Raw genomic sequence first — 83,450 nt, forward strand, 5'->3', positions numbered from 1 at the left:
AGCTTCCGCTATTAACGCTCTCTTAAAAGCTTCAGGAGGTTCAACAATCGGGTTGCCGAGTGAAAAATCAAATACCTGGTCTTCCCCGAACTCTTTCTTCAGCCTTGCACCTTCATCAAACAACTTGCGAATCCAAGATCCTTTATTTAAGTTTCCTTCAACTTCCCGGGATAACCCAGCCAATTTCATCTGTCCCTTCCGCATATAAAAATTTGAAAATTCTATCTTCCTATGTTACTTCAATCAGATCATGAATTCCACAACTTCCAATTCCCGTCTGGGAAAAAACAATAAACTTGTGCAAGACACCGTTCATATATTAAACTATTCTCATAACTATAACGTGATGGTTGGGAGGGATATAGATGGGGCTGAGACTTATCGCATCAGTGAACTAGCGGCGCTCGCCGGAGTAACGAAACGGACAGTTGATTATTATACGAATCTCGGTCTGCTTACGCCGGCCAGATCCTGTTCAAATTACCGTTACTACGACGAAAATGCACTCAAACGGCTTATATTTATTGTAGATTGCAAGAAGCAGCGATTGGCCCTGTCCGATATTAAAGATCGACTGGAGAACCAGTTTCCCTCTTCAGCTAAACTTAATGATGAAATTGGAAATCTGGCATTAGAAATTGATCATATGAATCAAAACATCTCCGGAATCTTGCATCGGTTTGAACGGCTGAAGCCTGAGGATCGTGACAAGCTGAAAAGCAAGCTCCCGCCTGAAAAGCTCGCCGTGTTCCAATCATTAATGCTGCTGTTAAGTTAAAACCATTTTATCTAACAGGAGGTGTTACCTTCATTCTCATTGCTAGAGTGAAGGTTCTAATTGGACATAGTGAATTTGATTTTAGTTGCTGTTTTAATCGCCCTGACGGCATTTTTCGTGGCATCTGAGTTTGCCATTATCAGAATCAGAGGCTCACGGATCGATCAGCTGATCGCGGAAGGAAATAAAGCAGCAATAGCCGTAAAAAAAGTGACCACGCATCTTGATGAATATTTATCTGCGTGTCAGCTCGGAATTACACTGACTTCCATCGGATTAGGGGTCTTAGGTGAATCAACGATTGAAAGGCTGCTTCACCCGCTTTTCGTAAAATTGAACGTTCCAGGTTCCCTTTCACATGTCATATCGTTTATTTTTGCGTATGCCATTATCACGTTCCTGCACGTTGTTGTCGGAGAACTTGCACCTAAGACAGTCGCTATCCAAAAGGCGGAAGCAGTGTCTATGCTGTTTGCGAAACCGCTGATTTGGTTTTACCGCATTATGTTCCCGTTCATTTGGCTTTTGAACAATTCCGCACGGTTATTGACAAAAGCATTTGGCCTGGAGACCGTTTCAGAAAACGAACTGGCTCACTCTGAAGAAGAGCTGCGAATCATTTTGTCTGAAAGCTATAAAAGCGGTGAAATCAACCAGTCAGAGTTTAAATATGTGAATAAAATCTTTGAATTTGACGACAGGCTCGCGAAAGAAATTATGATTCCGCGGACCGAAATTGTCAGCCTTCCGCATGATATCAAGATTTCTGAAATGATGGACATCATTCAGATCGAAAAATATACCCGCTACCCTGTGGAAGAGGGCGATAAAGATAACATTATCGGGGTTATTAACATAAAAGAAGTGCTGACCGCCTGCATCAGCGGCGAGGTATCTGTTGATTCGACCATTTCTGAATTCGTCAATCCGATCATTCATGTCATCGAATCTGCGCCGATCCAAGACCTGCTTGTCAAAATGCAAAAAGAGAGGGTCCACATGGCCATCTTGTCTGATGAATACGGCGGCACTGCCGGGCTTGTAACGGTTGAGGACATCATCGAGGAAATTGTCGGTGAAATTCGCGATGAATTTGATATTGATGAAATTAGCGAAATCCGCAAAATCGGCGAAGGCCATTATATTCTTGACGGAAAAGTGCTAATTGACCAAGTAAACGACCTGCTCGGCATTCATTTAGAGAACGAAGAAGTCGATACAATCGGCGGCTGGTTCCTTACTCAAAAATACGATGTTGAAAAAGATGATTCTATCATCGAAGAAGGCTGCGAATTCATCATTAATGAAATTGACGGCCACCACGTCGCATATATTGAAGTGAAAAAGCTTCAAGAAGAAGAACTTCTCGAGACTGCTAACCAGCAGGAAGCATAATAAGAAAAGCACCTTATACAAGGTGCTTTTCTTATTTTCACAGTTTCAGGCTAACGCCTTATAGCTGATCAAGTTTGTTCTCTAATTCTTTAATCCGCTGATTCAAAGCCTCTGTCATTGCTGCAAGTCTTTCCTTTGACGGCAGGTGGGCAAAATCAGCCTGGTGAAGAGGCTCACCGATAATCAGCTTCATTTTTCCTTTTTTGAACAATTCTTTTCCGCTTGAAGGGCCCTGATATGCAGCAGGAACAAGCGGAGCTTTCCCCATTTGCGCAATTGTCACCGCACCTCTTTTCAAAGGCACGTCCTCAGAGGTTCTTGTTCCGCTTGGGAAGATACCGACAATCTCTCCTTCTTTCAGCAGCTTAATCGGTGTTTTAATACTGCTTGGCCCGGGATTTTCCCGATCTACCGGAAAGGCATGAATTTTCTGCAGAAACGAACCGATCCATTTATTTTGAAAAAGCTCTTTTTTCGCCATGTAGTGTATTTGATAAGGAAGAATCCCGACTCCGAGTGTAATCACATCAACCCAGCCGGAATGTGTACACGCGATGACAAAACCTGAATCGGCCGGAAGGTTTTCTTTGTTATACACCTTCACTCCTCCGCGAAGAGAAAGAATAACTTTTAAAGCATTTGCACAAAACTTATACATATCGCACTTCCTTTGTCGTAATCAATGATTCTTTCTGTCATCTATTATAACAATATTTTTTATTACCTGGTACTAATTTTTAAGATTTCTCCCGTTAAAACGCCAAAAAGCTGAGAATTCGCCCTCAGCTTTTGTTATATTTCCTCTCTGGTCGGCGGGGCCATAAACTCCGGTCCGACTGGGTCTGAAATTGTGTTTTCCAATATGGTATTGATATCTTTCTGATCTTCACTATTCAGTGTCCAGCCTGTAATCTCAGATAGCGCCTCAAGCTGCTCAGGCTTCCTTGCCCCCCATAGAGCGACATCCGCTCCCGGCTGGTCTAAGATCCATCTGACAGCCAAGTGAATCACTGATTTTCCATAACGAGTCTTCGCCAGCTTATCCAATTGATTCACAGCAGAAAGATACTCTTTAAAGCGGGGCTTCTGGAATTTTGGATCGTGATTACGCAGATCATCGCCCTCAAATGTATATTCTTCGGTCATTTTGCCTGTTAACAGCCCTCTGCATAAACTGCCGTATAATAATGTTGTCACCTTGTGATCTCTCGCATACGGAAGAACATTCTCTTCCATTTCTCTTTCAAACAAATTATAAGGAGGCTGAATCGTATGGAGTGGTGAAACAGCGCGAAATGTATCCATTTGCTCAATCGAAAAATTGCTTACGCCAATCGCCCGGATTTTTCCCGCATCATATAATTCCTTCATGACTTCCGCTGTTTCTTCAATTGGCACAAGCGGATCAGGCCAATGCACCTGATAAAGGTCAATATAATCTGTTTGAAGCCGTTTTAAAGAATCCTCAACTTCCTCTACAATTCTCGCTCTGTTCGCATGGCGGAACAGTTGGTTGTTCCTCCAGTCCAAAGCCGTTTTCGTTGCGAGAATTACCTTTTCTCTTTTGCCGTACTCCTTGATTGCCTTTCCGACGATTTCCTCGGACTGCCCGAAGCCGTAAGCCGGCGCGGTGTCAATCAGTGTAATCCCCTGATCAAGAGCGGCGCGGATGGTTTTAATCGATGTTTTTTCGTCAGTGCCTCCCCACATCGTTCCTCCAATGGCCCATGTGCCGAGGCCGATTCTGGAGGCTTCTATTCCTGTATCTGCTATACTGGTATATTCCATTGTGCCACTCCTTCACTTTTTCACTATCTTTTCCCCTCTGGAAAAAATGTTAAACATTTCTCCGCACTATCTTTTGCGGCCATTTTTGGGTACTATATAGGAATGGTGTTTGATTAGGTATAAAAAAGCCGTTTGCATGTAATGTGCAACTTTAAACCTTTCTTATGCGTGTATAACATAGAGGGGAGAAAAGGCAGTGACGATCGATGAAATTTACCAAATGTACATGAATGATGTTTACAGGTTCCTGCTCTCCATGACAAAAGACAAGCATCTTGCTGAAGACTTGCTGCAGGAAACCTTTATGCGGGCATACATACACATTCACTCCTATGATCACAGCAAAGTAAAGCCCTGGCTTTTTCAAGTGGCGCGAAACGCCTTCATTGATTACGTCAGAAAGCATAAGAAAGAAGTAACCATTTCTGATGACTTAATCGGAAGCCTCTTTCAAAATGCTGTTCAGAGCCCTGCCCATCAGGTAGAGATAAAGGAAGTGCTGACTGGTTATATGTCCGAGCTCCCCGATAATTATCGGGAGGCCTTAACGTTATATTATTTAAAAGAGTTAAATTACAAAGAAGCATCCCATATTATGAATATTTCAGAGGCGAATTTTAAAAGTGTTTTATTTCGTGCCAGACAGCGGCTGAAAGCACTTTATAATAGAGGTGTTAATGATGAATGAAGAATTTAAAAAGCGTTTTGATCAATATAAAAATGGGGAAATGAGCGACCAGGAAATGACCGCATTTGAGGAAGAACTTGAGAAGCTCGAAGTATATCAGGAATTGATTGACAGCGAGCTAGAGGACGATAACGATTGGGATATCAGCATCAGTCCTGAAAAACAAAAAGCGATTTTAGCCTACGGCAAACGCAAATCTTATTTGCGAATTTCTGTACTTGCCGTCATTTCGACATTGATGATTTTGCCGCTTTGCACGCTGGGAAGCTACCTCTATTACGGGATGGGCGGAAAACACAGCACCGGCAATGAGTTTATGGAAACCGCCGCCGTCACTGTAGCCCTGACCATGCCGAATGTTCTTGTTGATACTTCCGGGCTGAAAAGCCAAGTGAAGCTGTTTGGCATGAATACGGAATTCCCGCTGCAAAAGCAGATTGGCACGAAGACGGCTGCCGTAGGGAATGAACGGGTTGAAATGTTTTATAACAAAGTAAAAGCGCCGGCTGTAAACTACTATGACTTAGAAGCGAATAAAACCGGCCATTACTTCACACACCCTTCAAACACGTCTGAACAAACAACCGCAAAAGCAGAAAAAACATTAAAGACATTGCCTGAAGGAACGGTATCCGAGGTCTACCTTTCATATGACCGCGCATATCCGACAAAAGACGTGTATAACAAATTCAAAGGCTATGATGTGAGCTTTTTGTGGAACGCAATCGAAACAGAGAAAAACACAAATAAGACAGCTTCAACAGAACCTCTTGGCTATCCTGGAAAGGATTCAAAGTTCTTGGCTGCCCTTAATACAAAAGGCAAGTCGAATGGCGATCAGTTTATCAACGCCCTGAAATTTATGTCCAAACACGAAAAATGGGCTCAGGTCATTTCAAAACGAAAAGACCTGAATGTAGATAACCGATTAGATTATGTAGAGAAAAACGGTGTCAATGTTTACGGTTCGGTCGTTACAGGACCAACCAAGGAAATCCAGCGGATGCTGAAAAACAAATCTGTAAAATCAGCGAATGTCGGCGAGGTGGAATTATGGAACTGGTAAGAATTTTTAAAGAACACAATGTATTCGGCTGGATCTCTGTCGGGACAGCGGTTCTGTCCCTGCTCTTGCTGAATTTGGCGATTATCAGCAATGTCACGTTTTATTCCTATCAAATGCTTCCGTTCGCCATGGCTGCCGTTCCGTTCGGCGTTGTTGAACTCTTCATCAAGAGAGGACGCACAGGCCCCGGCCTGCTCGGCGTCATCCTTAATCTCTTTGTGATTATTTGTGTGTATACCATTGTATCTGTAGATACAAATTTACAGTTTGGCTTTTAAAAAAAGACGCCTTTTCAGGCGTCTTTTTTCATTTACACCGGTTTTCGGAACAAATAGCTTTCTATAGCAAAACCCATTTTTTCTGTATAAAATCGATGTGCGTCTTTACGCTGAAGGCCAGATGAAAGACTGACAAAGCCAAGTCTGGCTTTACTCGCCCAGTCTGCGGCATAATCCAAAAGCATTTTGCCGTATCCCTTTGATCGGCTAGGTGCCGTTGTAACTAGATCCGCAACCCACAAGTGCTCTCCTTTATGAATGGAAACCCTCGGCTGAGCGCCGCACAGCGCTCTGATCTCTGTATCTTCATATAAGGCAAAAAGCATATACGATTCTTTCTGCACACAGGCTTCAAGCCTTTGTAGATACGTCTCGATATCTAGTTCTGTTCTCAATTCACCCATGACCGGATATGACTCAGCCCATTCTTCTTTCGTGGTTAATTGTTTGATATGAATCATCTTCTCAATCCCCTTTCCTTTCGTTACAATGATCATAGCTAATAAATGGCATTTGCCAAATAGCCACTATCAGAAAAAATGACCATGCCAGATAAAAAGGGGATACGAGATGGATATCACGCCGTTTCTTGATAAAAAGAGCAAAATACCGCTGTATGAGCAGCTCTATACCTTTTTCAAACAAGAGATTTCACATGCGCGAATCACAAAGGGAACAAAACTTCCTTCAAAACGCAGGCTCTCCAGCTTGCTCGATGTCAGCACGGCAACAATAGAACGAGCTTACGAGCAATTAACTGCTGAGGGCTATGTCAAAAGCAAGCCGAAAATCGGCTGGTTCGCCGCGGAAGTAGAACCAGATTTTCCGTCAGCTCCTGACCATTTTCAGCAGTCTGCACAGCCTGGCTCACATAAAAAGAACGCACCTGCTATTGACTTTCATCAAGGCAATGTTGATCCGGCCCTCTTTCCCTTTAATGCATGGAGAAAAAGCATAGTAAAAAGTCTGGATCGCTATTCCAATTCGTTTCACACCTCTGGCGACCCTCAAGGAGAATACGAACTCAGACACACGATTGCCCGATTCGTCAGGCTGTCTCGGGGAGTAAATTGCGATCCCGGCCAGATTATCATTGGTGCAGGAACCACCGTGCTTCTGCAAATTCTTTGCCTTATGCTAAAACCAGGGACAAAAATCGGCTTTGAAGAACCGGGCTTTCACCGTTCAAGAAAGATATTTGAAGCAAATCGCATGAATGTCATTCCGATTTGTACTGATGCAGAAGGCGTCCTGCCGGATGAGCTCTACCGCCGGAATCCTTATTTCATGTATACGACTCCTTCGCATCAGTTTCCGCTTGGGACCATCATGACGATAACCCGCAGACAGGAGCTGCTTGCATGGGCAACAAAATCAAATTCATTCATTATAGAGGATGATTATGACGGGGAATTTCGCTACAGCGGCCATCCCATTCCGTCTTTACAGGGTCTAGATCCGAATGGCAGAGTCATATATCTTGGCACTTTTTCAAAGTCACTTCTGCCTTCCTTGCGGCTTAGCTTCATGATTGTGCCCCCTGAACTAATGAGAGGCCTATACCGAAAAAAACACGCTGTCCTGTTAGAAGCCATCCGCTCTGAACTAGGAAACACCGTTGAGATTCTCGGTAAAAACTCAGGGCTTCACATTCTGCTGCGTCTTTTGTTTCCAGCAAGTGAGGAAGAAGCAATAATAACAGCAGCAAACAACGGTGTAACCATCTATCCCGTCTCCCCTTCATATAAAGAACGAACGCCTTTTGCTTCTGTCTTAATCGGTTATGGCGGTTTGTCAGAAGAGGACATCAGGCTCGGCATCCAAAAACTGAAAACGGCATGGGCGCCGTTGATATCATCTTATTAAATAAAAAACAGGCTCCATTCCCGGAGCCTGTTTTTTTAAAATGATAAAATTCCGATTAAATTTAAGAACACGATAATAATGGCAAGCGGCACGATAAAGCGAAGCAAATAAAACCATGTGTAAAAGAATGCTTTACCTGCATTTGATCCATTTCTCATTTCTGCCAAGAGCTCGCTCTTCGAAATTTTAAGCGGGATAAACAGAGAAATTAACAGAGCGCCTGAAGGCATTAAAACATTGCTGACGGTAAAATCGGCAATATCAAAAAACGTTTTGCCAAATAGGTGCACATCACTCAATACGCCATAAGACAAGCAGCATGGGATTCCGACCAAAAAGATCAAAAGCCCGCTCGTCCATGACAGTTTTTTTCTCTTCTTTTCGTCCCCTTTTCCGATTGTGGCGACAATAATTTCAACCATCGAAAACGCTGAGGTTAAGGCCGCAAATAAAAATGCAACGAGAAAACCGATAAAAAACAACGTGCCAAACGGCAGCTGTTCAAAAACGGCTGGAAGCACTGTAAACAACAGTGTCGGTCCTTCATTCGGCTGAAAACCGAATGAGAAAACCGCCGGAAAAATAGCTAGACCTGCCAAGAGTGTCACAATGATATTCATCAAGACAATGGAGGCTGCCGAACGAGGGATATTTTGTGTTTTCGGCAAATAGGAGCTATAGGTCACCATCACCGATACCCCCAATGTTAACGTAAAGAAAGCCTGTCCCAGAGCGAATAATATAGATTCCGGAGTCAGATCGCTGAAATGTGGCACAAGCAGAAACTTTACGCCTTCCATTCCACCGTTAAGCGTAAGAGACCGGAGAACAAGCAGAATAAACAACAAAAACAAAATCGGCATCATCACCGCGCTGACCCGTTCAATTCCTTTTTGAACCCCTCTGGCGACAACGATGACAGTCAGTACCATAAAAACAAGCTGAGCCGTGAGCGTCTGCACCGGATTATGGATAATAGAAGCAAAAAGAGCGCCATACTGTGCTTGGGAAAGCCCGGACAGTGAGCCTGACGCCGTTTTTACGATATACAGCAAGATCCATCCTCCGATTACACTGTAAAACGACAGCACTAAGAAACACGCGGCTACACCGATCCACCCGGTAAGAAACCAAGCTGATCGCGGCGCTTCTTTTTTATATGCATCAATGGCATTCGTCTGGTTCCGTCTTCCAAAAATAAATTCCCCCACCAAAAGCGGATAGCCTAAGAGGATGGTAAATAACACGAAGATAAGAAAAAAGGCTCCTCCCCCATTGGTCCCCGCTACGTAAGGGAACTTCCAAATCGCGCCCAATCCGATAGCCGAACCGGCCGCTGCCATGACGAAACCAATTTTCGAAGCCCATTGGACTGGTTTTTGCTCAGACAATAAACGTCACTTCCTTTCCAGCCTATATTATCTCTTATTTTTGTCTTCATTTCTATAGATTCATTTGCCAAGAACAGAAAAGAGAGCGGCCTGTATGGGCGCTCTCTTTATCAAAGGTTATTTATTGATTTAATTTTGAATGCTTTCTTGAATACAGGAAATAGATGACCAAGCCGATTAACAGCCACACCAGGAAGCGGACAATCGTCACCCATCCCAAATTTAAAATCAAGAACAGGCAGAACAGAATCGCCAGGCCTGGGATCACGGGAACTCCCGGGCATTTAAAAGCTCTCGGAAGATCAGGCTGTTTCTTTCTCAAAACGATAACTGCCACAGAAATCAGGACAAATGCCGACAACGTCCCGATGTTTACCAGCTTTGCAAGTTCATCCAGCGGAACAAGTGAGCCGAGAAGCGCCGACATCGTTCCGAAAAACCAAGTGGCTACATAAGGTGTTTTGTGCTTTGGATGCACTTTAGAAAGTGAGCCCGGCACAAGCCCGTCACGCGACATGGCAAACATGACGCGGGTCTGCCCGTAAAGCATCACGAGCATAACTGTTGTCATTCCCAGCACGGCGCCAATATCAATGATGCCAGCCACCCAGTTTTGCCCTGCGCTTTGAAGAACAAGAGAAACCGGATGATCCACACCCGCAAATTGAGCAAACGGGATAACCCCAGTCATGATTGCTGATACGGTGACATATAAAATCGTGCAAACCAATAAAGAGAAAATAATGCCTTTTGGCAGATCCTTCGCGGGATTTTTCGTCTCTTCCGCAGCAGAGGATACAGCATCAAATCCGATAAAAGCAAAGAATACGAGCGCCGCTGCACTGAATACGCCGCCAAAGCCCATTGGCATAAACGGCTGCCAGTTGTGCGGCTTCACGTAAACGGCTGCCACCGCGATAAACAGCAGAACAACCAGTATCTTCAAGATAACCATGATATTGTTGACTCTTTTTGATTCTTTGATGCCTAAATATAGCAAATATGTGATCGCCATTACAATGACGAATGCAGGAAGATTAAACAGAGTAAAGGTGCCTTTCACTGCGCCCGGTGCCGCTGTTAAAGCAACCGGAAGATGAATGCCGAGCCCTGATAAAAATGATTGGAAATAACCAGACCAGCCGACCGACACTGCACTTACCGCCAGCATGTATTCTAAAATTAAATCCCACCCGATAATAAAGGCCATAAGCTCTCCCAATGTCGCATAAGTGAATGTATACACCGAACCTGAAACAGGCACACTTGACGCAAACTCCGCGTAAGACAGGGCGGCGAATAAACAAGCCAGCGCCGCCACAACAAATGAAATGGTCAGTCCGGGACCTGCCGTGACTGCGCCTGTTCCCGTCAGAACAAAAATTCCTGTACCAATAATGGCGCCGATTCCAAGCAACGTTAAATCGAACGCCCCTAATTCTCTTTTTAAAGACTTTTCACCGCTCGTCGCAGCGATTAAATCCTGAATGCTTTTCTTCCTAAAAACGCTCCCTTTCATTCCCCTTCAACTCCCGATCATCTATTTTTATATATTTTATTTGAATTTTCTGAATTCATGAGCGACAATGGTCATTTTTCTGTTTTTCTACTATATTTGTACTGGTCGCGAATCATTCCTTTCTCCTACTCAATATTATATATAAAATTGCAAAAATGAAAACAAAATTGTTAGAAAAATCGACAAATTTTTTATTTTCCAATTTCTAACCGCACAAAAAAACCAGCTATCAAGCTGGTTTTTTCGTTGATTACGTTGAAATAAAACGGCCGCCATTCACATGAATGGTCTGCCCTGTCATATAGGAAGATTCATCAGACGCCAGCAGAACATAGGCGCCCGCATGCTCAACCGGCTGTCCCGGTCTTCCCATTGGGGTATCCAAGCCATGCTGTTTCACTTTTTCCTCAGGGAATGTCGCCGGAATAAGCGGTGTCCAAATCGGGCCGGGCGCCACCGCATTCACTCTGATGCCTTTATCCGCAAGCGACATCGCCATGGACCGCGTAAAGGAGACAATCGCACCTTTTGTGCTGGAATAATCAATTAACGCCGTATCTCCTTCATAAGCGGTAATCGACGTCGTATTAATAATGGCACTCCCCTCTCGCAAGTGAGGCAAAGCTTTCTTCGTCATATGAAACATGGAAAAAATATTTGTGCGAAAGGTTTTTTCCAGCTGTTCTGTTGAAATATTGAGAATGCTGTCCTGGGGATGCTGTTCAGCGGCGTTGTTCACCAAGATATCTAGTTTGCCAAAATGGTCCACTGTTTGCTGCACAGCTTGTTCACAATGGTTCTCGTCCCCGACATCTCCCGGGATAAGCAGGCAGCGGACATTTTCCTTTTCGATCCGTTTACGTGTTTCCTCTGCGTCCGAATGCTCATCTAAGTAAAGAATGGAGATATCAGCGCCCTCTTTAGCAAACGCAATGGCTGCTGCTCTCCCTATCCCGCTGTCGCCTCCGGTAATGATCGCGACTTTTCCTTTCAATTTTCCGCTTCCTCGATAATCCTCGTCATCTGACAGGGGCAGCGGATTCATTTCTGATTCAATGCCCGGCTGTCTGTCCTGATGCTGGGGTTCTTGTCCTTCTGTTTGTCTGTCCATTGGGTTCACATTCATCACTCCTAGACATGTGGTTGATACTGAACGTTACCACACGACAGAAGTGAATAAACGCCAAAATATGCTATGAAAGAACTTCCTCAGGAATGGCACCTGTATATTTCGCTGACGGGCGGAAAATCATGTTGTTTTCTGCCTGTTCCAGCACATGGGCGCACCATCCCACCATTCGGCTTGCTGAAAAGGTCGGTGTAAACAATTCATCGTCAAAATCGATGGCCTTCATCACAGCAGCCGCATAAAATTCAACATTTGTGTACAGCTTTCGTCCCGGTTTGTAGATTTCAAGCAAACGAATCGCTTCTGCTTCTACATGGAGAGCGAGAGCGAGATCGCGGTCATTGCCGGCCACCTCTTCTGCTTTCTGTCTCAAAGCTTCTGCCCGCGGGTCTTTTGTTTTGTACACCCTGTGGCCGAATCCCATCAAGCGCTCTCCTTTTTCGAGTTTTTCTTTCAGATATGCTTCAGCATGTTCTTTTTCTCCAATGTCTTCAAGCATTTTTGTCACAGCAGAAGGGGCGCCTCCGTGGAGCGGGCCTTTCATCGTGCCAAGAGCAGCCGTGACGGCTGACACTAAATCACTTTCTGTAGATAAGGTAACCCGTGCCGAAAAAGTGGATGCGTTCATGCCGTGCTCCATGGCCAGAATCATATAGGTTTCAAGCGCTTTCTTTTTTGCCTCTGAAGGCTGTTCACCTGTGAGCATATAATAATAGTTTTCGACATGTCCGTACTGGGAAGAAGGTGTTATAGCTTGTTCACCGCGCGTCCATCTTTTTCTGTAGGCAATGATGGAGGGCGTGATTGCAATCAGCCGGATTGCTTCTTCTGTTTTCGGATGGAATGTGTACGTATTTTCCCCCAATGCTGACACAACCGTTCTCAGCACCGACATATCGTCCATGTTGTTTGGCAATGACTGAACCAAGCGCTCAATGTGTTCCGGAAGGTGCCGGTCCGCAGCCAGCTTATCTTTAAATACCTGCAATTCTTCAGCTGAAGGCAGTTTCCCAAATAAAATCAAATAAGCCGCTTCTTCAAAGCTATGATTCAGTGCGATGTCTTTTGCATGATGGCCTCTGTAAATCAGACGTCCTTTTTCACCATCAATATGGCTGATGGATGTTTCCACACATGTAATTCCCTTTAATCCGTAATGTACCATTTGTATTCCCCCTATCCTTTTCTGTTATTATAGTAAATATAATATTTAAAAAATAATGAATATTTTAAAGGAAATTAATTAAAAATATTAATCAGAGGGAGAATAGAAATGGATTTCAAATGGCTTCATACCTTTGTGACCGCTGCGAAATATGAAAACTTCCGAAAAACAGCTGAAACGCTTTTCTTATCTCAGCCCACTGTGACTGTGCATATCAAGCAATTAGAAAAAGAAATCAGCTGCAAGCTGTTTGAGCGAAAAGGCAGACAGATCCAGCTGACTGATGAAGGCAGGGCTTATTTACCGTATGCGCTCAGGCTTCTTGATGATTATGAAAACAGCATGGCAGAGCTTCACAGAGTGCGGCAAGGCTACTCTCAAACCTTACAGCTCGCGGTTTCTCCGCTTATTGCAGATACTGTGCTTCCTTCTGTCATGAAGCGGTACACAGCAATGAACACGGAAACAGAAATGGCGGTGACGATTTTCGAATCAGCGGAAATCGCGTCACTGATAAAAGCCGGGGAAGCTGATATCGGATTGAGCTGTCTAAAGGTACAGTCTTCCTCTTTAAGCTGCCACTGCCTTTATAAAGACCCTGTCGTCCTTGTTGCCCCGCCCGATCAGCGTTTCATAGAAGACAAAGAAATTGATGCCAAAGAGGTGCTCGAGCAATACCTGCTTTTGACCCACAATCATCCTGATTACTGGGACGACTTGCTCCGTCAAGTCAGAGTGACATTTCCATTTGTGAGGACAATGAAGGTCACACAAACACATATAACGAAACGGTTTATCAAGGAAGGACTTGGGGTTTCATTTCTGCCTTTATCTACAGTAAAGCGGGAGTTAGCAGAAAAACAGATGATCAGAATCCCTTATCAGTCTGCTCAGCTGCCCTATGCCGGCGCTTATGCAATCGCCCTTTATGAAAATAAGAAAGAAAAAAAATTCTTGGATTTTTTATCACATTTTCATTTTTAGGAGCAACCAAAATGGATGTGCTCCGTCTAATGAAAAAAACCCGTTCCAATGAACGGGTTTCCTCTAAAATTAGAATCTTTTCGCACCGAGGTAACGAGGCTTCCAGTAGCTGTTGTCCAGGCTGCTGATTTGTACGCCGTCAGATCCTGCATGAATGAAGCTGTTGTTTCCAATGTAAATCCCCATGTGAGAAGGGCCGGATTTATATGTTGTGAAGAAGACGAAGTCACCAACAGACGGGCTGGCAATGCTTTTCATAGAACTCCAGTATCCCGCAGTGCTTGTTCTGCCCACACTTGTTTGTTTATTCAGTACATACCAAATGAATCCGCTGCAGTCAAAGCCAGAAGTTGTCGTTCCGCCCCATTTATATGGCGTTCCAACTAACGCTTTCGCATCAGAAACCAGCTTGCTCACATTCAGTGATGTAGTAGATGATGCTTTGCTGCTAGAAGATGATGAAGAAGAAGCAGGTTTGGAGCTACTAGTGCTTGTTCCTTTCACCTTCAATACTTGGTTGACATAGATTACATCTGATTTTAAGCCGTTTAAGCTTTTTAATTTGCTAACCGTAGTGCCGTATTGTTTTGCGATTTTAGACAGACTGTCCCCGCGCTTCACTTTATAAGTGGAAGTTGAAGACGTTGATACGCTCGATGAGCTGGAGCTGCTTGAACTTGATGAGCCTTTCAGTTTCAGGACTTGTCCAACACGAAGCAAGTCTGATTTTAAGCCATTCAGTTTTTTCAGTTCATTGACTGTCATGCCGTATTTTTTTGAAATTTTCCACAGGCTGTCTCCGCTCTTTACTTTGTATGTAGAAGAAGAGGAAGAAGAAGAACTGCTGTTTTTTGAACTTGTAGATTTGCCGTTAATCGATAAAGTCTGTCCCACATAAATAAAGTCCGAACGAAGGTGGTTCTCTGATTTAATTTTACTGATCGTTGTGTCGTATTTTCTTGAAAGATCCCATAACGTGTCGCCTTTTTTCACCTTAATGCTTTGTGCAGACGCCGCTCCTGCAAATAATGTCGATCCTAAAACAACTGCTGTCGTAGCTGTAATGATTTGCTTTTTCATATTTTCCTCCCCAAATGTTAACTCTCTATATATGTATCTCTTTTTTTTAAATTAATCTTATTGGTTTCTATTATAAGGATAGATTCCCATCAGAAATAGTCTTGACTTCATGTGACAAATTTCTTAATTATTCGTTCTAAAAAAAAGTTTTTAAGGGTATTAAATATTTCATTTTCGTTGCAAAGGTGACAAAAAACGAGTGCTTTTGTCATGTTTTATGGGATGTTTTTCAACATAAAGGAAATAAATGAAAACTTTCGGGAGTCCACTCACTTATGGAAGAATGTGTGATAAAGAATATACGAGGAAAGCTGCGGTTATCCGCAGTTTTTTTATTTAAACAAACATATCATGCAAAGACAGAGAGGTAAAGATTTTTCTGAAAAATGAATGCTTTGAACCAACTAAGGCAAAATAACGAAACGACGTTTTTCATTTCCTTACAATGCTTTACTTAATGTTTACACGATCAACAGATTCATTTAACAAAATTTCCCTAACATGACAAACATAACACATTAAAGGAGGCATGCTAAAAATGAATTTGTTTCAAAATATGAAATCAAAACTTCTGCCAATCGCCGCTGTTTCTGTCCTTACAGCTGGAATCTTTGCCGGAGCCGAACTCCAGCAAACAGAAAAGGCCAGCGCCAAAAAACAAGACAAAGCTGAGATCAGAAATGTCATTGTGATGATAGGCGACGGCATGGGGACGTCTTACATAAACGCCTACCGTTCCCTGAAAAATAACGGTGTAACACCGAATAACCCCAAATTGACTGAATTCGACCGGAATTTGACAGGCATGATGATGACGCATCCGGATGACCCTGATTATAATATTACAGATTCAGCAGCTGCCGGAACAGCATTAGCGACAGGCGTTAAGACATATAACAATGCAATTGGCGTCGATAAAAACGGGAAAAAAGTGAAATCTGTGCTTGAAGAGGCCAAACAGCAAGGCAAGTCAACAGGGCTTGTTGCAACGTCTGAAATTAACCACGCCACCCCTGCCGCATATGGGGCCCACAATAAATCTCGGAAAAACATGGACCAAATCGCCAATAGCTATATGGATGACAAAATAAAAGGCAAACAAAAAATAGACGTTTTGCTTGGCGGCGGAAAATCGTATTTTAACCGCAAGGACAGAAACTTGACAAAGGAATTCAAACAAGCCGGCTACAGCTATGTGACAACTAAAGAAGCATTGAAGAAAAATAAGGATCAGCAGGTGCTCGGGCTTTTCGCGGATGGAGGGCTTGCTAAAGCGCTTGATCGCGACAGCAAAACACCGTCTCTCAAAGACATGACGGTTTCAGCAATTGAACGCTTGAACCAAAATAAAAAAGGATTTTTCTTGATGGTCGAAGGCAGCCAAATTGACTGGGCGGCCCATGACAATGATACAGTAGGAGCCATGAGCGAGGTTAAAGACTTTGAACAGGCCTATAAAGCCGCGATTGAATTTGCGAAAAAAGACAAACATACACTTGTGATTGCAGCTGCAGACCATACAACCGGCGGCTTTACCATTGGCGCAAACGGCGAAAAGAATTGGCATGCAGAGCCGATTCTCTCCGCAAAGAAAACGCCTGAATTTATGGCCAAAAAAATCAGTGAGGGCAAGCCGGTCAAAGATGTGCTCGCCCGCTATACAAATCTGAAATTTACATCAGAAGAAATCAAAAGTGTTGTAGCTGCTGCACAGGCTGACAAAAGCAAAGGCGCCTACAAAGCCATCATCAAGATTTTTAATACTCGCTCTAACAGCGGATGGACGAGTACCGATCACACCGGCGAACAAGTGCCGGTATACGCGTACGGTCCCGGAAAAGAAAAATTCCGCGGATTGATTAACAATACCGATCAGGCAAATATCATATTTAAGATTTTAAAAGCTGGAAAATAAAAAGGATGCAGAACGCTGCATCCTTTTTTTTATAAATACCTGCGGTGAACACCTTTTCCATCATACGAAAACATGACTTCCTTATCCTCAAGCACAGACTCAATGTGCACGCTTCTTCCCCAAAGCTGGAATAAATAAGGGAGCACTTTCTCCAAGTATTTCAAATCCAGCTCTATGCCCTCATACCAATGCTTAATATAGAGTTCGTTATTTTTCATATAATCGCCGTCGTTTACCGTCAAATATGGAAAGCCGCCATTTACCCGCATGCTTACGAGCTGGTCACGCACCGACTTCCACTCTTTATCAATGATCTTATAATCTCTGCCCTGTTTTTGAAACAAATAAAGATCTTCGCGCATGACTAAGTCTTTGGTTAAATAATTGCGGATGAAAGAGATATCGGATTCAATCTCCCTGACCTCAAACATTTTCTCCCGGCCGGAGTCAGGCTGCACGCCCATTTTCTTCATTTCCTCCGTCGGGTTGTTGTACCGCTCCTCAATGTCTTCAAATATTTTCAGCCCTAAATAATAAGGATTAATGCCTGTTTTGGACGGCTGAACGACACCTGCATTCAGCTTGGCGAACTCGATCGCTTCATCAGAGGTTAAATCAAGCTCACGTATAATTCGCTGGTGCCAATAGGAAGCCCAGCCCTCATTCATAATCTTTGTTTCCAGCTGAGGCCAGAAATAAAGCATTTCCTCTCTCATCATCGTTAATATATCACGCTGCCATGGCTCCAGCTCCCGGGAATGCTCCTCGATAAAAAGCAGGATATCTTTTTCCGGCCGCGGCGGGAACGGTTTTTTCGATTTTTTCACTTGTTTTTTCGGTTTCTTTTCATCCAAAGACCATAAATCATCGTAAGGTGTGGCTGCCTCTTCAATCTCCTCTTCCTCATCATCCACACTCCATTGGAGCTTTGGGCGGACCAACGACGGATCGATATGCTCCTGAATCGCAAGGATCGCATCTAAAAATGACTCTACTTCTTTTATCCCGTGAACCTGTTCATAGTGTTTTATCCGTTCAGCCGTTGCCGCCATGCTTTCCACCATATCGCGCTTCGTGTTTTGGAAACGGCAGTTGTTTTTGAAGAAATCGCAATGGGCAAGAACGTGAGCGACAATCAATTTATTTTGGATCAGTGAGTTGCTGTCCAGCAAAAAAGCGTAGCATGGATCTGAGTTAATAACCAGCTCATAAATCTTGCTTAATCCCAGATCATAATGCAGCTTCATTTTGTGAAACTGCTTGCCAAAGCTCCAGTGGCTGAATCTTGTCGGCATCCCGTACGCGCCAAATGTATAAATAATTTCAGCCGGGCAGATTTCATATCTCATCGGGTAGAAATCAAGGCCGAATCCTTTTGCAATTTCGGTAATTTCCTCAATTGCCCGCTGTAATTCTTTCTTCTCCTCCGCGTTCAACCGAATCCCCCCTACTTGGACTTATCTATAATGTATGAGCCCGCCAGACAAAAGATGATAGCCTCACTCTGGCTAGAAAAAAATTCCCCGGCACATTCAGTAGTTTGCTTATTGGATCAGTGGGTAAACACACACCATACTACGAAAAAAAGGAGCGATACCAATTGAATGTAGCAGACGTGCTTTCTTCTTATCTCAGTAAGCTGCCAAACGTAATTATTGCTTTACTTGTCTTATTAATCGGATGGGCTATCGCTAAAATCATTGAAAAAGCGGTATACAAAGGACTCAGCAAAACAAAAATCGATGACAAGCTCTTTGCTGGGAAAAAGCCTTCACGCTATTCCTCGGAAAAAGTCATAAGCAAAGTCGTTTATTTTATCGCATTGATCATCGTCTTTATTTTATTCTTTAACATTTTGCACCTGACAACAGTGGCATCACCATTTGTCAGTATGCTGTCGGCGATTGCAGCGGCGATCCCAAGCGTGCTGAAAGCCGGACTCATTTTGCTGTTAGGATGGGCTGCAGCCTCTGTTTTGAGCTTCCTTGTCAAAAAAATCGGGATGAAGCTGAACACGAGTGACAAACTGCGCAAGTGGAATTTGGTGTCTGAAGGAAAAGATATTCATCAGGCTGTCAATGCCGCTTCACAAATTGTCTTTTATCTCGTGCTGCTTGTTTTCCTGCCAGGGGTCTTATCTTCTTTGAAAATCAGCGGCATTTCAGGTCCTTTTACAAATATGATGGAAAGCGTGCTCGCTTTTCTGCCGAAATTATTTGCAGCGGCGCTTATCGTATTAATCGGCTGGCTTGTTGCCCGCCTTGTACGTGATATCGTTACGAATTTCCTTGCAAGCATCGGCACGGAAAGATTCGCGGCACGTATGGGTTTATCTATTTACTTAAAAGATACAAGCCTTTCTGCAGTCATCGGAACAATCGCTTATGTGCTGATTATGATTCCGGTGGTCATTTCGGCGCTGGATCAGCTGGATGTCGCCGGCATTTCAAAACCGGCTGTCTCTATGCTGAATACGATTTTAAACATGCTTCCGAACATCATGATGGCCATCGTGCTTGTTTTAGCGGGTATGTGGGCAGGAAAATGGGTGAAATCCATGGTGTCCGGACTGCTCCATCGCGCAGGCTTTGATTCTGTCTTAGGGAAAATGGGCATGGAAGCCGGAACGCCTGCAAAGCTGTCCTTGTCTCAAGTTGTCGGTTTGATTGCGCAAATTATTGTCATTCTGCTGTTTACAGCCGAGGCGCTTCAAATTGTTCGGCTGCACTTCCTCGTAGAAATTGCGACTGGCATCATCGCGTATCTGCCGAATGTCCTTGTCGCCGTATTCATTCTCGGAATCGGCCTTTACGCCGGGGAATTGGTGCGGAAAGTGCTCGCAAGCATGATAAAAGGCAAGGAATTCAAATCTTTAGCGGCCATCGCTAAATACACCATTATCGCACTTGCTTTCTTTATGGCCCTGGATCAGCTTGGTGTCGCTGCGACAATTGTCAATTCCGCGTTCATCATCGTTCTTAGCGGCTTCGCACTCGCTTTTGGTTTATCCTTCGGCCTTGGCGGAAAAGATTTTGCATCACGTTATCTGTCTACATTTGAACGCAAAATGCAAAACACCGAAATTGAAAAAAACGGCCAAAACCAAAATCCGCCAAATGACATGTAAACAAAAGAACATGCACCCAGCAGGGTGCATGTTTTTTAATTCCTTTTTTTTCATTTTTCAATCGATTATGATAAGATATAGAAAATGTCTTATTCTGAGGTCTTATTATGAAGTTAACCAATTATACAGATTATTCATTAAGAGTGTTGATTTTTCTGGCTGCAGAGCGTCCCGGAGAACTTTCAAATATAAAGCAGATTGCTGAAACGTATTCTATTTCAAAAAATCATCTTATGAAAGTCATTTACAGGCTCGGCCAGCTCGGCTACGTAGAAACGATACGCGGACGAGGCGGCGGCATACGATTAGGCATGTCCCCTGAAGACATCAACATCGGTGAGGTTGTCAGAAAAACGGAGGACGATTTTAATATTGTTGAATGTTTTGATGCGAACAAGAATCTCTGCATTATTTCCCCGGTGTGCGGCTTAAAACATGTGCTTAATGAAGCGCTTTTGGCCTATCTTGCGGTTTTAGACAAATATACACTGCGCGACCTCGTCAAAAACAAAGAAGATATCATGAAGCTTTTAAAAATGAAGGAATAGATCCATGATTCCTTCTTTTTTTGTGCCCTTTTGCCCCTTTTGTATTAAGATAATATAGCTATTTTTTAAAAAAGGCAAAACGATAAGAAAAATGTGCCGATATAAAAAAGAAACAGCAAATTCAAAATCATTGGGGGAAAAAGGAGAGCTAAGATGAAAAAGAAATTAGCAGCAGGGCTGACAGCATCTGCGATTGTCGGCACAACTTTAGCAGTAACACCAGCTGAAGCAGCAACGATTAAGGTCAAAAGCGGAGATTCTTTATGGAAACTGGCCCAAACCTACAACACAAGTGTGGCGGCCCTCACATCCGCCAATCATCTTTCGACTACTGTTCTGTCGATCGGCCAGACGCTTACCATTCCTGGCAGCAATTCCGGCACTTCATCTACTTCAAGCTCAACAACCAAGAAGAGCGGAAGTTCTGTTTACACTGTGAAAAGCGGCGATTCACTTTGGCTGATCGCAAATGAGTATAAAATGACGGTGCAGGAACTGAAGAAATTAAACGGACTAAGCAGCGATTTGATTCGTGCGGGGCAGAAATTAAAGGTGTCCGGCACAGTTTCTTCAAGCTCTAGTTCCAGTACAAAAAGCAACTCTAATAAAAGCTCAAGCTCCAGTTCAAAAAGCAGTTCTAATAAGAGCTCAAGTTCTTCATCTGCTACGGGAACATATAAGGTGCAGCTTGGAGATTCACTTTGGAAAATTGCAAACAAAGTCAATATGTCCATTGCTGAATTGAAGGTCTTGAACAACTTAAAATCAGACACCATTTACGTGAATCAGGTGTTGAAAACAAAATCAAGCGGCTCTGATACGTCTTCCAAAGACACTTCATCCAAACCGAACCAAAATTCGGCAACAACGAAATATACTGTAAAAAGCGGTGATTCACTTTGGAAAATCGCAAACAACTATAACCTGACTGTACAGCAAATCCGAAATGTCAACAATCTGAAATCAGATGTGCTTTATGTTGGACAAGTACTGAAGCTGACAGGTAAAGCATCTTCAGGCACTTCATCATCGTCGTCTTCTTCGTCAAATGCAAGCTCAGGCACGACGACTACATACACGGTGAAAAGCGGTGATTCCTTGTGGGTGATTGCTCAGAAATTTAATGTAACAGCTCAGCAGATCCGGGAGAAAAACAATTTAAAAACGGATGTCTTGCAGGTTGGCCAAAAGCTGGTCATTACCGGAAAAGCATCATCGTCGTCTTCATCCGGTTCTTCAAACACCACCATCTCAACGAGCGCGAAGATTAACACAATGATTGCCGCCGCTAAAGAGCAGATTGGGGTTCCGTATCGATGGGGAGGCACGACACCATCCGGGTTTGACTGCAGCGGATTCATTTACTATGTACTGAACAAAGTCACATCCGTATCTAGATTAACGGCAGCTGGATATTGGAACACAATGAAGCCCGTCAGCCAGCCTGCTGTCGGAGATTTCGTTTTCTTTACAACATATAAAGCCGGCCCTTCCCACGTTGGAGTTTACCTAGGAAACGGGGAATTCATAAATGCCAACGATTCCGGAGTTGTCATTTCCAATATGAACAACTCTTACTGGAAACAGCGCTATCTCGGTGCAAAACGATATTTCTAAAAACAGAAACTGTGCGGCCTTAACGGCTGTACAGTTTTTTATTAGAGCCTAAAGACGTTGATGCTGATCATATGATTTGTCACCGGGTGAAAATAGACTTCGGCCCGAACAGAAAAAGTGTCATCTTTCTGTCTGACTGTCACCCGAAAGACATCTTTCGTCTGCTGATCATTCACCTCGGTCCGCCCCATATAAGCATAGTCAGAAAATGAAGCCCCCTTGTATTCATCCTGAATTTTGCTCCAGGCAAGCTGTTCCCACTTTTGAACGGACTCGTTTGTGTCCGTTGAATGACCTTTTGCAGCCATTGACACGATGATCAACCCACAAAAAAGAAGCGCGATGGTATACGGCAGAGATTTCATATTTTCAGTCTCCTGTACCAAGAATATGTTCCCTCATAGGTTTACCAAAAGCGATATCTTCATTCAGGCATTTTGATTTTATGTCTCCCTCATATTGCTACCCCTTTACTGCCGCAGACGCCAAGTTTTGCCCCGTCAATAACAGAGGATGCGGCATAAACTAATCATGAACTTCTCACCCAAGAAAGGAGAAGCGATTCATGGATTATGCCGATTATGATAAAGCGCTTTATTACACCCATCGTTCTCAATGGGATAATTTATTAATTTTAATGGTGCGTACAGAGGATGATTTGTTGTCAAAACGAATCGAGCATTTTCTGCATGCGTATCATTTTGAACAGGATTACGCCGTTTTAGAAAAGATGCTGTATTCCCTTCTCCGTTATATTGATCATGCCACAGAGCTGACTTATGAAGATCAATTAGCCCTGCTCACATAAACAAATCCCGGCGGTTTAGACGCCGGGATTTCCTGCTTTTGCGAACATGCTGAGTTCTTCGACAAGCTCTTTTAAGCTTTCCTTAATATTTTCAGCCACTGTAGCATGTTCAACATCAATATGCACCGGATCAAGCACCAGCTGCTTCGGAATGACATTGGCATAGACACCCCGCATCACAGTTCTCATATTGTTCAGCGCATTGATGCCGCCTTTTCCGCCTCCCGCTACTGCCAATAATGCGACGGGCTTATATTTGAATTGTTCGCTGCTTAAAAAATCCAAGGCGTTTTTTAAGGCGCCGCTCATGCCGCTGTGATATTCAGGAGATAATAATACAATCGCATCCGCTTTAGTAACGCGTTGCTTAAGCTCCTGTACCTGCAACAGTTCAGACTGATCCGCTTCACCATTAAAAATCGGCAATACAAACTCGCTAAGATCAATCAAATCCGTGTGATACAGTGCTGAAATATAAGATGCGGCAATTCTTGTTCTGCCATGTTTTCTTGGCGTGCCATTTATGACTAACATGTTCATTTCGAGATCTCTCCATTCAGGTTATATTTCACTGCGAAAAGCGCTGCTTGCGTACGGTCGGCCACTTCAAGTTTTGCTAACAGATTCGATACATGGGTTTTCACTGTTTTTTCTGAAATAAACAAGGCTGCTGCGATTTCTTTATTGCTTTTCCCGTTCGCGATTTCAGTCAGAACGTCTTTTTCCCTTCTTGTTAATTGATAATATTTTTCTTTTTCCGGGTCGTGCTGATTTTTCATATGTGTCAGCACATGGGGCATAATAGCTGAAGAAAGCTTGTATTCGCCGGCATGCACTTGCCTTAATGTTTTCACCAATTCCTCGGGCTCCGTATCCTTTAATTGATACGCCTTCGCACCTGCCTGAAGAGCCGGGATCACGTGCTCCTGATCAGAGTAGCTCGTTAGCACAATAATTTTAATCTCCGGAAATTGCTGTATTGCTTTTTTAATGGCTTGAATGCCATCCATCTTGGGCATGGACAGATCTATTAAAACAAGATCCGGCTTTGTCTCTTCGATGACGCGGAGAGCTTCTATTCCAGTTGCGGCTTCCCCGGCCACTTCAATATCATCCTGGGTGGCAAAGAAAAAACGCAGACCCTTTCTGACAACATGGTGGTCATCAGCAATGACAATTTTCATTCCGCCCCTCCTTTTTGGCTTTTTAGCGGAAGCCTGATGGACAGCTTTGTTCCCGCTCCAAGCGCTGAATCAATCCGAAACTTCGCGCCGGCTTTTTCCGCTCGTTCTTTCATGCCTTTGATGCCAAGTGAAGGCAGACCGGCATGCGCTTCATAACAAAACCCCGCCCCATGATCGATAATATCCAGCTCCGCATGGCCCAAAGCAGCAGTCAGACTGACATACGCCGTATCTGTTCCGGCATGCTTTTTGCAGTTATTTAATGCTTCCTGTACGACACGCCATAGCATATGCTCCTGTTCATCAGTCAGAACAGGACAGCCTTTTTGGGTAAACATGACCTTCAATCCAATAAGTGCGCCATAGCTTTTGATGGCTTCAGCCAGCCCTTTCTCCAACCCTCCGGGGCGAAGCTGCCAAATTAACGCTTTCATTTCCGCGAGGGCGTCCTGTGATAGGTTTTGAATGAAATCAATCATCTGCTGCAAATGCTCGTCTTTTGTTAGTGTCTTTGCAGCTTTGGCAGTTAAACTGACGGAAAACAGCATTTGATTGACAGAATCGTGAAGCTCCTGAGCGAGGCGGTTACGCTCCATTAAAAGAGCATTTTTTTGTTTATATTCGGAAAGCCTCATACGCTGGATTGCCGTTCCGATCTGAAAGGCGACAGACTCGAGTAAATGCAGCTCTTCCTCATCAAACATGGTTTTTCCGGCCGCCGCTACATTTAACAATCCGAATCTCCTGTCCCCATCTTCTAAAGGCACAGTTACATGATGCGTAATCCCTTCTGTGTCAAAACAATGCAGTTCTTCGGCTGATTCGATGCGTTTGCAGTTCATGATATTAGCAGCCCTTCTAAGCCCTCCGTTATTGAATTTTGTCAGGCAGTAACACTCCCCTTCGCACATCAGCACTTTTTCCTTGCGGCTTAAAGCGGGAGGCAGAAAAGCGTCGGCCGCTAACGTATAGGATCCATCTTCTTCGATCAGAAAAATCCATCCGGATTGAAGATTTGTCAGACTCAGCAATTCCTTTAGAACCTCATCTAGTGTTGCATTGATATCGTGTCCTTGATTTAAGGTTTCCGCAATCGTTTTCAGCGTTTTTAATTTCTCCATCCTCGTTTTGCTCACGTTTCTCACTCCGGCATTAATCTTGTATTTAAGATTATACCAGTTTTTTGTATTTCATTACTTCATATGTGGAATGATTTTCTTTCAGACTTTTGGATGAGAAAAAGAAAAAACCGGATCATTTACAATGATCCGGCTGATAGTTAAATTATTTTTTCGTTGACTCAACAATTTCATCTACCGTTTTCATTACATCCTCAGAAAGGGCGGCAAGACGCTTTTCACTGTCTTCTAAAGATGATCCTTTTACGGCGAAATAAAATTTCACTTTCGGCTCTGTTCCAGAAGGACGAAGACAGAACCAAGACCCGTCTTCCAGGAAGTATTTCAGCACATTTGATTTTGGCAAGTCGATGGATTCTTCTTTGTTTTCAGTCAGAAGCGTCCGTTTGCTCACAGCGTAATCTTCTGCTGTAACAACCTGTTTGCCGGCCATTTTCTGCGGCGGATTTTTTCTGAAGGAGGCAAGAATCGCTTCAATTTGCTCTGCTCCTTGTTTTCCTTTCAGTGTCAGAGATTTCAGCCCTTCACGATAAAAACCATACTCGTTAAAGAGATTGATAAGGGCTTCATATAATGACATTCCCTGCTTTTTATAAAAAGCGCAAACTTCAACAGCCAAAAGCGCAGCCTGAATGGCGTCCTTATCGCGGGCAAAATCCCCGATTAAATAACCGTAGCTCTCTTCATAACCAAATTGGAAGGTATACTGGCCTGATGCTTCGTATTCCTTAATCTTTTCACCGATAAACTTAAAGCCTGTCAGCGTATCAATCGTATCAAGGCCGAATGATGAAGCTACGGCACGGCCGATTTCGCTTGTGACAATCGTTTTGAGAACAACACCGTTATTTGGCAGGATGCCTTGTTTTTTCTTCTCAGAAAGCAGGTAATGAAGCAGCAGCGCTCCGGTTTGGTTTCCTGTCAGCACTGTATATTTGCCTTGATCGTCTTTCACCGCGATGCCGAGGCGGTCAGCATCAGGGTCTGTCGCGATGAGAATATCTGCATGCTGCTCCTCCCCAAGCTTAATGGCATATTCGAATGCCGCATGCTCTTCCGGGTTTGGCGATGTAACAGTGGAAAAGTTTGAATCCGGCAGTTCCTGTTCTTTGACAACCGTTACATTTTTGTAGCCGAGCGCTTCAAGGCCGCGTCTGACCGGTTTATTCGCAGTTCCGTGCAACGGTGTGAAAACAACCTTTACATCTACTTCTTTTGATAATTCAGGATGGACAGAAATGGACGTCAGTTTTTCTGTATAAACTTTATCAATGTCTTCACCGATGATCTTGATTAAGCCTTTTTCTTTTAACGCATTTTCTTCGTCCACTGTGATTGTCAGCTCATTTTCAATCGCGTTTACCTGTTCAATGACGATGTCCGCTTCCTTCGGAGGCAGCTGGCCGCCATCATCACCGTATACTTTGTAGCCGTTATATTCAGGCGGGTTATGGCTTGCTGTTACCACAATCCCTCCATAAGCGTTTAGCTGTCTGACAGCGAATGACAGCTCTGGCGTCGGGCGAAGCTCATCAAACACGTATGTTTGGATGCCTTGTGTCGCAAGTGTTTTTGCTGCTTCCATCGCAAATTCCGGCGATTTATGGCGAGAATCATAAGCAATGACAACTCCCCGTTTTTTTGCTTCCTCACCCTGCTTCGAGATGTATGCCGCGAACCCGGCTGATGCTTTGCGCACAGTGTAAATATTCATCCGATTCGTCCCAGCGCCGATTTCTCCGCGCATTCCGCCGGTACCGAATTCAAGGTCTTTATAGAAACAGTCCTCAAGAGCCTGTTCATTCCCCTCTAATTCAGTGAGGCGCTCTTTTAATTCCGGATCTAAATGTTCTGTTTGTTTCCAGCGTTCATAGCTCTTTCTCCAAGTCATGTTCGTCCTCCTATGTATCAGCATATGCCATTATTTTATATGAAGCGGGTGCCTCTGTCACTTGATAACCTGAGATCTGGCACTTTCGGCATCTAAAAAGAAATAACGGGCTGCAGACAGCCCGTTATGATTTATTGTTCAAGCGGCACAACCGCATCGTGTAAAAGTATGTTGAGGTTTTCTGTATGTTTGTTTTTCGTCTGCTCATCCCATTGGAATCGCTCGCTCATAAAATCAATAACGGTATCTTTATATGTTCTTACCCAATTGATATCAAAGAATAAACGTCCCGTTCTGCGGACAAAGAAGTCTGCAGGGGTTGCAGTCATCTCTTCTTCTATACTGTATTCTGCCTCAGCAAGAATATGAACCGGAATGTTGCGTTTCGCGGCCTCATCTTTCAGCGCTTCTATCCGGTCAAAGACGCGATCTACGTTAGAGCCGTATCTGATCGCCAGCTGTTTTGCGTCTTTTTCTGATAAACCTGCTGCAATTCCTTCTTTTGTTTTCGCGGTAACGAAGGACATGAGATTTTTCGAACCTCCGACGTGCCCGCCTGAGATTGGCATGTTTTTCGTTTTACACGGGCCAAAATCCTTTGCGCCTTCTTCTTTTAAGCGATCACGCACAAGATCAACGATGTGCTCCGCCATTTTTCTGTATCCAGTCAGTTTTCCGCCGGCAATGGTGATCAAGCCTGAGTCAGATGTCCAAATCTCGTCTTTCCGTGAAATTTCAGAAGGATCTTTGCCTTCTTCATGAATCAGCGGACGCAGCCCTGCCCAGCTGGATTCGATGTCATTCGCAGTGATATTCAGTTCCGGGAACATATAATTGATTGAATTGATGACATAATCACGATCCTCCGTTGTCATCCGCGGATGCTCCAGCGCCTCTTTGTAAACAGTGTCTGTTGTTCCCACGTATGTTTTGCCTTCACGAGGAATCGCAAATACCATCCGGCCATCAGGTGTATCAAAATATACAGCCTGTTTGAGTGGAAAGACAGACTGGTCAAATACAAGGTGAATGCCTTTTGTATGCTGCAAATGCTTTCCGTTTTTCGAATGGTCTTTTTCTCTGAGCTGATCGACCCAAGGACCTGTCGCATTGACAATTTTTTTCGCATACACTTTATATTCTTTCTTTGTCAGCACATCTTCAATTAATACGCCGACGGCTTTGCCTTTTTCGTAAAGAAGCTCCTTCACTTTGGAGTAATTCACTGGCTCTGCCCCGAATTTCACCGCTTCCTTCATGACTTCGATTGTCAGTCTCGCGTCGTCAGTGCGGTATTCCACATAGTACCCGCCGCCTTTTAAGCCGTCTTTTTTCACCAAAGGCTCTTTTTGCAGCGTTTCTTTTGCTGAAAGCATGCTTCTTCGTTCTGACTTTTTCACACCTGCAAGGAAGTCATACACTCGTAACCCGATGGATGTTGTAAATGAACCGAATGTGCCGCCTTTATGAAACGGAAGCAGCATCCATTCCGGTGTTGTGACATGCGGACCGTTTTCATACACAATCGCCCGCTCTTTCCCTACCTCAGCGACCATTTTCACTTCAAATTGTTTTAAATAGCGCAAGCCGCCATGTACCAGCTTCGTTGATCGGCTTGATGTCCCCGCCGCAAAGTCCTGCATTTCGCTTAGTGCGACCTTCATACCCCTTGATGCCGCGTCAAGAGCTGTTCCCGCTCCTGTAATTCCTCCTCCGATAATAAATAGATCATATGTTTTTTTCGTCATGTCTGTCAGCATGCGATCTCTTTCAAGACTTGAAAATTGATGTTTCATCATTACGTTTCCTCCTTGTTGTCACGGTAAATAGAAAAAGAGACCACAACAGCCAAAGTGCATGCTTACACTTTGGTGCTGTGGTCTCTCCTCGTCTCAGGACCGTTCTTATTAACTTGTAACCATTATACCATAGTATTGCATTATTTAAAAGCCATAGCTGCTTTCACGGCTTTTTGCCAGCCTTTATACAGCTCATTTCGTTTTTCTTCTTCTAATTCAGGTTCAAACCGTTTATCCAGATTCCACTGGTTCGCGATTTCAGAACGGTCCTTCCAGAATCCCACAGCGATACCTGCCAAATAAGCCGCGCCAAGTGCAGTCGTTTCATTAATTTCCGGACGCTCCACAGGAACATTCAGCAGATCTCCCTGGAACTGCATCAGGAAATTGTTTTTCACAGCTCCTCCGTCTACACGAAGCGTCTTTAATGAAATGTTTGAATCTGCTTCCATTGCGTCAAGCACATCTTTTGTCTGATAAGCCAATGACTCCAGTGTCGCACGGATAAAGTGCTCTTTTGTTGTCCCTCTTGTCAGGCCGAAAACCGAACCGCGCACATCGCTGTCCCAGTAAGGCGTTCCCAGTCCGACAAATGCCGGAACGACATACACGCCGTCAGTTGAATCTACTTTTTCTGCATAAGATTCGCTTAGCGATGAATCCTGGAACATTCTCAATCCGTCTCTAAGCCACTGGATGGCAGAGCCTGCGACAAAAATGCTTCCTTCTAACGCATAGTTCACTTTTCCGTCAATGCCCCAAGCGATTGTCGTCAAAAGCCCGTGTTCGGACTTAATTGCTTTTTCCCCGGTATTCATCAGCATGAAACATCCAGTGCCGTATGTGTTTTTTCCCATGCCTTCTTCAAAGCACGCTTGGCCGAACAATGCTGACTGCTGGTCGCCTGCCGCTCCCGCAATCGGGATATTTTTTCCGAAGAAATGATAATCAACAGTCTCCGCATACACATGGGAAGACGGCTTCACTTCAGGGAGCATGGATTTCGGTATGCCTAAAATGTCGAGCAGTTCATCGTCCCATTTTAAATCGTAAATATTAAACATCAGCGTTCTGGAGGCATTGGAGTAATCGGTCACATGCGCTTTTCCGCCTGACATTTTCCAAATGAGCCATGTATCAATCGTTCCGAACAGCAGCTCGCCTTTTTCCGCTTTTTCTCTTGCGCCTTCCACATTATCTAAAATCCACTTCACCTTCGTGCCGGAGAAGTATGGATCGATTAAAAGCCCAGTTTTTTCTCTGAATTTATCATTATATCCTTTTTCACGAAGTTCCTCACAAATGCCGGACGTCTGTCTGGACTGCCAAACAATTGCATTATAGACAGGACTTCCTGTATCTTTATCCCACACAACCGTCGTCTCGCGCTGGTTCGTGATGCCTATGCCGGCAATTTGAGAAGCGCTGATTCCTGATTCAGAGATGACTGACGCGATAACCGCGAGCACAGAGCCCCAAATTTCATTGGCATTATGCTCAACCCAGCCAGGATTCGGGAAGTATTGTGTAAATTCCTTTTGAGCGGAGTGAACGATTTTGCCTTCTTTATTAAACAGAATCGCTCTTGAACTTGTTGTCCCCTGATCTAAGGATAAAATGTACGTTTCCATAAGATGTCTCCCCTTTGATTAAATATATTTTGAATTTGATAATGTTTTAGCAGAATGTGATTTCGTATAGACATAGAGTCCTAACAATACCACAACCAATATAACGCTTACAATCCAGAAGCTGCTTGTGATGTGCCCCTTAAATGCAGCGTTGTAAAATACGCCTCCGAACGATCCGCCTAAAATCGGGCCGACTACCGGAACCCATGCGTATTTCCAGTTTGATGAGCCCTTTCCCGGAATCGGAAGAAATGCGTGGGCGATCCGCGGACCTAAGTCACGCGCAGGATTAATGGCATAGCCGGTGGTGCCCCCTAGAGAAATACCGATCGCTACAATGAGGAAACCAACGATTAAAGGATTAAGTCCTTCTGTAAATTGATTTGCCCCAATGGCCAAGATTCCAAGCACAAGGACAAATGTCCCAATCACTTCGCTTAAAACGTTTGCAAATGTATGCGGAATGCTTGGTCCTGTTGAGAAAACACCCAGCTTGGCAGCGGGATCATCTGTTGACTTCCAATGCGGCAGGTAATGCAGATAAATAATCACCGCACCGATGATCGCTCCGATCATTTGCGCCGCAATATAAACCGGAACCTCTTTCCATGGAAAATCCCCAACAAATGCAAGCGCTATCGTTAGCGCCGGATTCAAATGGGCGCCGCTGATACCGCCTACCGCGTAAGCCGCCATGGCAACACCCAATCCCCATCCAAATACAACAACAATCCAGCCAGACTGGAATGAAAGCGATTTCTTTAAATTGACACCTGCACAAACACCTGCACCAAAAATAATAAGCAGCATCGTACCGATGACTTCTCCCCAAAATGCTGTCATAGCACATTCCTCCTAAAGTCACGATTAAAAAGCATGATAGAGAAGAAGAGAATAAAAAAACCACAACAAACCGCTTTACGGGTGTATAAACATTTGCCGTAAAGAGCTGCTGTGGTCTCCGAGTTCTCCATCACAATGTATTAACCTAGTGCAATTGTATCAGTGTATGAAAGCGGTGTCAATCACTTTCTGTCAAAAAGTTTTCATATTTTTTCCACAATTTGGTATTAGATGTTGTGACAGCTACAGCCCCCGCTTTCAATGCCTGCTCTACATCCTCTTCCGTACGGATGAAGCCGCCGGCAAAGATGGGAATCCCCGTTTTCTCCTTTATTTCCTGAATGAGTGACGGAACGATGCCGGGAAGCACTTCGATGAAGTCAGGCTTATGTTTGCCGATAAACTCCATACTTTTCTCCATCGCGCTTGTATCAAGCAAAAACAGGCGCTGAATGGCATAAATTTTCTTCTGCTTCGCTTTGGCAATCACGTTCGATCTTGTTGAAATAATCCCAGCGGGCTTGATATCCTGACATATAAATTCCGCTCCGTATTCGTCATGCTTAATCCCTTGAATGAGATCGACGTGCACCATCATGTTCTTTCCATGCTTTTGCGCTTCTCTGATCACGCCCTTCAGCTGGCCGAGATGGATATCAAGAATAACACCGTAAGAGAATGAACTGTTCAAAAACTCATCAAATTGCTTCATATTGCGAATAGCCGGTAAGATCGGCTGGTTGTGAAAACTCATCATGTGCTCCTTTAATCAATCACTTTTATATTATATCGTTTGAAAGCTTTCTTTCACCGTTTTCACGATAAAGGAAAGGTCCTCTTCTGTCAGGCAAAATGGCGGTGCGAGCTGGATGACGTTGTTGTAGCCGGCAACTGTATCTCCGTTTTTGCCGATAATCAGCCCTTTTTCTTTGCATGCCGCAACCACTTGATTTACTTTGTCAGCATCAGCCGGCTCTTTGGTTAATTTATCTTTGACGAGTTCGATTCCGATCAGCAGCCCTTTTCCTCTGACGTCTCCGACTGCCGGGTGTTCTCTCAGAGCTTGAAGCTCACCTAAAAGCTTTGCTCCAAGATCGCGTGAGCGCTGAATCAGCTGTTCGTCCTCCATAATTTGCAGGTTTTTCAATGCCAAGGCACAGGCAGCCGGGCTTCCGCCGAACGTGTTCACGTGGCGGAAACGGTCATAAGGAGCTTCTCCCTGATACGCTTCGAAAATGTCCCGTTTCACAGCAGTAGCTGACAATGGCAGGTACGCGCTTGTGATTCCCTTCGCCATCGTAATGATATCAGGCTTCACGCCGTAGTGCATAAACCCGAACGGCTCGCCTGTCCGTCCAAATCCGCAGATCACTTCATCGCAAATCAAAAGAGCTCCGTGGCGCCGGCAAATGTCCTCCACCTTCTTCATATATCCGTCAGGCGGCATTAGGATGCCTCCGCCTGTAATAATGGGCTCCATAATGACCCCGGCAATCGTTTCGCTTAATTCCCATGTCATGATGCGGTCGATTTCATTTGCGCTTTCAAGCGTATCAGCATCATCAGGATTCCGGTATATATCTGGCGGAGCTGCATGCAGGAACCCTTGGCTTAAAGGCTCGTATTTATATTTCCGCTGCGCCTGTCCGGTAGCTGAGAGCGCTCCCAATGTATTGCCGTGGTATGCCCGATATCTTGAGATGAATTTATAACGGCTGTGGTCGCCATTTTGCAGATGGTACTGGCGGGCAATTTTAAAAGCAGTTTCGTTAGCTTCCGATCCGCTGTTGGAAAAAAAGATCACATAATCGCCGCCAAGCCATTCATTCAGCTTTTCCGCCAGTTCAATTGCGGGTGCGTGACTTTGCGTTAACGGGTAATAAGGCAGCTCCTTTAATTGCTCATAGGCAGCCTCCGCAAGCTCCTTTCTGCCGTAACCAATATTGACGCACCACAAACCGGACATCGCATCCAAATAGCGTCGTCCGTCTATGTCGGTCACCCAGGCCCCTTCGGCCTTCTGGGCGATTAGGCTTTCCGCTTGATGCGCTCCCTTCATGGCATGCCACACAAATTGCTCATCTTTTTGCTTTAATCCCTGATTTTGCTGAATGTTTTCCATCCCCATCATCTCCATTTCATTAGCGTACCCTAAAATGCCAATTCATTGAAACAGACCTTCTCTTTATGTGATGTCTTGGTGATGATTTCCCTGCCTTCAATATAAAGCCAGACGGGGTCAGAGTCAATAAACCGTGTGAATAATAAAACGTCCTCTTTCCTCAAGAAGAAAGAAGATGCAGCCAGAACAGGCAAAGTGACAATCTCAGCATCGGACTGATAAAGGTCTCACACGAAACGACTTGGACAGCCCTTGCAATAGCAATGTGAAGCCTAGCCGTTTTCTGACGAAAATACAGAAACTTTATAAGACAATATATAATTTAAAGTAAACGTATCAATCCGCTTTTGTTTTAAAAAAACCCGCCAATTCAGGCGGGTTTCCGGATTATTTCTTATAGTGAATATGATAAATATCACGCCGTCTGTCTTTTAGCTGGCGCACTGTGCCGTTTTGGCGTTGTCTTCTGAGAATTTCCAAGTCAACATCACCGATGACGACCATTTCAATATTCGGGTTTGTTTCGCCGACAATACCGTCTCGGGCGAATTCAAAATCAGACGGGGCAAAGATGCCTGACTGGGCGTATTGGATATCCATGTTTTCCGTTTGCGGCAGGTTTCCAACCGTTCCCGAGATAACGGTATAAATTTGATTTTCAACCGCCCTAGCCTGCGAACAGTATCTGACACGCAAATAGCCTTGACGGTCTTCTGTACAAAATGGCGTAAAGATGATTTTGGCGCCTTTGTCAGCCGCAATCCGGGCAAGCTCAGGAAATTCAATGTCATAACAGATCTGGATCGCAATTTTTCCGCAGTCTGTATCAAACACGCGAACCTGGTCTCCGGCGCTGATTCCCCACCATTTGCGTTCATTCGGCGTAATATGGAGTTTATATTGCTTTTCGATCGTTCCGTCCCGTCTGAACAGGTAAGCGATGTTATAAATTTTGCCTTCCTCTTCGACGAAATGGGACCCGCCGATAATGTTGACGTTATACTTCACAGCCAAATCAGTAAAAAGGCTGATGTAATCTTCTGTATACTCGGTAATTCTCTGTACCGCCAAGCTCGGTGACCTTTCTTCAAGGAAAGACATGAGCTGGGTTGTGAAAATTTCCGGGAACACCGCAAAATCAGATCTTGCGTCAGAAGCAACATCGACATAGTATTCTACTTGATTCGCAAATTCCTCAAAGGAATAAATTTTCTTCATTTCGTATTGGATCACACAAATTCTCACAGGGAACGCTGACTTATAATAGCGCTTTGTCTGCTGCGGAAGATAATCGACATTATTCCATTCCATCAGCGTCGCATACTTGATCGAAGCTGTATCATCCGGGAGATAATTCGGGTTAATTCGCATAAGGGTAAAGCCGTTCATCAGCTGAAAAGAAAGGACCGGATCGTAAATTTGGTGGCGTGTCACCTGTTCAACATACTCTCTGGCCGTCATTTCCTCTGCATATTTGTGATAGTTCGGAATCCGTCCGCCTATGATGATGCTTTTTAGGTTTAAGCGTCTCGCTAAATCCTTTCTCGCCTCGTATAAACGATGGCCGATCTTCATCCGTCTGTATTTCGGATGCACCATGACCTCAATTCCGTACATATTCAAGCCGTCCGGATTATGGTTGGTGATATAACCGTCATCGGTAATGTCCTGCCACGTATGGCGGTCATCATATTCATCAAAGTTAATCAGGAGACTTGAGCAAGAACCGATAATTTCACCTTCGAATTCTGCACAAAACTGCCCGTCTGGAAAATGCTCCAAATGGCTGATTAAATGCTCTCGCTTCCAAGGCTCCATCCCCGGAAAGCAGTCCTTTTGAAGATCGATAATCTTGTCGATGTCTTTCTCTTCGATATTGCGGATAACCATTTTCTTTTCAAACCGGGTCAAATCTAATTTCTCAGACAACCTACTCGCTCCTTTCTAGTTTTGTGAGTTCAGATGATCAAGCAATAGGGCGAGCTCCATTTCCGCCATTGATTCAAGCCTGTGATCATAGTCTTCAAACATCAAGGTGCCCGTTACTTTATTCGGGACAATGACACACTTCATTCCTGCGCGTTTCGCAGCAATCGAACCATTGACAGAATCCTCAAACGCGAGACATTCCGCTGGCGATACCCCGAGATTCTTTGCCGCCAATAAATAGAGCTCAGGATTCGGCTTTACCTCTTCCACATCATCCGCCGTTTGAATAACCTCAAAATCATCAAACAGGCCGATTTGCTTCAAATGGCCCGACACCCATTTATAATCGGAGCTGGAAGCAAGGCCTACTTTTAAGCCTAAATCCTTTGCCGCATTCAAATACGCTTCGACACCAGGTCTCGCTTTTTCTGTTTCCATGCGTTTGGCAAACCGCTCTCTTCTCAATTTTGTGAGCTCTTCATGATTCAGCTTTTTCCCGATCTGCTCTTCTAAATATTCAAAAGGCCGGAATCCCGCTGCAGTTCCGATGACCTTCCCCCAGACAGATAGCGGCAGCACTGAGCCGTGCTCTTCAAATATTTCCTGAAGGACCTCATATTCGTGTGTTTCTGTATCTAGAATAAGTCCGTCAAAATCAAAAATTAACGCTTTAATCACTCGGTACAACTCCTTTAGTCCGAATTGAGACATATGTATACATTTACTATACCCCGAAACAAGTCTGCTTTCAAAAAGTAAGGTGTATGTGAAGAAAGAGCCTGCACACTGCAAGCTCTTTCTATTTAATGAATGTTTTGGTGAGAAATGTTTGTCAGCGCTGCTCCCGCAGACTCGTTCGACATCTGATTGACTGCCAGGTCTCCAAGCGCAACGATCCCGACTAGATTGTTTTGATCTACAATAGGAAGGCGGCGGATTTGGTGCTGGGCCATCAGCTGCGACGCGTCTTCCAGACTCATATTAGGGTTTCCTGATACGAGTTCTGTTGACATCACTTCTGAAACGGGTGTCTGGCCATCACGGCCCTGAGCTGTAGTTCTTAATGCAATGTCACGGTCAGTCAGCATTCCTTTTAAAACACCTTGCTCTGCAACGGGAATCGCCCCGACGTTATACTGTTTCATTAGAGAAGCCGCTTCCTGAATCGTTTGATTCGGAGAAACGGTTGCCACCTGCGTTGTCATTGTATCTTTAACTGAACTCATTGTCAGCACCCCTTTCAATCATTAGTATGTTCAGACACGAGCCGTTTAAAAAGGGAGTTAGAGGAAAGGTTTTATGATATGATTTCTCTGATACAAAAAAGAGCTTTTCTGAAAATAGAAAAGCTCTTGCCACCTGATTATATCAGCCTTCTGTGACCGAAAAAGGCTTTGTTTGCCTTCTTTTGAAAGTCAGAAAAAGCAAACGGAAAATAAATCCCAAAATCATTCAGCATCTTGCTGTTTTTTTCAAAAATCGCCTGATCACTCACATCAGAGTGCGGCGAAGGCTTTGTCAGGATAATATGTATCATTTGCAGACAAGCCATAATTTGAAATGCTTCTTTTAATGTTCCTTGGTAATAATGGTTATTTAAAGATAGAACGCCTTTCTTTTTAAAGCGCTGAATGTCCAGTTCGGAGAAATAAAGAGGAAATACATCATGGATCAGCTCCATAGACAGCTCCTTGATAAAGCTCTCCTGTTCTGCAGTTGCTGCGTTCACAATTCTCACGTCAATCACCTTTCTTGCCATCGAATATCCTAAGTCTTACTCAAGAATAGCACAGAAAAAAACGCGAAAGCTAAGGTAAGTGTTTCCTATGAGAAACAGCAGCCTTCCGCTTCGAAAAGGAGCCATTTGACATGAAACAAAAAGGCAGAGGGCTTGAGGTCCTCATCAATGAAAAACAGGACGGCCAATGGCTGTTTTCCATACTCAAAACAGGGCTCAAAGCTTCTAAACCTGTGATACAAGAATGGATGACGCATCATCAGATAAAGGTCAATCACGAATCCGTCTTAAACAATATGATTGTAAAAAAGGGAGACCGCGTGTTCATTGATCTTCAAGAAAATGAAGAATCTTCGGTCATTCCGGAGTATGGCGAGCTTGATATTTTATTTGAGGACAATCACATGCTCATCGTCAATAAACCAGCTGGCATAGCGACGCACCCGAATGAGGATGGGCAAACAGGCACACTGGCTAATTTGATCGCGTATCATTATCAGATAAATGGCGAAACATGTAAGGTGCGCCACGTCCACCGTCTGGATCAGGATACATCTGGCGCTATCGTCTTTGCCAAGCATCGTCTGGCACACGCCATCTTAGACCAGCAGCTAGAGAAAAAGATGCTGAAGCGTACGTATACCGCCATCGCTGAAGGAAAGCTACGGACGAAAAAAGGAACAATTGATTCACCGATCGGCAGAGACCGATCACACCCGACAAGGCGCCGGGTTTCATCAGGCGGGCAAACAGCCGTTACTCATTTCAAGGTAATGGCCAGCAATGTGAAAGAGCGTCTGTCGCTCGTTGAATTAGAGCTAGAAACAGGAAGAACACACCAAATTCGTGTTCATATGGCGAGCATCGGCCATCCACTGATAGGAGACTCGCTTTACGGAGGCGGGAACAAGCTGTTAAACAGACAGGCGCTGCATGCCAAAAAGGTACAGGCCGTTCACCCGATAACCGGCGAGCTGATTGTTGCCGAAGCGCCTTTCCCGGCTGATATAGAAATCCTGTGCTCTACATATTTTTCATGAAGAAAAGCCGCAGGCATTTCCTGCGGCTTTTTAAATGACTCGCTTTCCATATATAATATAGCGCTTCGGGGCGTTTCCCACGTATGAAAACGGATAACAGGTCGTCAGAATCAGCTCTTCCTTTTCATGCTGGAGCGTGATAATAGATGTGTCATCCTTATCAACAATTTTTGTTTTTACAATTTCATATGTGAATTCTCCATAAGACAGGAGAATTCGGAGCCGATCTCCCTTTTCCAGCTCTCCCGTCCGGCGAAACACGGTATCTCGATGCCCTGACAGCACAATTTGTCCGTTTTCATCAGGATAATAGCTATCCTTGTAATGCCCGACACCTTTTTCTAAATCATCAGCATCAGTGCCCTCCACAATCGGAAGCTCTGCATTGATTTTCGGTATTTCCAAAATGCCGCTCGCTTGGCCGGTTTCAGGCTTAAATGATGCTTTGTTCTTTGCCTGATCTGCGCTATTTTTCATTCCCGAAGGTTCCTGCGGCTTTTCCGCCGCAAGTTTTGCTTCTTTTAATGTCTGTTCCGTTTTCATATTCGTATCGATCAATTTAAAGCCTCCATAGCCTGCGATCACTAGGCCGGCCGCAATGATAAGTAGTGGAATAACTTTTTTCACGTTCTGGAGGCGCTCCTTTTTCTTCTGACATATAAATAAGTTCCGGATAATGTCACCGCCGCACCGATCACCATAAAGTTATAGTAGTTTGCTGATGTATCCGGAAGCGGATGCTCTGACCCGCTTTCCCCGCCCTCGTTTCGTAAAGGCAATGTGCTGATGCTATTGGCAGCGTTTTTTGTGTTGTTGATAGGTATTTCAACGAATCTCAAAATGGCTGAAGGTGGCAGCTGATGAACCGGTGCTGTGCCCGGAGTCTCTTTTATATCAGGCAAATCCACATCAGGCTCTGGAACCTCTTTCATTGGATGCTCCGTCCCCAGGTCATCTCCAGGCTCTTCCGTAACCGGGTCTTCTGTTACAGGGTCTTCAATATCACTGGCTGCAGCGAGCTTAATCCTTCCCTCTTTTGTATACGCAATTGGCTCATCAAAACTCTTCACGTACTCAACTGTCGCTTCCAAATCCTCTGGCCCTGTCACCGGATTTTTCCCGAGCAATCCGATCGGCTGGTATTTGGTGCCTGTCGCCGTCGCCATAAAGTTGTTGACGGTTAATGTATATGTGGCATCAGGCTGGATCTCGGTGCCATCTGCCATTTTCATATCGACTGCTTTTCCAGTTTCTTTATCCCACGTGTACGTAAACCCGCTGATGCTGTAGTCAGGCCCAAAAACCGGCGAGATTTGCGCATTGATAATCTCTCTTAAATCTTTTCCTTTAATCTCAAGCTTCGTTAACACATTTCCAAACGGCTGAATATTGTAAAGGTCTCCCCACGTAATCGGGCCCTTTTTCAGCGTTTCACGTATGCCTCCGCCATTCATAAGAGCGAAATCCGTTTTCATGGCAGTTCTCATTCCATCCGCAATCAGGTTTCCAAGTGGTGTATCGCCGTCATTTGAATACCCTCCTTCCATATCAACAGCTGCTTCGCCGACTACTTCGCTGATAATCGGTTCAGCAATAGTTTCGTATTTCTTTAAAATGGCTGAAGCGCTGGCATCCGGTTCGATTTTACTTTGATCCACATATACGATTTCCGCTGACTTTTTGACAATGTCTTTTGTCGTTTTATCGATCTCTACATCAACGACACCTATCGCTTTTCCATATTCATACGCTTGAACAATCAGTTTTCCATTCACTTCGCCGTTAACAACCTTATGATTATGCGCGGCAAAAATCACGTCAATTTCAGAATCTGTTTTGTTTGCAAGATCAGCAGACTCTCCGGTAATGGCGTTGCCGTTTTGTTCAGCTGACATATGTGCGAGAACTGCGATGGCCTTTACGCCTTTTTTCTTCAGCTCTTTGGCCGCCTCATTCACCGCTGTCGCTTCATCTGTAAACTCGATATTTTTTATTCCTTCAGGCATAACCATACCAGCTGCCGACTGTGTGACAACTCCGATAAAAGCCACGGGTACGCCCTCCACATTTATGATGTCGTAAGCCGGCAAAAAGGGCTCTCCAGTTGATTTCACTTTACAATTGGCACATACAAGGGGAAAGTTCTGTCCATCATATCCGCTTGTGCCTTTCGGGTGATCACCGCCATTTAAAATTCTCAGCAGTTCATCGGTGCCTTCATCGAATTCGTGGTTTCCCACAGTTCCGACATCAAATCCGATGTCCTCCATTAATTCTACAGTGGGCTCATCCTGAAGAAGAGATGAAACTGGAGAGCTGCCTCCGATCATATCTCCCGCGTGCACCATTAGCGTGTTTTTCTTTTCAGCCTTTTTTTCTTTTAAATATGCGGCGGCATAGTCCATGCGTCCAAATGTGCCGTCTGCAGTTCCGTTCCCATCAAGATCAAGCTCATATTGCTGATCGATCTTGCCATGCAAATCATTCATGCTGAGAATTCTTAGCGGCACATTTTTTTCAGGTGCCGTTTGCCTCATTTTATATCCTGCGTTCTCCGCTTCCTTTGCTGATGCAAAGAAAATTCTGTTTTCCACCGCGACCCTCTTCCAGTCAGCCGGCTGCACATATGTTTGATTCGACGAATCCCCTACATATCTTGTCAAGCCTTTCCCTTGCTCTCTGGCTCTGAATTCAAACGGCATTTCCATGAGCGGATCGTTTTCATTCCAAATTCCTTTTTGTTCTTTTTTCGCAGCAGCTACTGCGGACTGAAACTGCTGATAATCCTCTTCATTGTCAACCGGCCAAATAAAATACGTCGGAGCATAGCCATTTTTCACAAGCTCTAAGTTCACGTTGGAACCTGATTCGGTTATGACTTGTCCGAGCAGCCTGCCATAGCTGTCCTTGGCTTCACTCCCGACCTTAACAGTGATTTTATCACCTGGGGACAGAACCGTTTTTAGATAGTCAGATGCTTTTTTGCCAAATCTTAATTGATTTTCGTCTGCGTCATTTTTTGGTGTGTGGTATGTTTCAGGTGTATCTACATTTACAAACCGGATTTTGGTCGTTCCAAGAACCGGAGATTTGAGATGAATGGTATCGCCGTCAACAACCCGGTCAACAACCCCTTCATATTCTCCCTCAGCAGACGGAGGTGCGGGCTGCTCTTCAAGCAGCTTCAGGTCAGACGATTTTCGCGGAAGCAGCTGAAAGGATTGGTATCTGCTTAACACCCCAGTAAATTCATACCACTTGCCCTCATTAAGTTCGTCTATCACCCCTGTTTCATTCATAACCCGGAGCGTCATTGCATGATGGTCGTCATCAATCATCGTTACATTGTAACCGCCGCCTGAAGGAGAACTTGGAATTGAGGAGACAAATGCAGTTAGTTTCACAAGGCGGCCTTCATACTGATCACCCAGGCTGCCATTAATGAGTTCATTGATTGTTAATTGTTTAGGGGCGGGGAGAGGCTGGTTTGACTGATTGATTTTAATCCCTGATAAGATTGGAACGATTTCTTTCAGTCCCTGGTAAGTCGTGATTCTACCTGTCACCGTGACATCCATGCCCTCTTTTAATTCAGGAAATTGTTCGGGGGAAGGCGAAGACATGTTAATGCCTCCGGTTTCATCTTGCAAAAAGGTCGACAGCTTCCCGCCTCCGATTGCGTTTTGATCAGCTGTGACGATCCCTTTTATCGTTACTTCTTCATTCAGCCTTCCCCGCGCTTCATTTATGGTCATTGGGTGTTCAGCCGGCGGAGTTTTCGTGTCATCGGTTAGGTTCATCGACTGAACGTTTTTAAGTCCCGTCGTGTTAAAGTAATTTTCAAGCTTGCCTTGAACCGTTATCTTTTTTCCAAGAAGAAACGGATTGGTTTGCAGCCCGAACTGGTTTCTGAAAGCTGAAGGGATTTGCACAGGAAGGATATGATCGGGCGATATCTCATTTTTTTTGCGGTCTGCCAGCGCGACATTATAATCATTTGAAAATGGGCTTGTCAGCTTGTAATGCTGCGGGGAAACAGCCTGGCCGACTGCATATCCTTCGACAAGCGCCTGTCCTTCTTTTTGCTGTTTTGCCTTCTCAACTGATATAGCCTGCTGCGGTTCAGCTGCAGTTACCGCTTCGCACGTGTACATGACATTTAAGAATATCAATGCCATGATCAATACCATATGCATCATACGCCTCATCATATTTCCTCCCTTAATATACACATAATGACAATGACTTTGTCTGCTTACCATTTCGACAGACAGCATATAATTCCTTTCAGGCTTCTGCATAATACGCGGCGGACTGGCACAAAATACAGCTGATCTGAAAAACAAGGAGGAATTCGGTTTGGATCAGTTAAATCAGCAGCAGCAATCCCAAATGAACAAAGGTATTCCTGGAAAACCGCATAAAAACCACGGCGGACATGAAATGTTTGATATGCACGAGGTGCTGTCCGGAACACTTACTGTGCTTGATCAGTTTATGATGCTGAAACAATTCTGTAAGGATCAAGAATTATTAAATATCCTTGATCGTCAATATCAATTCATTTCTTCTCAATACAATATAACTGCAGAATGTTTCAAAACAGGAAGCGAACCTTCACAAAAAACAGCAACTTATATGATGAAGGAAGACAACCAGACTGTTTATGGCATGCAGGCGTCACAGCCTAAAAAGCCTGTTCAATCCATGAATGATATTGATGACAGCATCATCAGCAGACAAATGCTTTGCGCGATTAAAGCACAAGCTTCTATGCTGACGATGGCTTCTCTGGAAATGACAAATCCGGCCGTAAGACGCGTACTGTCTGCGCAAATTCAGGAGTATGTTGAAATGGCATTTGAAATTTTCCTATATCAAAACAAACACGGCTATTACCAAGTTCCTCAGCTTGATGCGCAGGATATGGAACAGCTGAGAAATTCATTCGCCCCTGCACAAGGACAAATGCCTCCGACACAAGGCGGTATGGGCCAGCAAGGGCTTCATTAATACAAAGGCATTGGATAGTTACTATCCAATGCCTCACTTTTTTCAAATTTTTTCTTAAAGTCTTTTTCAAATTGATCAAGACTTTCCTTTGTTGCTGATTTAAACCCTTTTTTAAAGTCCCCTTTTTTTGCCGTTTCCTTTATCAGTTCAGATATAATGTCTTTCCCGTATTTACCCGTCAGCTCATCGATCATATAAAAGCTTTGCAAATAGACATCAGTTTCATATTCGGCTCTGGCTTCCTGCCAGTCTCGGTCTGACTGCAAACGGTCAAAAGGGACAACAGAAAACGTGATCGGATCGATAAGCAATTCATAGTTCGCAATCCACTCGCTTAACCCTTCATGAAACCATAACGGAAACTCATCGGGGTCCGCCTCAAGCTCCTTCAGTTTCTGGTGAAACGCATGATGTGTGTATTCATGAATCAACAATCTCTGGTACAAATAAACCGCTACCTCGTCCCCTTCTAAAAGTTTCTTTTTCTCTTCAGGCAACAATCCGATCAGCTGCTCCCGCTCAGAATAAAAACCAACGACATCCAATAAACCGGAGTAATCCTCCATCTGTTTTTCATTAGAAAAAAAAATAATATCAATAGGCTTTTGATTCGAATATCCAATCATAAATTGATTAATACTGACCGCATATTCAAGCGTTTCTTTCGTCAATGGCAGTAAGGACTTTTCCTTAGAAGTGTAATAAATATCGGCCTGTTTAAATGACTCTTTCTTCATGTGCTTCGTCACTTGTTCTTTTGTGATTCCAGATGCCTGCCCTGGAAAAGACAGGATATACATCGTGCTTGATACGATGGCTGAGCTTACAGCCAGCATCACAAGGACTCCGCACAGGAATAGAGCGGATGCCGCACGCTTTCCTATGCCACCCCGCAAACGTCTCCCTCCCTGAGCCGGTCCGTCTTGTACCTTTTTATTTTTACTCTATGCAGCCTGAGTTCACAGTGTGTCATCAACGCATAGAAAAAGCCGCACAATTTGTGCGGCTTTTTTCATTTATTCAGCGTTAGGGAATACGCGCTGTACAGTTTGTGTAAATTCATCAAATAACCCGGCGATTGGATCACCATTTTGAATACGCTTTCCATATCCTTGCATACGCTCTACAAAATCAGGGTTAGCTGAAACGTAAACATTATCAATGTTTTTGTCAGTAGATCTTACCTTTTTGGCTATTTTTTTCTTCAGATTGTTTTCTACTGCACCTTTATTTCCATTGGTTAAAACGACTGCAACGTAAGCTTGATTTCCAGCAACAATGACATCGGCATGCTTTACTTCTTTTAGATCTGTTACTTTATCAGCTGCTTCATCAGCAACCTCGAGTTTCCGGTCGTTGTTATTATCGTCATTTACACGATTGTTATTGTTATTGACATTATCAGTAACATTGTTGTCAACGTTATCCCGGTTGTTCACATTGCGCATATCGTCATTGGCCGGATTTCGATAATTTACATTTCTTACATCATTATTGTCACGTCTGCCCTCACCTTGGTCGGCCATACTGCAGCCAGTCATAAGCAAAGGGATAAGAAGCACAGACGCAAGGACTTGTTTTTTTCCAAGCATGTGAATTCCTCCTTTATCACTTTACTTATAGGTTTTTCTAACTGGCTTTAATTATGCATGAAAATCTGAAGGAAATGCTTTCCCGGGAAATATAACGGTTAATTTGTCTAATGAGGGGGAAAATATGAATACATTGCAAAGGAGGGATCATGTTGTTCAACCAGCGAAGAGGAATCAGCCCCGCAGCATTGATCATCGGATCAACTATGCTTATTGCTGCATTATCACCTCAGATCCGCCAAAGAATCAGCGGGTTTATCACAGGACAAATGAACAGACGACATTCAGGAAATAACACATTTGATGCTTCTAATGTAGGAAACATGGTCAAACAAGCATTAGGCGGCGGTAGCGGTGATAACCATGACCGTTCACAACATCAAAGCCAGCGGCAAAACGGCCGTCAGCACCAGAATGCCGGACAACAGCAAACACAGCATCAGCATACACAGACACAATCGAGGCAAACTGAAACAGCCCCGAAAAAAAGACAACCTCATTATGCTGAACCCATTCATTTTGAGCAAAGCGCAATGAATGTCATGGACGACAACACGATGATGGAAATGCTGGAGGACTTAGAACCCGGCCGTTAAAAAACGTGTAACCTGGCTCAACATTGGCCTCTAGGTGTTTTTTTCTTTTAAACTTCTTGTTTTCTATATTTTTTCGCCTATTTTGGAGTACAATTGGCGAGCTAAAAAAATCCTTCTTTCGTTCAATTAGAACGTTTGAAGGATTTTTTGTTTATGCTGCCGCTCTATCCGAAGCAATCTTTATCGATTCATTATTAATCAAAAGGCTGAAAAGGACAGAACACTATTCATTTTGTTTCTTGCTTCAAAACTCAACATTTAGAATTTACTCGAACGTTGGAAAATGCTGTTGACTATTCAGTTGAACTGTATTACATTATTATTAAGTTGAACTATATAGTCAAACTGAATAGAGGGTGCGGATATGAAACACAAATTATTACCGTTGTCTGAAACCATGCATTATATTTTATTAGCTCTGCGTGAGCCGCTCCATGGCTATGCCGTAATGCAGAAGATAGAAAAGATAAGTAACGGTACTGTTATTTTAGCAGCGGGTACATTATACGGTGCGATTGAAAACTTGAATAAGCATGGTTGGATTGAACCTGTTGGAGAGTCAGGCCGGAGAAAAGTTTACATGATAACTGAAGAAGGAAGCGCCATTTTAAAAATGGAACAAAACAGGTTATTGCATATTTTATCCTTGTACGAAGGAAGTGAATCGAATGAAGAAATTTAAGATGTTTTTTGATATTGAAAAAGAGGAACAATGGCTGAACGAGCAATTACAAAAAGGCTATCGGTGTACAAATATTAGTGGATTAGGAATATACACTTTTGAAAAAACCGACAAGAGATATGTGATCCGACTGGATTACCAAGATATTTTACCAAAGAAAAAGCTCAAAGATTACAAAGGGATATATGAAGACTTCGGTTGGATTTATATAAATGGCCCCTGGCTTAGTGGAATTCGATATTGGCAAAAAGAAAATGATGGTCAAAATGAAATCTTCTCGGATCGCCAATCAAAGAGTAATTATTATAAAAGATTGATGAATTATTCTTCTGGTTTAGGTTTCATGTGTTTGTTTTTTTCTTATATGATCTATAAGGACTCAGGTTTATATTTAACTGAAGGTCTTTGGAGTATGAAAGGTGAATGGTTTTGGAAAGCATTTTTATTTGAAACCCCATTTGTTCTTTTGAGGTCGCTTCCCGCCCTTATGGTTGTTTTCTTTGCCGCCAGTTTCTATAAAGTGTATCGAAAGTATTCAATGTTAATGGAAAAATAATGCGAAGAGGTTCATTATGAACTTTTTTAATTCAATGAAGGAATTGAAGGGAATGCATCTACCACAGGCGAGCGCTTTTCTTTTATTCGTTTGCGAAATTTAGAAATCAAAGCATATATATACTTGCGTTGCTACACATGTATTTCGCTTATTGACAGGTGTAAAATGATATTCAAAAATCACTTTACATCTATAACTTTTATCCAACGTTCCCTAATAATTATAACAAAGGATGTCTTTAATCGCCTTTTTATGTTCAGGCACGATTGAATTAGATTATTAGCCAACTCACCTTCTAAGAAGGAATCTATTATGTGTGTGTGCCTCAGATAAGTTAGCGTCTTCAAGATACCATGAATATAATTTTCATTTCAATTAGATCAATCCATTGATCAGTAATGCCGGCTTGATCTTCCCAAAAAAACAAAAAAAGAAACCCATGAAACCTTTATATTGCAAGGTTCATGGGTCTTATTAATGTGTAATCCCTGACGATTACACGTTTTTCATATGTTACGCTTCTTCAGCTTCAATCACTCTGGATTGATCATGAAATGTACCTCGATCAATTTCCTTCGTGACCTTACTTGTAATAAGGCCGGATGTCATACTTCCGCTGACATTCAAAGCAGTACGCCCCATATCAATTAACGGTTCAATTGAGATTAATAAACCGGCGAGCGCTACAGGCATGTTTAATGATGATAATACAAGAAGCGCTGCGAAAGTCGCTCCGCCGCCGACTCCGGCAACACCGAAGGAGCTGATGGCAACGACTGCGATAACAGTGATAATAAACACCGGGTCGAATGGATTTTGGCCGACAGTCGGGGCAATCATCATCGCCAGCATTGCAGGATAAATGCCCGCACATCCATTTTGGCCTATCGAAAGGCCGAACGAACCGGCAAAGTTTGCAATCCCTTCGGGCACACCCATGCTTCTCTGTGTTTTAATATTCAGTGGCAAAGCACCTGCGCTTGACCTTGACGTAAATGCAAATACAAGTACAGGCAGCGCTTTTTTCAAATAAATCACAGGATTCAAGCCGCTGAACGTCAGCAGCAGCAAATGAATGATAAACATAGTGATTAACGCGGCATATGAAGCAATCACGAACATGCCCAGTTTTAGAATGCTGTCAAGATCACTCGTTGCAATCGTTTTTGTCATGATAGCCAGCACCCCATAAGGCGTCAGTCTCAAAATGAGCGTGACAACACGCATGACAATGGCATAAACGGCATCAACCAGTTTTTTAAATGTTTCTGCCTGTTCCGGCTGTTTGTTTTTTACGCCGAGGAATGCCACTCCAAGGAAAGCGGCAAAAATAACGACAGCGATCGTTGAAGTCGGTCTAGCTCCCGTAAAATCTAAAAACGGGTTTCCAGGCAGCAGTTCAACAATCTGCTGCGGCAGCGTTTTCGCTGTCATATCCTCTGATTTCTGCTGAAGCTCCTGCCCCCGTGAAAGCTCTGTACTTCCTTGGTCAACCTGAATCGCCTGCAAATCAAATGAAAGTGCGGACACGATACCGACAGCTGCTGCAACAGCTGTTGTTGCTACTAAAATCCCGATAATCAAACCGCTGATTTTCCCGAGATTTTTTGTCAGTTTCAGCTTTGTAAATGCACCGAGAATCGAAATAAAGACAAGAGGCATGACAACCATTTGAAGCAATTTGACATATCCGCCCCCGGCAATATTAAACCAGTCAGCTGTTTGAATAACTATATTTGAAGTCGGGCCGTAAATCAGCTGAAGCGCAAATCCAAATACAATCCCCAGTCCCAGCGCAGTAAATACACGTTTAGAGAAGGAAACATGTTTTTTCTGCATAACAAAGAGCCCTAAGATAAGTAAAAATAAAATAAATACATGTAATACAACTAGTAAAGTCTCCAAAGCAGGTAAACTCTCCCTTCAAATTTTCTCATTTACTATATTACACTAATTCCGATGGGTCAAGTGCGAATTATTTTAACTTATCAATTCAAGCAAAAAAACCTTATATAATGCCTTTTTTTTCTTTTCTTTCCCTTCCATCTTTAGTACCTTATATAAGGGTGATAATATTTGCTGAAAGAACTGTTTGTAAACTTGACGATTTTAATCACATTTAATTATCTCTTCACCCACCTGTTTAAAGAAAGGTTAGTACATAAAAAAGACAGCATATCCTTTCAAGCTGTTAAAGGACTGGCCTGCGGTTTGCTCGGGGTTATTCTGATGGTGTTTGGATTTACCTATCAGCATTCAATTATTGATCTTCGAAATATCCCTATTATGATTGCCGCTCTTTATGGAGGCTGGGTTTCAACGGCAACGGCCCTGGCTATGATCGCTGCTGGCCGCATGCTGATCACAATGAACACATCTGCACTTTACTCGGTTATTATCATTTGTATCGCTGCCATCCCGTCACTCATTGTTTCTAGAAGAAAAAAAGTTCAACTAAAACATGCTTTCTATCTTATAATAATCACAAATAGCTTGATCTCCTTTGCCTTTTATTTTCTTATAGACTTACATTCATATGAACTTCATTTATATTTTTGGATCATCTCAATAGCGGGCGGTATGCTCAGTTTATATATTATTGATCATGAAACAAATGCACATCTTCTTTATAAACAATATAAGTTTCAAGCGCACTTTGACTTTTTAACAGGCGTGTATAACCGAAGAAAGTTTGAAGAAATCACAAAAGCTCTGTATCGACAGGCGGCCGATACCCCGCATTTTCAATTTGCACTGATTTATATGGATATCGATCATTTTAAAACCATCAACGACCAATATGGCCATCATGAAGGAGATCAGGTGCTCAAAGAGCTGGGCTTACGTCTGAAGCAGAGCATCCGAAATAGTGATCCAGCCGCTAGGATCGGTGGTGAAGAATTTGCCGTGCTTCTGCCGAACTGTTCTCTAGATAAAGCAGCCCAAATCGCAGAACGGATCAGGAGCGCTGTCAGTCATGAACCGATTATATTAAAAAACGGCGAAAAGCTTTCAGTTACGATATCACTGGGGGCCGCTCATTACCCCAATAATACGGAACGGCCAAGATCCTTGCCCATTCTTGCCGATCAAATGCTTTACAAAGCGAAAGAGACGGGACGGAACAAAGTGTGTTTTTCAGATTGGAAGAATGAATTCAATGTTCGAATTCATTCTTCCAATCTGAAAGACGTTTCAAAGGCAGAAAAGCCGGGACAAGATCTCCCTGATATTCTTTTTCTATAAATGCCGCTGTATCATCAGCTTGATAAAGCTCAAGAATGGTTTGCAGCGCTTCCCGATCTTGATCCTCCGCTCTGACAACAATCAAATTCATCTCTTCCCCCGACATGAGACTGCCGCTCTTTATGGTATGCTTTTTCGGGTTCAGGCCCGCTTTTTTTGCTTCAGATGGTTTCATGACAAACACATCCCCACCGCTCACTGCATCCTGTTGCCGGACAGCTTTCAATTTCAGGTGTCTCGGATTATCTTTAATCATATCAACTGAACCTGTACCGTTAAATCCGTTTTTCAACGTTAGCAATCCCGCCTCCTGAAGCACAGTAAGCGCCCTGCCAAAATCGAACGCTTTATCGGGAACAGAAACAACAGCTCCCCGCGGTATATCTTGGATTCTGTCATATTGTTTTGAATAAATGCCCATAGGCGTTATGTATGTCGTACCGAGCGGTGCAAGCTTAAGTTTGTGTTTTTGAGTGAACGATTGAAAATATGAAATGGTTTGAAAGGCGTTGGCATCAATTTCTTTGTTAGCAAGTGCGATATCAGACTCCGCATAATCAGAAAAAGGGATCAGCTGAATATCCAGCCCTGCCTCTTCAGCCTTTTGAGCAATATAGTTCCATATTGCCCCGTCAGACTCAGCAATCCCGATTTTTATCGATTCATGTTCTGCAGACGGTGAGCATGCAGTAAATGAAACGAAAAGAACAAGGACGAAACTGCATATAAGCCACTTTTTCATTGTGACCATACTCCTATCTATGTATTAGAGCATGCAAGCAATATCAGACAAAAAAATCATACGCTCTCTTAGTTGATAAACGTTGTCATTTGTAATATTGATTAACTTTTACCTTACTCATATCCAATCAGGTTGTCAATTCCTATGACATTATCTTCCCAAAATGAAGGCATACGAAGGCAAACGTATGATCACATATCGAGAAAGCAGATGAATTTCCGTAAATAAATATCAAATTGAAAAATAAATATGGTATTTTCCCAAAAAATTTTCAATAAGCAGTTGTTTTTTCTGAAGATTACTGGTAGAGTAAAGGTAATTATTTTTGTTCGAACTATCTTTAAGAAGAAAGTTTTGTAAGAGTTTTCGTCTTGAAAGTTTGTTAAGAGCAAGAATAGTGAATTTAAGCGTTATGATCGCTTTAGGAGGAAATTTCATGTTAGAAGGTAAAGTAAAATGGTTCAACTCTGAAAAAGGTTTCGGATTCATCGAAGTAGAAGGTCAAGACGATGTATTCGTTCATTTCTCTGCTATTCAAGGCGAAGGCTTCAAAACTTTAGAAGAAGGCCAAGCTGTTTCTTTTGAAATCGTTGAAGGAAACCGCGGACCACAAGCTGCTAACGTTACTAAAGAAGCGTAAGCATAAATTGATATGAAAAACTGCAGGTTTGCACCTGCAGTTTTTATTTTGGACAAAAAAGCTGTTTTGCTTATGCAAAACAGCTTTTTCATTAGTTTGCAATATCCCGTTTCATGAAGATTCCAAAAGCAAGCAGCAGGAAAATGATAAAGTAAATCGCAAGCATGACGATAGAAAACGTCATAGTCATCCCTTCTATTAACGGTGTGCCATCCACATACTGAGTTAAATCGACATTAGCAAACAATATATACTTTGCCCAGTCAAATTTCGCTGCAATAAAGGCAGTGGCTGTCGTACCGGCAACCAATAAAAAGATGGAAAACCCTACTGCAAGAGAGCTGTTTCTGAATACTGCAGACAGCATAAACGCCATCGTCGCCACCATTAAGGCCGAGACGGATTCAGAAAGATACGTTGTGGCCAAATGACTCATCATGTTTTGCTCAATAACATGGCCATCCTTATAGATTAAATGAATATTCGCAGCGGTTTCACCACCCGTCCCGAAGAAAATCAACCCTAACAAAGTAGAACCGATAAATAAAATCAACAGCAATAGGAACCCAAACAGGAGAACTGTAATATATTTTGACATCAAAATTTGAAAACGGCTGAGCGGGCGGATCATTAACAGCTTAATGGTTCCCCAATTAAATTCGTTCGCGACAATTCCGGCTGCGATAATAATGGTAAACAGTCCGGTAAGGATGGTAAAACCTGCTGAATCCGTTACATAAGACCATACCGTATAGCCCGTGTCATTTGGGATGTTATGTTCAATGCGATAGTTGTTGAGTGTGATTATTTCTTTATATCCATCTTTCAGTGAAGGATCGTCTTTGATTTCTTTCTTTAATTCGGCGTTTTGTGCTTGAAGTTCTTGTTTCCAATGAGAATTTGCTTCACCGGCAGAAAAATGATTCGCCAAAAATGCAAATCCAACCATTGTTAGCCCCAGAATTCCGATCATCACCCATGTTCCGGCACGGCTGAAAATTTTGATCCACTCATTATAAATCAAATTAAGCATGCTGAACCTCCTCTTTTGTTTCACCTGTCATTTCTAAGAAACGGTCCTCTAATGATTTTGTTATAATCTTGACCTCGTAAATGCGGATTTGCTGCATCACCAGCAATTCAATAACCGCAGGGACTTCGTCTTTAGCCAGTTTGAGTTCTACACCATTTGTCTTACTCACTAAATCGTACTGTTTTAGCACGGAAGCTGCTTCGTTCGGCTGCTCAACCTGGAAGAAATATGTATCGTTCTCATCAATGTTTTCATCTTTTACATTTTGAATATCGATCAGCTTTCCTTTTTGCAGAATCGCAATGCGATCACACATCAGTTCCATCTCTGACAGCAGGTGGCTTGAAACGATGACAGCCATTCCTCTTTCTCGGGTCAGCTTCTTTAAATGATCTCTGATTTCCCTGATTCCCGCCGGATCAAGTCCATTTGTCGGTTCATCCAAGATCAGCACTTTCGGATCATGCAGAAGGCATTGTGCCAAGCCAAGACGCTGTCTCATTCCTAGAGAATATGTTTTCACCTTGTCGTGGATTCTGTCTGTTAAACCAACCAGCTCAACAACTTCATCAATTTTTTCCTTCGTAACACCCTTGACCATCCTTGCGTATTGCTGGAGATTTTTATATCCGCTTAAAAATTTATACAGCTCTGGATTCTCTACGATCGCTCCAATATGCTTAATCGCCTTGGCATATTCTTTCGTAATGGATTGACCGCAAATGAGGACATCACCTTTCGACAGCTTCATTAAGCCTACCATCATCCGGATGGTTGTCGTTTTCCCAGCTCCGTTTGGTCCCAAAAAACCGAATACTTCACCTTCACGAATCGTAAAACTGAGATCATCAATGATCGTTCGGCCTCTGATGTTTTTTGTCACATTTCTCAATTCCAACACTGTTTTCATCATATTCCTCCTCTTTCTAGCAAACTTCCATTTTTGATTTAAACCATTGCAAAACAGACATGCCTTCCTGTTCACGAATATCTTCTACTTCGCGCTGCGCCACTTTTTCTCCATTTGCGAGTATGATGACTTCGTCTAACAACGTCTCAATTTCATCAATTTCATGTGTCGCGATCACGACAATCTGCTGCTCAAAATCAATGTACGACACAAGGCTGTTTACGATGGAGTCCCTCACCATCGGATCAAGCCCCGAAAAAGGTTCATCAAGCAAGATGACGTCTGCCTGTCTCGCTAAAGCAAGAACGATTTTCAGCCTGCCCCGATTTCCTTTTGATAGCTTTTTGATCTTTTTTTCCGGATCCAGCTGCATCTCATTCAATAGTCTATAAGCTTGTTCTGTTTGAAAATCAGGAAACTGCGACTGATAAAAATTCACCATATCTTTGACAGTGAAATCCGGATAAAACATATCAAGCTCAGTAAGATAAGCCGTTTGACGCACCATATCTCTCGTAGCTTGTTTTCCATCTACTTTTACAAACCCTGAAGTCGGAAACAAAAGGCCAGCCATCATTTTCAGGGTCGTTGACTTGCCGCTGCCGTTCGGTCCGATCAGACCATAAATCCGTCCAGATGATAGGGTAAATGAGACATCATCGACGGCCGTATGGCGGCCGTATTTTTTTGATACGTGTTCTAGCTTGATTTCCATTTTAACCTCCCTCTGTGAATGTTTTAATCCCCTCTACCATTTCCTCTTTCGTGAGCCCCAGCTCTTTCATTTGCTTGACAAAGCCTTCCAGGACTTCTCGTGTCAGCCTTTCTTTCAACTCGTCTACGATTTCAGCTTTTTCCGCAATAAACGTCCCTTGACCTCTTCTTGTCTCCACAATACCCAGCCTTTCCATTTCACTGTAAGTTCTTTGAATTGTATTGGGATTTACCTTAGTTTGAATCGCCATTTCTCTTACTGAAGGAAGCTTGTCTCCTGGGAGCAGCTCCTTCCTGACCAGCCTATAAAAGATCTGATCAGCGATCTGCAGATAAATCGGTTTCGAGGATTGAAATTGATTATCCATATTTACACCTCTACTTTACGATCAAGCAGTTTTGAAGCCATGATGAGCAGCAAGAACGTGATGACTAAGGTAATAGGAAACCCTAGCACAGACAGATGGATAGGTTTTAATTCCAATCTCCAAACGTTATGGAAGTGGAAATCAAAATTGCAATAGACTGTTACCGGCCAGAAATGCTTTTGAGATTCAACCAAAGGGCTTATGATGTATTCATCGAAGAATAACCACACTGCGACCAACAGAACCATCGCAGCCCATCGCATTCCGCGCCAATTCCTGAGAGCGTGAAAAACAGTCCAAAACACGATGACTGTTACTGACATATCTAACGAAGAAATAAGCCCATACATATTCAGCAAAGCCACTGTACTCGTTATATCAACTTGATGCTCCAGCAGATTTTTTACAGAGAGCATATGATACATCCATATCCCATAGGCTGTTAATGCCAACTGAATCACAAATTGATAGAGCAAAGATGCTGCCAATTTAGAAGAAAACAGCCAGAAGCCGCCATTTGGATTGTACAGCCAAAGCTGTGATTTCCCTTCCTTGCGAAGGTGATAAAAAACAAAAACAGGAGATAAGAAAAGCAGAAAAAAAGCAACTGCAACAAAAAAACCAAAAATGACTAGAGGTTCTTTCGTGCGAGAAGCTATAATATGGCCTGTTCCCAATAAGAAAATGATTCCGCATATCCATAATAGCAGCCACATTCTTGAAAGCTTGATATCTTTCTTTAATAAACCTAAAAAAGAATTCATGTCTTTACCTCCCGGAAAAAATCCTCGGTGTATGAGTAACATAGTACACTAGATCAAGATGGAATACAACATATTCCATGGATTTATTTGACAAAAACATAATTGGTGGAAACAGCAAAAAAGGCAAACCCGCATGAGTAAACGGATTTGCCTTTTTCATTACTTTTTCTTATTTTTCATAGAGAGCAGCGCATCACGATAGCTGCGGTCCTGCATTTTGTCACTTTCCTCAGTGACCTCTTCTTCTGCATGAACTTCATCAGAATGCTTAAACTTTTGCAGCGCCTGCCTGTAAATATCATCACCCATTGTGTCACGCTTCTCTTTTGGAGAATCGTTTTTGACAACGGATGGCGTATGCTCGGCAGCCCTTGCTTCAGCAGGGTAATGCGCTTCGTTTTTTTCCTCTTCTGGAGGTGCGATTCTATCAGTTGCTTCTTGCTTCTCAGGTCCAGGTGAGGCGTTGCGGACGTTAAATGTAATAAGGGCCGCAATGACAATGACAGCAGCAATTATTGCTATAATAATGGCCATTTCAACCTCTCCTTACTGTCCTGCTGTTAGGTTTCCTGTAACTTGGCTGACACGTCTTCCCAACGCGCGTCCAAGCTGAATACCTTCCTCAGACATTAACTCATCACTGTCTACCGGACAAGTGACACCTGCTCCGTAATAAGAGCCATAAAGTGCGTTTTCAGGCACGTTGCCAGGCAGTCCGACAACGATCATTCCTTGGTGGAACATCGGCGTGATTAAATTGTGCATTGTCATTTCCAAGCCGCCGTGTGTTGTTGCCGTTGTGCAGAAAACAGCACCGACTTTGTTAATCAGTTCGCCTTCAGCCCACAAGTAGCCAAGTCTGTCGATCCAAGCTTTAAGACCGGAGCTGATTGTTCCGAAATGCCCAGGGCATCCCCAAATAATCGCATCCATATCTTTAAGCTTGCGGATATCCGCCTGATCTACATGGTCGATGAACACTTCAGCCGCGTCGTTTTCTCTCGCGCCGTCAGCAATCGCTTCTGCAAGCACTTTAGTATGTTCGCCTTCACTATCATACACTACATAAATTTTCATTCAGGAAACCTCCCTGTACAGATTAAGATTCCTTAGCTTCTTTAGGAGCAGGAAGTAATGAAAGCTCCTCTTTTTTCTTCTTACGCAATTTATCTTTTCTGACGTCACGCAGGAAGATACTTAAAATCAAACCTGCTACACAGAATAAGGTTGCCCACATAAAGGCATCATTTATCCCCATGACATTGGAATCGAGTGACGCGTGTTTATAAATATGTGAGTACACATACGTTTTCGCTGTATCATAAGACACATTCATATTCACCATTAAATTCGAAACTGCATTTTGGAACGCATGGAGGAAGTTCGGGTCCGCCGTGCTCGTTTTATCTGCAATTTGTGAATAATGGAATGTCGTCCGGTTTGTATAAATCGTCGTAATTAAACTTGTACCGATTGATCCGCTGATTTGGCGAAGCGTGTTGCTCATCGCCGTTCCGTGGCTGTTCAGACGGGCAGGAAGCTGGTTCATCCCGGCTGTCATGACTGGCATCATTAAGAGAGACATACCAAATGCACGGATTGAATAGATCAGCATGATGTGCGTATATGGTGTATCAATTGTCAATTGCGTGTATTGATAAGTTGTTACCACTGTCACAAGAAGCCCGATAATCGCAAGCGGTCTCGGTCCGAATTTATCGAACAAAATACCTGAGATCGGTGACATAATCAGCATGACAATCGCACCCGGAAGCAGAAGCAGACCGGATTGAAGTGCCGTAAAGCCGACCAGGTTTTGCAGATAGATCGGTAAAAGAAACATACCTGTGTAAAGTGCCACTGTAATAATGATATTAATGACACTCGAAAGTGAGAAAATGTCATATTTAAACACTCTGAAATCAAGCATTGGATCATCATGGCGCAATTGCTGAACAACAAAAGCAACAATTGCAATGACGCCGATAATAACTGTAGACAGTACAATCGGGTCGGTCCAGCCGTCAGATCCGGCTTCACTGACTCCGTATAATAAGGAGGCGAATCCGACAATCGAGAGAATGGCTCCCAGAGTATCGAGTTTGATTTTTTGCGGCTCCACCATATTTTTAAAGATGAAGAAAGCCACAATGATAACAATTGCGCCGATTGGCACAAGTCCGTAAAACATAATGCGCCATGTATAATGCTCAATAATCCACCCGGAAAGAGTCGGGCCGACCGCTGGAGCAAACATCATCGCAAGCCCGAAAATCCCCATTCCTTTCCCCCTGCTTTCAGGCGGGAAAATTAACAGAATGGTTGTCATAACGAGCGGCTGCAAGATACCTCCGCCCACGGCCTGAATCAAACGGCCGATCAGCATTGTAGAGAAGTTAGGTGCGATACCGCAGACTAACGTACCGAGCGTAAAACAGAACATCGCGACGAGAAAGAGACTCCGTTGGCCAAACCGTGTAATCAGGAAGGCAGATAACGGAATCAATACGCCGTTAACAAGCATGTAACCTGTTGTCAGCCACTGAATCGTCGTTGCACTTACGCCAAATTCAGTCATTAAATGCGGCATTGCAACGTTAAGCAATGTTTGGTTGAGAATTGCCAAAAATAAACCCGCCATTAGCACAATCAGCAATGACATAGGGCTTTTTGCATTTTTTTCTTTGCCTGTAGCCATCTAAGACAACCTCCTTTCATGGTTTGATGACTGATCTGTTTTACTCAGAAATTTTAACAGATGCATTCATACCAGGAAGCACCTTATCAGATGGGTTTTTGATTGAAATTTTCACTGGAATTTTTTGTGTTACTTTTGTGTAGTTTCCGCTTGAATTTGTAGAAGGAAGCATATCAAAAGTTGAGTTAGTCGCATATCCAATTTCTTCTACAGTACCGTCAAATGTTGTATCAGGGTCTCCGTCAACTACTACGTCTACACTATTTCCTACTTCAATATCCGCAATATCTGTTTCTTTAATATTTGCTGTGATGTATAGGTTGTCCATGTCAATCGTTTGTGCAATTGTTGTACCAGCTTGTACGGTTTGTCCGTTTTTCACTTCGTTTTTCACAATTGTTCCATCCATAATGGATTTTACGTCAACAGTTTGTTCACCTTTGATTTTTGCAACTGTGTCGCCTTTTTTCACTGTTTTTCCTTCGTCCAGATCCCAGTCAGATACTTTACCTGCTGCTGGAGCAGTAATAGCAGCCATATCGCCGGCTACTTTTGCTTCATCTGTTTTTACGTAGTTAGTGCTTTGATAATAGTAGTAAGCACCTCCAGCTATAATTGCAAGAACAACAATCAAACCGATAATGTTGGTCAGAATTAAACGTCCTCTGTTCATTTTGTTTTCTCCTTTCGTTTCATCCTCTATCATTTTGCGGAAAGCTGGTGAAAATATGTGAGAAGTTTTTAATTACCGCTTTTTTCTGAACAGCCTTCAGCAAGCTTCGTTAAGCTTCCGGCAAGTTTGCGCAAATACTGCAGCTGGGAGGTATCAAGCTTTTGGTACAAGCCCGCACCCATTTTTGCATATTGCACAGCGGCTTTTTCTATCAGTTCTTCCCCCTCTTCGGTTAACTGAATCATGACGATACGGCGGTCATCCGGACTGTCATATCGATTCATCAAGTGGCGCTTATACAGAATATCTGTCATCCGCGTCACAGAAGCAGGCTTAAGATCAAGCGACATTGCCAGCTTGCTTAGCGGAGTGCTTCCGCTTTGATGAATTTTAAACATCAGCAAATATTGAAGGACTGTAATATCAAAAGGCTCAAGCACAATCTCCAATATCTTCTTCTGTTTTTTATAAATCGCCCGAGACGTATCGAAGAGCTGTTCAAAAGTGAGCAAAGCACGTTCTGATTCAGTCAACTCCTTTTCACCTCATTCCTCAATAATAGTTCACAAGATAAAATATTAATAAATGAAAGAAGATTTGTCAAAGGAAAAATTTCTTTTTCTCCCGTATTTTTTCCGCAAGCGTTTTCTTACTTTTATTAAATAAAAAAAAGCCCTGAAATGGGCTTTTCATTACGAAAATTGATGGCTTACACCAGACTCTTCATTTCTGAAAAAGCTCTTCAGCGCCTGAAAAACATCAGATTTCTGTTTTAAAATATAGTACTTAAATTTATCATCTTTCACATTTTTATATGCAGACATTAACGTTGAATGCCTGTTGTACTGATTGACCTCGCCGTAGCAGAATAGATTGGCCTTCTTCATAATATCATTAACCAATTTCACACAGCGCGCGTTGTCAGATGTCAGGTTGTCACCGTCAGAAAAATGAAACGGGTAAATGTTATAGCGAGCGGGATTGTACTTTTCATCAATAAGCTCAAGCGACTTCCGATATACGGAAGAACAGATGGTTCCGCCGCTTTCTCCCTTTGAGAAAAAATCCTCCTCCGAGACAACTCTTGCTTCTGTATGATGGGCAATAAATTCAATTTCCACAGTCTCGTATTTCGTCCGCAAAAAACGGGTCATCCAGAAAAAGAAGCTTCTGGCCATGTATTTTTCCCAAACCCCCATACTGCCGCTTGTATCCATCATTGCTAAAACGACAGCTTTTGATTCAGGCTTTGTGATGTCATTCCACGTCTTATACTTCAGGTCCTCCGGATAAATTGGATAGAACGACGGCTTTCCTGACATTGCGTTTCGTTTAAAGGCTGACATCATTGTTCTTTTCTTATCAATGTTACCGGTTAACCCTGTTTTACGAATATCATTAAACTCAATATCTGTATGAATAATATTGTCCCGCTCTTTTTGCTGGAGATTCGGAAGCTCTAATTCTTTAAAAAGCGCTTCTTCTAAATCCATTAATGAAACTTCCGCTTCATAATAATCCTCGCCTGCCTGATCACCGGCACCCTGCCCTTTTCCTGGCCCTTGTTTTTTGTCTGATCCATCCCGGGCCACAACATCACCAACCTGGCTGTCGCCGTCTCCTTGCCCTACATGTTTATTCTTATCATAGTTGTAACGGATTTTATACTCATCAAGTGAACGGATTGGGATTTTCACTACATCTTTTCCATTAGACATAATAATGCTTTCCTCAGTTACGAGGTCCGGAAGATTGTTTTTGATCGCTTCCTGCACCTTTTTCTGGTGACGCTGCTGGTCATCGAAGCCTTTGCGATGGAGGGACCAGTTTTCCTCAGAAATCAAAAAATGGCCGCTGTCATTTTGGGACATGAATTCCCCTCCTTAACCATTTGTGGTCGTGATACATACGTATTCCGGCTTGTGCCAGATTATGAAACAAGTCTTTTGAAAAGATTTATATTCATCATATGCACAAAAGCACGTTTAATTGACAAACTATTTAGAAAATGGGACAAAATAACCCGCCCTATTCGGACGGGTCACGTTGCTTATCGGTTCAGCAGGCTGCCGACATATTTCAGCAGCTCATTGGCGCTCGTCGAGTTGTAGCCGTGCTCATCAATTAAACGGGCCACGACTTCATTTACCTTTTTCAGCTGCTGCTCATCCGGCGTTTTTGTTGAAGTCGTAATTTTAACGACATCCTTCAGATCAGCAAACAGCTTTTTCTGAATTGCTTCACGCAGTCTTTCATGGGAATTGTAATCAAACCGCTTGCCTTTTCTCGCATAGGCCGAGATGCGGATTAAAATTTCTTCGCGGAACGCTTTTTTGGCGTTTTCCGAAATGCCGATCTGCTCCTCGATGGATCTCATTAGCTTTTCGTCAGGGTTCATTTCTTCTCCTGTCAAAGGATCACGAAGCTTATTTTTATTGCAATAAGCCTCTACGTTATCGAGGTAATTGTCCATAAGTGTTTTTGCTGATTCTTCATACGAATACACAAACGCTTTTTGGACTTCCTTTTTCGCAATGTCGTCATATTCCTTGCGGGCGGCAGAAATAAAATTCAAATACCGCTCCCTGTCCTCGCTTGAAATTGATGGATGCTGATCAAGACCTTCTTTTAAGGAACGAAGGACATCGAGAGAATTAATTGACTCCATATTTTTTCTGATAATCGTTGAAGAAATCCGGTTGATCACGTACCGCGGATCAATGCCGCTCATTCCTTCATCATTATATTCTTTTTTCATATCCTCAACGTCGACGGAATTATATCCTTCCACACTTTCTCCATCATACAGTCTCATTTTCTTGACCAGATCAATATCCGACCGCTTTGGCTCTTTTAACCGGGTAAGGATTGAGAACATCGCGGCGACCTTCAAAGTATGAGGGGCAATATGAACATCCGACACATCGCTCTCTGCGATCATTTTTTCATAAATTCTCTCTTCCTCAGACACTTTTAAATTATAAGGAACCGGCATCACGATGATTCTCGAGTGCAGGGCTTCATTCTTCTTATTAGAAATGAATGAGCGATACTCCGTTTCATTCGTGTGCGCCACGATCAGCTCATCAGCAGAAATTAACGCAAACCGCCCCGCTTTAAAATTCCCTTCCTGTGTCAATGAAAGCAAATGCCAGAGAAATTTCTCATCACATTTCAGCATCTCCTGAAACTCCATCATCCCGCGGTTCGCTTTGTTCAGCTCTCCGTCAAACCGGTAAGCGCGCGGATCTGATTCCGAACCGTACTCGGCGATTGTCGAGAAATCAATACTCCCGGTCAAATCGGCAATATCCTGAGATTTTGGGTCAGATGGACTGAATGTTCCAATTCCCGTACGTTTATCTTCTGAAAAGAAGATGCGCTCCACCTTCACATCCTCAATTCTTCCTCCGTACTCTTCCTCCAGCCTCATGACATTTAAAGGAGAAAGACTTCCCTCTATTCTAATACCGTATTCTCTGTAAAAGTCATCACGTAAATGGTGGGGGATTAAATGTAGAGGGTCTTCGTGCATTGGGCAGCCTTTAATCGCATATACAGCGCCATTATCTGTCAGCGTGTATGCTTCGAGACCTTTTTTAAGCATCGTGACCAACGTGGATTTACCGCCGCTCACAGGTCCCATCAACAATAGAATCCGCTTTCTGACATCTAGACGTTTGGCAGCCGGATGAAAATACTCTTCCACAAGACGCTCCAGAGATTCTTCAAGCCCAAACAGCTCACGGTCAAAAAAACTGTACTTCTTGCGTCCGTCAATCTCCTCTATCCCGCTGTCTTTTATCATATTAAAAACTCGAGAATGAGCAGATTGCGCGACCATCGGATTTTCTTTAATAATCTCCAAATAATCGGCGAAAGTTCCTTCCCATTTCAGCCGCTGCTCTTCCTCTCTGTACTGTTCAATTTTCTTTAATATATCCATAAGGACCTCCTCTATCATGTTTGATACACTATGCAAATAAGGTACTTTGTTACAATCTATGCCGCCAACTCGTGATACATGCTTTGGTTTCTTAAAAATAAAGATACTTATACATCGTTGACAAGGCCGACTGCGACCGTTCATAATAAAGAAAAATACAGAATCATCCAGACTCGGACAGCACGGAAAAATTGAAGAGGGGGAGAGACGGTGAAAACAATCATCATGATGGGGGTCATTGTCACTTTTTTAGTATCAATTTTTACTGCAGGATACGATAGCAAGCCTGGAAAAGAATAAAAAGGGTGCTCCTGAAAGAGCACCCTTTTTGTATAACAGAACAATGTTTTACAGTTTTGTTTTTTCTTTAATCTGTGAATGTTGATCACATTCGTATCTGTTTTCGTACTCAATTGTTCCGATACTGCATCCCGGCCCGATAATCACTTCTTTTCCCCTGACAACTGCCGCATCGGTATTCTCCAAATAAACCTTATCTCCTTCTATGACGTCTGCGATCAGTTTCACTTTCTTCCGGTTAAAAAAGCTCGTGCGTCTTTTCACAGTAATTGTTGTTCCGCCGATTTCGCGCACATGGCTTATATCATGGCTCAATCCTAGCTTGATGTCACCAGCATTTAATAACCCTGATACATCAACACAGCCTGTTCCATGGAACCTTTCTGTTTCACAATCACCTTTTACGCTAAGCTTCCCTTTCACATCGCACGATTCTCCAGTCATACTCCCGGAAATCTCTGTCAGGCCCTTCAAATTAAAGCGATCAAATTGAAGTGAGCCGCTGACTTTCATTGTGCCAAAAATATTGATTCTTCCCGCGGTCAGATTGCCTTTAAACTCACTTTCTCCGAACACACGCAGCCGCTCAGTCTCTGCAGTCCCGAGAAAGCAGCCTGTTCCGAATATGCGGCAGCCCGCAGCAGACAGCCCATCACCGACCACACCTTCACCTTTGATGACGACATTGTGATACGTGCCTCCGGCGGCATGGCCAGCGCCATATAATTTTAAATTTCCCAGTTTTGTTGTCTCCATTACGTTCCTCCTCACACCTTCGTGCATGTTTCTACCAATGCGCTTGGATCACAAGTATAGTCACCGCTGTATTCGACGGTTTCAATCCGGCAATCCGGACCGATTATCACTTTATTTCCGCGCACGGTTTTCGCCTTTGTATTTGTCAATTCAATCACGTCACCTTCGATCAGCTCTGCCGTTAGAACAGGCTGCGGCATCAATCTGAGTAATGTCAGCATTCCTTTTCTGCAGGTCACTTGAAGATGGCGGCAGCCGATCTCCCGTACATCGCTTTCCCCGGAACAAAGCTTAATGGTCACTTGGTCTGCATTTAAAAGACCGCTGATTTTGCATTTCCCTTCTGATTGAAAGGTTTCCGTTTCACAATCCGCTTCCATAATGGTTTTTCCGCTAATGTCAATCTCATCAGCCTTGACAGTCCCGCCAAATGTTGATGATCCAGCGATTTTCAATTGTTTTGCTGATGCCTCTCCTTGAATAAAACCAGTGCCATTAATCCGAATAGATTCAGCTTCAACGTCTCCATGTATCTTTCCTGAACCGCTGATGGTTACCGTTTTCGCTTTGACGCTGCCGTCAGCTTTTCCCGTTCCATTAAAAGAAAAAGTGTCACACTCCACGTCTCCAGCCACTGTTCCGCTTCCGTTAATCTCAACTGATTGAAATGTTCCTCCCTTTGAACTTCCCGATCCATTTATCACTAACTTTTCCACTACATCCATTGTTGGCCCTCCTGCATATATGTTGTTTTTAATTCCTCTGAAGCTTTTAATAAATCTACCCGTTCCACAACCTTGACGGATGATTCAAACAAAATGCTGTCTGCCGCAGCCGCTATAAAACAAGTTGTAACACCGAGCTTGCGCAGCACAATCAGTTCCGTCTGTTTTTCAATCTTTTCAGTATCATGCTTCTTCAATACCTCTGCAGCCATTTTTGCTTCTGCCAAGCTGACATTTCCAGACTGCAGCAGTCCTTCAAGCACATACAGCGACAGCAAGTCGGGGGATGAAAAAACCGGACTACTTCCGTCTTCTGAATAGACTTCAAGTGCAGGCTTTGAGATCAAACCTTTACGCAGCAATTCATCAGCGGTCATGCTGACATCCTTCATCTTCGGTGACAGCATTTCCCTCATTTCATCCAGAGACAAGTTTTCCTTCATTTTTTGAATCATTGAGATACGTTTTAAAATATCCTCCCTCGGAAAAAACGTCTCCTGCCCTGTGAAAGTGGATTTGCGAATAAACCATTCCTCGGGTATTAAATTTTTTCGCTTCCATCGATACAGCTGACCGTATGAAATCGATGTTCTTTCAAGTAATTCTTTTTTAGAGATTAATTGTTCCTCCATAAGTCCAGCTCCTTTGATGGGTACATTGTAACATAACACTGTTACGTTGTTAAGCCCGAAAACGAAACAAAGTATTTCAACAGGCACAAAAAAACCGCCCATCAGCGATGAGCGGGTTTTTCACTATTTTAAATCACGGTAATTTTGCTGACGCAGCGCTTCATAAACGAGAATCGCGGCAGTGTTGGACAGGTTTAACGATCTGACGTGCTCTGTCATTGGAAGACGCAGGCAGCGGTCCATATTATTTTGAATTAAATCCTTTGGCAAACCGCTTGTTTCTCTTCCGAACACAAAGAAATAATCCTCGTCAAGATCAGTGTAATCAAATGATGTATGAGGCTGCTGGCCAAATTTCGTAATAAAGAAAAATTGGCCTTTTTCATATGCCTCAAACAATTCCTCTAACGAATCATGATACACAACATTAACAAACTCCCAATAATCGAGTCCGGCACGCTTCAGCATTTTATCATCCGTTGAAAAGCCGAGCGGACGAATCAGGTGGAGCGTAGTATTGGTTGCTGCACAAGTACGCGCAATATTCCCTGTGTTAGCGGGAATTTCTGGTTGATATAAAACGACATGTAATGCCACAATGTTCACCTCTGTTTTTCTTATCCGCCCATCATTATAACATTAATTACTCTTTTGTCGTATCATCAACGATATGAAAAAAAGCATATCGTATTGACGGCGTGTATGCCGTTGAATCCTCATATGACCAATACCTCATCCGGCTGTCATAGGTCTGGGCGTTAACAAGCGGCATATTGCCTTTGTCCTTTGCCACGACAATCGTTGTATGATTAAACCGGCCGTCTCCTTCGAAGTCATAGCAAATCACATCGCCCGGCATCAGTTCTTCCGCTGATTTCACCCGCACCGCACGCAGTCCGGCCTTTGAATTCGACAAATACATTTTCATCGAATGAGCCACCGTCCAGCTGTAGCTCCATGAGCTTTGTTTCATCCACCAGCCTGATCCTCTGTTCGGATGGCCGCGCATTGGCGCGCCTCCCGCATGAAGACACTGAGAAATAAAATTGGTACAGTTATCGCTGAAATTTTTATAAGCAGGATTGCGCTTGTTCCAAAATTTCTCGGCATATTGCACAGCGCCGAGACGATCGTATTGAAAAGCCCTGCCAAACGCTTCTCTTTCCTCTTCAGAATAGTCAATAATGCTGGTCCCTTCATGAAATCCAGCCGGCTTTTTCGCAATTTCCTGATCACTAATCAAAATGTGATCATACAGGAAAGCCCTTCGCTCCTCTATGTGCTCTTCTATATACAAGCTGTCGTCCTGTTCCTTACACACGTATTCGTAATGGATGGTATACGAAAGGCAGGTCGTTCCGTCATCCTCAACCCGCACATGATTAATCACGGCCTTTGCTTTCGCTTTTATGATGTCAACTTTACGTTTTTCCAGAAGCTTTTTCTTACGCTCCATGACTTTAAGGTCTCCGACTTGAGACTCCTGTCTCATATCATGCCCGTTAACCAGAAAGCCCAGCCGCTCCTCCGCTAATTGTTCTAAAATGTGCTTCAAGCTCACCCCACCCGCCATACTTTTTTATAGAGAAAAAACACTTGGATGATCTCAAGTGTTTTTTCCTTCTGCTCTATACGTATGTCAGGACAGGCCTTGTTTAGTCATGCCTGAAGCTTTTAGCAACTCAATTCCTTTTTCAATTTCCAGCTTTGCCTCTTCATCCTTCTCTTTTTCCAGCGCTTTTTCAAGCTCTTCCATGTATACGGTGTCTCCGATTTTACCGATTGCCCATGCGGCTGTCCCCCTGATGACAGGACGCGGGTCCTTGTGCATCAGATCCGCCAATTCAGGCAGTGCGGAGGTATCCTTAAAATGCGCAAGCGCGAGAATGGCGTTTCGCTGAATCGGTTTTTTTCCGCGCCAAGAACCTGAGACATGACCGAATTTCTCCTTAAATTCCCGATTGCTGATGGTCAAGAGCGGCTTCAATAACGGTTTGGCAATCTCAGGATCAGGCTCCATTTCCGGATGAAGATGAAAGTCCTTCCCTTTATTGAGAGGACATACCGTTTGGCACGTATCGCACCCATACAGGCGGTTTCCGATCTTTGTCCGGAATTCATCAGGCAAAAATCCTTTTGTCTGGGTCAGAAAAGAGATGCAGCGCTGCGCATTAAGCTGCCCCGGATTAACCAGTGCTCCCGTCGGACAGGCGTCCAAACATTTCGTGCAGGAGCCGCACATATCTTCAATCGGCACATCAGGATCGAAAGGGATATTTGTGATCATTTCCGCCAAATACACATAAGAGCCATACTCTGGCGTTGTGATCATACAGTTTTTCGCGCTGAATCCGATGCCGGCACGTTCCGCAACGGCGCGATCAGACAATTCACCTGTATCAACCATTGACTTCGTTCTGATATCCTCATGCTTGCTTTTTAGAAATTCCTCCAGCAGATCGAGCTTTTCCCTCAGCACATCATGATAGTCTTTGCCCCAGGAGGCTCTGCAAAAAATGCCCCTGCGCTCAGATCTCGTGCTTCTTGGCGCATCCTTCATTCTGGAAGGATATGCGAGAGCAATCGCCACTATTGATTTCGCTTTCGGCAACAGAAGCTTCGGCGTCACCCTTTTCTCAATATCCGGCTCTTCAAAGCCGGAGAGATAGCCGAGTGATTCTTGAAGAATCAAACGGTCTTTTAAACTGTCAAAAGTATCAGCGGTCGTAAAACCAATCTTGTCCACGCCAATGCTTTTCGCGTATTCAATTAATTCTTCTTTGAGCTGATAAACGTTCATGTTTTGCACAGCCTCCTTTCTTTGTGATAAAACGATACAGCGTTTATAATAGGTTGATATCACGTAACTGGAGTGAATGCTAGTGAATATCAAACTTGATTCTGTTATTACTGAACGTGCGGCTGGCTTACATGCAGCAGCTGTCATTTATGAGAATATCGAAGTCGGCTCCTCACCGCAAATGCTGAAAGGCAGACTCCGTCTATTCCAGGAGTCCCTGTTTTTCGACTATGCAGACGGCGGTATACCCGATGAACCCTTCGTCAAGGAATGGCGGGAACTCTTTAAACAGCTTAACCCTTCATTTGAGGGAGAAACAACCCCAATGGAGGACATGCTAATCCCGATATCAAAAGAACAATTCATGGAAAGTAAGGACTCGGCCCATGACACAATCGATTTTTTCGCATTAAAATATTCTCTGCCCATTATGATTTATGATGCCGGAAAGCTTCATGAGTCTGTCCGGATCTCATTGGGAGAAAAAGAAAACATCCTGCTTTTCTCTGATGAAAACGGCATTTTTGGCGATTTTAAAAACAGCTTCAATCAACATCCCGTTTCAAACGAGACCAAAAATATGCTGCAAATCATTTTTTTCCCGCCATCCATTGAGAAAAGCAGCGCTGTTAAACTCTTATCATCATTAACGAAAATGTTTGAACAAATTCACGGCGGCACCCATACAGTACATTGGCTTACGTAAAAGAACACGAATAACGTGTTCTTTTTTACATAAAAAAACGCAATACTTCGTTTATCCGAGAAACGAAACACTGCGTTAATAACGTATGTATGGAGCGGGTGATGAGAATCGAACTCACGACATCAGCTTGGAAGGCTGAGGTTTTACCACTAAACTACACCCGCATTTGTGAATGTCAGTAACAGTACCGCTTTGACTGTTCTTATATTACAGGTTTATTTATTTTTCGTCAAGGGAATATAAAAATTTTGTCGAAAAAAAGTTATCTTTTTGTAAAGTTGTTAAGTATCATTTACATAATGTTAAGTATACTATACAATATAATGAAACAAGAAAGTGAAGGGGACAGACGTCATGATGAAAAATAAAGTAAAAGAGCTGAGGGCACGCTTCGGCTATTCTCAGGAAAAACTCGGAGAAACGGTCGGCGTCACAAGACAGACTGTGGCAGCCATTGAAAAAGGCGATTATGTTCCCTCACTGCTGTTAGCATTGAAAATCTGCAAAGCCTTCTCCATGAAAATGGAGGATGTCTTTTGGTTAGAGGAGGAAAACTAAGATGAGCATGAAAACAAAAGCAGCTTTTCAACTGGTGTTATTTGGCCTTGCATGCTGGACGCTGATTTCATACTTTGAAGCCTCGGAAGGCATAGCATCTTTTTTCCGCACAAAGAGCGGCGGGACGGTGTTTGAAATAAACCTCACCCCCTTTGTTCTGTTTATTGCGGCGACTGCGGTTTATTTGTACTTACAGAAAAAAAGCCGCCCTGCCAGAAAGCAGCTTCTTCTGCCTGATGAATTTGAAGAGCAGGATGAAAGAGAGCAGATGATGACGGCAAAAGCATGCCGCGCTTCATATATCGCTGTCTACTTCTCGCTGCCTGCCGCTGCGGTGCTTCTCATTTTTTATCCGCTTTTTCAATCGCGCATGCCGTTTTTCCCTATTATTATTGTGTTTGTCATCATGATCATCCAGCACCTTTCCTACGTCATCTCTTTCAAGAAAAACGAAAAAAACTCCGGCGCACTGTAATCGGCCGGAGTTTTTTCTTACCAGCTTGCTTTTTTCACACCGGGAATCTGGCCTTTATGGGCCAGCTCCCTAAAAGCGATTCTGGACATTTTAAACTTTCTCATATATCCTCTCGGGCGCCCCGTTACCATGCAGCGATTGTGGAGCCTTCCCGGCGCTGAATCTTTTGGCAGCTTGCTGAGTGCCTCGTAATCTCCTTTTTCCTTCAACTCGCGTCTGATATCAGCGTATTGTTCAACAAGCTGTTGTCGTTTTAACTCTTTTGCCACTTTTGATTTTTTAGCCAAGTCACATAGCCCCCTTAACAAATCGAAATTATTACGATTTAAAATGTATCATGCACCACTCAAAAAAGCAAGCATACCGCTTTGTAAAACAGACGGCCTGAAGCCGCCCGTTTCTAATGATGCAATTTCACATAATACAGTAACGCATCTTGATGCTTAATGAGCTCTTTTTTATGTTCAGAGGTATGCATTGTCTCGTCAGTCCCTCTAATACTGCTACCAATCAAAACAGGCTTCTCGAAAGAAATCGGTTCCGGCGATGAAATATTCTGAGTCATTTCCTGTGTTGCGCTATCGTCACGTTTCACCGATGAATCAGCTGCTATATTTCCCTGTTTATCCACAATGCCAAAATGAATGGTGGTGTGTTTATCCTTTCCTTCCCCCTCTTCATTCACAAAATAAACGAATTGTATAGTATCGGTTTTTTCCTCTGAATAATCTGCACGAACTGGGCCAACCGTCTCAACAAGCTTTCCCTTTTGATAATGTTCGATGTACATGTCAGCTGAAGAAATACCTTCACCGATATTGACGGCTTCAGCAGTGAATGCCTGTGAAGCTGCAACATCCATTCTGTTTTTTTCAAAATCTGATATGTCCGCTGCTTTGATTTCCATCTGTTTTGAATGTCCGCATGCTGACAGCATAGCTATCAGGCAAATGACTGCTGCGCTTCTCAATGTTTTCAGAAAAACAGCCCCCTTTTTGAAAATCATACCATATTCGGGGGCTGTATTTTAATTAAACTCATGCATTTTTCTCTTTGACAAAATAAGTGTTTCCTACTGCTTCTCCCCTTTTGTTCTGAAGCTTTCTCGTCCGATCGTTTTCAAACGGCAAAAGTGGAAATACAAGCTCTGCAAAATAATACGCTTCTTCTAGATGCGGATAGCCGGAGAATATAAATGATTCTATGCCGAGTGCCTGATACTCCGCTATCCGGTCGGCAATAGTCTGCGGATCACCGACAAGGGCTGTTCCTGCCCCTCCTCTGACCAGACCGATCCCCGCCCACAGATTCGGGCTGATTTCAAGCTTCGTCCGATCGCCTTGATGAAGAACGGCCATCCGCTGCTGGCCTGAAGAGTCGTAACGGCTTAAAGCAGCCTGCGCTTTGGCAATGGTGTCATCATCCAAGTGGCTGATCAAGCGCTCAGCCGCTTCCCACGCCTCTTGTTCAGTTTCACGGGCAATGACATGCAGCCTAATGCCAAACCGGACAGATCTCCCTTCTTTTTCCGCCTGCTTTTTGACTCTCTCAATCTTTTCTTTTACTTGTTCAGGCGGCTCCCCCCATGTCAAGTACACGTCTGTATGCTTTGCGGCAGCTTCAATCCCTGCCTGCGACGATCCACCGAAATAGATAGGCGGATGCGGCGCTTGCTGCGGGGCGAAAAGCAGATTGCTGTTTTCCACTTTTATATGCTTTCCTTCATAGGAAACCGTTTCTCCCTGCAAAAGTTTTCGCCAAACGGTTAAAAATTCGTCTGTTGCTTCATAGCGCTCATCATGACTGATAAACAGGCCATCACCTGCCAGCTCATACGGATCGCCCCCTGCCACAACGTTGATCAGCAGCCGTCCGTCTGAAATGCGGTCTAGGGTGGATGTCATTCTGGCTGCTAAAGAAGGCTGCATTAAACCAGGTCTTACCGCGACTAAAAATTTCAAGTCCTTTGTTTCTCCTGCCAGCGCCGACGCTGTAAGCCACGGGTCCTCGCACGATCTTCCCGTCGGCAGAAGAACCCCTGTATATCCCAGCCTGTCTGCCGCCTGCGCGATTTGTTTAAAGTAAAGATGATCCGCAGTCCGTCCATCACTTTCAGATCCTAAATATCTCGCGTCTCCATGAGTCGGTATAAACCAAAGAATTTCCATATTCATCCCCCTTAGATACTCTATCCTTCGTAGCTGTTTCTCCACTTTAACAGCTTTCGTTCAAGCAGCCTGACGAAGGAATCCGTCAGCTTTCCAACCACTGCAAAAATGATAATCCCTGCAAAGACTTTGTTCGTTTGTGAAAATTGTCTCGCATCCATAATCATATAGCCGACTCCCGAGCTTGAGCCCATCAGCTCTGCTACAACGAGCCCGAGCCATGCAATGCCGAGCGATAAGCGAATGCCTAGCAATATATTGGGCAGGGCTGCCGGCAATATCACTTTGGTTATCTGCTGATGCCATTTAAATTCAAGGACCCGAGCGACTTCAAACAGCTTCGCATCAACTCCGCGGATACCGTTAAACGTATTGATATAGACGGGAAAGAAGGCACCGAGCGCAATCAGCAAAATTTTAGATACTTCGTCAAATCCGAACCATAAAATAAACAGCGGCGTGACGGCCAAATGAGGTACCGTTCTAAGCATTTGCAACGACGGATCAAGATACAGCTCCGTTCGTTTCGAGAATCCGGCCAAAATCCCGATCATCAATCCAAGTCCCGCGCCAAGCAAAAAACCAAGCGCCGCCCGATAAATGCTGATTTGCAGATGGCCGAACAGCTCACCGGACAAAATAAGCTCCTTAAAGGTCAGGGCAATCGTAACAGGCGTAGGCAGCACTGTAGCGGACACAAGCCCCAGCGCGCCGATAATCTGCCAGATGGCAATGATGACAGCGGGCAGTAAAAGCCCCTTCGTCCAGCCATACTTCTTCCTTCCGAGCTTTTTTCGCACTGCTTCCGCATTCGTTTTGGGCAGCGAGCCCGCAGCCTCTGCTTTCATCACTGATCACCTCCTGAGGAATATTCCTTTAATGCTTTTTTGATAAAAGTGTTATCCACAACATCCTTCACATCAATCTTCTTATCTATTGCCTGCGTTCGAAATTGAAAATTTGCTGTTTCCTGCTGTGCTTTCACAATATCGTCTCTAATGACCTCATTCAGGGGCTCAGTATTCTTCAGCACATTTTCGACGACCTTTTTATCGAGATCTTTAATGTCTGCATACAAGTCCGCTGCTTCATCCAGATGTTCCTTTTGCCATACAACGGCTTTATTAAACACCTTCAGAAAACGGACCACTTCGTCTGGATGCTCTTCTGAAAACTTGGTTCTTACTAAAGTAAAGCCCGGTGAATATAAATCTGTGCTTTCTCCGTTCACAAGGATTTTTGCTCCGTGTTTCATAGTTTCTAATGACAAGTACGGCTCCCAAATGGACCAGGCATCAACAGATCCGTTTTCAAACGCCGAAGCCGCTTCATCAGGCTGGAGCTGAATAATTGTCACATCATTAGCTGACAACCCGACTTGATCAAGCGCTTTATACAAAAAATCAAACCCGCTGCTGCCTTTGGCGACTGCAATTTTCTTCCCTTTTAAATCCTTGACGTCCTGAATGCCGCTGCCTTGATTCACAAGGATGCCGTTTGCTTTCAATCCGTCCTGAGACAAACCGATTTCTTTAAAGTCAATGCCTGCCGCCTGTCCAGCGATCACAGGCGAATTGCCGACCTGAGAAAAATCAAGTTTGTCTGCCGCAAGGCCTTCAAATTGGGGCGGACCGCTTTGAAACTCCACCCATTTCACTTTGATGCCTTCTTTTTCAAATACATCTTCGAACCAGCCTTTCTCCTTCGCGATCAAAAGCGGGCTTAAGCTTTGCTGAATACCAATACGAATTTCCTTCAATTGTTTGTGATCACCATTAGCTCCGTTTGCTCCGCAGCCTGCGAGCAGAAAAATAACGGCAGCCAATACAATGAGCCTTTTTTTCATTTCCGCTTCCGCCCTTTCTATATCCCTGATCCTTCAGCGTACTCCAAATCTTCTGTTTTCTCGAATTCCGACAGCACTTTCTGCCTGATCGCTTGGAAATCCGGAGTCGTCCGGTTCCGCGGATACGCCAGGTGAATGGGCATCAGCTTATGGATTTTCCCCGGTTTGGCCTTAAGGATCGCAAGCTCATTTCCTAAATAAACAGATTCATCTATATCGTGAGTCACGAGAATCATCGTTGTTTTTTTCCTCCTCCATATCTCCAGCAGCACGTCCTGCAGATGTTTTCTTGTAAAAGCGTCAAGTGCACCAAACGGTTCATCTAAAAGAAGCACCTCAGGCTCCCGCAGAAGGGCCCGGGCAATGGCAACTCTTTGTGACATGCCGCCTGACAGCTCGCGCGGATATGCTTTTTCCGATCCTTTCAATCTGACAATCTCGATCAGTTCATCCACCTTCTGTTTGACTTTTGGGTCCTTCAAATTCAAGTCGGCGGCAATATTCTGCTCAACTGTCAGCCAAGGAAAGAGGCGGTGCTCCTGAAAAATAAATCCTTGCTGAATCCCCGGAGCTGTTACGCTGCGGCCGTTGATTTCAACACTCCCGTCATATTCAGAATCAAGTCCCGCAATAATCTTTAACAGGGTGCTTTTCCCGCACCCGCTCGGTCCGATAAGCGTTAAAAATTCACCTGGTGCGATTGATAATTGTATGTTCTCTAAGACCGTGTTTTGGCGGCCCTCTTGAACAAATGACTTTTCTTTGATGCTGATGGTCACAGCCACTTTTATCCCCTCTTTCTGCCAACCCCGCCTTCAAAAAACAAAAAGGCCCCCATCTCTGTTCTTGTAGAGATGAGAGCCTTCGGCGGTCCGATCAGCTGCCCAATTGTTTTTTGTTTGAATAACATGTTAATTCAAATTATTCCGATATGTCAACTCTTTTTTAAAATGCGGTTTTTAATCCTTGTTTATCACTTACTCTGCTTGTTTCGCAAGTAGAGTAGAAAAAATGATTTCTCCGAAAATTATTAAATGCTATGCAACAGCTGATATAACAAGGTTTTTCACCATTTCCAATACTAGATATCGCTTAATATAGATAACTATTTTATAATAATTATAAAATAATATTGACTTTTTAATTAGAGGTGATATTATGTTCTTATAAATTCCAAGAGGTGATAACATGAGTTCAAATAAACTGACAACTAGCTGGGGCGCTCCGGTTGGAGATAACCAAAACTCAATGACTGCCGGTTCTCGCGGACCAACTTTAATTCAAGATGTACATTTACTCGAAAAATTGGCCCATTTCAACCGAGAACGTGTTCCTGAACGTGTTGTTCACGCTAAAGGAGCAGGCGCACACGGATATTTTGAAGTGACAAACGACGTAACAAAATATACGAAAGCCGCTTTCCTTTCTGAAGTCGGCAAACGCACACCGCTGTTCATCCGTTTCTCAACAGTTGCCGGTGAACTTGGCTCGGCTGACACAGTTCGCGACCCACGCGGATTTGCTGTTAAATTTTATACTGAAGAAGGAAACTACGACATCGTCGGCAACAATACGCCGGTATTCTTTATCCGCGATGCGATTAAGTTCCCTGATTTCATCCATACACAGAAAAGAGATCCAAAAACACACCTGAAAAATCCTACGGCTGTATGGGATTTCTGGTCACTTTCACCAGAGTCACTGCACCAAGTGACAATCCTGATGTCTGACCGCGGAATTCCTGCGACACTTCGCCACATGCACGGCTTCGGAAGCCATACATTCAAATGGACAAATGCCGAAGGCGAAGGCGTATGGATTAAATATCACTTTAAAACAGAACAAGGCGTGAAAAACCTTGATGTCAATACGGCAGCAAAAATTGCCGGAGAAAATCCTGATTACCATACAGAAGACCTTTTCAACGCAATCGAAAACGGTGATTACCCTGCATGGAAACTATATGTGCAAATCATGCCTTTAGAAGATGCAAATACGTACCGTTTCGATCCGTTTGATGTCACAAAAGTTTGGTCTCAAAAAGACTACCCGTTAATCGAGGTCGGACGCATGGTTCTAGACAGAAATCCGGAAAACTACTTTGCAGAAGTAGAACAAGCGACATTCTCACCTGGAACACTCGTGCCTGGTATTGATGTTTCACCGGATAAAATGCTTCAAGGCCGACTGTTTGCTTATCATGATGCACACCGCTACCGTGTCGGTGCAAACCATCAAGCGCTGCCAATCAACCGCGCACGCAACGAAGTGAACAATTATCAGCGTGACGGACAAATGCGCTTTGACAATAATGGCGGCGGATCTGTATACTACGAGCCTAACAGCTTCGGCGGCCCGAAAGAGTCACCTGAGGATAAGCAAGCAGCATATCCGGTACAAGGTATCGCTGACAGCGTAAGCTACGATCACAACGATCACTATACACAAGCCGGTGACCTATATCGTTTAATGAGCGAAGATGAACGTACCCGCCTTGTTGAAAATATTGTTAACGCTATGAAGCCGGTAGAAAAAGAAGAAATCAAGCTCCGTCAAATCGAGCACTTCTATAAAGCGGACCCTGAATACGGAAAACGCGTCGCAGAAGGCCTTGGATTGCCGATTAAAAAAGATGCTTAATCGAAATGCAAAAACCCGCTGTAATCAGCGGGTTTTTTTATATTTAGTTAAGCATTGCGTATGCTTCTCATCAATCTTCATATAAATTTCCTCCATGAGCTCCGCGCTGTTTATAATCTCTCGTTTGTTTTTTTCAATCAGCAGCTCGAGCGGCAAAATCTGATTCCCGTAGGTTTTTCGCTTCCTGAATCGTTTTCTTCCCTTTTCTTTTTTGACTCCCATCAATAATCCCTCCTTTTTCATACAAAAAAGGCCCTTATCTAAAAATAAGAGCCTTCGGTGTTCCGATCAGCGCGACAGTTTTGAAAATTTGTACTGACCATGTTAATTCATACAATACCGACCTGTCAACTATATTTTTAAGATATTGACGCTTTATTCGATTATATCCACGCTTTTTCCTTATACACTCTTTTACCCTGACGCATAAGCTAGAGAAACTAGAATACGTGAGAAAGAGATGTGGGAGTGTGGAAAAGACAAAACTGACCGGACGTATCGTGACAAGGGATGATCCGGACTATAACGAAGCAAGAACCAATATTAACCTGAGCTTAGAAAGGTATCCTGACATCATTGTGTTTTGCCAAAACAAACAAGATGCACTCAATGCGCTGAAATGGGCGCGTGAAAACCGTGTGCCTTTCCGTATTCGAGGCGGCAGGCACAGCTATGAAAACTTTTCCCTTTTAAATAACGGTCTTGTTATTGATTTAAGCGAAATGAAAAAAATAACTGTAAATCAGGATAAAAAGCTTGCCTATATTGAAGCAGGCGCTGAATTGGGAGAAGTCTATCGGACTCTCTGGCAATACGGCCTGACGCTTCCCGCAGGCACCATTGCTAATGTAGGGCTCACAGGTTTAACTCTCGGAGGAGGTATTGGACTTTTAACAAGGGCTGCCGGTCTTACTTGTGACCGCCTCGTGAATCTCGAGATGATAATAGCAGACGAAAAAGAGGGCGGTGATTTGGTTACAGTCAGCTCTTCAAACCATCCAGACTTATTTTGGGCGTCTCAGGGAGGCGGAGGCGGCAATTTCGGCATTGTCACCTCCATGACATTTCAAGCAGTGCCCATCTCTCAAGTGTCGATTTTTTCAATTACATGGGGCTGGGATGATTTTAAAGAAGTATTTAACACGTGGCAGCACTGGGCCCCCTATACAGATGACCGGCTTACCTCATCAATAGAGTTTTGGCCTAAAGAAGTAAACCGGATAGAGGCCCTCGGCCAATTTGTCGGTCCAAAAACAGAGTTAAAAAAACTGTTAAAGCCTTTATTGAAAGCAGGAAGCCCGATAAGCGGAATGGTAATCGCAATGCCCTTCATTGAAGCGGTAACCTTTTTTAACAGCCCGGGAGGCAATCAGCCTCAAAAAATGAAACGCTCCGGCTCTTTCATTGAAAAGCCATTATCAGAACGTGCGATTTCAACGATTAAACACTTTTTGGAGCACGCTCCGAATCAAAATGCCAGTATCTGGCAGCAGTCGCTCGGCGGAGCAGCCGGACGGATCGCTCCAGACCAAACAGCATTTTATTATCGTGATGCAATCATTGCCCAGGAATACCTAACAAACTGGACATCCCCTGAAGAAAAAAGACAAAACGTCCGCTGGATTGAGGAGCTGAGAACATCCCTTTCGAGAGAAACGATGGGGGACTACGTAAATTGGCCAGATATCGAAATCAGAAACTGGCCAAGAACATATTACGGCGAAAATGTTGAACGACTCCGCCGTGTCAAAACGAAATATGATCCAGAAAATGTTTTCCGCTTTGAACAGAGTATTCCTCCGCTTCGACGTTCTCTGTTTTTCTAAAAAAATGAAGATGGAGCATTCTCCATCTTCATCTTTTTTATTGATATAAATTGCTTCCCGTATCGACAAATTCTTTTGCTTTTTCTTTTAATCCTCTATTTATGGCTTCTGCTTCACTGAGATCGTTTTTCTTCGCATAATCTCGAATATCCTGAGAAATTCTCATGCTGCAAAACTTTGGACCGCACATGGAACAGAAGTGAGCGGTTTTTGCTCCTTCAGCCGGCAGAGTTTCATCATGATATTCAAGCGCTCTTTCCGGATCAAGAGATAGATTAAACTGATCCCGCCAGCGGAATTCAAAACGGGCTTTCGATAACGCATCATCGCGGATTTGCGCTCCGGGATGCCCTTTTGCAAGGTCCGCAGCGTGCGCAGCGATCTTATATGTAATGACTCCTTCACGAACATCATCACGGTTTGGCAGCCCTAAATGCTCCTTCGGCGTTACATAACATAGCATTGCTGTCCCATACCAACCGATCATCGCCGCTCCGATCGCTGAAGTAATATGGTCATATCCAGGGGCAATATCCGTTGTCAACGGCCCTAATGTATAAAAAGGCGCTTCTTTACAAATGTCCATTTGTTTATCGACGTTCTCTTTGATTTTATGCATCGGAACATGTCCAGGACCCTCAATCATCACTTGAACATCATGCTTCCACGCGATTTGCGTCAGCTCTCCAAGCGTCTCTAATTCAGCAAACTGTGCTTCGTCATTAGCATCGGCGATTGATCCGGGACGCAGACCATCCCCAAGAGAAAACGCAATATCATATGTTTTCATGATTTCACAGATCTCTTCAAAATGAGTGTATAAAAAGCTTTCTTGATGGTGAGCCAGACACCACTGTGCCATGATTGCGCCCCCGCGGGACACGATACCAGTTGTCCTTTTGGCAGTCAGCGGCACATACCTAAGCAAAACACCCGCGTGAATCGTAAAATAATCCACACCCTGCTCTGCCTGCTCGATCAGCGTATCACGATAAATCTCCCACGTTAAATCCTCCGCTACGCCGTTTACTTTTTCAAGCGCCTGATAAATCGGAACAGTTCCCACAGGAACAGGACAATTGCGAATAATCCATTCACGCGTCGTATGAATATCTTTTCCTGTAGAGAGATCCATCATTGTATCTGCTCCCCAGCGGATGGCCCACGTCATTTTTTCCACTTCCTCTTCAATGGATGACGTAACAGCTGAATTCCCGATATTCGCATTAATCTTCACATGAAAATTCCGGCCGATAATCATTGGCTCACTTTCAGGGTGATTAATGTTTGAAGGAATGATTGCCCGGCCGCTTGCCACCTCGTCTCTTACAAATTCGGGAGACACATGCTCTCGAATAGCGATAAACTCCATCTCAGGTGTAATGATTCCCTTTTTGGCATAGTGCATTTGGGTGACATTATGACCAGCCTTCGCCCTCAGCGGTTTCCGCTTTAGCCCTGGGTAGCTTACGTTTAGATTTGCTTTTTTATAACCATTATCTTCTGGTTTTATTGCACGACCTTCATATTCTTCCACATCACCGCGCTCTGTAATCCACTTTTGGCGGAGCGGCTTTAATCCTTCTTGAATATTAATCGTTACTCCGGGGTCCGTATACGGTCCGCTTGTATCATAGACACGCACAGGCGCGTTTTCCTCCTCGCTGAACGATCCCGTCGTCGGACTCAATGTAATCTCCCTCATCGGCACTTGGATGTCTGAAGAAGAACCTTCCACGTATACCTTTTTGCTACCAGAAAAACTTGACATAATAGAAATGTTGGCTTGCTGCACTGAATTGTTTTGCATTACTTATCCTTCCCCTCTCTACGTTTGAAAGGACAAAATCAAGCCCATAACCAGCACAAAAAACCGGATTCATAAAAATGAACCCGGTTACAGTCAGAAAGAAACATATTATTGCCCAGCACGACAATAATAAAAACAATTCCTCTACTTCCCCACGCTGGTACGAACCAGATCAGGTCCAAAGGGTTAAGAAGCTTACCTTCTCTCTCAGCCCGAAAGCGGGCACCCCCAGTAACTATTGATTTCGGACTCATCTTAACATAAAACCAATCGAAAAAAAAGAGGAATATAGAAAATATTCAGCTAATTGAATCCAAATATGTGACGGGCAACGGGATTTCAGATATCCCATGTTCATCTCTCATCACCCGATATGCCTTTGCATCCGATCTTGAACTCACAGTCTGAAACAGCTGATCATTTATGAAATGGAGAGCCGCTCCATCGTCCGCCGCATAGCCATTGCACAAGAATTCGTTAGCTATCAGCAGGTGGTATGCCGGTCTCCGATCCTTTTCCCCGTCATAATGAGGACAAAAGCTCCCTTGCAAAAAACCTAAACTTTTCATACTTGTCAGCGGCCCGGCCGAATCTGTCACGCCTTCTTCAAACCAGCATATCGCACCTGCACTTAATCCAGCTAAAATCACTCCGTTCTTCCATGCCTCTCTGAGAATAAAGTCCAGCCCCCATTCCTTCCACAGCACAAGCATATTGCGCGTATTTCCCCCGCCAACATAGATCACGTCCTTTTCCATAACAAAAGAAGTTAAATCTGTTGACGGCGGCTTAAATAAGGATAAATGAGACGGCACACAATCCATTGTTTGAAACGCATGATAAAACCGCTGAATATAGTTTTGGGAATCTCCACTCGCGGTCGGCAAAAAACAAATACGAGGTGACTCCCGTTCCGATTGATTGAGGATATATTGATCGAGGGACAAATTTTCCGGCTCCATCGAAAAACCCCCGCCTCCCATCGCAATAATCTGTTTCATCATTACACTCCCCAACAAAATTTGTTGTTTATTATAGCATTTTGAATAGAAGCAAGAAACAAAGCAAAATACTTTCTTATCAGGAGCTGCTATAAAAACCAAAGGAGGTGGCTTGCTCATTGAGTCTTTATCCCGAAGACATTTTTGATTTGTTAACAACAATAAAAACCAACATTAACAACTACACTGTCGCAATAACAGAAGCCGCAAATCCCCACATCAGAAGAGCATTGCATGATAAATTAGATACCACTGTCCATCTCCATGATGAACTGTCAGATCTTCTGTTGGAAAAAGGGTGGCTTGGGTGAGCAATTTCAATCGATTCACTTTAATCTTGCAGCAAAGACCACAAAAAGAGACGGGATCTCAAAGATGAGATGCCGTCTCTTTTTTATTGCTCCACTCTTCTTAAAGCCTCGTTTACCGTTTCTTTTATAAACGCGTCTTCACCGCTTAATCGGTCTAAACTGAGATCGCCGTTTCTCAGCCTTTCGGAAATATGGTTTATATCCTCCTCTACTGTGATTTGCAGCTCACCAGCCAAAAACATTCTGTGTAATTCATCTGCAACCAAATTTTCTTTATTCACTTCCACCTACTCCTTTGTTTTCAATATTATTCTTAGTCTGCCCTTAGGCTTAGATGAATAATAGGAAAAAAGTATGAATCAAATGAATCTTTTTTCCTCCTTCTTGCGTATACCTGTTGAGAAAAAGAAAAAGGGGAAGATCAAACATGTCATTTTTTAAGAAACTTGCGGCAAGTGCCGGAATCGGAGCTGCAAAAGTCGATACAATTTTAGAGAAAGATACATATTTTCCAGGAGAAGAAGTCCGGGGAACAGTACACGTCAAAGGCGGAAAAATCGCTCAGGACATCCGCTATATTGACTTACAGCTTAACACCAAGTACGTCATTGTAAAAGACGACGAAGAGCACCGGAAATACGCTACAATTCATTCTTTCCGGGTCACTGGTTCATTTGCCATTCAGCCTGGAGAAGAGCATCAATTTCCGTTCGCATTCACTCTGCCTCTAGATACGCCGATCACTGTAGGAAAAGTAGAGGTTGCCGTGGTGACAGACCTTGACATTCAAGGCGGTATCGACAAATCTGATCATGACCGCATTTTCGTTGAAGCGCACCCTTGGATTGAAAATGTTCTGGGAGCTATCGAAAACCTGGGCTTCCGTCTTAACGAAGCAGACTGCGAACAAGCACCCTACTTCCAGCGTCGCCTTCCGTTCGTTCAAGAATTCGAGTTCGTTCCGACTTCCGGATATTATCGTCAGATGCTTGATGAATTAGAGCTCATTTTCCTTTTAGAAGAAGACGGTTTGGAAATCATTTTCGAAGTCGACCGCAGAGCAAGAGGACTCCGAGGGTGGCTGGAAGAGATGTATAATGACGGAGAACAGCTTGTACGCGTCCGTTTCAGCCAATCAGAGCTTGAAGATGCAGAAGAGCTAGAAGAGGTACTAGAAGAGATCATAGACCAATACGCTGAGTAAGTAAAAAAAGGAGCTAAGGCTCCTTTTCTTCGATAAAATAAAAACCCGTTTCTAAATAAGAAACGGGTTCTTCAGTATACCGGTGGTCGGGGTCGAACCGACACTCCAGAAGGAACACGATTTTGAGTCGTGCGCGTCTGCCAATTCCGCCACACCGGCAAGTTTTTTACGTCGTATCTAACCGACGAATATAAATATATCATGGATCTCATAATGTGTCAACGTATTTCAAAAAAGTTTTTTTGGGAATATAAAATAGAAAGTGTTAAGAGAATCTCTATCATCGATTTCTCATAACTTAGCCAGTTATGAGAAATCAAAGCAATAAAAAAATGATCTACATAAGTAGATCATTTATAGATTAGTTATAATGATAAGACACAAACACCAATTCAACTTACCATGTAAGTAAAATTGGTGCCGAGGGCCGGACTTGAACCGGCACGGTAGTCACCTACCGCAGGATTTTAAGTCCTGTGTGTCTGCCAATTCCACCACCCCGGCAAAAGAAAGGCGACACCCGGATTCGAACCGGGGATAAAGGTTTTGCAGACCTCTGCCTTACCACTTGGCTATGCCGCCGTAATTGGAGCGGAAGACGGGATTCGAACCCGCGACCCCCACCTTGGCAAGGTGGTGTTCTACCACTGAACTACTTCCGCATTTTAATGGACTTAATACATCATATGCAGTTGATATGAAAAGTGAGACTGGGCTAGCTGGATTCGAACCAACGCATGACGGAGTCAAAGTCCGTTGCCTTACCGCTTGGCTATAGCCCAATGATAATATGGGGCGATTGATGGGAATCGAACCCACGAGTGCCAGAGCCACAATCTGGTGCGTTAACCACTTCGCCACAACCGCCATAATCTCAAGATGTCATAAATTTGGCAGGGGCAGTAGGAATCGAACCCACACCGGAGGTTTTGGAGACCTCTGTTCTACCGTTAAACTATGCCCCTATAAATGGTGGAGGGGGGCAGATTCGAACTGCCGAACCCTGAGGGAGCGGATTTACAGTCCGCCGCGTTTAGCCACTTCGCTACCCCTCCACATTA

Annotated in this window: 82 protein-coding genes, 9 tRNA genes, 3 pseudogenes and 1 riboswitch (1 of these 95 only partly in view); of the genes and pseudogenes, 26 read left to right on the forward strand and 68 right to left on the reverse strand. The window is 43.6% G+C overall.

Annotated features, from left to right (window positions below; genetic code table 11):
• Nucleotides 1-189: the beginning of a pyridoxal phosphate-dependent aminotransferase gene (locus tag NZD81_RS10810; RefSeq protein WP_282374122.1), read on the reverse strand. It extends 993 nt beyond the left edge of the window; 189 of the gene's 1,182 nt are visible here — the first part of the coding sequence; the start codon lies at nucleotides 187-189; its stop codon lies beyond the left edge, outside the window.
• A gap of 157 nt (nucleotides 190-346) precedes the next feature.
• Here NZD81_RS10810 and cueR point away from each other — a divergent pair, with 157 nt between their 5' ends.
• Nucleotides 347-778, forward strand: coding sequence for a Cu(I)-responsive transcriptional regulator (gene cueR, locus NZD81_RS10815; RefSeq protein ID WP_040083818.1), 432 nt, complete (start codon nucleotides 347-349; stop codon nucleotides 776-778).
• Between the two features lie 60 nt (nucleotides 779-838).
• A complete protein-coding gene (locus NZD81_RS10820; protein WP_040083600.1) occupies nucleotides 839-2,173 on the forward strand; it encodes a hemolysin family protein in 1,335 nt (444 codons plus the stop codon).
• Nucleotides 2,174-2,231: 58 nt separating this feature from the next.
• Here the strand turns inward: NZD81_RS10820 and NZD81_RS10825 are convergent, their stop codons facing one another.
• A complete protein-coding gene (locus NZD81_RS10825) occupies nucleotides 2,232-2,831 on the reverse strand; it encodes a 1-acylglycerol-3-phosphate O-acyltransferase (protein ID WP_014663357.1) in 600 nt (199 codons plus the stop codon).
• A 134-nt stretch (nucleotides 2,832-2,965) separates the two neighbouring features.
• A complete protein-coding gene (gene akrN, locus NZD81_RS10830) occupies nucleotides 2,966-3,961 on the reverse strand; it encodes an aldo/keto reductase AkrN (protein WP_289860508.1) in 996 nt (331 codons plus the stop codon).
• Between the two features lie 196 nt (nucleotides 3,962-4,157).
• Between akrN and sigM the strand changes: the two genes are divergently transcribed.
• The 3 genes from sigM to NZD81_RS10845 are packed head-to-tail and all read left to right on the forward strand — an operon-like array spanning nucleotide 4,158 to nucleotide 5,993.
• On the forward strand, nucleotides 4,158-4,649 hold the full coding sequence (gene sigM, locus NZD81_RS10835) for an RNA polymerase sigma factor SigM (RefSeq protein WP_003224177.1): 492 nt from the start codon (nucleotides 4,158-4,160) through the stop codon (nucleotides 4,647-4,649).
• Nucleotides 4,639-5,715, forward strand: coding sequence for an anti-sigma factor (locus NZD81_RS10840; RefSeq protein ID WP_014663355.1), 1,077 nt, complete (start codon nucleotides 4,639-4,641; stop codon nucleotides 5,713-5,715). Before sigM ends, NZD81_RS10840 begins: the two co-directional genes overlap by 11 nt.
• Complete coding sequence (locus NZD81_RS10845) at nucleotides 5,703-5,993, forward strand: anti-sigma-M factor (protein WP_003233341.1); 291 nt, start codon at nucleotides 5,703-5,705, stop codon at nucleotides 5,991-5,993. The genes NZD81_RS10840 and NZD81_RS10845 overlap by 13 nt, the downstream gene beginning before the upstream one ends.
• A gap of 32 nt (nucleotides 5,994-6,025) precedes the next feature.
• Here the strand turns inward: NZD81_RS10845 and NZD81_RS10850 are convergent, their stop codons facing one another.
• Nucleotides 6,026-6,454: a GNAT family N-acetyltransferase gene (locus NZD81_RS10850; protein WP_040083604.1), complete on the reverse strand. Its 429-nt coding sequence runs from the start codon at nucleotides 6,452-6,454 to the stop codon at nucleotides 6,026-6,028.
• Between the two features lie 109 nt (nucleotides 6,455-6,563).
• Between NZD81_RS10850 and pdxR the strand changes: the two genes are divergently transcribed.
• Entirely contained in the window at nucleotides 6,564-7,859 is a 1,296-nt protein-coding gene (gene pdxR, locus NZD81_RS10855) for a MocR-like pyridoxine biosynthesis transcription factor PdxR (protein WP_289860515.1), read from the forward strand.
• Nucleotides 7,860-7,894: 35 nt separating this feature from the next.
• Here the strand turns inward: pdxR and NZD81_RS10860 are convergent, their stop codons facing one another.
• The 4 genes from NZD81_RS10860 to citA form a co-directional block, all read right to left on the reverse strand.
• Nucleotides 7,895-9,250, reverse strand: coding sequence for a sodium-dependent transporter (locus NZD81_RS10860; protein WP_040083606.1), 1,356 nt, complete (start codon nucleotides 9,248-9,250; stop codon nucleotides 7,895-7,897).
• A 121-nt stretch (nucleotides 9,251-9,371) separates the two neighbouring features.
• On the reverse strand, nucleotides 9,372-10,769 hold the full coding sequence (bcaP, locus tag NZD81_RS10865; RefSeq protein WP_003245791.1) for a branched-chain amino acid transporter BcaP: 1,398 nt from the start codon (nucleotides 10,767-10,769) through the stop codon (nucleotides 9,372-9,374).
• A 250-nt stretch (nucleotides 10,770-11,019) separates the two neighbouring features.
• Nucleotides 11,020-11,889: an SDR family oxidoreductase gene (locus NZD81_RS10870; protein WP_014663350.1), complete on the reverse strand. Its 870-nt coding sequence runs from the start codon at nucleotides 11,887-11,889 to the stop codon at nucleotides 11,020-11,022.
• Between the two features lie 73 nt (nucleotides 11,890-11,962).
• On the reverse strand, nucleotides 11,963-13,063 hold the full coding sequence (gene citA, locus NZD81_RS10875; RefSeq protein WP_014663349.1) for a citrate synthase CitA: 1,101 nt from the start codon (nucleotides 13,061-13,063) through the stop codon (nucleotides 11,963-11,965).
• Between the two features lie 108 nt (nucleotides 13,064-13,171).
• Here citA and citR point away from each other — a divergent pair, with 108 nt between their 5' ends.
• Complete coding sequence (gene citR / locus NZD81_RS10880) at nucleotides 13,172-14,047, forward strand: transcriptional regulator CitR (protein ID WP_014663348.1); 876 nt, start codon at nucleotides 13,172-13,174, stop codon at nucleotides 14,045-14,047.
• A 69-nt stretch (nucleotides 14,048-14,116) separates the two neighbouring features.
• Here citR and lytE read toward each other — a convergent pair whose 3' ends face one another.
• Entirely contained in the window at nucleotides 14,117-15,127 is a 1,011-nt protein-coding gene (gene lytE, locus NZD81_RS10885; protein WP_282374118.1) for a peptidoglycan endopeptidase LytE, read from the reverse strand.
• Between the two features lie 529 nt (nucleotides 15,128-15,656).
• Here lytE and phoA point away from each other — a divergent pair.
• Nucleotides 15,657-17,042 carry an alkaline phosphatase PhoA gene (gene phoA, locus NZD81_RS10890; RefSeq protein ID WP_282374117.1) on the forward strand — a complete coding sequence of 462 codons (1,386 nt, stop codon included), beginning with the start codon at nucleotides 15,657-15,659 and terminating at the stop codon, nucleotides 17,040-17,042.
• 29 nt (nucleotides 17,043-17,071) lie between these two features.
• On the opposite strand, the gene spoVR is transcribed toward phoA, so the two are convergent.
• On the reverse strand, nucleotides 17,072-18,478 hold the full coding sequence (spoVR, locus tag NZD81_RS10895) for a stage V sporulation protein SpoVR (protein ID WP_014663345.1): 1,407 nt from the start codon (nucleotides 18,476-18,478) through the stop codon (nucleotides 17,072-17,074).
• A gap of 164 nt (nucleotides 18,479-18,642) precedes the next feature.
• Here spoVR and NZD81_RS10900 point away from each other — a divergent pair, with 164 nt between their 5' ends.
• From NZD81_RS10900 to lytF, 3 genes are all read left to right on the forward strand, one after another.
• Complete coding sequence (locus tag NZD81_RS10900; protein WP_069149272.1) at nucleotides 18,643-20,169, forward strand: mechanosensitive ion channel; 1,527 nt, start codon at nucleotides 18,643-18,645, stop codon at nucleotides 20,167-20,169.
• A 107-nt stretch (nucleotides 20,170-20,276) separates the two neighbouring features.
• Complete coding sequence (gene nsrR, locus NZD81_RS10905) at nucleotides 20,277-20,717, forward strand: nitric oxide-sensing transcriptional repressor NsrR (protein ID WP_014663343.1); 441 nt, start codon at nucleotides 20,277-20,279, stop codon at nucleotides 20,715-20,717.
• A 153-nt stretch (nucleotides 20,718-20,870) separates the two neighbouring features.
• Nucleotides 20,871-22,334, forward strand: coding sequence for a peptidoglycan endopeptidase LytF (gene lytF / locus NZD81_RS10910; protein ID WP_103748962.1), 1,464 nt, complete (start codon nucleotides 20,871-20,873; stop codon nucleotides 22,332-22,334).
• Nucleotides 22,335-22,375: 41 nt separating this feature from the next.
• Here lytF and NZD81_RS10915 read toward each other — a convergent pair whose 3' ends face one another.
• The gene (locus NZD81_RS10915) at nucleotides 22,376-22,699 is read right to left on the reverse strand and encodes a YqzG/YhdC family protein (protein WP_014476269.1); all 324 of its coding nucleotides are present in this window, start codon (nucleotides 22,697-22,699) and stop codon (nucleotides 22,376-22,378) included.
• A gap of 200 nt (nucleotides 22,700-22,899) precedes the next feature.
• Here NZD81_RS10915 and NZD81_RS10920 point away from each other — a divergent pair, with 200 nt between their 5' ends.
• The gene (locus NZD81_RS10920) at nucleotides 22,900-23,142 is read left to right on the forward strand and encodes a YhdB family protein (RefSeq protein ID WP_003224139.1); all 243 of its coding nucleotides are present in this window, start codon (nucleotides 22,900-22,902) and stop codon (nucleotides 23,140-23,142) included.
• Between the two features lie 15 nt (nucleotides 23,143-23,157).
• Here NZD81_RS10920 and yhdA read toward each other — a convergent pair whose 3' ends face one another.
• From yhdA to NZD81_RS10985, 13 genes are all read right to left on the reverse strand, one after another.
• Nucleotides 23,158-23,682 (reverse strand): FMN-dependent NADPH-azoreductase, encoded by a 525-nt coding sequence (gene yhdA / locus NZD81_RS10925; RefSeq protein WP_014663341.1) that lies wholly within the window; start codon nucleotides 23,680-23,682, stop codon nucleotides 23,158-23,160.
• Nucleotides 23,679-24,326 (reverse strand): two-component system response regulator YhcZ, encoded by a 648-nt coding sequence (gene yhcZ, locus NZD81_RS10930; RefSeq protein ID WP_282374115.1) that lies wholly within the window; start codon nucleotides 24,324-24,326, stop codon nucleotides 23,679-23,681. Before yhcZ ends, yhdA begins: the two co-directional genes overlap by 4 nt.
• A complete protein-coding gene (yhcY, locus tag NZD81_RS10935) occupies nucleotides 24,323-25,462 on the reverse strand; it encodes a two-component system sensor histidine kinase YhcY (RefSeq protein WP_289860526.1) in 1,140 nt (379 codons plus the stop codon). Before yhcY ends, yhcZ begins: the two co-directional genes overlap by 4 nt.
• Nucleotides 25,463-25,610: 148 nt before the next feature.
• On the reverse strand, nucleotides 25,611-27,356 hold the full coding sequence (locus NZD81_RS10940; RefSeq protein WP_069149267.1) for a phospho-sugar mutase: 1,746 nt from the start codon (nucleotides 27,354-27,356) through the stop codon (nucleotides 25,611-25,613).
• A gap of 131 nt (nucleotides 27,357-27,487) precedes the next feature.
• Complete coding sequence (gene glpD, locus NZD81_RS10945) at nucleotides 27,488-29,155, reverse strand: glycerol-3-phosphate dehydrogenase (RefSeq protein ID WP_282374114.1); 1,668 nt, start codon at nucleotides 29,153-29,155, stop codon at nucleotides 27,488-27,490.
• A gap of 140 nt (nucleotides 29,156-29,295) precedes the next feature.
• The gene (gene glpK / locus NZD81_RS10950) at nucleotides 29,296-30,786 is read right to left on the reverse strand and encodes a glycerol kinase GlpK (protein ID WP_069149265.1); all 1,491 of its coding nucleotides are present in this window, start codon (nucleotides 30,784-30,786) and stop codon (nucleotides 29,296-29,298) included.
• An 18-nt stretch (nucleotides 30,787-30,804) separates the two neighbouring features.
• The gene (glpF, locus tag NZD81_RS10955; protein ID WP_003233386.1) at nucleotides 30,805-31,629 is read right to left on the reverse strand and encodes a glycerol uptake facilitator protein GlpF; all 825 of its coding nucleotides are present in this window, start codon (nucleotides 31,627-31,629) and stop codon (nucleotides 30,805-30,807) included.
• A 178-nt stretch (nucleotides 31,630-31,807) separates the two neighbouring features.
• Entirely contained in the window at nucleotides 31,808-32,386 is a 579-nt protein-coding gene (glpP, locus tag NZD81_RS10960; protein ID WP_014663334.1) for a glycerol uptake operon antiterminator GlpP, read from the reverse strand.
• A 27-nt stretch (nucleotides 32,387-32,413) separates the two neighbouring features.
• Nucleotides 32,414-33,766: an aspartate aminotransferase family protein gene (locus NZD81_RS10965; RefSeq protein WP_080478192.1), complete on the reverse strand. Its 1,353-nt coding sequence runs from the start codon at nucleotides 33,764-33,766 to the stop codon at nucleotides 32,414-32,416.
• Nucleotides 33,767-34,138: 372 nt separating this feature from the next.
• Nucleotides 34,139-35,680, reverse strand: coding sequence for a bifunctional GNAT family N-acetyltransferase/carbon-nitrogen hydrolase family protein (locus NZD81_RS10970; protein ID WP_014663331.1), 1,542 nt, complete (start codon nucleotides 35,678-35,680; stop codon nucleotides 34,139-34,141).
• A 15-nt stretch (nucleotides 35,681-35,695) separates the two neighbouring features.
• On the reverse strand, nucleotides 35,696-36,358 hold the full coding sequence (locus tag NZD81_RS10975) for an HAD family hydrolase (RefSeq protein WP_014663330.1): 663 nt from the start codon (nucleotides 36,356-36,358) through the stop codon (nucleotides 35,696-35,698).
• Between the two features lie 125 nt (nucleotides 36,359-36,483).
• Nucleotides 36,484-36,906, reverse strand: a complete 423-nt coding sequence (locus NZD81_RS10980; protein WP_040083622.1) for a CBS domain-containing protein — start codon at nucleotides 36,904-36,906, stop codon at nucleotides 36,484-36,486.
• 137 nt (nucleotides 36,907-37,043) lie between these two features.
• A complete protein-coding gene (locus NZD81_RS10985) occupies nucleotides 37,044-37,439 on the reverse strand; it encodes a YhcU family protein (RefSeq protein ID WP_014663328.1) in 396 nt (131 codons plus the stop codon).
• Nucleotides 37,440-37,549: 110 nt separating this feature from the next.
• Here NZD81_RS10985 and NZD81_RS10990 point away from each other — a divergent pair, with 110 nt between their 5' ends.
• On the forward strand, nucleotides 37,550-38,458 hold the full coding sequence (locus tag NZD81_RS10990) for an RluA family pseudouridine synthase (protein ID WP_103748968.1): 909 nt from the start codon (nucleotides 37,550-37,552) through the stop codon (nucleotides 38,456-38,458).
• 30 nt (nucleotides 38,459-38,488) lie between these two features.
• Here NZD81_RS10990 and srtA read toward each other — a convergent pair whose 3' ends face one another.
• Together srtA and yhcR are read right to left on the reverse strand one after the other, a co-directional pair.
• On the reverse strand, nucleotides 38,489-39,085 hold the full coding sequence (gene srtA, locus NZD81_RS10995) for a sortase SrtA (RefSeq protein ID WP_014663326.1): 597 nt from the start codon (nucleotides 39,083-39,085) through the stop codon (nucleotides 38,489-38,491).
• Nucleotides 39,082-42,666, reverse strand: coding sequence for a sortase-dependent nonspecific endonuclease YhcR (gene yhcR, locus NZD81_RS11000; RefSeq protein WP_483298463.1), 3,585 nt, complete (start codon nucleotides 42,664-42,666; stop codon nucleotides 39,082-39,084). The genes srtA and yhcR overlap by 4 nt, the downstream gene beginning before the upstream one ends.
• 151 nt (nucleotides 42,667-42,817) lie before the next feature.
• Here yhcR and NZD81_RS11005 point away from each other — a divergent pair, with 151 nt between their 5' ends.
• Nucleotides 42,818-43,471, forward strand: a complete 654-nt coding sequence (locus tag NZD81_RS11005) for a spore coat protein (protein ID WP_282374112.1) — start codon at nucleotides 42,818-42,820, stop codon at nucleotides 43,469-43,471.
• Here NZD81_RS11005 and NZD81_RS11010 read toward each other — a convergent pair.
• Nucleotides 43,403-44,367: pseudogene (locus NZD81_RS11010) on the reverse strand (gluzincin family metallopeptidase). The gene NZD81_RS11005 and the pseudogene NZD81_RS11010 overlap by 69 nt on opposite strands.
• Before the next feature lie 120 nt (nucleotides 44,368-44,487).
• A complete protein-coding gene (locus NZD81_RS11015) occupies nucleotides 44,488-45,063 on the reverse strand; it encodes a YhcN/YlaJ family sporulation lipoprotein (RefSeq protein ID WP_014663322.1) in 576 nt (191 codons plus the stop codon).
• 149 nt (nucleotides 45,064-45,212) lie between these two features.
• Here NZD81_RS11015 and NZD81_RS11020 point away from each other — a divergent pair, with 149 nt between their 5' ends.
• The 3 genes from NZD81_RS11020 to NZD81_RS11030 all read left to right on the forward strand — a co-directional run bounded on the left by NZD81_RS11020 (nucleotide 45,213) and on the right by NZD81_RS11030 (nucleotide 46,897).
• Nucleotides 45,213-45,659: a hypothetical protein gene (locus NZD81_RS11020; protein ID WP_014663321.1), complete on the forward strand. Its 447-nt coding sequence runs from the start codon at nucleotides 45,213-45,215 to the stop codon at nucleotides 45,657-45,659.
• A gap of 364 nt (nucleotides 45,660-46,023) precedes the next feature.
• Nucleotides 46,024-46,341: a PadR family transcriptional regulator gene (locus tag NZD81_RS11025; RefSeq protein WP_014663320.1), complete on the forward strand. Its 318-nt coding sequence runs from the start codon at nucleotides 46,024-46,026 to the stop codon at nucleotides 46,339-46,341.
• Nucleotides 46,328-46,897: a DUF2812 domain-containing protein gene (locus tag NZD81_RS11030; protein ID WP_282374111.1), complete on the forward strand. Its 570-nt coding sequence runs from the start codon at nucleotides 46,328-46,330 to the stop codon at nucleotides 46,895-46,897. The genes NZD81_RS11025 and NZD81_RS11030 overlap by 14 nt, the downstream gene beginning before the upstream one ends.
• Nucleotides 46,898-47,410: 513 nt before the next feature.
• Here the strand turns inward: NZD81_RS11030 and tcyP are convergent.
• Nucleotides 47,411-48,802, reverse strand: a complete 1,392-nt coding sequence (tcyP, locus tag NZD81_RS11040; protein WP_040083629.1) for an L-cystine transporter TcyP — start codon at nucleotides 48,800-48,802, stop codon at nucleotides 47,411-47,413.
• 171 nt (nucleotides 48,803-48,973) lie between these two features.
• Here tcyP and NZD81_RS11045 point away from each other — a divergent pair.
• Nucleotides 48,974-50,047, forward strand: a pseudogene (locus tag NZD81_RS11045) (GGDEF domain-containing protein); the annotation flags it as partial.
• A 7-nt stretch (nucleotides 50,048-50,054) separates the two neighbouring features.
• Here the strand turns inward: NZD81_RS11045 and NZD81_RS11050 are convergent.
• Entirely contained in the window at nucleotides 50,055-50,885 is an 831-nt protein-coding gene (locus tag NZD81_RS11050) for a MetQ/NlpA family ABC transporter substrate-binding protein (RefSeq protein ID WP_014663315.1), read from the reverse strand.
• A 436-nt stretch (nucleotides 50,886-51,321) separates the two neighbouring features.
• On the opposite strand from NZD81_RS11050, the gene cspB reads away from it, so the two are divergent.
• The gene (gene cspB, locus NZD81_RS11055; RefSeq protein WP_003224086.1) at nucleotides 51,322-51,525 is read left to right on the forward strand and encodes a cold shock-like protein CspB; all 204 of its coding nucleotides are present in this window, start codon (nucleotides 51,322-51,324) and stop codon (nucleotides 51,523-51,525) included.
• Nucleotides 51,526-51,616: 91 nt separating this feature from the next.
• On the opposite strand, the gene NZD81_RS11060 is transcribed toward cspB, so the two are convergent.
• The 19 genes from NZD81_RS11060 to queG form a co-directional block, all read right to left on the reverse strand.
• The gene (locus NZD81_RS11060; RefSeq protein WP_014663313.1) at nucleotides 51,617-52,558 is read right to left on the reverse strand and encodes an ABC transporter permease; all 942 of its coding nucleotides are present in this window, start codon (nucleotides 52,556-52,558) and stop codon (nucleotides 51,617-51,619) included.
• Nucleotides 52,551-53,468, reverse strand: coding sequence for an ABC transporter ATP-binding protein (locus NZD81_RS11065; RefSeq protein ID WP_014663312.1), 918 nt, complete (start codon nucleotides 53,466-53,468; stop codon nucleotides 52,551-52,553). The genes NZD81_RS11060 and NZD81_RS11065 overlap by 8 nt, the downstream gene beginning before the upstream one ends.
• A gap of 16 nt (nucleotides 53,469-53,484) precedes the next feature.
• Nucleotides 53,485-54,183, reverse strand: a complete 699-nt coding sequence (locus tag NZD81_RS11070; protein WP_134975657.1) for an ABC transporter ATP-binding protein — start codon at nucleotides 54,181-54,183, stop codon at nucleotides 53,485-53,487.
• A gap of 1 nt (nucleotide 54,184) precedes the next feature.
• A complete protein-coding gene (locus NZD81_RS11075; protein ID WP_014663310.1) occupies nucleotides 54,185-54,550 on the reverse strand; it encodes a GntR family transcriptional regulator in 366 nt (121 codons plus the stop codon).
• 2 nt (nucleotides 54,551-54,552) lie between these two features.
• Nucleotides 54,553-55,314, reverse strand: coding sequence for a hypothetical protein (locus NZD81_RS11080; protein ID WP_147771679.1), 762 nt, complete (start codon nucleotides 55,312-55,314; stop codon nucleotides 54,553-54,555).
• A gap of 4 nt (nucleotides 55,315-55,318) precedes the next feature.
• On the reverse strand, nucleotides 55,319-55,474 hold the full coding sequence (locus tag NZD81_RS11085) for a hypothetical protein (RefSeq protein WP_282374109.1): 156 nt from the start codon (nucleotides 55,472-55,474) through the stop codon (nucleotides 55,319-55,321).
• Nucleotides 55,474-55,848, reverse strand: a complete 375-nt coding sequence (locus NZD81_RS11090) for a hypothetical protein (RefSeq protein ID WP_003233427.1) — start codon at nucleotides 55,846-55,848, stop codon at nucleotides 55,474-55,476. The genes NZD81_RS11085 and NZD81_RS11090 overlap by 1 nt, the downstream gene beginning before the upstream one ends.
• A gap of 12 nt (nucleotides 55,849-55,860) precedes the next feature.
• The gene (locus NZD81_RS11095; protein WP_014663307.1) at nucleotides 55,861-56,391 is read right to left on the reverse strand and encodes an NAD(P)H-dependent oxidoreductase; all 531 of its coding nucleotides are present in this window, start codon (nucleotides 56,389-56,391) and stop codon (nucleotides 55,861-55,863) included.
• A 22-nt stretch (nucleotides 56,392-56,413) separates the two neighbouring features.
• On the reverse strand, nucleotides 56,414-58,012 hold the full coding sequence (locus NZD81_RS11100) for an MFS transporter (RefSeq protein WP_014663306.1): 1,599 nt from the start codon (nucleotides 58,010-58,012) through the stop codon (nucleotides 56,414-56,416).
• A gap of 40 nt (nucleotides 58,013-58,052) precedes the next feature.
• Nucleotides 58,053-58,718 (reverse strand): biotin/lipoyl-containing protein, encoded by a 666-nt coding sequence (locus NZD81_RS11105; RefSeq protein WP_014476241.1) that lies wholly within the window; start codon nucleotides 58,716-58,718, stop codon nucleotides 58,053-58,055.
• A gap of 35 nt (nucleotides 58,719-58,753) precedes the next feature.
• Complete coding sequence (locus NZD81_RS11110; RefSeq protein ID WP_040083640.1) at nucleotides 58,754-59,218, reverse strand: MarR family transcriptional regulator; 465 nt, start codon at nucleotides 59,216-59,218, stop codon at nucleotides 58,754-58,756.
• A 159-nt stretch (nucleotides 59,219-59,377) separates the two neighbouring features.
• The gene (gene yhbH / locus NZD81_RS11115) at nucleotides 59,378-60,556 is read right to left on the reverse strand and encodes a sporulation protein YhbH (protein WP_014663305.1); all 1,179 of its coding nucleotides are present in this window, start codon (nucleotides 60,554-60,556) and stop codon (nucleotides 59,378-59,380) included.
• 179 nt (nucleotides 60,557-60,735) lie between these two features.
• Nucleotides 60,736-62,631 (reverse strand): serine/threonine protein kinase PrkA, encoded by a 1,896-nt coding sequence (prkA, locus tag NZD81_RS11120; protein WP_003224051.1) that lies wholly within the window; start codon nucleotides 62,629-62,631, stop codon nucleotides 60,736-60,738.
• A 348-nt stretch (nucleotides 62,632-62,979) separates the two neighbouring features.
• Nucleotides 62,980-63,687 carry a hypothetical protein gene (locus NZD81_RS11125; protein ID WP_282374108.1) on the reverse strand — a complete coding sequence of 236 codons (708 nt, stop codon included), beginning with the start codon at nucleotides 63,685-63,687 and terminating at the stop codon, nucleotides 62,980-62,982.
• A gap of 11 nt (nucleotides 63,688-63,698) precedes the next feature.
• On the reverse strand, nucleotides 63,699-64,412 hold the full coding sequence (locus NZD81_RS11130) for a bactofilin family protein (protein WP_282374107.1): 714 nt from the start codon (nucleotides 64,410-64,412) through the stop codon (nucleotides 63,699-63,701).
• Complete coding sequence (locus NZD81_RS11135) at nucleotides 64,403-65,044, reverse strand: YhbD family protein (RefSeq protein ID WP_282374106.1); 642 nt, start codon at nucleotides 65,042-65,044, stop codon at nucleotides 64,403-64,405. The genes NZD81_RS11130 and NZD81_RS11135 overlap by 10 nt, the downstream gene beginning before the upstream one ends.
• 123 nt (nucleotides 65,045-65,167) lie before the next feature.
• Nucleotides 65,168-65,650, reverse strand: a complete 483-nt coding sequence (trmL, locus tag NZD81_RS11140) for a tRNA (uridine(34)/cytosine(34)/5-carboxymethylaminomethyluridine(34)-2'-O)-methyltransferase TrmL (RefSeq protein ID WP_003233442.1) — start codon at nucleotides 65,648-65,650, stop codon at nucleotides 65,168-65,170.
• Between the two features lie 37 nt (nucleotides 65,651-65,687).
• Complete coding sequence (locus NZD81_RS11145) at nucleotides 65,688-66,617, reverse strand: amidase domain-containing protein (protein WP_083252829.1); 930 nt, start codon at nucleotides 66,615-66,617, stop codon at nucleotides 65,688-65,690.
• Nucleotides 66,618-66,683: 66 nt separating this feature from the next.
• Entirely contained in the window at nucleotides 66,684-67,844 is a 1,161-nt protein-coding gene (gene queG, locus NZD81_RS11150; RefSeq protein ID WP_103031783.1) for a tRNA epoxyqueuosine(34) reductase QueG, read from the reverse strand.
• 82 nt (nucleotides 67,845-67,926) lie between these two features.
• Between queG and NZD81_RS11155 the strand changes: the two genes are divergently transcribed.
• Complete coding sequence (locus tag NZD81_RS11155) at nucleotides 67,927-68,550, forward strand: B3/B4 domain-containing protein (RefSeq protein WP_040083647.1); 624 nt, start codon at nucleotides 67,927-67,929, stop codon at nucleotides 68,548-68,550.
• A 90-nt stretch (nucleotides 68,551-68,640) separates the two neighbouring features.
• Here NZD81_RS11155 and NZD81_RS11160 read toward each other — a convergent pair.
• Nucleotides 68,641-68,714: transfer RNA gene (locus NZD81_RS11160), tRNA-Gly, on the reverse strand.
• Nucleotides 68,715-68,907: 193 nt separating this feature from the next.
• On the opposite strand from NZD81_RS11160, the gene NZD81_RS11165 reads away from it, so the two are divergent.
• Both NZD81_RS11165 and NZD81_RS11170 read left to right on the forward strand, forming a co-directional pair.
• Entirely contained in the window at nucleotides 68,908-69,108 is a 201-nt protein-coding gene (locus tag NZD81_RS11165) for a helix-turn-helix transcriptional regulator (RefSeq protein WP_009966860.1), read from the forward strand.
• Nucleotide 69,109: 1 nt separating this feature from the next.
• Nucleotides 69,110-69,583, forward strand: coding sequence for a hypothetical protein (locus tag NZD81_RS11170; RefSeq protein WP_040083648.1), 474 nt, complete (start codon nucleotides 69,110-69,112; stop codon nucleotides 69,581-69,583).
• Between the two features lie 17 nt (nucleotides 69,584-69,600).
• Here the strand turns inward: NZD81_RS11170 and rpsN are convergent, their stop codons facing one another.
• The 6 genes from rpsN to NZD81_RS11200 form a co-directional block, all read right to left on the reverse strand.
• Nucleotides 69,601-69,870 (reverse strand): 30S ribosomal protein S14, encoded by a 270-nt coding sequence (rpsN, locus tag NZD81_RS11175; protein ID WP_040083649.1) that lies wholly within the window; start codon nucleotides 69,868-69,870, stop codon nucleotides 69,601-69,603.
• Between the two features lie 113 nt (nucleotides 69,871-69,983).
• The gene (locus NZD81_RS11180; RefSeq protein ID WP_069150758.1) at nucleotides 69,984-70,520 is read right to left on the reverse strand and encodes a hypothetical protein; all 537 of its coding nucleotides are present in this window, start codon (nucleotides 70,518-70,520) and stop codon (nucleotides 69,984-69,986) included.
• A 100-nt stretch (nucleotides 70,521-70,620) separates the two neighbouring features.
• A complete protein-coding gene (gene ssuD, locus NZD81_RS11185) occupies nucleotides 70,621-71,751 on the reverse strand; it encodes an FMNH2-dependent alkanesulfonate monooxygenase (protein WP_040083650.1) in 1,131 nt (376 codons plus the stop codon).
• A 20-nt stretch (nucleotides 71,752-71,771) separates the two neighbouring features.
• Nucleotides 71,772-72,602 (reverse strand): ABC transporter permease, encoded by an 831-nt coding sequence (locus tag NZD81_RS11190; RefSeq protein WP_205440551.1) that lies wholly within the window; start codon nucleotides 72,600-72,602, stop codon nucleotides 71,772-71,774.
• Nucleotides 72,599-73,597 (reverse strand): aliphatic sulfonate ABC transporter substrate-binding protein, encoded by a 999-nt coding sequence (locus NZD81_RS11195; protein ID WP_205440550.1) that lies wholly within the window; start codon nucleotides 73,595-73,597, stop codon nucleotides 72,599-72,601. The genes NZD81_RS11190 and NZD81_RS11195 overlap by 4 nt, the downstream gene beginning before the upstream one ends.
• Before the next feature lie 17 nt (nucleotides 73,598-73,614).
• Nucleotides 73,615-74,382 carry an ABC transporter ATP-binding protein gene (locus tag NZD81_RS11200; RefSeq protein WP_147771674.1) on the reverse strand — a complete coding sequence of 256 codons (768 nt, stop codon included), beginning with the start codon at nucleotides 74,380-74,382 and terminating at the stop codon, nucleotides 73,615-73,617.
• Nucleotides 74,383-74,785: 403 nt separating this feature from the next.
• On the opposite strand from NZD81_RS11200, the gene katA reads away from it, so the two are divergent.
• Nucleotides 74,786-76,237 (forward strand): catalase KatA, encoded by a 1,452-nt coding sequence (gene katA / locus NZD81_RS11205; protein WP_069149242.1) that lies wholly within the window; start codon nucleotides 74,786-74,788, stop codon nucleotides 76,235-76,237.
• Nucleotides 76,238-76,261: 24 nt separating this feature from the next.
• On the opposite strand, the gene senS is transcribed toward katA, so the two are convergent.
• Nucleotides 76,262-76,459, reverse strand: a complete 198-nt coding sequence (gene senS / locus NZD81_RS11210) for a transcriptional regulator SenS (RefSeq protein WP_147771673.1) — start codon at nucleotides 76,457-76,459, stop codon at nucleotides 76,262-76,264.
• 248 nt (nucleotides 76,460-76,707) lie between these two features.
• On the opposite strand from senS, the gene NZD81_RS11215 reads away from it, so the two are divergent.
• On the forward strand, nucleotides 76,708-78,063 hold the full coding sequence (locus tag NZD81_RS11215; protein ID WP_282374105.1) for an FAD-binding oxidoreductase: 1,356 nt from the start codon (nucleotides 76,708-76,710) through the stop codon (nucleotides 78,061-78,063).
• A 37-nt stretch (nucleotides 78,064-78,100) separates the two neighbouring features.
• Here the strand turns inward: NZD81_RS11215 and thiC are convergent, their stop codons facing one another.
• Entirely contained in the window at nucleotides 78,101-79,873 is a 1,773-nt protein-coding gene (gene thiC, locus NZD81_RS11220; protein ID WP_282374104.1) for a phosphomethylpyrimidine synthase ThiC, read from the reverse strand.
• Between the two features lie 132 nt (nucleotides 79,874-80,005).
• Nucleotides 80,006-80,113: riboswitch (TPP riboswitch) on the reverse strand.
• A gap of 59 nt (nucleotides 80,114-80,172) precedes the next feature.
• Nucleotides 80,173-80,874, reverse strand: a complete 702-nt coding sequence (locus NZD81_RS11225) for a Type 1 glutamine amidotransferase-like domain-containing protein (protein WP_147772415.1) — start codon at nucleotides 80,872-80,874, stop codon at nucleotides 80,173-80,175.
• Nucleotides 80,875-80,915: 41 nt separating this feature from the next.
• Here NZD81_RS11225 and NZD81_RS21285 point away from each other — a divergent pair.
• A pseudogene (locus NZD81_RS21285) lies at nucleotides 80,916-81,185 on the forward strand (spore coat protein).
• An 83-nt stretch (nucleotides 81,186-81,268) separates the two neighbouring features.
• On the opposite strand, the gene NZD81_RS11235 reads toward NZD81_RS21285, so the two are convergent.
• The gene (locus tag NZD81_RS11235) at nucleotides 81,269-81,472 is read right to left on the reverse strand and encodes a hypothetical protein (protein WP_014663285.1); all 204 of its coding nucleotides are present in this window, start codon (nucleotides 81,470-81,472) and stop codon (nucleotides 81,269-81,271) included.
• Nucleotides 81,473-81,612: 140 nt separating this feature from the next.
• Here NZD81_RS11235 and spo0M point away from each other — a divergent pair, with 140 nt between their 5' ends.
• A complete protein-coding gene (spo0M, locus tag NZD81_RS11240; protein ID WP_282374103.1) occupies nucleotides 81,613-82,389 on the forward strand; it encodes a sporulation control protein Spo0M in 777 nt (258 codons plus the stop codon).
• A 77-nt stretch (nucleotides 82,390-82,466) separates the two neighbouring features.
• Here spo0M and NZD81_RS11245 read toward each other — a convergent pair.
• The 8 genes from NZD81_RS11245 to NZD81_RS11280 form a co-directional block, all read right to left on the reverse strand.
• Nucleotides 82,467-82,548, reverse strand: a tRNA-Leu gene (locus NZD81_RS11245).
• Between the two features lie 256 nt (nucleotides 82,549-82,804).
• Nucleotides 82,805-82,893 (reverse strand) — tRNA-Leu (locus NZD81_RS11250).
• 7 nt (nucleotides 82,894-82,900) lie between these two features.
• A tRNA-Cys gene (locus NZD81_RS11255) sits at nucleotides 82,901-82,971 on the reverse strand.
• Nucleotides 82,972-82,976: 5 nt separating this feature from the next.
• Nucleotides 82,977-83,051, reverse strand: a tRNA-Gly gene (locus NZD81_RS11260).
• A 48-nt stretch (nucleotides 83,052-83,099) separates the two neighbouring features.
• Nucleotides 83,100-83,171, reverse strand: a tRNA-Gln gene (locus tag NZD81_RS11265).
• A gap of 9 nt (nucleotides 83,172-83,180) precedes the next feature.
• A tRNA-His gene (locus tag NZD81_RS11270) sits at nucleotides 83,181-83,256 on the reverse strand.
• A gap of 24 nt (nucleotides 83,257-83,280) precedes the next feature.
• Nucleotides 83,281-83,354: transfer RNA gene (locus tag NZD81_RS11275), tRNA-Trp, on the reverse strand.
• A gap of 5 nt (nucleotides 83,355-83,359) precedes the next feature.
• Nucleotides 83,360-83,444, reverse strand: a tRNA-Tyr gene (locus NZD81_RS11280).
• Nucleotides 83,445-83,450 lie beyond the last annotated feature (6 nt).

Origin of the sequence: Bacillus sp. B.PNR1 (assembly GCF_030386235.1) — a bacterium.
Classification (GTDB): Bacteria; Bacillota; Bacilli; order Bacillales; family Bacillaceae; genus Bacillus; species Bacillus stercoris.

Excerpts from the sequence above, each read along its gene's own strand:
- yhbH (WP_014663305.1), bottom strand. The coding sequence starts at position 60,556 with ATGTCCCAAAATGACAGCGGCCATTTTTTGATTTCTGAGGAAAACTGG.
- NZD81_RS11125 (WP_282374108.1), bottom strand. The coding sequence starts at position 63,687 with ATGGAGACAACAAAACTGGGAAATTTAAAATTATATGGCGCTGGCCAT.
- NZD81_RS10980 (WP_040083622.1), bottom strand. The coding sequence starts at position 36,906 with ATGAGTTCAGTTAAAGATACAATGACAACGCAGGTGGCAACCGTTTCT.
- NZD81_RS11085 (WP_282374109.1), bottom strand. The coding sequence starts at position 55,474 with ATGAAAAAGGCAAATCCGTTTACTCATGCGGGTTTGCCTTTTTTGCTG.
- NZD81_RS11020 (WP_014663321.1), top strand. The coding sequence starts at position 45,213 with ATGTTGTTCAACCAGCGAAGAGGAATCAGCCCCGCAGCATTGATCATC.
- NZD81_RS11080 (WP_147771679.1), bottom strand. The coding sequence starts at position 55,314 with ATGAATTCTTTTTTAGGTTTATTAAAGAAAGATATCAAGCTTTCAAGA.
- NZD81_RS11165 (WP_009966860.1), top strand. The coding sequence starts at position 68,908 with ATGAAAAATAAAGTAAAAGAGCTGAGGGCACGCTTCGGCTATTCTCAG.
- katA (WP_069149242.1), top strand. The coding sequence starts at position 74,786 with ATGAGTTCAAATAAACTGACAACTAGCTGGGGCGCTCCGGTTGGAGAT.
- thiC (WP_282374104.1), bottom strand. The coding sequence starts at position 79,873 with ATGCAAAACAATTCAGTGCAGCAAGCCAACATTTCTATTATGTCAAGT.
- NZD81_RS11025 (WP_014663320.1), top strand. The coding sequence starts at position 46,024 with ATGAAACACAAATTATTACCGTTGTCTGAAACCATGCATTATATTTTA.
- NZD81_RS11225 (WP_147772415.1), bottom strand. The coding sequence starts at position 80,874 with ATGAAACAGATTATTGCGATGGGAGGCGGGGGTTTTTCGATGGAGCCG.
- yhdA (WP_014663341.1), bottom strand. The coding sequence starts at position 23,682 with ATGAACATGTTAGTCATAAATGGCACGCCAAGAAAACATGGCAGAACA.
- NZD81_RS10940 (WP_069149267.1), bottom strand. The coding sequence starts at position 27,356 with ATGACTTGGAGAAAGAGCTATGAACGCTGGAAACAAACAGAACATTTA.
- yhcR (WP_483298463.1), bottom strand. The coding sequence starts at position 42,666 with ATGAGGCGTATGATGCATATGGTATTGATCATGGCATTGATATTCTTA.
- NZD81_RS10965 (WP_080478192.1), bottom strand. The coding sequence starts at position 33,766 with ATGGAGATGATGGGGATGGAAAACATTCAGCAAAATCAGGGATTAAAG.
- NZD81_RS11075 (WP_014663310.1), bottom strand. The coding sequence starts at position 54,550 with ATGGATAATCAATTTCAATCCTCGAAACCGATTTATCTGCAGATCGCT.
- glpP (WP_014663334.1), bottom strand. The coding sequence starts at position 32,386 with ATGATGAGTTTTCACAACCAGCCGATCTTACCGGCTATTCGCAATATG.
- citR (WP_014663348.1), top strand. The coding sequence starts at position 13,172 with ATGGATTTCAAATGGCTTCATACCTTTGTGACCGCTGCGAAATATGAA.
- cspB (WP_003224086.1), top strand. The coding sequence starts at position 51,322 with ATGTTAGAAGGTAAAGTAAAATGGTTCAACTCTGAAAAAGGTTTCGGA.
- NZD81_RS11100 (WP_014663306.1), bottom strand. The coding sequence starts at position 58,012 with ATGGCTACAGGCAAAGAAAAAAATGCAAAAAGCCCTATGTCATTGCTG.
- lytE (WP_282374118.1), bottom strand. The coding sequence starts at position 15,127 with ATGAAAAAGCAAATCATTACAGCTACGACAGCAGTTGTTTTAGGATCG.
- NZD81_RS11015 (WP_014663322.1), bottom strand. The coding sequence starts at position 45,063 with ATGCTTGGAAAAAAACAAGTCCTTGCGTCTGTGCTTCTTATCCCTTTG.
- citA (WP_014663349.1), bottom strand. The coding sequence starts at position 13,063 with ATGGTACATTACGGATTAAAGGGAATTACATGTGTGGAAACATCCATC.
- NZD81_RS10920 (WP_003224139.1), top strand. The coding sequence starts at position 22,900 with ATGGATTATGCCGATTATGATAAAGCGCTTTATTACACCCATCGTTCT.
- prkA (WP_003224051.1), bottom strand. The coding sequence starts at position 62,631 with ATGGATATATTAAAGAAAATTGAACAGTACAGAGAGGAAGAGCAGCGG.
- NZD81_RS11170 (WP_040083648.1), top strand. The coding sequence starts at position 69,110 with ATGAGCATGAAAACAAAAGCAGCTTTTCAACTGGTGTTATTTGGCCTT.
- queG (WP_103031783.1), bottom strand. The coding sequence starts at position 67,844 with ATGAACGTTTATCAGCTCAAAGAAGAATTAATTGAATACGCGAAAAGC.
- NZD81_RS10845 (WP_003233341.1), top strand. The coding sequence starts at position 5,703 with ATGGAACTGGTAAGAATTTTTAAAGAACACAATGTATTCGGCTGGATC.
- phoA (WP_282374117.1), top strand. The coding sequence starts at position 15,657 with ATGCTAAAAATGAATTTGTTTCAAAATATGAAATCAAAACTTCTGCCA.
- NZD81_RS10985 (WP_014663328.1), bottom strand. The coding sequence starts at position 37,439 with ATGGCAAGAAAGGTGATTGACGTGAGAATTGTGAACGCAGCAACTGCA.
- yhcZ (WP_282374115.1), bottom strand. The coding sequence starts at position 24,326 with ATGAAAATTGTCATTGCTGATGACCACCATGTTGTCAGAAAGGGTCTG.
- NZD81_RS10840 (WP_014663355.1), top strand. The coding sequence starts at position 4,639 with ATGATGAATGAAGAATTTAAAAAGCGTTTTGATCAATATAAAAATGGG.
- NZD81_RS11130 (WP_282374107.1), bottom strand. The coding sequence starts at position 64,412 with ATGGATGTAGTGGAAAAGTTAGTGATAAATGGATCGGGAAGTTCAAAG.
- nsrR (WP_014663343.1), top strand. The coding sequence starts at position 20,277 with ATGAAGTTAACCAATTATACAGATTATTCATTAAGAGTGTTGATTTTT.
- NZD81_RS11065 (WP_014663312.1), bottom strand. The coding sequence starts at position 53,468 with ATGAAAACAGTGTTGGAATTGAGAAATGTGACAAAAAACATCAGAGGC.
- NZD81_RS11090 (WP_003233427.1), bottom strand. The coding sequence starts at position 55,848 with ATGGCCATTATTATAGCAATAATTGCTGCTGTCATTGTCATTGCGGCC.
- NZD81_RS11180 (WP_069150758.1), bottom strand. The coding sequence starts at position 70,520 with ATGCTGTCAGCATGCGGACATTCAAAACAGATGGAAATCAAAGCAGCG.
- NZD81_RS10825 (WP_014663357.1), bottom strand. The coding sequence starts at position 2,831 with ATGTATAAGTTTTGTGCAAATGCTTTAAAAGTTATTCTTTCTCTTCGC.
- senS (WP_147771673.1), bottom strand. The coding sequence starts at position 76,459 with ATGGGAGTCAAAAAAGAAAAGGGAAGAAAACGATTCAGGAAGCGAAAA.
- spo0M (WP_282374103.1), top strand. The coding sequence starts at position 81,613 with ATGTCATTTTTTAAGAAACTTGCGGCAAGTGCCGGAATCGGAGCTGCA.
- bcaP (WP_003245791.1), bottom strand. The coding sequence starts at position 10,769 with ATGAAAGGGAGCGTTTTTAGGAAGAAAAGCATTCAGGATTTAATCGCT.
- glpF (WP_003233386.1), bottom strand. The coding sequence starts at position 31,629 with ATGACAGCATTTTGGGGAGAAGTCATCGGTACGATGCTGCTTATTATT.
- NZD81_RS11145 (WP_083252829.1), bottom strand. The coding sequence starts at position 66,617 with ATGGCGGGTGGGGTGAGCTTGAAGCACATTTTAGAACAATTAGCGGAG.
- NZD81_RS10990 (WP_103748968.1), top strand. The coding sequence starts at position 37,550 with ATGAAACAAAAAGGCAGAGGGCTTGAGGTCCTCATCAATGAAAAACAG.
- pdxR (WP_289860515.1), top strand. The coding sequence starts at position 6,564 with ATGGATATCACGCCGTTTCTTGATAAAAAGAGCAAAATACCGCTGTAT.
- glpD (WP_282374114.1), bottom strand. The coding sequence starts at position 29,155 with ATGATGAAACATCAATTTTCAAGTCTTGAAAGAGATCGCATGCTGACA.
- NZD81_RS10850 (WP_040083604.1), bottom strand. The coding sequence starts at position 6,454 with ATGATTCATATCAAACAATTAACCACGAAAGAAGAATGGGCTGAGTCA.
- NZD81_RS11030 (WP_282374111.1), top strand. The coding sequence starts at position 46,328 with ATGAAGAAATTTAAGATGTTTTTTGATATTGAAAAAGAGGAACAATGG.
- akrN (WP_289860508.1), bottom strand. The coding sequence starts at position 3,961 with ATGGAATATACCAGTATAGCAGATACAGGAATAGAAGCCTCCAGAATC.
- glpK (WP_069149265.1), bottom strand. The coding sequence starts at position 30,786 with ATGGAAACGTACATTTTATCCTTAGATCAGGGGACAACAAGTTCAAGA.
- NZD81_RS11095 (WP_014663307.1), bottom strand. The coding sequence starts at position 56,391 with ATGAAAATTTATGTAGTGTATGATAGTGAAGGCGAACATACTAAAGTG.
- NZD81_RS10915 (WP_014476269.1), bottom strand. The coding sequence starts at position 22,699 with ATGAAATCTCTGCCGTATACCATCGCGCTTCTTTTTTGTGGGTTGATC.
- cueR (WP_040083818.1), top strand. The coding sequence starts at position 347 with ATGGTTGGGAGGGATATAGATGGGGCTGAGACTTATCGCATCAGTGAA.
- NZD81_RS11070 (WP_134975657.1), bottom strand. The coding sequence starts at position 54,183 with ATGGAAATCAAGCTAGAACACGTATCAAAAAAATACGGCCGCCATACG.
- NZD81_RS11195 (WP_205440550.1), bottom strand. The coding sequence starts at position 73,597 with ATGAAAAAAAGGCTCATTGTATTGGCTGCCGTTATTTTTCTGCTCGCA.
- NZD81_RS11060 (WP_014663313.1), bottom strand. The coding sequence starts at position 52,558 with ATGCTTAATTTGATTTATAATGAGTGGATCAAAATTTTCAGCCGTGCC.
- ssuD (WP_040083650.1), bottom strand. The coding sequence starts at position 71,751 with ATGGAAATTCTTTGGTTTATACCGACTCATGGAGACGCGAGATATTTA.
- NZD81_RS11050 (WP_014663315.1), bottom strand. The coding sequence starts at position 50,885 with ATGAAAAAGTGGCTTATATGCAGTTTCGTCCTTGTTCTTTTCGTTTCA.
- lytF (WP_103748962.1), top strand. The coding sequence starts at position 20,871 with ATGAAAAAGAAATTAGCAGCAGGGCTGACAGCATCTGCGATTGTCGGC.
- NZD81_RS11105 (WP_014476241.1), bottom strand. The coding sequence starts at position 58,718 with ATGATAGAGGATGAAACGAAAGGAGAAAACAAAATGAACAGAGGACGT.
- NZD81_RS11135 (WP_282374106.1), bottom strand. The coding sequence starts at position 65,044 with ATGGAGGAACAATTAATCTCTAAAAAAGAATTACTTGAAAGAACATCG.